Source organism: Halococcus saccharolyticus DSM 5350, from assembly GCF_000336915.1.
Lineage (GTDB): Archaea > Halobacteriota > Halobacteria > Halobacteriales > Halococcaceae > Halococcus > Halococcus saccharolyticus.
Genome location: NZ_AOMD01000018.1, coordinates 1 through 115,343 on the forward strand (window position 1 = coordinate 1; position 115,343 = coordinate 115,343).

General features: G+C 65.1%; 102 protein-coding genes (1 of these 102 running past the window's edge). 42 read left to right on the forward strand and 60 right to left on the reverse strand.

All coding sequences use genetic code 11. The annotated features are described in order from the left end of the window. On the forward strand, positions 1-460 hold a 460-nt coding region (locus tag C449_RS18500), incomplete at its 5' end, for a PGF-CTERM sorting domain-containing protein (RefSeq protein ID WP_006077179.1). A gap of 192 nt (positions 461-652) precedes the next feature. Here C449_RS18500 and C449_RS06505 read toward each other — a convergent pair. From C449_RS06505 to C449_RS06515, 3 genes are all read right to left on the reverse strand, one after another. Then, complete coding sequence (locus C449_RS06505; protein WP_006077180.1) at positions 653-1,402, reverse strand: ribonuclease H-like domain-containing protein; 750 nt, start codon at positions 1,400-1,402, stop codon at positions 653-655. A 79-nt stretch (positions 1,403-1,481) separates the two neighbouring features. Beyond that, the gene (locus C449_RS06510; protein WP_006077181.1) at positions 1,482-3,263 is read right to left on the reverse strand and encodes an acyl-CoA carboxylase subunit beta; all 1,782 of its coding nucleotides are present in this window, start codon (positions 3,261-3,263) and stop codon (positions 1,482-1,484) included. Between the two features lie 404 nt (positions 3,264-3,667). Then, positions 3,668-4,885: a hypothetical protein gene (locus C449_RS06515; RefSeq protein ID WP_006077182.1), complete on the reverse strand. Its 1,218-nt coding sequence runs from the start codon at positions 4,883-4,885 to the stop codon at positions 3,668-3,670. 135 nt (positions 4,886-5,020) lie between these two features. Here C449_RS06515 and C449_RS06520 point away from each other — a divergent pair, with 135 nt between their 5' ends. Together C449_RS06520 and C449_RS06525 are read left to right on the forward strand one after the other, a co-directional pair. Then, the gene (locus C449_RS06520) at positions 5,021-5,836 is read left to right on the forward strand and encodes an ABC transporter ATP-binding protein (protein ID WP_152415672.1); all 816 of its coding nucleotides are present in this window, start codon (positions 5,021-5,023) and stop codon (positions 5,834-5,836) included. Positions 5,837-5,838: 2 nt separating this feature from the next. Next, positions 5,839-7,095 (forward strand): ABC transporter permease, encoded by a 1,257-nt coding sequence (locus C449_RS06525; protein ID WP_006077184.1) that lies wholly within the window; start codon positions 5,839-5,841, stop codon positions 7,093-7,095. Between the two features lie 19 nt (positions 7,096-7,114). Here the strand turns inward: C449_RS06525 and C449_RS18085 are convergent, their stop codons facing one another. From C449_RS18085 to C449_RS06540, 4 genes are all read right to left on the reverse strand, one after another. Further along, entirely contained in the window at positions 7,115-7,267 is a 153-nt protein-coding gene (locus tag C449_RS18085; RefSeq protein ID WP_161606442.1) for a hypothetical protein, read from the reverse strand. A gap of 1 nt (position 7,268) precedes the next feature. Further along, positions 7,269-8,153 carry a class 1 fructose-bisphosphatase gene (locus C449_RS06530; RefSeq protein WP_006077185.1) on the reverse strand — a complete coding sequence of 295 codons (885 nt, stop codon included), beginning with the start codon at positions 8,151-8,153 and terminating at the stop codon, positions 7,269-7,271. Positions 8,154-8,156: 3 nt separating this feature from the next. After that, positions 8,157-8,951, reverse strand: coding sequence for a class I fructose-bisphosphate aldolase (locus C449_RS06535; protein WP_006077186.1), 795 nt, complete (start codon positions 8,949-8,951; stop codon positions 8,157-8,159). A gap of 454 nt (positions 8,952-9,405) precedes the next feature. Continuing rightward, positions 9,406-10,044, reverse strand: coding sequence for a helix-turn-helix domain-containing protein (locus tag C449_RS06540; RefSeq protein WP_006077187.1), 639 nt, complete (start codon positions 10,042-10,044; stop codon positions 9,406-9,408). Between the two features lie 88 nt (positions 10,045-10,132). Here C449_RS06540 and paaA point away from each other — a divergent pair, with 88 nt between their 5' ends. The 5 genes from paaA to paaE are packed head-to-tail and all read left to right on the forward strand — an operon-like array spanning position 10,133 to position 12,845. Further along, a complete protein-coding gene (gene paaA / locus C449_RS06545) occupies positions 10,133-11,077 on the forward strand; it encodes a 1,2-phenylacetyl-CoA epoxidase subunit PaaA (RefSeq protein ID WP_006077188.1) in 945 nt (314 codons plus the stop codon). 2 nt (positions 11,078-11,079) lie between these two features. After that, positions 11,080-11,394 (forward strand): 1,2-phenylacetyl-CoA epoxidase subunit PaaB, encoded by a 315-nt coding sequence (paaB, locus tag C449_RS06550; protein WP_006077189.1) that lies wholly within the window; start codon positions 11,080-11,082, stop codon positions 11,392-11,394. Continuing rightward, entirely contained in the window at positions 11,394-12,254 is an 861-nt protein-coding gene (gene paaC, locus C449_RS06555) for a 1,2-phenylacetyl-CoA epoxidase subunit PaaC (protein ID WP_006077190.1), read from the forward strand. The genes paaB and paaC overlap by 1 nt, the downstream gene beginning before the upstream one ends. Continuing rightward, positions 12,247-12,669 carry a 1,2-phenylacetyl-CoA epoxidase subunit PaaD gene (gene paaD, locus C449_RS06560; RefSeq protein ID WP_006077191.1) on the forward strand — a complete coding sequence of 141 codons (423 nt, stop codon included), beginning with the start codon at positions 12,247-12,249 and terminating at the stop codon, positions 12,667-12,669. Before paaC ends, paaD begins: the two co-directional genes overlap by 8 nt. A gap of 2 nt (positions 12,670-12,671) precedes the next feature. Continuing rightward, entirely contained in the window at positions 12,672-12,845 is a 174-nt protein-coding gene (gene paaE / locus C449_RS18275; RefSeq protein WP_006077192.1) for a 1,2-phenylacetyl-CoA epoxidase subunit PaaE, read from the forward strand. A 1,014-nt stretch (positions 12,846-13,859) separates the two neighbouring features. Here the strand turns inward: paaE and C449_RS06565 are convergent. The 3 genes from C449_RS06565 to pdhA form a co-directional block, all read right to left on the reverse strand. Continuing rightward, positions 13,860-14,096: a hypothetical protein gene (locus tag C449_RS06565; protein ID WP_006077193.1), complete on the reverse strand. Its 237-nt coding sequence runs from the start codon at positions 14,094-14,096 to the stop codon at positions 13,860-13,862. Between the two features lie 119 nt (positions 14,097-14,215). Beyond that, positions 14,216-15,232 (reverse strand): alpha-ketoacid dehydrogenase subunit beta, encoded by a 1,017-nt coding sequence (locus C449_RS06570; RefSeq protein WP_006077194.1) that lies wholly within the window; start codon positions 15,230-15,232, stop codon positions 14,216-14,218. Continuing rightward, complete coding sequence (pdhA, locus tag C449_RS06575; protein ID WP_006077195.1) at positions 15,229-16,377, reverse strand: pyruvate dehydrogenase (acetyl-transferring) E1 component subunit alpha; 1,149 nt, start codon at positions 16,375-16,377, stop codon at positions 15,229-15,231. The genes C449_RS06570 and pdhA overlap by 4 nt, the downstream gene beginning before the upstream one ends. Positions 16,378-16,934: 557 nt before the next feature. Between pdhA and C449_RS06580 the strand changes: the two genes are divergently transcribed. Then, on the forward strand, positions 16,935-17,777 hold the full coding sequence (locus C449_RS06580) for an MBL fold metallo-hydrolase (RefSeq protein ID WP_006077196.1): 843 nt from the start codon (positions 16,935-16,937) through the stop codon (positions 17,775-17,777). Positions 17,778-17,831: 54 nt separating this feature from the next. On the opposite strand, the gene C449_RS06585 is transcribed toward C449_RS06580, so the two are convergent. Next, positions 17,832-19,196 (reverse strand): Nramp family divalent metal transporter, encoded by a 1,365-nt coding sequence (locus C449_RS06585; protein WP_006077197.1) that lies wholly within the window; start codon positions 19,194-19,196, stop codon positions 17,832-17,834. A 267-nt stretch (positions 19,197-19,463) separates the two neighbouring features. Here C449_RS06585 and C449_RS06590 point away from each other — a divergent pair, with 267 nt between their 5' ends. Both C449_RS06590 and C449_RS06595 read left to right on the forward strand, forming a co-directional pair. Further along, the gene (locus tag C449_RS06590; protein ID WP_006077198.1) at positions 19,464-21,164 is read left to right on the forward strand and encodes a thiamine pyrophosphate-binding protein; all 1,701 of its coding nucleotides are present in this window, start codon (positions 19,464-19,466) and stop codon (positions 21,162-21,164) included. A gap of 71 nt (positions 21,165-21,235) precedes the next feature. Then, complete coding sequence (locus tag C449_RS06595; RefSeq protein ID WP_006077199.1) at positions 21,236-22,210, forward strand: NAD-dependent epimerase/dehydratase family protein; 975 nt, start codon at positions 21,236-21,238, stop codon at positions 22,208-22,210. A gap of 41 nt (positions 22,211-22,251) precedes the next feature. Here the strand turns inward: C449_RS06595 and C449_RS06600 are convergent, their stop codons facing one another. Next, entirely contained in the window at positions 22,252-22,851 is a 600-nt protein-coding gene (locus tag C449_RS06600; RefSeq protein ID WP_006077200.1) for an HD domain-containing protein, read from the reverse strand. Position 22,852: 1 nt separating this feature from the next. After that, positions 22,853-23,587, reverse strand: a complete 735-nt coding sequence (locus C449_RS06605; protein WP_006077202.1) for an EthD domain-containing protein — start codon at positions 23,585-23,587, stop codon at positions 22,853-22,855. Positions 23,588-23,730: 143 nt separating this feature from the next. Between C449_RS06605 and C449_RS06610 the strand changes: the two genes are divergently transcribed. Continuing rightward, on the forward strand, positions 23,731-24,999 hold the full coding sequence (locus C449_RS06610; protein WP_006077203.1) for a M24 family metallopeptidase: 1,269 nt from the start codon (positions 23,731-23,733) through the stop codon (positions 24,997-24,999). A gap of 271 nt (positions 25,000-25,270) precedes the next feature. Continuing rightward, a complete protein-coding gene (locus C449_RS06615; protein ID WP_006077204.1) occupies positions 25,271-26,275 on the forward strand; it encodes an LLM class flavin-dependent oxidoreductase in 1,005 nt (334 codons plus the stop codon). Positions 26,276-26,303: 28 nt separating this feature from the next. Here the strand turns inward: C449_RS06615 and C449_RS06620 are convergent, their stop codons facing one another. The 9 genes from C449_RS06620 to C449_RS06660 all read right to left on the reverse strand — a co-directional run bounded on the left by C449_RS06620 (position 26,304) and on the right by C449_RS06660 (position 36,755). After that, entirely contained in the window at positions 26,304-27,101 is a 798-nt protein-coding gene (locus tag C449_RS06620; protein ID WP_006077205.1) for an IclR family transcriptional regulator, read from the reverse strand. Positions 27,102-27,194: 93 nt separating this feature from the next. Further along, positions 27,195-28,622, reverse strand: coding sequence for a sodium-dependent transporter (locus C449_RS06625; protein ID WP_006077206.1), 1,428 nt, complete (start codon positions 28,620-28,622; stop codon positions 27,195-27,197). Positions 28,623-28,791: 169 nt separating this feature from the next. Beyond that, on the reverse strand, positions 28,792-29,289 hold the full coding sequence (locus tag C449_RS06630) for a VOC family protein (RefSeq protein ID WP_049913956.1): 498 nt from the start codon (positions 29,287-29,289) through the stop codon (positions 28,792-28,794). Positions 29,290-29,433: 144 nt separating this feature from the next. Then, positions 29,434-30,156 carry an ABC transporter ATP-binding protein gene (locus tag C449_RS06635; protein WP_006077208.1) on the reverse strand — a complete coding sequence of 241 codons (723 nt, stop codon included), beginning with the start codon at positions 30,154-30,156 and terminating at the stop codon, positions 29,434-29,436. Continuing rightward, positions 30,153-30,917, reverse strand: a complete 765-nt coding sequence (locus C449_RS06640; protein WP_006077209.1) for an ABC transporter ATP-binding protein — start codon at positions 30,915-30,917, stop codon at positions 30,153-30,155. Before C449_RS06640 ends, C449_RS06635 begins: the two co-directional genes overlap by 4 nt. Next, entirely contained in the window at positions 30,910-32,898 is a 1,989-nt protein-coding gene (locus C449_RS06645) for an ABC transporter permease (protein WP_006077210.1), read from the reverse strand. Before C449_RS06645 ends, C449_RS06640 begins: the two co-directional genes overlap by 8 nt. A 6-nt stretch (positions 32,899-32,904) precedes the next feature. After that, entirely contained in the window at positions 32,905-34,296 is a 1,392-nt protein-coding gene (locus C449_RS06650) for an ABC transporter substrate-binding protein (RefSeq protein ID WP_006077211.1), read from the reverse strand. A gap of 244 nt (positions 34,297-34,540) precedes the next feature. Next, entirely contained in the window at positions 34,541-34,924 is a 384-nt protein-coding gene (locus tag C449_RS06655) for a PaaI family thioesterase (protein ID WP_006077212.1), read from the reverse strand. A gap of 568 nt (positions 34,925-35,492) precedes the next feature. Further along, on the reverse strand, positions 35,493-36,755 hold the full coding sequence (locus C449_RS06660) for an NUDIX domain-containing protein (protein WP_006077213.1): 1,263 nt from the start codon (positions 36,753-36,755) through the stop codon (positions 35,493-35,495). Positions 36,756-36,826: 71 nt separating this feature from the next. On the opposite strand from C449_RS06660, the gene C449_RS06665 reads away from it, so the two are divergent. The 3 genes from C449_RS06665 (at position 36,827) to C449_RS06675 (ending at position 39,133) form a co-directional block, all read left to right on the forward strand. After that, positions 36,827-37,324 (forward strand): metallophosphoesterase family protein, encoded by a 498-nt coding sequence (locus tag C449_RS06665; RefSeq protein WP_006077214.1) that lies wholly within the window; start codon positions 36,827-36,829, stop codon positions 37,322-37,324. An 86-nt stretch (positions 37,325-37,410) separates the two neighbouring features. Next, positions 37,411-38,166 (forward strand): coenzyme F420-0:L-glutamate ligase, encoded by a 756-nt coding sequence (locus tag C449_RS06670; protein WP_006077215.1) that lies wholly within the window; start codon positions 37,411-37,413, stop codon positions 38,164-38,166. Next, positions 38,153-39,133, forward strand: coding sequence for a 5,10-methylenetetrahydromethanopterin reductase (locus C449_RS06675; protein WP_006077216.1), 981 nt, complete (start codon positions 38,153-38,155; stop codon positions 39,131-39,133). The genes C449_RS06670 and C449_RS06675 overlap by 14 nt, the downstream gene beginning before the upstream one ends. On the opposite strand, the gene C449_RS06680 is transcribed toward C449_RS06675, so the two are convergent. After that, positions 39,087-39,308, reverse strand: coding sequence for a hypothetical protein (locus C449_RS06680; RefSeq protein WP_006077217.1), 222 nt, complete (start codon positions 39,306-39,308; stop codon positions 39,087-39,089). The two genes, C449_RS06675 and C449_RS06680, sit on opposite strands and share 47 nt — an antisense overlap. 75 nt (positions 39,309-39,383) lie before the next feature. Between C449_RS06680 and C449_RS19055 the strand changes: the two genes are divergently transcribed. Together C449_RS19055 and C449_RS06685 are read left to right on the forward strand one after the other, a co-directional pair. Then, positions 39,384-39,611 (forward strand): DUF7573 domain-containing protein, encoded by a 228-nt coding sequence (locus C449_RS19055; protein WP_080504906.1) that lies wholly within the window; start codon positions 39,384-39,386, stop codon positions 39,609-39,611. Between the two features lie 72 nt (positions 39,612-39,683). After that, positions 39,684-40,031, forward strand: a complete 348-nt coding sequence (locus tag C449_RS06685; RefSeq protein ID WP_152415673.1) for a hypothetical protein — start codon at positions 39,684-39,686, stop codon at positions 40,029-40,031. Positions 40,032-40,059: 28 nt separating this feature from the next. Here the strand turns inward: C449_RS06685 and C449_RS06690 are convergent, their stop codons facing one another. Beyond that, positions 40,060-40,458 (reverse strand): MaoC/PaaZ C-terminal domain-containing protein, encoded by a 399-nt coding sequence (locus C449_RS06690; RefSeq protein ID WP_006077220.1) that lies wholly within the window; start codon positions 40,456-40,458, stop codon positions 40,060-40,062. A gap of 135 nt (positions 40,459-40,593) precedes the next feature. Here C449_RS06690 and C449_RS06695 point away from each other — a divergent pair, with 135 nt between their 5' ends. The 5 genes from C449_RS06695 to C449_RS06715 all read left to right on the forward strand — a co-directional run bounded on the left by C449_RS06695 (position 40,594) and on the right by C449_RS06715 (position 44,185). After that, a complete protein-coding gene (locus C449_RS06695) occupies positions 40,594-41,010 on the forward strand; it encodes a hypothetical protein (RefSeq protein WP_006077221.1) in 417 nt (138 codons plus the stop codon). After that, complete coding sequence (locus tag C449_RS06700; protein WP_006077222.1) at positions 41,007-41,216, forward strand: helix-turn-helix transcriptional regulator; 210 nt, start codon at positions 41,007-41,009, stop codon at positions 41,214-41,216. The genes C449_RS06695 and C449_RS06700 overlap by 4 nt, the downstream gene beginning before the upstream one ends. Positions 41,217-41,365: 149 nt before the next feature. Beyond that, a complete protein-coding gene (locus C449_RS06705) occupies positions 41,366-41,653 on the forward strand; it encodes a hypothetical protein (RefSeq protein WP_006077223.1) in 288 nt (95 codons plus the stop codon). Continuing rightward, on the forward strand, positions 41,650-42,444 hold the full coding sequence (locus tag C449_RS06710; RefSeq protein WP_006077224.1) for an ABC transporter ATP-binding protein: 795 nt from the start codon (positions 41,650-41,652) through the stop codon (positions 42,442-42,444). Before C449_RS06705 ends, C449_RS06710 begins: the two co-directional genes overlap by 4 nt. Further along, entirely contained in the window at positions 42,437-44,185 is a 1,749-nt protein-coding gene (locus tag C449_RS06715) for a hypothetical protein (protein ID WP_006077225.1), read from the forward strand. Before C449_RS06710 ends, C449_RS06715 begins: the two co-directional genes overlap by 8 nt. Before the next feature lie 170 nt (positions 44,186-44,355). On the opposite strand, the gene C449_RS06720 is transcribed toward C449_RS06715, so the two are convergent. Then, a complete protein-coding gene (locus tag C449_RS06720; RefSeq protein ID WP_006077226.1) occupies positions 44,356-45,405 on the reverse strand; it encodes a hypothetical protein in 1,050 nt (349 codons plus the stop codon). Positions 45,406-45,573: 168 nt separating this feature from the next. Between C449_RS06720 and C449_RS06725 the strand changes: the two genes are divergently transcribed. Continuing rightward, the gene (locus tag C449_RS06725; RefSeq protein WP_006077227.1) at positions 45,574-46,647 is read left to right on the forward strand and encodes a ferritin-like domain-containing protein; all 1,074 of its coding nucleotides are present in this window, start codon (positions 45,574-45,576) and stop codon (positions 46,645-46,647) included. 90 nt (positions 46,648-46,737) lie between these two features. Beyond that, a complete protein-coding gene (locus C449_RS06730; RefSeq protein ID WP_006077228.1) occupies positions 46,738-47,589 on the forward strand; it encodes a hypothetical protein in 852 nt (283 codons plus the stop codon). 48 nt (positions 47,590-47,637) lie between these two features. On the opposite strand, the gene C449_RS06735 is transcribed toward C449_RS06730, so the two are convergent. Next, positions 47,638-48,885, reverse strand: coding sequence for a glycosyltransferase family 4 protein (locus C449_RS06735; RefSeq protein ID WP_006077229.1), 1,248 nt, complete (start codon positions 48,883-48,885; stop codon positions 47,638-47,640). A 185-nt stretch (positions 48,886-49,070) separates the two neighbouring features. Between C449_RS06735 and C449_RS06740 the strand changes: the two genes are divergently transcribed. After that, entirely contained in the window at positions 49,071-50,000 is a 930-nt protein-coding gene (locus C449_RS06740; protein ID WP_006077230.1) for a glycosyltransferase family 2 protein, read from the forward strand. 27 nt (positions 50,001-50,027) lie between these two features. Here the strand turns inward: C449_RS06740 and C449_RS06745 are convergent, their stop codons facing one another. Next, a complete protein-coding gene (locus C449_RS06745; RefSeq protein ID WP_006077231.1) occupies positions 50,028-50,960 on the reverse strand; it encodes a glycosyltransferase family 2 protein in 933 nt (310 codons plus the stop codon). Between the two features lie 54 nt (positions 50,961-51,014). On the opposite strand from C449_RS06745, the gene C449_RS06750 reads away from it, so the two are divergent. Next, positions 51,015-52,790: a class I SAM-dependent methyltransferase gene (locus C449_RS06750; protein ID WP_006077232.1), complete on the forward strand. Its 1,776-nt coding sequence runs from the start codon at positions 51,015-51,017 to the stop codon at positions 52,788-52,790. Here the strand turns inward: C449_RS06750 and C449_RS06755 are convergent. The 4 genes from C449_RS06755 to C449_RS06770 form a co-directional block, all read right to left on the reverse strand. Then, positions 52,744-54,066 carry a glycosyltransferase family 4 protein gene (locus C449_RS06755; RefSeq protein ID WP_006077233.1) on the reverse strand — a complete coding sequence of 441 codons (1,323 nt, stop codon included), beginning with the start codon at positions 54,064-54,066 and terminating at the stop codon, positions 52,744-52,746. The genes C449_RS06750 and C449_RS06755 overlap by 47 nt on opposite strands. A gap of 156 nt (positions 54,067-54,222) precedes the next feature. Next, positions 54,223-55,296 (reverse strand): glycosyltransferase family 4 protein, encoded by a 1,074-nt coding sequence (locus tag C449_RS06760; protein ID WP_006077234.1) that lies wholly within the window; start codon positions 55,294-55,296, stop codon positions 54,223-54,225. 3 nt (positions 55,297-55,299) lie between these two features. Next, positions 55,300-56,892, reverse strand: coding sequence for an alkaline phosphatase family protein (locus tag C449_RS06765; RefSeq protein ID WP_006077235.1), 1,593 nt, complete (start codon positions 56,890-56,892; stop codon positions 55,300-55,302). Between the two features lie 117 nt (positions 56,893-57,009). Further along, on the reverse strand, positions 57,010-58,869 hold the full coding sequence (locus C449_RS06770) for a hypothetical protein (protein ID WP_006077236.1): 1,860 nt from the start codon (positions 58,867-58,869) through the stop codon (positions 57,010-57,012). A gap of 198 nt (positions 58,870-59,067) precedes the next feature. Here C449_RS06770 and C449_RS06775 point away from each other — a divergent pair, with 198 nt between their 5' ends. Continuing rightward, positions 59,068-60,477, forward strand: coding sequence for a sulfatase (locus tag C449_RS06775; RefSeq protein ID WP_006077237.1), 1,410 nt, complete (start codon positions 59,068-59,070; stop codon positions 60,475-60,477). 58 nt (positions 60,478-60,535) lie between these two features. Here C449_RS06775 and C449_RS06780 read toward each other — a convergent pair whose 3' ends face one another. The 7 genes from C449_RS06780 to C449_RS06810 form a co-directional block, all read right to left on the reverse strand. Continuing rightward, positions 60,536-61,729: a hypothetical protein gene (locus C449_RS06780; protein WP_006077238.1), complete on the reverse strand. Its 1,194-nt coding sequence runs from the start codon at positions 61,727-61,729 to the stop codon at positions 60,536-60,538. Then, positions 61,726-62,820 carry a DUF354 domain-containing protein gene (locus C449_RS06785; protein WP_006077239.1) on the reverse strand — a complete coding sequence of 365 codons (1,095 nt, stop codon included), beginning with the start codon at positions 62,818-62,820 and terminating at the stop codon, positions 61,726-61,728. Before C449_RS06785 ends, C449_RS06780 begins: the two co-directional genes overlap by 4 nt. Further along, positions 62,817-64,115 (reverse strand): nucleotide sugar dehydrogenase, encoded by a 1,299-nt coding sequence (locus C449_RS06790; protein ID WP_006077240.1) that lies wholly within the window; start codon positions 64,113-64,115, stop codon positions 62,817-62,819. The genes C449_RS06785 and C449_RS06790 overlap by 4 nt, the downstream gene beginning before the upstream one ends. Beyond that, entirely contained in the window at positions 64,112-65,233 is a 1,122-nt protein-coding gene (gene wecB / locus C449_RS06795; RefSeq protein ID WP_006077241.1) for a non-hydrolyzing UDP-N-acetylglucosamine 2-epimerase, read from the reverse strand. Before wecB (C449_RS06795) ends, C449_RS06790 begins: the two co-directional genes overlap by 4 nt. A gap of 255 nt (positions 65,234-65,488) precedes the next feature. Next, a complete protein-coding gene (locus tag C449_RS06800; protein ID WP_006077242.1) occupies positions 65,489-66,724 on the reverse strand; it encodes a hypothetical protein in 1,236 nt (411 codons plus the stop codon). Between the two features lie 61 nt (positions 66,725-66,785). Then, positions 66,786-68,267: a PGF-CTERM sorting domain-containing protein gene (locus C449_RS06805; protein ID WP_241430087.1), complete on the reverse strand. Its 1,482-nt coding sequence runs from the start codon at positions 68,265-68,267 to the stop codon at positions 66,786-66,788. Positions 68,268-68,459: 192 nt separating this feature from the next. Continuing rightward, positions 68,460-69,971, reverse strand: coding sequence for a PGF-CTERM sorting domain-containing protein (locus C449_RS06810; RefSeq protein WP_049913944.1), 1,512 nt, complete (start codon positions 69,969-69,971; stop codon positions 68,460-68,462). Positions 69,972-70,261: 290 nt separating this feature from the next. Between C449_RS06810 and C449_RS06820 the strand changes: the two genes are divergently transcribed. Beyond that, positions 70,262-71,377 (forward strand): DUF354 domain-containing protein, encoded by a 1,116-nt coding sequence (locus C449_RS06820; RefSeq protein ID WP_006077246.1) that lies wholly within the window; start codon positions 70,262-70,264, stop codon positions 71,375-71,377. Positions 71,378-71,435: 58 nt separating this feature from the next. Here the strand turns inward: C449_RS06820 and C449_RS06825 are convergent, their stop codons facing one another. Beyond that, entirely contained in the window at positions 71,436-72,680 is a 1,245-nt protein-coding gene (locus C449_RS06825) for an outer membrane protein assembly factor BamB family protein (RefSeq protein ID WP_006077247.1), read from the reverse strand. 114 nt (positions 72,681-72,794) lie between these two features. Here C449_RS06825 and C449_RS06830 point away from each other — a divergent pair, with 114 nt between their 5' ends. The 3 genes from C449_RS06830 (at position 72,795) to C449_RS06840 (ending at position 75,227) form a co-directional block, all read left to right on the forward strand. After that, positions 72,795-74,177 (forward strand): hypothetical protein, encoded by a 1,383-nt coding sequence (locus C449_RS06830; RefSeq protein ID WP_006077248.1) that lies wholly within the window; start codon positions 72,795-72,797, stop codon positions 74,175-74,177. 202 nt (positions 74,178-74,379) lie between these two features. Next, entirely contained in the window at positions 74,380-74,703 is a 324-nt protein-coding gene (locus tag C449_RS06835; protein WP_241430088.1) for a DUF7471 family protein, read from the forward strand. Continuing rightward, entirely contained in the window at positions 74,700-75,227 is a 528-nt protein-coding gene (locus C449_RS06840; RefSeq protein WP_006077250.1) for a winged helix-turn-helix transcriptional regulator, read from the forward strand. Before C449_RS06835 ends, C449_RS06840 begins: the two co-directional genes overlap by 4 nt. Positions 75,228-75,323: 96 nt before the next feature. On the opposite strand, the gene C449_RS06845 is transcribed toward C449_RS06840, so the two are convergent. Together C449_RS06845 and C449_RS17460 are read right to left on the reverse strand one after the other, a co-directional pair. Beyond that, on the reverse strand, positions 75,324-76,388 hold the full coding sequence (locus C449_RS06845) for a ferritin-like domain-containing protein (RefSeq protein ID WP_006077251.1): 1,065 nt from the start codon (positions 76,386-76,388) through the stop codon (positions 75,324-75,326). Between the two features lie 115 nt (positions 76,389-76,503). Then, positions 76,504-77,091 (reverse strand): high-potential iron-sulfur protein, encoded by a 588-nt coding sequence (locus tag C449_RS17460; RefSeq protein WP_006077252.1) that lies wholly within the window; start codon positions 77,089-77,091, stop codon positions 76,504-76,506. Positions 77,092-77,207: 116 nt separating this feature from the next. On the opposite strand from C449_RS17460, the gene C449_RS06855 reads away from it, so the two are divergent. Continuing rightward, positions 77,208-78,449, forward strand: coding sequence for an iron transporter (locus C449_RS06855; protein ID WP_006077253.1), 1,242 nt, complete (start codon positions 77,208-77,210; stop codon positions 78,447-78,449). Between the two features lie 147 nt (positions 78,450-78,596). Here the strand turns inward: C449_RS06855 and C449_RS06860 are convergent, their stop codons facing one another. Beyond that, positions 78,597-79,667 (reverse strand): iron transporter, encoded by a 1,071-nt coding sequence (locus C449_RS06860; RefSeq protein WP_049913946.1) that lies wholly within the window; start codon positions 79,665-79,667, stop codon positions 78,597-78,599. Between the two features lie 157 nt (positions 79,668-79,824). Between C449_RS06860 and C449_RS06865 the strand changes: the two genes are divergently transcribed. Further along, complete coding sequence (locus C449_RS06865; protein WP_006077255.1) at positions 79,825-81,045, forward strand: hypothetical protein; 1,221 nt, start codon at positions 79,825-79,827, stop codon at positions 81,043-81,045. Between the two features lie 75 nt (positions 81,046-81,120). On the opposite strand, the gene C449_RS06870 is transcribed toward C449_RS06865, so the two are convergent. Beyond that, positions 81,121-82,146: a GNAT family N-acetyltransferase gene (locus tag C449_RS06870; protein ID WP_006077256.1), complete on the reverse strand. Its 1,026-nt coding sequence runs from the start codon at positions 82,144-82,146 to the stop codon at positions 81,121-81,123. 266 nt (positions 82,147-82,412) lie between these two features. Here C449_RS06870 and C449_RS06875 point away from each other — a divergent pair, with 266 nt between their 5' ends. From C449_RS06875 to gdhB, 3 genes are all read left to right on the forward strand, one after another. Next, positions 82,413-85,280 carry a bacterio-opsin activator domain-containing protein gene (locus tag C449_RS06875; protein WP_006077257.1) on the forward strand — a complete coding sequence of 956 codons (2,868 nt, stop codon included), beginning with the start codon at positions 82,413-82,415 and terminating at the stop codon, positions 85,278-85,280. Positions 85,281-85,432: 152 nt separating this feature from the next. After that, entirely contained in the window at positions 85,433-85,576 is a 144-nt protein-coding gene (locus C449_RS17790; RefSeq protein WP_006077258.1) for a rubrerythrin-like domain-containing protein, read from the forward strand. Position 85,577: 1 nt separating this feature from the next. Next, a complete protein-coding gene (gene gdhB, locus C449_RS06880) occupies positions 85,578-86,873 on the forward strand; it encodes a glutamate dehydrogenase GdhB (protein ID WP_006077259.1) in 1,296 nt (431 codons plus the stop codon). Positions 86,874-86,907: 34 nt separating this feature from the next. On the opposite strand, the gene C449_RS06885 is transcribed toward gdhB, so the two are convergent. From C449_RS06885 to C449_RS06920, 8 genes are all read right to left on the reverse strand, one after another. Continuing rightward, entirely contained in the window at positions 86,908-87,777 is an 870-nt protein-coding gene (locus C449_RS06885) for a polysaccharide deacetylase family protein (RefSeq protein WP_006077260.1), read from the reverse strand. Further along, on the reverse strand, positions 87,770-88,891 hold the full coding sequence (wecB, locus tag C449_RS06890; RefSeq protein WP_006077261.1) for a non-hydrolyzing UDP-N-acetylglucosamine 2-epimerase: 1,122 nt from the start codon (positions 88,889-88,891) through the stop codon (positions 87,770-87,772). Before wecB (C449_RS06890) ends, C449_RS06885 begins: the two co-directional genes overlap by 8 nt. Then, positions 88,888-89,940, reverse strand: a complete 1,053-nt coding sequence (locus tag C449_RS06895; protein WP_049913960.1) for a glycosyltransferase family 2 protein — start codon at positions 89,938-89,940, stop codon at positions 88,888-88,890. The genes wecB (C449_RS06890) and C449_RS06895 overlap by 4 nt, the downstream gene beginning before the upstream one ends. Further along, on the reverse strand, positions 89,933-91,324 hold the full coding sequence (locus C449_RS06900) for a nucleotide sugar dehydrogenase (protein WP_006077263.1): 1,392 nt from the start codon (positions 91,322-91,324) through the stop codon (positions 89,933-89,935). Before C449_RS06900 ends, C449_RS06895 begins: the two co-directional genes overlap by 8 nt. Continuing rightward, positions 91,321-92,295 (reverse strand): Gfo/Idh/MocA family protein, encoded by a 975-nt coding sequence (locus C449_RS06905; protein WP_049913947.1) that lies wholly within the window; start codon positions 92,293-92,295, stop codon positions 91,321-91,323. The genes C449_RS06900 and C449_RS06905 overlap by 4 nt, the downstream gene beginning before the upstream one ends. A 102-nt stretch (positions 92,296-92,397) precedes the next feature. Then, on the reverse strand, positions 92,398-93,519 hold the full coding sequence (locus C449_RS06910; RefSeq protein ID WP_006077265.1) for a DegT/DnrJ/EryC1/StrS family aminotransferase: 1,122 nt from the start codon (positions 93,517-93,519) through the stop codon (positions 92,398-92,400). Further along, positions 93,516-94,106 carry an N-acetyltransferase gene (locus tag C449_RS06915; protein WP_006077266.1) on the reverse strand — a complete coding sequence of 197 codons (591 nt, stop codon included), beginning with the start codon at positions 94,104-94,106 and terminating at the stop codon, positions 93,516-93,518. The genes C449_RS06910 and C449_RS06915 overlap by 4 nt, the downstream gene beginning before the upstream one ends. Before the next feature lie 370 nt (positions 94,107-94,476). After that, positions 94,477-96,045, reverse strand: a complete 1,569-nt coding sequence (locus C449_RS06920; protein ID WP_006077267.1) for an oligosaccharide flippase family protein — start codon at positions 96,043-96,045, stop codon at positions 94,477-94,479. 206 nt (positions 96,046-96,251) lie between these two features. Here C449_RS06920 and C449_RS06925 point away from each other — a divergent pair, with 206 nt between their 5' ends. Beyond that, positions 96,252-97,937: an alkaline phosphatase family protein gene (locus C449_RS06925; protein WP_006077268.1), complete on the forward strand. Its 1,686-nt coding sequence runs from the start codon at positions 96,252-96,254 to the stop codon at positions 97,935-97,937. Next, complete coding sequence (locus C449_RS06930) at positions 97,934-98,938, forward strand: GNAT family N-acetyltransferase (protein ID WP_006077269.1); 1,005 nt, start codon at positions 97,934-97,936, stop codon at positions 98,936-98,938. Before C449_RS06925 ends, C449_RS06930 begins: the two co-directional genes overlap by 4 nt. Before the next feature lie 59 nt (positions 98,939-98,997). Here C449_RS06930 and C449_RS06935 read toward each other — a convergent pair whose 3' ends face one another. Together C449_RS06935 and C449_RS06940 are read right to left on the reverse strand one after the other, a co-directional pair. Beyond that, entirely contained in the window at positions 98,998-99,603 is a 606-nt protein-coding gene (locus tag C449_RS06935; RefSeq protein WP_006077270.1) for a metal-dependent hydrolase, read from the reverse strand. 5 nt (positions 99,604-99,608) lie between these two features. After that, complete coding sequence (locus tag C449_RS06940; protein WP_006077271.1) at positions 99,609-100,751, reverse strand: DUF1616 domain-containing protein; 1,143 nt, start codon at positions 100,749-100,751, stop codon at positions 99,609-99,611. A gap of 214 nt (positions 100,752-100,965) precedes the next feature. Between C449_RS06940 and C449_RS06945 the strand changes: the two genes are divergently transcribed. From C449_RS06945 to C449_RS06955, 3 genes are all read left to right on the forward strand, one after another. Next, complete coding sequence (locus C449_RS06945) at positions 100,966-101,247, forward strand: winged helix-turn-helix domain-containing protein (protein ID WP_006077272.1); 282 nt, start codon at positions 100,966-100,968, stop codon at positions 101,245-101,247. Between the two features lie 118 nt (positions 101,248-101,365). Next, positions 101,366-102,505, forward strand: coding sequence for a hypothetical protein (locus C449_RS06950; RefSeq protein WP_006077273.1), 1,140 nt, complete (start codon positions 101,366-101,368; stop codon positions 102,503-102,505). 81 nt (positions 102,506-102,586) lie between these two features. After that, the gene (locus C449_RS06955; protein WP_006077274.1) at positions 102,587-103,303 is read left to right on the forward strand and encodes a dolichyl-phosphate hexose transferase; all 717 of its coding nucleotides are present in this window, start codon (positions 102,587-102,589) and stop codon (positions 103,301-103,303) included. A 57-nt stretch (positions 103,304-103,360) separates the two neighbouring features. On the opposite strand, the gene C449_RS06960 is transcribed toward C449_RS06955, so the two are convergent. The 7 genes from C449_RS06960 to C449_RS07000 form a co-directional block, all read right to left on the reverse strand. After that, complete coding sequence (locus C449_RS06960; RefSeq protein ID WP_006077275.1) at positions 103,361-105,439, reverse strand: DUF7846 domain-containing protein; 2,079 nt, start codon at positions 105,437-105,439, stop codon at positions 103,361-103,363. Then, complete coding sequence (locus C449_RS06965; protein WP_006077276.1) at positions 105,439-106,632, reverse strand: ABC transporter ATP-binding protein; 1,194 nt, start codon at positions 106,630-106,632, stop codon at positions 105,439-105,441. Before C449_RS06965 ends, C449_RS06960 begins: the two co-directional genes overlap by 1 nt. Further along, the gene (locus C449_RS06970; protein ID WP_006077277.1) at positions 106,622-108,226 is read right to left on the reverse strand and encodes an ABC transporter permease; all 1,605 of its coding nucleotides are present in this window, start codon (positions 108,224-108,226) and stop codon (positions 106,622-106,624) included. The genes C449_RS06965 and C449_RS06970 overlap by 11 nt, the downstream gene beginning before the upstream one ends. Before the next feature lies 1 nt (position 108,227). Next, positions 108,228-109,550, reverse strand: coding sequence for an extracellular solute-binding protein (locus C449_RS06975; RefSeq protein ID WP_006077278.1), 1,323 nt, complete (start codon positions 109,548-109,550; stop codon positions 108,228-108,230). 46 nt (positions 109,551-109,596) lie between these two features. Beyond that, positions 109,597-110,772, reverse strand: coding sequence for an alpha-1,4-glucan-protein synthase (locus C449_RS06980; RefSeq protein ID WP_006077279.1), 1,176 nt, complete (start codon positions 110,770-110,772; stop codon positions 109,597-109,599). A gap of 1,835 nt (positions 110,773-112,607) precedes the next feature. Next, positions 112,608-115,010 carry a dockerin type I domain-containing protein gene (locus C449_RS06995; RefSeq protein WP_241430089.1) on the reverse strand — a complete coding sequence of 801 codons (2,403 nt, stop codon included), beginning with the start codon at positions 115,008-115,010 and terminating at the stop codon, positions 112,608-112,610. A 236-nt stretch (positions 115,011-115,246) separates the two neighbouring features. Beyond that, on the reverse strand, positions 115,247-115,343 hold the 3' portion of the coding sequence (locus tag C449_RS07000) for an SOUL family heme-binding protein (RefSeq protein WP_006077283.1). 608 nt of this gene lie beyond the right edge of the window; only the last 97 of its 705 coding nucleotides appear in the window; the start codon falls outside the window, past its right edge — the gene reads right to left on this strand; its stop codon occupies positions 115,247-115,249.

A 115,343-nucleotide genomic window follows, 5' to 3' on the forward strand; every position in this document is an offset into this window, starting at 1 on the left:
TGGCCAGAACCTGACGATCGGATTCGACGAGACGATCGAGGTCAGCGAGGGCGACGAGCTCACGATGACCTACGGCGGTGTGACGAACCCCGCTGAGATGGGCAACTACACGGTGGGTGTCGCGGTCAACAACGGGACGTTCGCGAACACCACCCTCGACATCGCCGAGGCCAACGAGTCGATGATGACCACCACCGGTGGCACCGAGACCACCGAGGACGGTACCGAGATGACCGAGACCACCGAGGGTGGAGCCGAGATGACTGAAACCACCGAGAGTGGAGCGGAGACCACCGAAAGTGGGGCCGAAACCACCGAAAGTGGCGGTGACGGCGAGACCGCCGCAAACGCCAGCGGTGGCGAAGAGACGACCAGTAGCGGCAACGGTCCGGGCTTCACGCTGGTCGCCGGTGTCGTGGCGCTGCTCGCGGCCGCGCTGGTAGCCGCACGCCGCGACTGAACCCTCTCGACGCATCGTTCGACGACCTTTTCGCGGCTTTTCGGGAACGCGGCTCGGATGAGCCGAGTGCCACGGCGACGAGTCTCAGCCCACGCCGTAACGAACACGTCTGTAGCGCCGGCTCATCGGGATACCAGCAGTAGTTGTCCCGGAGTGGGGCAGTGTCGTTGGTATCAAGCCGATCGCTTTTGTTCACCCGCTCTCGTGTGCGGCGAAGACTTCGTCGTGGAGCCGATCGGCGACGATATCCATCAGCGATACGAGGTTTGCCGTATCGGCACGGTTGTACGACACCAGGGTCGAGAGCGCCTGCTGGTCACCGCGTTCGTACTGGTGCCAGAGTCTGACCGCGTCCCGGCCCGAGAGGTCCGGCCGATCGCGATCGATCCCGACCGTACGCTCGATGGCTTTCAGGCCGCCAGTGAGATCGAGCTGTCGACACGGGTACATGAGATCGACGTGCGGACGATCGATGTCGAGATCGAACGATTGTTCGAGGAAGGGGACATCGAAGCGTTTGCCGTTGAACGTCACGAGGAGGCTGGCGTCGGTGAGCTGTTCTGCGACCGCTGCCCGGGTGAGGTCCTCTCCACGGACGAGCGTGGTCGTCTCGCCGGCACGGTGAAAGCTCACGGTCGTCACGTCGCTGTGACGCGCGTCGAGTCCCGTGGTCTCGATGTCGAAAAAACAGGTCGCGTCGCGGAAGTTCTCGTAGAGCCGCCACCGGCTTGACGAGGGGAACGCCTCGTCGAAGAAGGCGGCGTCGCCCGCGTCGAGACGGTCACGCGCGGTTTCGATGAACTCCTGGATGCGGCGCTCGGTCGTCGCGCCGACGCTCGAGCCGTCGAACGCGTCCCAGTGTGTGACGCCGTCGTTCCAAAGTCGGCGTTCGGTCGCCTCCCCAACGCCGTGGACGGGAATGAAGCTGTTCTCGATGCGCACACTTCTCGAAAGGACGGTGTCGACCTAAACGCTTCTCTCGACGCCCGCACGATTTCGCTCCCCGTCTTTGAGGGAGTGGTTAGAGGACGGTGCCGTGTTTCTTGTCGGGCAGCGACTTCTCGACGTCCTCGTAGAACGCGAAGCGTGCTGCGAGCTCCTCGCGGAGGTCGCTCGGCGGCACGATCTCGTCGATCACCACCTCGTTCGCCATCCGGTGAACGTCGATGTCCTCGCGGTACTCCTCCCGGAGTTCGGCCTCGCGTTCGGCGCGCTCTTCGTCGTCCTCGATGTCGTCGAGTCGGTTGCGGTAGACCGCGTTGATCGCGGCCTCGGGTCCCATGATGGCGATCTCGCCCGACGGAAGGCCGAGCGTCGCCTCGGGGTCGTAGGCCGGTCCGCTCATCGCGTAGATCCCCGCGCCGTAGGCCTTCCGGAGGACGACGCACTGTTTCGGGACCGTCGCCGACGACGTGGCGTAGATCATCTTCTTGCCCTGTTCGAGGATGCCGTCCTTCTCGACCTGCGAGCCCGCCATGAACCCTGGCGTGTCACAGAGATACAGCAGCGGGATGTTGTAGGCGTCACAGGTCCAGACGAACTCCGCGGCCTTCTCGGCCGCATCGGGGAAGATCGCGCCCGCACGGTGGGCGGGCTGGTTCGCGACCACACCCACGGGCCGGCCGTCGATCCGGCAGAACGCGGTCACGATCTCCGGGCCGTACTGCTCGCGGAGTTCGAGCACGCTCCCGCGGTCGGCGACGCGATCGATCACCTCGTGGACGTCGTACCCTCGGTTCGGCTGTTCGGGGATCACCGAATCGATCCCGTCGGGCGATCGTGCGGGCGGAGCGGCGTCGGCGCGGGGTGGTTTCTCGTCCGAGTTGTCCGGCAGGTAGGTGATGAGCTGGGCGACGAGTTCGCGGGCGTGCTCCTCGTCCTCGGCTACGAGGTCGGCGCTGCCCGATTCGGCGGCGTGGACCTGCGCACCACCGAGGTCCTGAAGGTCGATCTCCTCGCCGGTCACCATCTCGACCATCCGGGGCGAGGCGATCGCCATCGCACTCATCCCTTCGACCATCACGGTGAAGTCGGCGAACACGGGCGTGTAGGCCGCACCGGCGATACAAGGGCCGTAGAGCACGCAGATCTGCGGGACGCGCCCAGACAGCATCGAGTGGTTGTAATAGTATTTCCCGATCCCTTCGCGGTTGGCGAAGAAGCCGGTCTGCTGGTCGATCCTCCCACCAGAAGAGTCCATCAGGTAGAGGACCGGCCGACCGGTCTTGAGCGCGCGCTGTTGCATCCGGAGGAACTTCTCGACGCCCTTCTCGGCCATCGAGCCGGCCTTCACGGTGAAGTCGTTCGCCATCGCGTGGATGTCTCGGCCCTCGAACTCCGCCGCGCCGGTCAGAAGGCCGTCGCCGGGCAGTCGGGTGTTCGGGTCCGGATCTTCGACTTCGGGACTATCGGGATGCCAGTCGTCGAAGCCCGCGAACCGGCCGTCCTCGAAGGTGAACCCGCCCTCGCCGAACCAGAGGTCGAGCCGGTCGCGGACGAACAGTTTGCCCTGGTCGTCGAGGCGCTCTCTGTACTTCTCGGGCCCGCCGAGTTCGATGTCCGTGATCTCCTCGCGCAGGCGCTCCTCGCGCTCGGTCGGGCCGTGATCTGCTGTCCCAACTGACCCCTCAGATTCGCGTGATTTGGACTCGGACGACTCGGTCTCGGGCGGTTCGACGCTCACCGTGGATTCTTCGGCGTCACCGACGTAGACCGTGACGTTCTCGCCGACGTGTTCTGCCAGCGCACTCCCGACAACACGTGCCTCCTCGTCGCTCGCGTCCCCACCGATGCGGATGTCCATGTTCTTCGATGCGCAAGAATTGCGGAAAGGGTTTTCCATGCTGGCCCGCGTCGGGTGAACCCGAAACTATTGCTACTTCGGCTGGTGTCACCGGAGTCTGTAGTATCGGAAACCGCTGCGATGCCGACACAAGTGAGAACCGCGGACCACATACCCTCCCAGCCGATTCGCTCGCTCCACTCGCTCATCCACCGTCAGAGCGAATCTCTGACGAGCCTGCGCTCGCATTGCTCGCGCAGACCTCGCGCGAGTCGTGCGCTACGCGCGCTCACGGTCGTGCCTCCCCGTTCGCGCAGTCGGCGGCCCTCACTTCGTTCGCGCCGCCCGCGCACTCCCGCGCGCCACTCCACGGCTACATTGTCGGAAGTCGCGTCGGGCGATAGGCATTCGAGCTACTCTAACCCTCATTCCGAGACCGCTTCCGCGAGCGCGACCGTCTCCTCGGTCGTCCCGTCGCTCACGACGGCGTGGGTGATGTCACCCTCCGTCCAGACGATGATCGTTCGTCCTTCGAGCGTGGCCGCGGTGGCGTCGTCGCCGTTCACCGAGACGGCGGTCCCGTTGAGTTCGTCGTAGGGGAGGCTCTCGGCATCGGTCGTGAGGAGCGTGGCGTTCGACGCTCCGTCGGCGTACTGCTGGGCGACGGTCGTTCCGCCGCCGGCGCTCGTCACGACGGCTCCCTCGAAGGCGAACCCGTCGGCGTCGAGCGTCGGCAGGTCGCGGTCGGTCGCGTCCTGTGTTGCTCCGAATTCGTCGTAGGTCGTCGCCCCGACCGCACTGTCACGATCAGTCGGTGGTGCGAACGTGCTCTCGTCGATGCTGACGTTGAACCGCTGGTCGTCGTAGCGCACCACGGTCGCGTTCGTACCGTCGCTCACGCGCTGTTTGAGCACCCGGTCGTCCTCCGTCGCGATCCAGATCGTCCCGGCGACGTCGACGCTCTCGTTTTCGTGTTCGATTTCGACGACGTAGGCCTCGGTTCTGTTGAGCGTCTCGGTTCCGGTGTTGGTTGCAGTAAGGTTCGTCTCGGACCAGTTCGCGGGTGCCGACTGCTTTGCGTCCTCCCACTCCGTTGTCAGCTCCTCACAGTCAAGCGAGGAGACGTTCTCATGGATCATCGAGACGTTCGCCTGCACCGCCGAGGCGTTCACGTCGTCCGGAAGAGTGGGCTGGTTCGGCAGCTCTGCCTCATCCGCTCTGCTCTGGACGGCCTCACAGACCTCGCTTGCCTCCCACGACGACGCGTTCTCGACGTTCCACGTCCGCTGGACGCCGATTTCGGGAGCGGAGACCCACGCAACGCTTTCGTTCGTTCCGGCCGTCATTGTCGTGTCGTTGTACGTCGCGCTCACGCGCGCTCCCTCCTCGGCAAGCGCGTACTCGACGGTCGCGGATCGTTCGTCGGTCGCGTTCGAGACCGTGACGTCGGCGCTGCCGGTCAGAGTTTCGGCGTTCCGATACTGGTCGTGAGCGTTCTCGAGAACCGTCTCCCCGGACGGTCCATCGGGAGTCGACTGGGCGAACGCCACGCCGCCGACGGCCCCCACGACGAGCACCAGCGCGAGGGCGACGGCAGGCGAGACGCGCCCCCGATCCCCGCGACTGTCCTCTTGGTCAGCCATTAAACGGTGTTGGAACTTGTGGGGTAAATACTCACGGTCGGTCGTCCCGATGGATCGGCGTGAAAGAATCCCGATCCACCGCGACGGCACGAACCCCGGCAATCTTCATGGTTCTGAGTCCCGTAGTGACTCCCAGTGAGCCAGCCTGCCTCCACGACGGGATCGACCGAAGACACATCCGTGGTGCGCCTCGCCGATGTCCGGAAAACCTACGATCTCGGCGGCACCGTCGAGGCGCTCGCCGGCGTCTCGCTGACGCTCGACGAGGGATCGTACACCGCTGTGATGGGGCCGAGCGGGTCGGGCAAGAGCACCCTCCTCAACCTCGTTGGTGCGCTCGACACGCCCGACGAGGGCAGTGTCGAGGTCGCGGGCCACGACGTCGCCATCGACTCCGAAGACGACCGCGCCGCGATCCGCGGGACCGAGATCGGCTTCGTCTTCCAGACGTTCAACCTGATGCCCCGGTCGAACGCCGTCGAGAACGTCACACTCCCCCTCGTGTTCGACGACTGGTCGCGCGACCGGCGGCGCGAGCGCGCACGGGAGGTGCTGGAGCGGGTCGGGCTCGGCGACCGACTCGATCACCGCCCGACCGAACTTTCGGGGGGCCAGCGCCAGCGGGTTGCGATCGCGCGGGCGCTCGCACCCGATCCGTCGGTCGTACTCGCCGACGAGCCCACGGGAAACATCGACACTGAAACCGGGAACGAGATCATGGCGCTGCTCGGCGAGGTACACGCCCGCGGGAACACCATCCTGCTCGTGACCCACGAGCGCCGGATCGCGGAACACGCCGATCGAATCGTCCACATCCGTGACGGCGTGATCGAATCGATCGAGCAGCTCGACACCGACGAGCACGACACCGCCGACCACGACGACAGAGCGGCGGGCGATCGGTCCGGAGAGCGCCACTCGGCGGACGGCTCGATCGGGCGGGACGAGTGACGATGGACCTCCGGGAAACCCTGCGGATCGCAACCCGTTCCATTCGATCACACAAGCTCCGATCGGTGCTGACGGTGATCGGGGTTGTTATCGGGATCGCGTCGGTGGTCACGTTCGCCACGTTCGGCGCGAGCGTCGAGGCCGACATCGTCGGCGAGATCGGGAGCACGACCGCGAGCAACGTCTACGTCCTGCCCACACCGGGCGGCGAGGACGGTGGCGACGGTGGCCCCGGGCCAGGGATCGGCGGGCTCGCCCAGCCGGTGTTCACGACCAGCGACGTCGAGGGGTTGCGCGAGATCGAGGGCGTCCGCCAGGTGCTGCCGCGCGGCAACGTCGGAGTGAGCGCGCTCAGCCACGCGAACGACACCGTCTCACGCTCGCAGATCACCGCGACCACGCCAGCCTCCTTCCCTGCGGACGCGATCGTTTCGGGGCGAGCGTTCCAGACGGGCGAACGGGCGGTGGTCGTGAGCGAGGCCGCCACCCGAGCCTTCGAGGACAACCTCTCGGTCGGTGACAATCTCTCGATCACCCGCGCGAACGGTGGGGAGGTCCGCGTTGAGGTCGTCGGCGTCGCGAACCGGACGGCCGGCCAGTTCTCCTTCGCCTCCTTCGCCGGCCAGCCGCGTTTTTACGTCCCGATCGACCCGTTCTACGAGACGACGATCGAGAGCCCCTCGCTCGGTGTGAGTCAGAACGCCTACCCCCAGGTGACGGTGGTCGCGGAACCGGCACGGATCGAGACGGTCAAGGACGACGTCCAGGCGTATCTCGGGGAGTCGGACGCCGCGGAGCTGAAGCCCGAATCGGTCGAACTGTCGGCCCAGACCAGCGGTGACTTCGTGGAGGACATCCAGGAAATCATCAACCAGGTCACGCGGTTCGTCACCGGGATCGCGGTGATCGCGCTCATCGTGGGCGCGATCGGGATCGCGAACATCATGCTGGTGAGCGTCACCGAACGCACCCGTGAGATCGGGATCATGAAGGCCGTCGGCGCGCGCAACCGCGACGTGATGGGGCTGTTCCTCGCCGAGGCCACGGTGCTCGGCGGGGCCGGAGCGATCGTCGGCCTTCCGTTGGGTCTCGCGGTGGCCTACGGCGCGACGGCGTACGCCGAGGTGGCGTTCACGCCGGCATACGTCTGGTTCGCGATCGCGGTCGGCGTCGGCGTGTTGGTGGGTGTCGTCGCCGGTCTCTACCCCGCGTGGCGGGCGGCCCGCGTCGATCCCATCGACGCGCTCCGGTACGAGTAGTGCGCCCTCTATTTGTCGATTACTCGTCTGCCGACTCATCGCCGTGCCGGAGTCGCTTTCGAACCGCTCTGACGCCGGTTGCAAGAACAGCTACCGTACCGATTACCGCGGTGCCGATCGCCAGCACCCACGGCCCTCGCGGTTCCCACGCGTCGTCCGAGCGATCGGTCATCTCACTCGTCACCGACCGCCGCTTCGAGGCCATCGATCAGCTCCGCGTTGCCGAGGTGGACTGGCACTCGATCGTGGAGATCATCGGGATCGACGTCGAGCAGCGAGCGCTCGCCGTCCGAAGACTTCCCGCCCGCCGACTCGACGATGTACGCCATCGGATTCCCCTCGAACTGGAGACGGAGCTTGCCCTCGGGAGCGGAGTCGAGCGCCGGGTAGGCGAACACGCCGCCGTAGGTCATCACCTGGTTCACGTCGCCGATCATCGCGCCGCCGTAACGGAGCTTCAGCGAGGTGTCCGACTCGATCTCGCGCGCGTAGTCGGTGAATTCCTCTGTCCAGTCGGGGACACGGCCGCCGAACCCGTACACCGTCGGATCGTCGGGCAGAGAGATGTCCTCGCGGGCGGTGTGGCGCTCGCCGTCGCTGATGACGTATTCCGTCACGCTTCCGTCGACGGCGGCCACCATCGTCGTGATCGGGCCGAGGAGGACGTAGGCGGCGGCGACGAGGTCGCGGCCGCGTGCGGGGAGCGCGGCGTCGTAGACCGCGACGATCGTCCCCATCGCGTTGTTCGGCTTGAGATTGGAAGAGCCGTCGAGGGGATCGACCGCGACCGCCAACCCACCGTCACCGCTGTCCGCTGTTTCTTCGTCGGCCCCGATGACCGCTTCGCGCTCCTCGCTCGCGTAGCTACCGACGCCGTCGATCGCGAGCAGTCGCTCTTCGAGGAGCTGGTCGGCGTGAACGTCCGCCGCGAGCTGGTCCTCCCCACTAGGATTCTCGCCCTCGACGTACTCGCGTCGGCCGACGAGCCCCTCGCGGATCTCGGGGGTCGTCCCGGCGACGATGTCGAGGATCGCTTCGATCGTCGATGCGTGACTCATCGGTCAGTCGAGCGCGGCGTCGACCGACGCCTCCTCGAAGATCACCTGTTCGAGCGCGTCGAGGAGTTCGGTCGGGTTCTCGCGCTGCCAGATGTTCCGGCCGACCGCGAGCCCCGCACCACCGGCGTCGATCACCGACTTCACGCTCTCGAGGAACGCCTCATCCGAGACCTTCGACCCACCGGACATGATGACTTTCGTGCCGTTCGGTCCGCCCGCCGCCCGGACGGCGTGTTCCATCGCGTCGCGGCTGCCGGGGTACTTGACTTTCGCGACATCGGCCCCGAGTTCGAGCGCCTGTCGTGCGGCGTAGGCGATGGTTCCGGCGCTCGTGTCGTTTTTGAGTCCCTGTCCGCGAGGGTACGACCACATCACGGAGGGGAGATCGTACTCCCGGGCGGCCTCGTGGGCGTCGCGGAACTCCTCGGCCATCTCGATCTCGTGGTTCGAGCCACCGTAGAGGGTGAACCCGATCGCGTCCGCGCCCAGGTCGGCGGCGTACTCGACCGAGCAGTTTACTGCACTATCCGGCTCGCCCATCCAGAGGTTCGAGGTGCCGTTGAGCTTCGCCACCAGCGCGACGTCGTCCTCGTAGGAGGGGTAGTACCCCTCGGCGATCCCCTTCTGGACCGCGATCGACGTGACTGCGTCGTGGGTTGCGACATCAAAGACGGTCTGGGGGTCCATCCGCTCTTCGAGTCCTTCGAAGTCGGTCGGACCGTGTTCGAGGCCGTGATCGTAGGCGAGTATCAGGATCTTGCCGTCGCGCGCGATCGCCGAATCGTCGAGTGCGAGCATACGTGAACCACCCGCGATGGCGACTAATAGTTTGTGTGAAAGACCGGGACACCCGTCGATGTGTCTCGTGGGTTACGGTCTGGCGGTGGCGCGCGGGAGGGCGTCGAAGACGCCCGACTCGTGCGAGGGATGACTGAGCGAACGAGCGGAGCGAGTGAGCGAAGGAGTCGGTCGGGGAGACGTGTGGCCTGCGGTTCTCATTTGTATCGTGATCGTCGTCGACGAGACGGTATCATCGCCAAATTCCGTCATACGCCCGTTCAGACACTTCCGACAAACAGTATCACTCCGTCCAGTCGTCTTCTGAGATGGTGGTTCGGCGGAAGTCCCTCGTCACACGGGGCTCGGTGGGGGTAACTGCTCGTCATCACCACCGACGGGCCGTAGCGTGCCGGGGAACAAAAGCTCCCTGTCGTACGGATCGGCGTAGGTTGGATGGTTCGAACGAGCGCACCTACGCGAACACCTGGCCGAACAGTGCGCTCTCGCCACGGTGGAGTCGTTCGAGAAACGCCGACTTGCTGATCCCGATCTCCGCCGCGACCTCCGCGGCGGTCGCCCCGCGCGGTACGGCGAAGTAGTCCATCCCGACGGCGGTCCGAAGCGCCTCCTCCTGTCGTGGGGTGAGGTCCCACTGCTGGACGACCGTGCTCTCGTCCTCTGCACCCAACGGATAAGTCCGTTCGAGCGTGACGCCGACGGTCTCGCCGGCTGTATCGAGTACCCCGCGGAGGACTTCTTGGCCCACCACCGCGCCGGTGAGCGTTGCACTCCCATCACGATACTGGAGCGACTCGACCATGAACCCCGCACTCACGAGGTCGTGGACCACACAGAGGTGTTTCGAGAGACACCGCCCGTTCCGCCGGCCGTCGACCGACGAGACGTGGAGATATCGAATGCGGTCGTCGGCGTCGAGCGACGCTACGAACGCCTCGGAGTCGGGTGCGGTGAACCGCAACAGTGCGTAGCCGTCCGCTCGGAGCTGGGGCGGCCGTGCGTCGACGGTCACTCCTGCCGCGCGCGTGGCGTCAGCCAGCGGACAGTCGTCGTTCTGTACTTTGAATTCGACCACGAGACACTCGTCGATCATGGATAGGGTATGACACAGTTACATATAAACTCCGTTCATGAACGGGTCAAAGTCTATCCGGTCCCGCGTACAAGATAGTGACAGAACGATGGACCTCGATACCGTAAAGGAACGTGCTGGACCGCGGGAGTTCAGCCCGAAAGACGACATGCCCGAGGAGTACCGCAAGGCCGCGACCCGGATGATCCAGTTCCACGCGAACTCCGAGATCATGGGAGCGTACCTCGAACGGCCGTTCATTCGAGAGGCACCCAGTTTAGAACGGAAGCTCGCGTACTCGGCGAAAGTTCAGGACGAGCTCGGCCATGGCCAGCTCCTCTACCGGGCCGCCGAATCGCTCGGAATCAAGAGTCGCGACCAGATGCTCGACGAGCTCGCCAACGGTGAGGGGAAGTTCCTGAACTGCTTCCATTACCCGATGGACTCGTGGGTCGAGGTGCCGATGATCGCGTTCTTCGTCGACGGGGCCGCGATGCGCCGCCAGGCCACCCTCCGGCGGTCGAGCTGGGAGCCCTACGCCCACGCGATGGACAAGGTGTGCTTCGAGGAGGGCTTTCACATCAAACACGGCGAGAGCATCCTCGCCGAGCTCGCGAGCGGCTCGAAGAAGGAACAAGAAATGGTTCAGGACGCCTTCGAAACGTGGTGGCCCCGGATCATCCAGTTCTTCGGGCCGACCGACGACAAGTCGACCCACCACGACTTCGCCGCCGAGGTCGGGCTGAAGCAGATGACGAACGACGGGCTCCGCCAGGCGTTCCTGAACTCCTACGTCCCGAAGGCGAAGGAGTACGGCCTCGAAATCCCGGACACGCCCACCATCGAGCACGACGAGGAGACCGACACCTACGAGATCGCCGAGGACGAGCTCGACTGGGACGAGTTCTTCACGGTCTCGAAAAACGAGTACGAGGGTGGCAAGCACCAGATCGACGCCCGCAAACGGGCCCAAGACACCGTGGCGTGGGTCCGCGAGAGCCTCGACGAGTCCGAAGGGGCCACCGGCAGCCACGCACCACAGGCGGCCGACTGATCATGATCTGGGAAGTGTTTCGCCAGGAGAAGCCGGGCGAGTACCACACCCACTGCGGGAACGTCCACGCGCCCGACCGCGAGATGGCACTGATGTTCGCCCAGATCCAGCACGCCAGGCGCAAGCCGACCCATAGCCTTTGGGTTGCCCCCTCCGAAGAGATCAGCGAGGTCGACGAGAGCGAGGCGGCGTTCGGCGGGACCACGAACAAAGCCTACCGATGGGCGACGAGCTACAACATCGAACCGGTCGCCGAGGAGGTCGCCGACTCCGAGAGTGAACAGGCCGAGGCCGAGCGCGCCAGGGGTGAGAACTGATGGCCGCCACTGCCGACCTCTCGGCCCCGAACGACCTCTCCGATCGTGAACGCGAGGCGGTCGAAGCGCTGCTCTACCGACTCGCCGACGACGAGTTCGTGATCGCGGACCGGTACACCGACTGGCAGGTCCACGCACCCACCATCGAATCCGACATCGCGATCGCGAACATCGCCCAGGACGAACTCGGCCACGCGCGGCTCTGGTACGACCTCCTGGAGGATTTCGGCTACACCGAGCCCGACCTGATCTGGGAGCGCGATCCCGACACCTTCCGGCACAGCACGCTCTGTGAGCTCCCGTTCGCCGAGGGCGACTGGGCCGACGCGATCGTCCGGTCGTACCTCTACGACGAGGCTGAACACCTCCGGCTGGGCGCGCTCGAAGGCTCGTCGTACCCCCGCATCCGCGACCGGATCGGAAAGGTCACGAGCGAGGAGGACTACCACCGCGAGCACGCCGAGAACTGGCTCCGCCGGCTCGCGGGCGGCGACGAGGGTCGCGAACGTGTCCAGGATGCCGTCGACCGGCTGTTCCCCCATGCGTTGGCGCTGTTCGAACCCGTGGGCGAGGTCGAAGACGACATCGACGACCTCGGGCTCCGGACCCGGACGCTCGAGGACATGCGGGCCGAGTGGGTCGAGACTGTCACCGACACCCTGACCTCGATCGGGATCGACGTCGAGCGCCCGCACGTCGAGGACGGCCAGGTCGCCGAGGAAGACCTGCCCGAACACGTCGGCCGCGACGGTGATCACACCGATCACTGGAGCACGCACTTCGACGAGATCACCAACACATACCGCGAACTCGAACGCCACGACGCCACCCGGCTGATGGAGGACCCCGACGATGAGTAGCGAGATCGACGCCGTTCCCGACCCGGATGCCGAGTACTGCGCGTACACCGACTACACCGAAGGCGAGGACGTCGACGGGCTGCCGGCGACTGGTGAGGACACCGAAGGCACCGAGCGCGACGTGTGGGACGCGCTCTACGACGTCCAGGATCCCGAGATGCCGATCAGCATCGTCGACCTCGGGCTGATCTACGGCGTCACCGTCGACGGGGATCGCGCCGCGATCGACATGACGCTCACGTATACTGGGTGTCCTGCCCGCGACATGCTCCGCGACGAGATCCGCGAAGCCGTCGCCGGCGTGTCGGGGATCGAGTCGGTTGACCTCCGCCTGGTCTGGAGCCCTGGGTGGTCGATCGAGATGGTGACCGACCAGGGCAAAGAAGACCTCCGCGAGTTCGGCCTGAGCATCTGACCATGCCCCGCAGGAGCCTCGATCCGAGCGTCGACACGACCGGCAAGCACGACCACGCCGAGTGTCCGTACTGCGGATCGACCGAGACGGAGCGCGAGCACCCGAAAGGGCCGTCGCTCTGTCGCTCGATGCATTACTGTCACGACTGCGAACAGCCGTTCGAGAAGTTCGAATAGCGTCGTTCGTCGCGACCTACCGGCAACACGCTGCTTTCGTCCGTTCCATATTCGCCGACACGTCCCCGAGCACCGATTCCTTTCATCGTTCCTTCCGGCTCGGCCATCAGTCGTCTCAACTCACCATCGGTATCGCCGACAGACTGGATCTATAGAATAAAATTAAAATATTATACCCAATCGGACCGAAACCCTCCTACGCTGCATCCGATCGCACCTCGTTATCGATACTCAACTAATTCGATACCTATCGAACTACAGCAGCTATTTGATCGGAATATGATGGAATAAGACGATAGAGCTGGATTCTTATCTGGCACAAAACTGTGGAAAGCAGATCTTGGTAATCCAAAATTATTTCCAATATAATTATGTAGTATTGGGGAATAGCAGAAATAAGGAGAAAACATAAACAAATATGCCGTATTACTCTTCGTATCGATCCAGCATAGTCGCGAGCATTTAGTATGCAATATCTTCTAACTATTATATTCTGGAACGGAGTCCGTTCGAGCTTGTAACAACTGTAGTGCTGTTCTAGAAACGTCATCGACGAGATCGAATGGTCCGAGCTATTCGGACAACACGCTCTACCAGGACACTCCGAACATCGGACGCATTGATCCAAGGGTTCTCCTCCAAGACTGGCCGTGAGATCGATCAGACGAGATCTCGGTTCTTTCGTCTTGCCACCCATCGAAACATCTCCCCACGTTGTTCGAAAACATACGTAGTTCGAGCAGCGATAAATCGATAATTCGGTTTTAATGTCGGGATAACACATGGATATCGAATTATGATCCGACAACGTCCCAGAAATATCGTCCAAGATGCTCGAACACTTTGATCCGTGATCCGTCAGCCGAAGAAGCGTCTCGTTCAAGATTGTCGCTGCCGGCAGTACGATTGCTGACCGATTTGGCTCCTCCGCTCGAATTTCTATCGAACGGAGTCCATCGTTCGACGCTCTTCGTCTCGAACGAGTGTTGTGGCGGCGCTACCCGCTATGGACATTCACCGGGTAGCCACAAACGACTCGAGACAGGCTGTATCACACGTGGCGAACTCCTCGAAGGTCGAGATTGTACTGGCGTCGGTCCGAAACAGCAGCCGCTTGTGACGGCTCCCGGTCTCGATCTCTCTGCCGCAGTTCTCACACGTGGCCGGGCTCCCAACGAAGACGACCCGCGTCGAGACCTGCTCGAGGCGTGGGTGATCCGTGGAGAGTCGGCGTTCTGGCGCTGCTGCCATCGGCACGAACTCCGTTCCCTGGCATCTTAAACCGTGGTGTTCGTGCCGTTCGCTATCGGATCGTGGAATCCTTCGAAAATCGTCTTTACCGTGTATCCGGCACGCTGCGCCGCGAATCTTCAGAATTCGACCGTCTCGAGGATGCCGTCCTGGATCCGCACCGCCTGCGGTAGGTAGTAGTCCTCGAGCGCGTGGAGCGGTATCGGCGCATCGAGGCCCGCGATCCGCTTGATGGGGGCCTCTTGATACATGAGCGCTTCCTCCTGGATCGTCGTGGCGATCTCCGCGCCGACTCCTCCGGTCTTCGGCGCTTCGTGAACTACGGCCGCACGACCGGTCTTCTCGAACGACGCCACCACGGTCCCGGCGTCGAGCGGCGAGAGCGTCCGGAGATCCACCACCTCACAGTCGACGCCGTGTTCGTCGGCAAGGTTGTCGGCGGCGATGAGTGTCGGGCGGGTCATCGCACCCCACGTGTACACCGAGATGTCCGATCCCTCGCGGCGCACGGCAGCCTCGCCCAGCGACACCTCGTACGACTTCTGGGGGACTTCTTCGCGGAACGCCCGGTAGATGAGTTTGGGTTCGAGGAACATCACGGGATCGGGGTCCCGGATCGCCGCAGTCAGCAGTCCCTTGGCGTCGGCGGGCGTACTCGGAATCACTACTTTGAGGCCTGGTTCGTGGACGAAGAAAGCCTCTTTCGACTCGGAGTGGTGTTCGGGTGCGCGGATCCCGCCACCGTAGGGCGCGCGGACCACCAGCGGACAGGTGTACTGGCCGTGACTCCGGCTCCGGAGTCTCGCCGCGTGACTCACGAGCTGGTCGAACGCGGGGTACATGAATCCCATAAACTGCATCTCCGCGACCGGGCGCAGCCCTGAGAGCGCGAGCCCGATCGCCGAGCCCACGATTCCCGACTCCGCGAGCGGCGTGTCGACCACGCGCCCGCCGCCGAACTCGTCGTAGAGTCCTTCGGTCGCGCGGAACACTCCGCCATTTTTGCCAACGTCCTCGCCGAGCACCATCACCCGATCGTCGCGCTCCATCTCGGTATGGAGTCCTTCTCGAACGCCTTCGACCAGCGTCAGACGCTCGGTCATCGATCCCGCCTCCGTGGCCGCCGCCGAACTCATCCCAGCACCTCCGCGAACGCATCGTCGCCGTACTTCTCGCGGAGTGTGCTCAGTTCGTCGAACTGTTCTTGGAGTCGATTGGGGGTCTCCTCGTAGACGTGCTCGATCATCCGCTCGGGCGACGTCTCGGCCGCCTCGGCGGTCTCGATCGCCGTGGCGACCTCCGCTTCGATCCGAGCCTCGATCTTCGCTTCGCGCTCCGCGTTGAGGACGTCGGTCTGGTAGAGGTAGGTTTCGAGGCGATCGAGCGGGTCGCGGTCGCGCCACGCCTCGCTCTCGGCTTCGTCGCGGTAGACCGACGGATCGTCGGAGGTGGTGTGGGCACCGTAGCGGTACTGGACCGACTCGATGAGCGTCGGCCGACGCTCGTCGTCGGTCGGGGCTTTCGCCTTCTTGATCGCCGCGCGAGTGACCGCGTACACCGCGAGTGGATCCATCCCGTCGACACGGACGCCCTCGACGCCGTACGCGTGGGCCTTTTCCGCGATGGTCTCGCTCGCGGTCTGGCGCTCGCGGGGAACCGAGATCGCCCACTGGTTGTTGTTGCAGACGAACACCGCCGGGACGTCGAACACGCCCGCGAAGTTAAGACCCTCGTGGAAGTCGCCCTCGCTGGTCGCGCCGTCGCCGAGGTGACAGAGCACGGCCGTGTCGTCGTTGCCCTGCAACATCTGCCCCCACGCCATCCCCATCGCCTGAGGAACTTGCGTGGCGATCGGGATGTACTCCGGCATGAGGTTGACGTCGTCCGGAATGGCGTACCCCTCGCGGTAGCCGCGCAGCGTTTTCAGTAACGCCGCGAGATCGGCCCCGTGGACGTACTTCGCGGCGTGATCACGATAGGTCGGGAACAGCCAGTCTTCATCGTCGAGCGCGTGGCTGGTGGCGACCTGAGAGCCTTCTTGGCCGGTCATCGGCGCGTAGGTCGCGATCCGGCCCTGGCGCTGGAAACTCACCGCCCGCTGGTCGAAGTGGCGGGCGAGTTTGATGTCCGCGTACATCTCGAGGAGTTCCGCCTCGGACAGTGCCGGCGGCTCGGCGCTCGACAGGAGGGTGCCGTCGTCATCGAGGATGCGGATGGGTTCGTCGTCGAGCTGAGCGGTTTCGATGGCGTTCTGGTAGTCAGTGTCGTCTTGAGTGCTCATTGGTGGTATGGGTCGGTCGGCTGGCTGTCGGCTGCTCGATCGGTGCGGTAGGTGGGACGGTCGAGTGGGCCAGACGTCGTCATCGACGCTCGCTCGAACGGTGAACCGTCACGGTGAGCCCGATCCATCCGTCTGTGACCGGCCGACGAGTGCTGCGTCGCGGTCACGATTTACCGGGATGGCTCGTGTTCGGAGATCCGCCAGCATAACTGTAAATTTCCCAATCGCGCTAAGGATGGCGTTGGAGCGCCACGATGGCTGGATAGCAGCGCGAATCGATGGTTCGCTGGCGGAAACCATACACATCAATCGCGGGGGATAGAACATAATAGTTTCGTGACTCCAGTTCACACGGAGATACCATCCGGAAATCGCGGATCGTCTCCGCTGACACCGTAACATTCTGGCAATGATCTCGAACAGCACGACACGCGAACGACGACTGCTGTCGAAGTGTCGGGGACGTCCCATCGGCAGTCGCGTCGTGAGGCATCGAAACGTCTTTTCGCCAGCTTTCTAGCGGAAGCCTTTATCTCGCTCCTTCGGGTAGTACCCTCGTGGAAATAACAGTTCTCGGAACGGGGAGCCCGGTCCCGACGCTCGAACGCGCAGGAACGAGCATCGCGATCGAGATCGACAACGAGACGCTGTTGATCGATTGCGGTCCCGGCACCACCCACCGCTGTATCGAGCACGGCGTTCATCCCGCCGAAATCGAGTCGCTGTTTTTCACCCACCAGCACATGGACCACAACGCCGATTTCTTTCACTTCGCCATCGCGAGCTGGTCGCTCGGCCGCGAGTCACTCACCGTCTATGGCCCGCCAGGCACCGATCGGCTGCTCGCGGCGCTCACCGACGTCTATCGAGAGGATATCGACTACCGAACGCGATTCTACGACGATGACGGTATCGAGGACATCGAGTGGATCGAGACCGACGGCGATCTCACTGTCGAGGGCGAGGACTGGCGTGCGAGCGCGCTCCCAGTGGACCACTCGATCGAGACCTACGCCTACCGGTTCGACACCGAGGGAGGTTCGTTCGTGTTCTCGGCCGACACGACGCCGATCGGGTCGCTCCCGGAGTTCGCGGCCGATGCGGACGTGCTCCTTCAGGATGCCTGCGTCGCGCGCGAGACCACGCCGCCGGGAGAGCGACAGGGTCTGGTCTGGGATCGACTGACCGAGCCGATGTCGGATGCGCAGGCCGATCGGCTCTCACGGACCCACTGCTCGCCCGCCGAGGCAGGCGAGATTGCAGCCGAGGCTGGGGTCGAAATGCTCGTCCTGACTCACCTGCTGCCCTATCGGGACACAGACGCGATGGTCGCAGACGCGGAATCGACTTTCGGAGGCGAGGTCGTCGTCGCCGAGGACGGGAGCACGTTCTCGGTGTGAATCGGTCTTCCGGTGGGCCGATCGCGGGGCGAGAAGGGGAGGTGAGTCGAACTCTCAGCCTACGATCCCGAGCTGGGAACCCGCGCCGAGCAGCCCGAAGACGATCACGAGCAGCGTGGCGACGGCGTAGTACGTCTTCGCACCGGTTCCGGGTTGGAACCGGGCGGGGAGGTGCTCGCGAACGACGTAGTAGTTGGCGACGTAGTAGAAAAACTGGAACACCGAGACCATGATCGCCGCCCCGACGACCAGCGTGACCGGCAGCGAGCCGATGACGAGTAGGGGAACGAAGCTGATCACGGCCATCAGAATCACGAGCGTCTTGCGGACCCGCTCGGTGTCCATCTCGCGTTCGAGCACCAGGGGCAGGATGTCGCTCGCGACCCGGGGTGCACCGTCGAGGAGGGTGATGACCGTCGAGTAGAGCGCCGCGAACGCCCCGACGATCATCGCCCAGTAGGCCCACGGCCCGAACGACTCCTCCAGAATGCTGCCGAGCGCGATGGCGAGGTTCTGGTCGGTCGGCGGGTTGGGATAGAGCACGTTCGCCCCGAGTAGGATCATCGCGACGATGAGGACGAACGTGAACGCGTACGCGAGGTTGAAGTCACGGCGGCCAGTCTTGATCCACGCCGCGATGTAGTCGTGGAACTGCTCGTCGTGTGGGTCGAGGTTCCGATCGCGGAGCGCGCGTGCGCCCTGCTCTTTCGCCATCGACCAGCTCGCGAGATTGATCGTCGTGCCGAGGCCGGTCGGCGCGAACCCCGCCATCGAGGCGAACAGCCCGAGGAACACCGCCGACCGGAGCTCGGGCACTGCGAAGGCGGTCTCGGCGATCACCTCGGCCGAAGGCGGTGCGACGAAGATGCCGAGCACCAGTAGGACACCAAGTGCGACGACGAATAGTTTGAGAACGGTTTCGAGCAGGCTGTACCGCGAGGAGACGACGAGCACGGTCGCGACAACGAGGAGGAGAGCGTACGCCGGAAGCCGCCCGAGGCCGGGAACGACCGCCGATAGAAAGCTGGCCGCCGCGACCCCGACCGAGCCGGCGATGATCGTCTGCGGGACGACCACGATGAGCAGCGTCACCCACTGCGCCCAGTGGTTGGGTCCCGGGAGGTCGCCGTACCCCTCGACCGGGTTGCGACCGACGCCGTAATTGTATCTGACGCCGAGCTCCCAACCGCCGTATTTCACGAGGAACACCGCTGCCGCGATCCAAATGGCGAAGACTCCATAGAGACCGCTGATCGTCGGTGCGAGCACGATGTGACTCGATCCGATCGCGGTCAGCGCCCACAGCAACGAGGGCCCGAAGTGGTTCCGGAGGAACCCACCCCAGCTCTCGGCGGGGTAGTTCAGCTCCTCGCCGATCCGTTCGTCCTCCGTCGTGGTTGTCTCGGTGTTTGTTGCCATACGGCAGCCGAACGAGCGCCACCACAAGTAGTTACTGGTCACGACAGCCAAACCACGCCGCGAAGACCGTCCATTCCGTAGGAACATCCGATTCATCGGCCACGGTCCCGAACCGACCGATAGAACAAAGTTGCCCGGATCGAAATCCGACAATATTGCCACACACGAATCCGATATTCGATCCGACTTCGGGGACATGTCTTTCACTACGGCCAGCCATTCTCGAACGTTCCCGACGTGTGAGGCCGACCAACCCACTACACGACTATGACGAAAGTTAGTACAGAGATCGTTCGAACCTTGGAACGTCTCGACGTTGAGTACCTGTTCGGCTATCCCGGTGGCCGAGCCATCGAACTCCTCGAAGAACTCGCAGCATCGGACATCGAGGTCGTCAGACCCCGTGACGAGCGCGAGGCGAGCGTGATGGCCGAGATGTACGGCCGGCTCCACCGCAAGCCAGGTGTACTCACCGGCCAGGGACCGTGGATCGGCTCCATCGGCGCGATCGGCCAGATGGAGGCGCGGCTCGGCTCGTCACCGATGGTCGCCATCACCGAGGCCTCCGAGCGCGGCGACTACTCGACGCTCGCGCCCTACCAGCAGGCCCGGGGCGACTACGGGGGATTCGCGCTTCCGAAGATTCTCGATGGCATCACCAAGGAGTGGTGGTTCCCCCGAACGCCGAACGAGACGCTTCGATCCACCCAACTCGCGTTCAAACACGCCACCGCCGGCCGGCCCGGGCCCACGGCAGTCGTTCTCGATGGCGACGCCGTCACCGCCGAGGTTCCCGCAAACGACGACCCGCCCGCGCTCTGGTCGCCCGAAGAACAGACGAAAAACTGGGAATCGAGCCCCACGGCGACCGACGTCGAACGGGCGGCCGAGCACCTCGCGAACGCCGACCGACCGGTGATCGTGGCGGGCAACGGCGTCCACGCTGCGGGGGCGTACGACGAACTCGAAGCGGTCGCCGAGACCTACGACGCCGTAGTGGCGACCTCCTACCTCGGGAAGTCGACCATCGCCGAGACTCACGATCTCGCGGCGGGCGTCATCGGTTCGTTCGGCCACGAGGGCGCGAACCAGGCGGTGAGCGAGGCCGATGTCCTGTTGGTCGTGGGCTGCCGGCTGAACCCGATGGACACCAACTGGCAGGCAGCATCCTTCATCCGTCCCGACGAGCAGACTATCCTCCACGCCGATATCGACACCCGGAATGCGGGCTGGGTCTACCCTGCCGACGTCGGGCTGATCGGCGACGCAAAGCACAGTCTGAGCGCGCTCGGGGAGGCCGCCGCGGCGTTCGCGCCGGGCAACGACTGGGCGCGCGATCGCGCCCGCGACGCCCGCGAGTCGTTCCGGGTTCCCGAGTGTGACACCGACGACGAACCGATCCTCCCCCAGCGCGCGGTCGCGGCGATCGACGACATCGTGGACGAGAACACGCTCGTCACCGCGGACTCGGGGAACAATCGATTTTGGTTGCTCAACTACCTCCAGACGCCCGCCCGACGAACGTACTTCGGCAGCGGCGGCGTCGGCGGGATGGGCTGGGCCGGCCCCGCCGCGGTCTCGGCAGCGATCACCACCGACAAGGACGTGATCGCGGTCGCGGGCGACGGTGGGTTCACGATGACGATGACCTGCATCGAGACCGCGGTCGAGTACGGCGTCGCGCCGACGTTCGTGGTGCTCAACGACACGAGCCTCGGGATGGTCCGCCAGATGGACGACGAGATTCCGGGCGTAGACTTCCACGACACCGACTTCGTCCAGGTCGCCGAAGGGTTCGGGGCTGAGGGGATGCGTGTCCGCTCGCCAGGCGACCTCGCCGACCCACTCGAAAGCGCGAAAGCGGCCGACGTCCCCACCGTAGTCGACGTGCGGATCGACCGCGACGAGGAGATGGTCGACGCGCTCCAGTCGTCCTTTTACGAGGAGGTCGGCGGGCTCCACGAATAGCAGTAGCGAGCTTTGCCGGGTTCGACAGGACAGCACAAGCTTTTTGCCGATTTCCGCCGACCCACGAACCGATGGCAACCAACGAAACCGTGCTCGTAACTGGCGGCACCGGGTTCATCGGCTCCTACGTCGCGAAGGATCTCGTCGAGAACGGCCACGACGTGGTCGCGTACGACCTCTCGACCGACGACCGCATTCTCTCGAAGCTCGACATCGCCGACGAGGTCGAGATCCGGCGCGGCGACGTGAGCGAGGCCACCGACGTGGTGAACGCGGTCGCCGAGACCGGGGCGACCCACATCATCCACCTCGCCGCGCTGTTGACGAACTCGGCCGAGTCGAACCCCCGCGCTGCTCTCGACGTCAACGTTCAGGGGACGAGCAACGTCTTCGAGGCGGCACGCACCCTCGACGACCAGGTCGAGCGCGTCGCGTGGGCGTCCTCGGCGGCGATCTACGCCCCGCCGCACAACTACGACGACGGCGGCGACTGGTGGGTCTCCGAGGACGATCTCGTCTACCCGGACACCCTCTACGGCGCAACGAAGGGGTACAACGAACACCAGGCGCGCGTCTACAACGAGGAGTACGGCGTCGACCACGTCGCCATCCGGCCGACCGTCGCGTACGGCCCCTACCGCGAGACCGGCGGGAGTGCGTTTCTCGCAAATATCATCGAGAAACCCGCGCTCGGCGAATCCTTCTCGGTGGAGTACGGCGATCAGGAGATCGACTGGCAGCACGTCGAGGACATCGCCCAGGCGTTCCGCCTCGCGGCGTTCACCCCCGAAGAGGACCTCTCTCAGCGGGTCTACAACGTCCGCGGCGAACTCGCAACCATTCAGAAGGCCGCCGAAACAGTCCGAGAGATCATGCCCGACGCCGACCTCGAAGTGAGCGACGAAGGTGAGCTCCCGTGGACCCAGCGCCTCGACATGACCGCGTTCCAGGAGGACACGGGCTACGAGGTGCGCTACGACCTCGACGCCGGCTTCCGGAAGTACATCGACGTGCTCCGCGAGGAGAACGGGCTCGACCCGCTCTGACCGGTCTGGTCTGTTCCGGGGCGAACTGTCCCGCGTATTCCTCAGTCGGTCGTCTGGCTGTACTCGTCGACCCACTCGTTCAGGGTGATCCCCATCGCCGACTGGGTAATGGCGTTCGACGACGCCGAGTTGGCGCTCTTGAGCAGTTCGGCCTCCAGCGTGCGCTTTGGCACCTCGCCGAGGAAGTGGGGGATCGCGCGCTGGACCGCGAGCGGGACGCCGACCTCGTGGGCGAGCGCGTAGCCCGAAATCGAGTGGGGGATCTCCTCGGAGGCGTAGCGTTCACGGTCGGTTCCAGAGAGGCGTTCGGCGTCGACATGGTCGACGTACTCGTAGCATTTCCCGACGTCGTGGAGCAGACAGGCCGCGACGAGAACGTCGATGTCGGGATCGGCGTCGTGGAACTCGCGCTGCACGCGGGCGGATTCGAGTGCGATCTTCGTCACGCCGCGGACGTGCTCGACGTTCGTGATCTCGTGGATGTTCCACGCGTACGGGATGTCCTCGATGTCGCGCCAGCCGCCACGTTCGAGTCCGAGCGTCCACGCCTCGATGACCGCCTCCCTGAGGTCGTCGCTCTCGATCCGGTCGAGTTCGGGGTAGGCTTCCCGGACCTGATTCTCGTAGTCCGGTGTCCCCATCTCAGTACCCCTCGACACCCTCGGTCTCGTTCTTCCAGACTTTTTCCTCGCCGATGAAGCGGGGCCGGCGCTCGACGTCGAGGAAGTTGTTGACGTCCTCGCGGGCCTCGGCAGCGACCTCCCGGCTGGGGTCGTAGTCACGGCTGCCCTCGCTGCCGAGGGCCTCGTGGAGATCCTCGAGCGTCTCGAAGTATAATTCGGCAACGCCGTCGAACTCGGCGTTCTCGGGGTCCGTGGGGTACACGGTCTGATAGCGGACGACACCCTCGATGTCCTTCGCGAGCGGGGAGTGGTTGTCCTCCCAGTACTCGCGGAACTCCTCGTGGCTCATCCCCTCCTGGCGGACAAGGAATGCCGAGTGCTTGTAGAGCCCGTCAGTCTCGCCGTCGACTTCGTCTTTCCAGACTTTCTCCTCGCCGATGAAGCGGGGTCGGCGTTCGACGTCGAGGAAGTTGTTCACGTCCTCGCGGGCCTCGGCGGCGACCTCGCGCGTGGGGTCGTAATCCCGACTACCCTCGCTGCCGAGTGCCTCGTGGAGGTCGTCGAGCGTCTCGAAGTACAGCTCCGCGAGTCCATCGAACTCGGCGTTTTCGGGGTCGTTCGGATAGACGGTTTGATAGCGAACAACGCCCTCGATGTCCTTCGCGAGCGGGGAGTGGTTGTCCTCCCAGTACTCGCGGAACTCCTCGTGGCTCATTCCCTCCTGGCGGACCAGCAACGCAACGTGCTTGAACATACTCGTCCCGGCGTTCGGCGGCTCGTGTGATAAAATCACCGGGGTCGGTCGGGTTCCGGAGCGGCTGACCGTTCGACCCGGTCGCTCGGTCTTGCCGAGGTAGTGGGATTTATGTGCGACCTGGCGAATCCTCTCAACGAACCATGTACGAGCGAAGCTTCATGGAGGGAACGCGGGGGACCCAGGCTGTCGACTGGGAGGAGCGTATCGACGTCAAGCGCCTCCGCGAGGAACGCTACGAGAAGGCCCTGGAGCGACTCCAGGACTCGGAACTCGGCTCGATGCTGCTGGTTTCGGACCCCAACATCCGGTACATCACCGGACTCGCCATGACCGGCGGGAGCGGGGCGGACCACTACACCTTGCTCACCGAGAACGGCGACGTGGTCCACTGGGACACCGCGGACCACGCCTCGAACCAGCGATTCAACTGCCCGTGGCTCGACGACATTCGATATGCGTGCCCCGGCCTCGGGAACGTCCCGCGCGCCTCGGGTCGCGATTCCGCGTGCGACTTCCTGACCCAGAAGATGGCGAGTCTCGTCGAGGAGGCGATGGCGGAGTACGGCGTCGCCAAGGAGCCGATGGGACTCGATGTCGGGAGCACAGGGCTGGTCGACGCCTTCGAGTCGGACGGCGTCGATGTCCGGACGAAGGAGTGCGTCGATCTGATGCACGACGCCCGCAAGATCAAGACCAGAGACGAGATCGAGTGTCTCCGGATGGTCGCGGCGATCTGTGAGGCGGGCTTTCAGAAGATCACCGAGTCCGCGCGGCCAGGCAAGCGCGAATCCGAGGTCTGGGGCGACGCGGTGGGCGAACTCTGGCGACACGGGGCGATGGTCCAGGGCGGGTACGTCACCAGCGGGCCGAACACGTGGCCGAAACATCAAGCGAACACCACCGACCGGATGATGCGCCCGGGCGACATCGTCTACGCCGACTTCTACAACATCGGCTATCTGGGGTATCGATCGTGTTACTATCGGACGTTCTCGATGGGCGAACCCACACAGGCCCAGAAAGACGCCTACGAGACCGCGCGCGACAACCTCTACGACGTGCTCGAACGGATCGAGCCGGGCGCGACCACCGACGAGATCGCGCAGGGGTTCCCGGACATGGAGGGCGAGCACGCCGACTGGTACGACGCCGACGAGCACTGGCAGATGACCACGAACCACTGGGCGCACGGGCTCGGCCTCCAGCTCTACGAGGTCCCGCTGATCTGGCGGGGACTTTCGCCCGACCACCCGATCGAGATCGAGGAGGGAATGACGATGGCGGTCGAGACGATGGAGCCGGCAGAGCGCCAGGGCGTCCGGGTCGAGGAGATGGTCGTCGTCCGCGAGAACGGCGTCGAGATTCTCTCGGAGTGGCCGGTCGAGGAGATCACCAGGATCGACTACTGAGCGCAGTTCCAGAACTCGATACGGGATGGCTTTCGAACGATTCCGCTGTGAAAACAGGGACAGGGGCCAGCGCGCCGGGGACGATCCCGACTCAAACGAGAAACCGCGAGCCACGCCCTCCCCAGCCGATTCGCTTCGCTCCCGCTGGTCGCTCGCTCATCCCTCGCGCGAGTCGCGCCTTCGGCGCTCCCGCGCGCCACCGTCCGACGCGACCCACTCTGTACCGACAGCATAGAAACGTTTAGCAGGCTGCGCCCGCCACGTATGACAAATGAAACTCGGCACCGGACTGTTCACCGGTCAGCGCCGCCCCGACGACGACCGCTCGATGAGCGAGCTCTACGACGAGATCCTCACGCTCGGTCGCGCGATCGACGACGCCGGCCTCGACAGCGCGTGGGTTTCCGAGCACCACTTCGCCGAGGACGGCTACCTCTCGGGCACGATGCCCGCACTCGGTGCGCTCGCGGCTGCGACCGACGACATCGAGATCGGGACGTGCATCGCGCTCGCGCCGCTCTACGATGGCGTTCGACTGGCCGAGGACGCCGCGACGGTCGACCTCCTCTCGGACGGCCGGCTCACCCTCGGGCTCGCGATCGGGTCGAACCCCGACGAGTTCGAGCAGTTCGGCGTTCCGATCGAGGAGCGTGCCGAGCGGCTCGCCGACCAAGTCGACCTCCTCCGCGCGGCGTGGTCGGAGGGCCCGCTCGACTACGACGCCGAGTTTCACGATGTCGCGCCCGACGTCACCGTGACGCCGAAACCCGAGCGGGACGTGCCGGTGATGCTCGGCGGCGCGGCGAAACCCGCAGTGCGGCGGGCCGCCCGGACCGCCGACGCGTGGTGTGCGCCCTCGAAGCTCTCGCTCACCGGGCTCGAAAAGCGCGTCGAGGACATTCGGAGGGTGCGCGACGAGGAGAACATCGAGAGTGAGTTCACGGTGTACGCGCTCCAGCACGGCTGGGTCGGCGACTCCCGCGAGGAGGCGTGGGAGACGATGAAGCCAGGCTACTTCTACATCCAGCGCCGCTACGCCGAAATCTTCTCGGGCGAACCGGTCGACGAACTCTCCGAGGAGCGCAAACAGGAACTGAAAGAGCAGGCGATCTTCGGTACGCCGGAGCAGGTCGCCGACGAGCTCGACCGCTACCGCGAGGCCGCCGGTGACGACGTTCACTGCGTGTTCCGGACCTATCATCCAGGCGTCGGCACCGACGCGATGGCCGAGTGTATCGAACGACTCGGCACCGAAGTCGCACCGAAACTCCGCTGAGGCGAGGGTCGTCGTCGGATCGCGGGGACTATCCGGGCTGACCGCCCTCTCCGTTCGAGGCGTACCGGAGGTGGATGTGGATCTCGTCGATCGCGGCGAGCAGCTTGTCGGGCAGCTCTTCTCGAAGAAGGTCGCCTTTCACCCGGTTCGCCGGACCGGAGATGCTGATCGCCCCGACCGGATAGCCGTCGGCGTCGCGGATCGGCGCGCCGACTGCGTTCAGTCCGGTGATCGACTCGCCGCGGTTGAACGCGTAGCCGCGCTCACTGATCCCGTCGAGTTCGCCGAGCAGTTCGTCACGTTCGGTGATCGTGTGCTCGGTCTGTTCGGGGAGGCCACAGTGATCGAGAACGTCCCGAAGTTCCGCATCGGGAAGCTGTGAGAGGATCGCCTTCCCGGCGGCGAGCTGGTGAAGATACCGTCGTTGGCCGACCTGTGCGGAGGTTTCGAGCGGGTTGTCGCCGTAGGACTTGTAGAGGTGGACGCTGAAACGGCCGTCCTTCGCAACCAGCCAGACCTTTTCGTCGGTCTCGTCCGCCAGCCGATCGACCAGCGGGCGGGCGGCATGATAGAAGTCGATCCGGTCGCGCGCGCGCATCCCGAAATCGAGCAGTCGGAGCCCGAGATGGTAGTTGCCCTCCGCACGACGGACGAGATCGTTGTCCTCGAGCGTCAGGAGGTGACGGTGGATGGTGCTCCGGGCCATCTCGAGTTCGTCGGCGAGCCCGGCGAGACTCACCCCTCCGTTGGCCTTCAGAAGTTCGAGGATCCGGATAGAGGTCTCGGTGGTGGTTACCGGACGATTCGACCGTTCGTTGCCGGACATACCCGGAGATATGTCGGTCCCTGTATTGGGTTTTGTGGACCACGACGGGACGATACACCCGAACCGCAGTCGCGGAACGAGGAGGTAATGGCGTCAGTCGGCCGCTTCAGCCGTCCCGGTTCGACCGCTTCCCTCGACCCAGCGCACCACGCCGACGAACGGAATTCCGGTGAGAAGCGCGAGTCCCGCGATCGCCATCGTCGAAAGCGAGATCCCGGCGAAGTCGACGATCGACGAGTAAAACGAAAACAGGAGGAAGAGTGGGAACACCGTCCCGATCGCGTACCGCCACGGGGTGGCGAGCGCCCGCGCGATCGACCCCGCACCCTTCCTGAACTCCGCCACGGCCTCGTCGCCGAGCACCCACGCGGCGTAGATCATGAACCCGATCAGGCCGAGCGTCATGAGCTGGCTCACGAGCGGACCGGCGACGAACGCGAATATTCCCCCGTTGAACGCGTTGATCGCGCCGGTTCCGAGGACGAGCACGAACAGTCCGAGGGTGACTGGCGTGCGGTCGTACCCGTACTCGTCGACGACGTACGACACCGGGATTTCGAGCATGCTGATCGAACTCGACAGCGCCGCGAACAGCACGACGAGGAAGAACGTCGCGCCGATGAACCGCCCCGCCGGGAGATCGGCGAACGCCCCAGCGATACTCACGAACAGCGCACCCGTCCCACCGCCGGTCGGGCCGCCGACGACCGAGAACAGCAGCGGGAACACTACGAGACCGGCGAGTACACCGATTCCGAGGTTCAAGATCGCGATGATCGAGCCGTCGGCAGGGAGCGAGCGATCCTCACCGAGATACGACGCGTAGGTCAACATCGTCCCGCCGCCGATCGAGAGCGTGAACAGCGCCTGACCGGCTGCCGCACCGAGCACCGCCACGAAGTTGTCGGCGAGATACCCGCCATTGAACGAGAGGAAGAACTCGTAGCCCGCAGCCGCGTTCGGCTGCTGGAACGCCCACACTGCGAGCCCGGCCAGCAACACCACGACCGCGGGCATCATGACCTTCGTGGTGGCCTCGATCCCCTTGCGGATGCCGGCGACGACGACCAGTGCGGTCAGGACGAGGAAAGCGACCTGAAAGCCGAACGCCTGAAGGCCGAAGTCGATACTACCGAAGTGGGCTTCGGGTTGGGCGAAGTACGCGCCAGTGAAACTCTCGAGGAAGTACCGGAGCACCCAGCCGCCGACGACGCTGTAAAAGGAAACCAGCACGAGCGAGGTCACGATACAGAGCCCGCCGAGCACGGTCCAGCCACGGCCACCTCGGAGCGACTCGAACGCGCCGACGGGGTTTCGGTTCGCGCGCCGGCCGATTACGAACGCTGCGAGGAGGCCGGGGACGCCGACGCCGAGCACGATGAACAGATACGTGACCAGAAACGCGCTCCCGCCGTTTTCGGCCGTCATCCACGGAAATCGCCAGATGTTACCGAGTCCCACAGCGCTGCCGACTGCCGCGAGAATGAAGCCGGCCCGCGTTGCCCAGGTGTCGCGTGTCATGTTGCCCCAAGGGAGAGGGACTGTCATCAAAAGCTTTCCCGTTTCTCGGTGCGGCCGAGACCGTGCTCGTCGCCAGCAACGCCGTGGCGGCGGTCTTCGGTCTTCGGTCGTCGGTCGGTTACTCGTCTGCGGGACAGGATGGAACAACTAGAGCTGACAGCCCGACCGTTCACTCCTCGGCCGAGTCGAACGCCGGCCACGCTTCCTCGACCCGGTGGCCGCCGACGAACGAGTGGTCGGGATCGTAGCGCTCCTCGTAGGTGTCGTGGTACTCCATCAGCTGGAAAAGTGTGCCGGTGGGGTTGTGCGGCGAGACGAACAACTCGGTGTACACTTCGTGTTCGGCCCGATCGACCACGGTGACGCCGGCATCGGTCAGCGACGCGGCCACGGCGTCGATGTCGGCGACCTCGCAGGTGACGTGGTGGAGGCCGGGTCCGTTTCTGTCGAGGAACTCGTCGAGAAAGCTCCCCGCCACGAGCGGCGTGATGAGTTCGAGCCGCGAGGCATCGCCGAGAACGTAGCCGACCCACCGGAACTCCCCATCTGGACCGGTGTCGTCGACGTACTTCTCAGCGCCGAGTGCATGGAGGACGGTCTCGGCCGTTTCGAACTCCTCGACCGCGATCCCGACGTGATCGATCCGGATCGGAGTCTCGTGAGTCATCGATTCGCCCACCTTTCCTCGTTCGCGCACTTCGTGGTGTCGCTCGCGACTCGGAACCGGCCGGCCGGATCGTGCGACGGTTCGTCCGTGTGAATTCGTGGTTCGGTCGTCATTGGTGGTGGCTCATTACCGCGTGTCGGTGGACTATTCGATCGCACCAACGCCGAGGTGGCGATCGAGGAGTTCGTCGTCGTCCCGCACCGCTGCGGCGGGGCCGCTGTGGACGATCTCGCCCTGTGCGAGGATGTGCGCGTGATCCGCGACGTCGAGCGCGACCGGGATGTTCTGCTCGACCAGCAGGACGGTGATCCCGTCGTCGTTGAGTTCTCTGATGATGTCCTCGATCTCTCGAACGATGAACGGTGCGAGTCCCTCGGTGGGTTCGTCGAGCAGCAGGAGGTCGGGATCGGCGACGAGCGCCCGCGCGATCGCGAGCATCTGCTGCTCACCGCCCGAAAGCACCGAGCCGTAACTCCCCTCGCGCTCCCGGAGGTTCTCGAACCGGTCGAGTACCTCATCGACTGTAGGACCGTCCGCCGCGGAAACGCCGTGCTGCCCCATCTCGATGTTCTCCCGCACCGTAAGTCCGGGGAACACCCGCCGATCCTCCGGCACGAACGTGATCCCTTTCCGGACTGTCTTCTCCGTGGCGAGGCCGGTGACGTCCTCGCCATCGAAGGTAATCCGGCCGCTCGTCGGCGTGAGGTTGCCGACGATCGTCCGGAGCGTCGTTGTCTTGCCGACCCCGTTGCGACCCACCAGCGCGACCACCGAGCCGCGGTCGACGTCGAAGCTCACGCCCTGGAGCACCTCGGTCAGGCCATAGCCTGCGTGGACGTCCTCGACCGAGAGCAGCGGGTCGCTCACTGGCGCATACCCCCGAGGTACGCGTCACGTACGTCGTCGTCCTCGGCGATATCGGTCGGCGATCCCTCCGCGAGCACCTCGCCGCGGGTGAGGACTGTAATTCGATCCGAGACCCGCATCACGAGGTCGATGTCGTGTTCGATCAGGAGCAGACTCCGATCGGCGAGCACGTCCTCGATCAGGTCCATCGTCGCCCGGGTCTCCTCGCTGCTCATCCCGGCGGTGGGTTCGTCGAGGAGCACGAGTTCGGGATCGGTCGCGAGCACGATCCCGATTTCGAGACGGCGCTGATCGCCGTACGCGAGCGTCTCGGCGCGCTCGTCGGCGTGGCTCGCGAGCCCGATCCGATCGAGCACCTCGTCGGTGCGCGCCGAAACGTCCCCAAAGGAGTCCTTGTCGCGGAACATCGCGTCGCGGCCGGAGATATCGTCGCCGAAGATCGACTGGGCGGCGAGCCGGACGTTCTCCCTGACTGCGAGACCGCCGAAGACGTTCGTGATCTGGAACGACCGGCCGACCCCGCGGCGGACCCGCTCGTGGGAGGGGACGTCGGTGATGTCCTCGCCCCGGAACCACACCGTCCCCTCCGTGGCCGAGAGCGCGCCGGTGATGCAGTTGAACAGGGTGGTCTTGCCCGCCCCGTTCGGTCCGATGACGCTTCGGAACTCGCCGGCCTCGACCGCAAGATCGACGTGATCGACCGCGGTCAGCTCGCCGAAGCGCTTCGTGAGCCCGTCGGTTTCGAGCACGGCGTCAGTCATCTGGGCTCGCCTCCGTGTCGTCGAGCCCGGCGGGCGGATCGCCCTCCCGCGAATCCTGTCGCCATTGCGCCACAAGCGATGGGACCGACACGAGGCCCCGGGGCACGAACAGCACGAACAGCACGAACACCGCCCCGATCACCATGCGCCACTGCTCGGTGTAGGTCGCCAGAATGTCCTCCGCACCGATGAACACCCCGGCACCGATCATCGGCCCGAACAGGGTTCCCATCCCGCCGAGCAGCGTCATCACGATGACCTCGCCGGAGTTGATCCAGTAGAGCGTCTGGCCTGGCGAGATCACGAACGTGTCGGGGTTCACCGCGAGCAGCCCGCCGGCGAGCCCCGCGAGCGCGCCGCTGATGACGAACGCCCGGCGCTTGTACTTCGTGACGTCGTACCCGATGAACTCCGTGCGCTCCTCGCTCTCGCTGATCGACTGGAGCACGCTGCCGAACGGCGCGTTCATGAACCGCCGCGCGAACAGCAGCGAGGCGACCGCGAGGACGAGCGCGAGATAGTAAAACACCGCCGCCGGCGTGATCGTGAGCCCCGCGAGCGTGAACTCGACTTCGGAGATCGGAGCCCCGACTCCGCCGACCCCGAGGAACGCGTCGAACCCGAGCAGTCCGTCGCTCCCGCCGGTCCAGTCGAGCTTGAACACCGCGTTGTAGAACAACTGGGCGAACGCGAGCGTGATCATCGCGAAGTACACTCCCGACACCCGGATCGAGAGGTTGCCGACTACCCACGCCACGACCGCACAGACCGCCATCGCGCCGACGAGCGCGACGAGAAAGGAGGGCGCGAGGTGGAGCAAGACGAGCGCCGCGACGTACGCGCCGATGCCGTAGAACATGGTGTGGCCGAGCGAGACGAGTCCAGCATAGCCCATCACGAAGTCGAGGCTCAGTGCAAAGATCGCCCAGATGAACATCTCGTTCAGCAGCGCCACGTAGTAGTCGTTGCCGGTCGCCAGCAGCACGATCGGGGCCACCGCGAGCAGCCCCACCACCGCGGCCCCGAGCCGTTCGCGGGTGTCCCGGGCGAACACCCCACCATGCGCCCCGATCAGGAGCTCGCCCTCGTCGGACTCGGTGGTCTGCCACTCGGGGTTGCCGAACAGTCCCTGAGGCTTCAGGAGGAGCACGCCGATCATCAACAGAAAGACCGTCAATCCTTCGAGGACAGGAATATAGGTTCGGGTCAGCGTCTGGACGACACCGACGAGGAGCCCGCCGAAGACTGCCCCCCGGAAGCTTCCGAGGCCGCCGAGCACCACGATGATGAACGCGGGGATGATGACGCTGTTGCCCATCCCGGGGTTGACGTTCTGATAGCCGCCGAGCACGATCCCGCCGACCGCGGCGAGCGCGGCCCCGAACCCGAAGACGAGGGTGTAGTACCGATCGATGTCGATCCCGAGGTTCCGCACCATCTCGCGGTCCTGCGAGCCCGCCCGGACGATCGTCCCATACGTGGTTCGATTGAGAACGAGCCACGTCCCGATCGCGAGCACGGCACCGACGGCGATCATGAAGTAGCTGTACAGCGAGAGCCGGACGCCGAAGACGGCGATCGCCTGGTTCAGGAGGTCGGGCACGATGAGCTGGTGCTGGGAGGTGCCCCAGACGAGCTGAATGAGGTCGCTGATGATGAGCACGAGCCCGAACGTCAGCAGGATGTGATACAGCGGGTCCCGGCCGTACAGCGGCCGGACGGTGAAGCGCTCGATGGCCGCGCCGATCACGCCGACGAGCAGGGGCGCGACCACGAGCGCGACCCAGAACCCGGTCGCGCCGAGGGGAGCCACGATGCTGAGCGCGAAGTACGCCCCCAGCGCGAACAGCTCGCCGTGTGAGAAGTTGATGACGTCCATCACGCCGAAGATGATCGACAGCCCCGCCGCCAGCAGGACGTACACCATTCCGAGGGTGACACCGTTCGCGAGCTGTTCGACGAAGGCGGATACTGCTACCATGAGGGCTTAGTTCAGGCTGCAGCCGAGCTCCGAGGCCGGCGGCAGCGCCTCCTCGCCCTCGGTCTTGTCGATGAGTTCCACGTCGGCCATGTCGCCGTCGCCCTCGACCAGCTCGCTCATCCACGTCGGGTTGGTGGCCTGGTGATCGGATTCCCTGAGCGTAACGTCGCCCAGCACGGTCGTGAAAGTCCCGCCAGAGAGGGCGTCTCTGACGTCGGCCGGGTCCGTGCTACCGGCCTCCTGGATGCCGCGGGCGATGAGTCGGACGGAGTCGTAGCCGACCCGGGCGAAGTTGCCAGGCGGTCCGTCGTTCGCATTCTGGAACGCCTCGACGAACTGCTGGTTGTCGCCGAGATCGATCGACGGATCGTACCGTACGCCACCGTACGTCCCGATAGCGTTGCTGCCGGTCGCGGCGCGCACGCTCTGGAAGCTCATCGTCGGCCCGACGAGGTTCACTTGGTCGGTGAGCCCCTGATCCGCGGCCTGGTTCACGAAGTTGACGAGGTCGCCGCCGGTCATGCCGAGTACCACCACTTCGGCGTTCGAGTTGGAGATCTGGCTGATGAACGACCCGAAGTTCGACGAGCCGAGCTGGGAGCGCGTGAGATCGACCTCTTGATAGCTGTCGTTCGCCGACTGCATCCGGGAGCTGACGCGGTTGTACACCGACTCGCCGTAGGCGTAGTCCGCGATGTGGAACCAGACGTTCGTGCCGAGGTTGTTGACTGAGTACCCCGAGATCGCTTCGGCGATCTGGGCGGTGTTGGTCTCACAGCGGAACACCCACTCGTTGCAGTTCTCGCCGGTGATCGGGACGGCGGCCCCGCCCGGGAAGTAAATGAGCTCCTCGCTCGCGGCGAACTCGTTGAGCGAGAGCGCGACCGAACTGCTGATTGCGCCGAAGAGATACTCGGCACCCTCCTCCTGGACGAGCCGTTGGGCACTCCCCTGAGCGGCGCTCGTCGCGGTTTCGGTGTCCGCGTACACCGGATCGATCTCGACACCGAACTGATCGCTCTCGTTGATCTGCTCGACCGCCAGCTCCGCCCCGCTGCGCTGGCCCGGTCCGAGCGAGCTGTACGCACCCGATATCGGGTTCAGGATGCCGACAGTCACGCTTCCGAGATCCGCCGACCCGCCGCCACCCGAGCCACTCTCGTTGCCGCCGGTCCCGTTCCCGCCGGTGTCGCCGCTGGTGTTGCCATCACCGGAGCCGTCGCTACCGTTGCCGCCTGCCGAGCCACCACTCCCATCGCCGCCGCCCGAATCGCCGCCAGATTGGCCGCTGTCGTTCGAGCCGTTCCCGCCACCGCCCCCGCTACACCCGGCGAGTCCCGTGAGTCCCGCTGCACCGGCGAGCGCAAGGAAACGGCGGCGTGAGCTAGCGCTTCTCATAGACGGTGATTTCGACTCCTTGTCCTTGTCTTGCATAGTCACACCGCGGACTGACCCGCACTCCGCAATAAAACCTTCGACTACTATGATCACAGACTGATAGTAAGGGACCACTGCGTCGGCGCGATCGAGAGGCCGCTACCGTACTCTGATTGGGGTGTAGGTTTGATACAGGAAAATTCTGTCGAAAATACTGCCATATGTGGCCGAAATAAGTGTCGGCCGTGACCGAGACGGAGCTGCGCTATCCGGTTTTATATACACCGCGAACGTCGGCCACCGGCGTTCCATCCTCCGCCGTCACGGCCACGTCCACCACACCAACGTCGCCACCCTCGCGAACGACGTCCGCCTCGGCGTGGAGGTCGCCGGTACCCGCTTCGAGGTAGTCGATCCGCATGTCGATCGTCGGCACAGGTTGATCGACGAGCGAGACCAGCGCCGCACCGCCGACCGTGTCGGCGAGCGTGAACGTGACGCCGCCGTGGGCCATCATTCGGTCTTGGTTCCACGACAGCTCCTCGCGCATCGCGATGTGGCCTTCGGCGTGACCGTCCGCTGCCTCGGTCACTTCGACGCCGAGCAGATCGGCGAACGGCATGCCCTCGAAGAATGCCTCGATATCCATCTCGAATCGCCCGTTCGTCGCTCGGCTATTAAAGAATACCGGAGACCGGCCCGGCCGTTTCGGCGTCCCGATCGTGCGTAGTGTCTTCGAGAAGGGCGGTCACCGAGCCGGTTATATCTGAGTACCATCGGAAAGTTTCGAAACTGTTCACTCATCAAATGTCCTCCTGTCGATCTCGTTCCGGGAATTCTACAGTTCCCGATCAGTATCGGGTCGTGACGGATATTCAACACCGATCAATCCACGATAGCGGCCCGGAGATGGAATGATTCCGAATCGCTTGAGCGGACGATCACGATCGCGATCGAAATGAGACTGTTTCAGCGCGAACACGATCGTCAAATTGTTTCGGCCGATATTTCGGACATTATATCGACCGAGAGTACCGATTGAGCGATTTCTCCAGTCACGGTGCTAATCGTTCGACCATGTGATGAGAAACTATGGGTTCACAACCATCCAAACACAGCTCGGGCAATTTTTTCTATTTCGACAGTCACCGTACCGGGTGCCCTCGATTCCGTATCGTCGCAACCTCTGTGACGGTCCCGCTTTCTGCCGGCTGGACTCACGACCACGCCGTGAGTTCGCGCAGTTCCGCCGCCGTCTCGGCGATATCGTCTCGTTCGAGTTGGCCATGCTCGGTGACGATGGTCACGTGTTCAGCCGGCGTTCGATCGAACGTCGGGTTCGCCACAGCGAGATCGGCGTCGCCGTCGTAGACCTGGTCCCGATCGCCGTCGCCGAACTCGGGCTCCGACTCGGGGTCAGGATCGATCTTGTCGCTCGCGGCGACCACGCACACCGGTACGTTCTCGTGGGCGGCGGCGACAGCGACGGCCCGCGTTCCGATCTTGTTGAGAACGCTTCCATCGGCGAACACAGTGTCCGCACCGGCGACCACGGCGTCGACCGCACGTTCGGCGAGGAGGTGGGCGGCCGCCGCGTCGATCGCGAGCGTCACAGGACAGTCGTCCGCGAGGGCTTCCGCGACGCCGACCCCTTCGCGTGCGGGTCGCGACTCGCAGACAAGCACTTCCTCGACCGTTGCTTGGCGGAGCGTATCGAGCACTGTCCCCGAACGCGAGAGCGTCAGCACCGTGCCGTCGAGCCGCGCGGCCGCCTCGCGTACGGTCGCCTCGTCAGCCTCGAACGCGCGGTCGATCCCCGCAGTTGCGGCGCGCTCGATCACTCCGGGAGTTCGGTCGTCGCTCGACGTGGCCATCGTGCGGTTGATCCGGTTCGCGACGACCGTCATGCTCGGTCGCGCCGTGCGGAGATCCTCGGCGAGAGTCTCCAGATCGCTCCAGTCGCCGTTCTCGTCCTCACCGGCAGCCGACGTCGCGAGCACGCCAGCACGGTCCCGGAGCACTTCGAGGGCGCGCACCGAGAGCCACGCCGATCCGTGATCGGTATCCGTTTCGATCGTTTCGACCGTCGGCGCGACGCGCTCGTAGGACGTCCAGAGGTCGGGGACGGTCTCGCGCTGCCGGATCTCGGTCGGTGAGGCCCATTCGATGTCGGTCGTCTCGTCGTTCGCCTCGACCTCGCGTGACTCGCAGTCGAACAAGTACGGATGGACGATCCACCGTGTATCGAGGTCGTCGTCCGTCACTTCGAACGGGTCGCCCGCGCGGACGAGCGAGACGGCATCGTCGAGCCCCGTTTCCTCCTCGATCTCCTCGCGTGCGGCCCCGTCGGGATCGCCTTCGGCGTGGCCCGCGACCGCACCCCACCGACCGGTATACGAGCCGACCTCGTCGCTCCGGTGGAGCAGGAGGACCTCGCCGCGATTACGGAGGAAACAGGTGACGACGGCGGTTTCGTCCATGAACTTGCTACTGCGCGTTCGGTCTTGAACGTGGCGCGAGGACTTTGATCCCGGGGCTCGAACGGGAGTGCATGGTACGGATCGCGATCATCGGCGACACCCACATCCCCTCGCGCGCGGACCGAATTCCGAAGTGGATCAGGGAGGAAGTCGAGGCGGCCGACCACACCATCCACGTCGGTGATTTCGACGCCGCCGACACACTTGCGGAGGTACGCGACTTCGCTGGCGGGGAGCTGACCGCCGTGACCGGGAACATGGACCCACGGCTCGATCTCCCCTCGGTGACGACGGTCGAGCGCGGCGGCGTCGAATTCGTCGTCACCCACGGCACCGGCGACATCGAGGGCTACGAGGAGCGCGTGGCTGGCGTCGTCAGCGAGGAAGCGAGCGACGGGCCGACGGTCGGCGTGTCTGGTCACACTCACCAGATGCTCGACGCCGAGACCGACGGCGTCCGTCTGCTGAATCCGGGCAGCGCGACCGGGGCTGAACCGGCCGAAACCGCGACGATGATGACTGCCGAGACCGCTGACGGTGACATCGACGTGACGATCCACGAGGGGTGACACTGCTGTCGGACCGTCGGTTCGACGAATTCGGCGAAGCGACGGCGACCCGAAGTACGGAAGTGTCCCCCCACCGGAGGCCGGTCATGAACGTCTCTCCCGTTCCCGGTCTCCCCGAGATACGCGAGGGCGACGACCTCGCTGCGTTGATCGCCGAACGCGCGGACCTCGATTCCGCCGACGTGGTCTGTGTGGCGAGCACGGTGGTATCGAAGGCCGAGGGCCGGGCACACGATCTCGACGCGTTCCCGGCGGGGCCGCGTGCGACCGAGATCGCCGACCGGCTCGCCGAGATCACGGGCGAGGAGAAGGACCCTCGGTTCGCCCAGGCGGTGCTGGAGGAGAGCACCGATCTCCTGATCGAGGCCCCGTTTCTGTTGACCGAGACTCGGTTCGGTCACGTCGGTGTCAACGCTGGAATCGATCGTTCGAACGTCCCTGGAAGCGATATTCTCCTCCTGCCGGAGCGCCCGGACGAGAGCGCCCGCCGGCTCCACGCTTCGCTCGGCGTGCCGGTGGTCGTGACTGACACCTGTGGGCGACCGTTCCGTCACGGTCAGCGCGGGGTCGCAATCGGACGGGCGGGCCTGCCGGCGAGCCACGACTGGCGTGGTGAGCACGACCGCGACGGCCGCGAACTCGGCGTCACGGTAGAGTCGATCGTTGACGAACTCGCTGCAGCGGCGAATCTCGTGCTCGGCGAGGGAGGCGGCGGCGAGCCGGTGGCCGTGGTTAACGGGTTCGAACTCGATGGGTTCGAGGGAAGCGACGAGCTGTTTCGGGACGTCGAGACCGACTTCGTTCGCCAGGCGCTCCGGGAGTGGTCGTATGCGCGCGATTGAACTCACGCCCGAACACCCGACCGAGCGCCTCGTCGAGTTGGGTCTCGAAGCTGACCGGGCGGGGTTCGACACGGTGTTCGCGAGCCACCACTACAACAACCGCGACCCGTTCGCCGCACTCGCGGTGCTCGCAGAGCGCACGGACGAAATCCGTCTCGGCCCCGGTGTCACGAACCCCTACGAGACCCACCCGGTGACGCTCGCCTCGCGAGTGGCGACTCTCGACGAACTGGCGGATGGTCGCGCGGTGTTCGGCGTCGGGCCTGGCGATCCATCGACGCTCAGAAACCTCGGTCTCGAAGACGAACGTGGGCTCCGATCGGTGCTCGAATCCTTTCAGGTTGCCCGCCGACTCTGGGACGGCGAGCGCGTCGATCACGACGGCACGTTCGTCGCGCGTGACGCGGGCCTGAACTACGCGGTCGGCGAGATTCCGGTCTACGTCGGCGGCGAGGGTCCGGGGATGTGCCGGATGGCCGCGAAACACGCCGACGGACTCCTCTACAATGGCTCGCATCCAGACGATCTCGCGTGGGCCGCCGAACGGGTCGCCGAAGGACTCGATGACCGCCCGGCCGAACGTGGAGAGTTCGACCTCGCGGCGTACGCAAGCGTCAGCATCGCCGAGGACGCCACGGCGGCTCGCGAGGCTGCCCGTCCACCGGTGGCGTTCATCGCTGCGGGCGCACCGCCGCCCGTCGTCGAGCGTCACGGACTCGACGCCGACCGTGCGGACACGATCGGCGACGCGCTTGCGGCGGGCGAGTTCAGCATCGCGTTCGATCGAGTGAGCGACGCGATGATCGACGCGTTCTGTATCGCCGGCGAGCCTGACACAGTCGAGTCACGGCTCCGCGCGGTCTTAGAATACGCTGACAGCGTCGTGATCGGTGCGCCGCTCGGTCCCGATCCCGATGAAGCTATTCGCCTTGCTGGGGCGGCGTGCGACCGAAGTTTTCCGGGATGATCCCCGAGACGAGCGCGCCGGCGGCGAGATAGCCGAACACGCCGACCGAAAACAGCACGAAGAGTGCACCGAAAAGCAGCAGGATCGCCGACAGCGGATCGCCAAGGGCGACCTGTGAAAACTTGTCCACGAGTTCGGGGATGTTGCCGAGCAATCGTGTGACGATGTTCGCCATACACCCCATCGGATGGGGAGGTACTTGTGCGTATCCGTCCACCACAGTCAAGCCGTCGGCGCGCCTACTGGCGATATGGCCGATGACGCCGGACCGAACGACGACACAGCAGCCGATCGGGCGACGGAACCGGAGCCGTCGGCGACCGCGACGAGCGCCCGATCCAGCAATGCTGAAAACTCCTTCCAGTCGACGTATGCATGGTCGCCGGACGAAGCGTCTTGTGCCGAGTGCGGTGGGTCAGTCGCGGCGCGCTGGCGCGATGACGGTGACCTAGTCTGCGCTGCGTGCAAGTCGTGGTGAACACCTCTTCAGACTGTTCGACACGCGGATAGTGGGCGGTTCGACTATCCGCGAGCGATTCGTATGGTAACCATGTCGCGTGTCGTCAGCGTTCACGAGTACACCCTCGCTGCCGGCGTCGACTCCGCAGCGTTCGAACGCGCGGTTGCGGAGGCCGAGCGACGAGGACTGTTCGATCTACCCGGGCTCGTCGAGTACCGATTCCTCGAAGGGCTCCGTGGCGACCACCGGGATTCCTACGCCGCCCTCTGGATCTACGAGAGCCGCGAAGCGTGGGAGGAGTTGTGGGGCGCACCTGGAGCGCCCATCGAAGCCGACGAGTACCCCGAGCGCTGGCTGACTTGGGAGAACGAACTCCTCGCACCGCTGCTCGATTGTGATCCCGACGACATCGCGTTCACGTCCTACGAGGAACTGTGAATTTGTCCTGGGCGGCGAAATCCGAACGCTACCGCTCGTTTTTCCAGATCAGTCCTTCGAATCCCGACTGCATCACGGTCGTCCCGTCCACGTCGCGACAGTCGACCGAACACGCGATATCGTAACGGTCGTCGCGCTCGGTGACCGCCGTGACCGTCACCTCGCAGACGATCGTTTCGCCGGTGTAGACCGGTTCACGGAACTCGAACTCCATCGTACGCGCGAGGACGCCGAGATCGCCGCCGATCTTGGTCGGGAGGGTCGCGGTGAGCAGCCCCTGGACGACAAGTCGCCCCTCGTCGTCGGGTTCGGTATGGATCGCCTGTCGGTCGCCGGAGACCTCGCCAAAGCGCTCGACGTCCTCGTGGGTGAACGTCCGCTCGAACGTGTGAACATCACCTTCCTCGGGCCGGGATGTTACTGCCATCGACCATGATAAACCCTGGGCCGTGATATAGTATTGGCCGGACGACAGTCAACCAATCCACATCCGTCCTGCTGCCGGATTGATCGTCTGTGTAAAGCTTCTTTTACAACAAGGTTCTCCCTTGTAGTATCGATCATGTCACGATCGGACTCGTCCGGCCGGGATCGGCTCTCGAAACGGCGTCGTTATCGCCGTCTGAGCGTCGGCTGTGCGATCGGTGGGACGCTGGGGTTCGTCGCCGCGGCCAACGCCGGCTATCCGCTCGTCGGCGTCGGACTGTACTGGCTCGGATTTCTTGTGCTTCTCGGCATTTGGCGTGGAACCGCCGTGTCGCTGTTCGACGAGCGTGACGCGGCGCTCGAACGGCGGGCGAGTCACATCACGCTCAACGTGATCGCCGTCGCGGGGATCGCCGGCTGGCCGGCGCTGTTGGTGCTCGAAGAGACGGGCTACTACACGATCCCGTCGGCGCTCGAAGGGGCGTTGTTCGGCTACGCAGTCCTGTTCGGTGTGTTCGGGATCGCCTATCTTTGGGTACGATACCGACCATGAAAAACGAGATCCGCCGGTGGCGTGAGGGTGAGAGTTTGAGTCAAGCCGATCTCGCGGCGGCAGTCGGCGTCAGCCGACAGACGATCAACGCTATCGAGCGCGAGCGCTACGACCCCTCGATCGAGCTGGCGTTCGAACTCGCCCGACACTTCGACTGCCGGATCGAGGACCTCTTCGATCCCGAACTTGACGGCGACAAGCAGTAGCTTGGACCGTCATCGTGTTCTCTCGGCTGTGGTTGTCCATCGGCGACAGATTCAAGTGGGTGTGTAAAAGACGCTTTACTGTAAAGCACGCTTTACGGAAAGTCCATTTGACACAGAGCCATGCCACGACAAACTCACTCCGACGCGACATGGGAAGACGACTGCCGCCGACGCCCACACCGATCATGACGGCCGAGTGTACCGCCGAGGGAGCGCGAACGAATCCGATCGACACCCGTCTCGACGCGCTGGTGGAGGGTGTCTCCAGTTGGAGCGCGCTGTTCGTGGGGGTGCTCACCGTCGTGCTCGCCAACGAAATCGCCGCGGTGCTGCCGTTCGGATCGTTCTATCGGGCGCTCGCGCTGCTCCCGATCACGATCGCGGTCATGTACGTCCTGCTCGTGCTCGCGGTCCGTCTCGAACGGAGGGGGCGATGACCGATCCCGCCATCGTCGCCGAGGGACTCACGAAGCGATACGGCGACGACCCCGCAGTCGAAGACCTGTCGCTGTCGATTGCTTCGGGAACCGTCTACGGCTTTCTGGGGCCGAACGGCGCGGGCAAGACCACCACGATGCGACTGCTGACGACCCTCACCGAGCCGACCGCCGGGACGGCCACGGTCGCTGGTGTTCCGATCACCGATCGATCAGCGCTCACCGAACGGATCGGCTATCTCCCTGCGGAGCCACCCGTGTTCGACGAACTCACGGGATGGGAGCAGCTCCGACACGTCGCCAGACTTCACGGCATTCCCGACCAGCGGGCCGACGACCGGATCGAGGCGTTGCTGGAGCGGTTCGATCTGCTCACGGACGCAGACCGGCGGATCGAGGGTTACTCGACGGGGATGACGAAGAAGGTCGGCATCATCGCCACGCTGCTCCACGACCCGGCGGTCGTGTTGCTCGATGAACCCACTTCGGGGCTCGATCCGCGGGCCGCGAGAACGGTTCGAGAGACGATCGCCGACCTCGTCACCCGGGAGATGACGGTGTTCCTCTCGACGCACGTCCTGTCGGTGGTCGACGAACTCGCCGATACGGTCGGCGTGATCGACGACGGCCGGCTCGTCGCCGAGGGGCCGCCCGACGAGCTGAAAGCGCAGGCACAGAAGGGAGCAGTGTCGGACCTCGAAGCCGCGTTCCTCGACATCACTGCTGCGGACGGTGCGGACCCCGACGGTACAGACCAGAGAGCCACCGCGACCGGAACGACGGATGACTGAGGAGACGTCGCCAGCGTGTGAGTGCCGCCAGGATGTGGAGGCGGGCACCGCCGAACCGCCGGCCATCACCAGCGATCGGCGCGCTGACGGTCTCTCGACCCTGACCGCTGGCGTCGAACTCGCCCGGATCGAGCTTCGTCGTGGGTACCGCTGGCTCCGGGGCCAGGACTTCTGGCTGTTGTACATGGCGGTGTCGGCACTCGGTCTCCTGTTCGGGAGCTGGGTGGCGTTCGACGTCAGCCGCAGTATCGGGACGGCCCTCGCCACCGGTGAGTCGCCACCGCTATCGCTAGCGGCAGTCGGGATCGCGTGGAGCGTTCTCTGGCTGTTTCTGACCGCCACTCTCGCCGTCGACGCCCTCGGATCGAACGGCGACCTCGCCAACGACGGTCACTACCTCACAATCAGACCGGCGGCCGATGTCGTCGTCGGGAAGCTCCTCGCTGCGGCCGCCAAGTTTGCGGTGCTCGTGTTCGTTCTCCCGCTCGCGACCACGCTCGGTCTGGCTGTCGGTGTCGGGACGCCGCTCCCGCTCGTCGGTGGACTCGCCGCCACCGTCGTCGTCACCCTGACCGCGACCGCGATCGGCTACCCGATCGGGCTGGCAACGAAGGGCGTTATTCATCGGTCTGAACGGCTCTTTCGGCTCAAACCGGTGCTCGGTGTCGGGATCGGTGTTGGGTACATGATCGTGATGATCTCCGGCGAGTTCACGACCGTCATCGAGTGGATCACACCCGTGCTGCAAGCCCCACCGCTCGCGTGGCTCGGCGACCTCGCGCTGTCGACGACCGTTGGTGTGGGTGCGTCCGGCGTGGGTGCCATCGGCGCGCTCGGCGTCGCGGGCGTCGCCGTCGTCGCCGGCACGCGCTCAACCGTCGTCGCTGCGCGCTACGCGTGGTCCGCCGATCGCGCACGGCCGACCGAGGACGACGCGGACGACGCTGCCGTCGCTCCCGATCACCGCATCGATCGATTGCTCCGCCCCGTCTGTCAGCGACCGGCGGCGCTCAGTATCGCCAGCACGACGCTCGTTCGTGCGTACCGATCGCCGCTCCAGTTGGTCTTCGTCGCGTTTCCGCTTGTGGCCGCGATCCCCCTCGGCGAGTCGCTGCTGGCGACCGGCACGCTTCCGTGGTACGCGCCGTGGGCTGTCGTCTGGTACGGCGCGTGGGCCGCCGGCGCTGCCGTCCCGCTGAACCCGCTGGGCAATCAGGGTGCGACGCTGCCAACGCTGTTGAGCGCCCCGGCCGGTGGCCGTTCGGTCGTCCACGGCCACGTCGTTGCCGTGCTCCCGATCACGCTGGTGATCGCCGGACTCGCGGTCGGCGTCGGCGTTCTCGCTGGCGAGTCGGGGACGGCGCTCGCGGTGCTCGCGGTCGCCAGCGTGGTCGCCATCGTCGCCGCAGCAGTTCTCGCGGCGGGTATCGGCGCGGTGTTTCCGCGGTTTGCGGCGGTCGACTTCGCCGGTGCGCGACGGGCGGTCCCACCCAGCAAGGTCGCCTACGGCGTGTTCTCCCAGGCGCTCACCCTTGCGGTGGTTGCGGGGGCCGTCGTGGTCGACGATTCGGTTCGCGAATTGAGCGCGGTCGTGCTGTCTGCGTGGCTCCCCTTCGGACTGACCATGGGCGTCGACACGCTGATGACGGGAAGCTGGATCGTCCTCGGGTGCGTCGCGGTTGCGGTGCCGATCGCGTACCGTGTCGCAGTCCGGCGCGTCAACGACTACCGGCTCGCCTGATCGGTACTGCCGCAGCACGAACGACTGCCACGAAAAGAACTCAGGGCAGCACGCCGCTCGTATCTATACCTTGTCGCCAGAATTACTTAAAGAACGAGCGCACAACGACGGCGATACCTCACGTTTTCCTCGATGAGATGTGGTCCGACTCCCGGCCCGTTGCGGCCGGCTCAGTCGCTCGACTCTTCTTCGGTCATAGACCCTTCGCCGAAAACGTTCGAAATCCGGCCGCGCCACGCGTCGATCTCTTCGACGTCCTCGCGGAGATCGTCGATCCACGCCTGGGTCTCCTCGATTTCGGCCTGAACGTCGGCGACCCCCTTGTCGAGCGCATCGATGTCGCTGGCGTTCTCGTCGGTGCGGGCGGCGAGGTCGTCGATCTCGGTCGCCGTTTCGTCCAGCCGTTCGTCGGTGTCGTCGATATCGCTCGCGTTCTCGTCAGTGCGGTCGGCAACACTCTCGATCTCCGTCGCGTTTGCCTCCGTGCGCTCGGCGACCGTTTCGATCTCCGTCGTGTTTTCGTCGGTACGGTCGGCGAGGTCGTCGATCTCGGATTCGATCGTGTCGAGCCGGTCGGAGAGATCCTCGATCGCCTCGTGGCCCGTCCCGTGATCGTCGATGAACGCTTCGAGCGCGTCGCTGTAGGCCTCGATGTCGCTGATCCGCGACTGGAGATGTGAGAGACGGACCGCTTCGCTGTCCTGTCGGCCGAACTCCTCGGCGAGGAGCTTGCGATCCGCCGCCGAGAGGTCGTCGTTGCGGAGCTCCGCTGCGAGCGCCGCACCGACGCTGTTTGCTCCGGTCGTCGTCACTGTCTCTGCTTTCTCGGACGGTTCGGTGTCGTCGTCAGCGTCGGGAGTGCCGACACTCGTGACGTCGAGCACCGGATCGATCACGAACTGGTCGGGGTCGAGGTCGGCGTTGCGGACGCCGTAGACCGTTTGGTACTCCTCACCGGGGGCGAGTCGTCGCTCGAACACGGCATACCCGTCCTCGATCGACCAGTGATCTCCGCCGTAGTCCGGATTGAATCCGATGTCGTCGAGCGCGACGTCGTCGGGGGCCGCATCCACCAGCCTGACCACCGCCGCGTCATCGCGTTCGGAGACGAAATCGAACGTGACTGCCGGGACGGGAAACTCGTCGGTCGCCGTGGCTTTCCGGACAGTGATCCCATCCGATGCGACAGCCACCTCGGAGGGCGTGTCTGTATCGCTCATAGCTACGCAATCGGACACTTGCACATAAATCTTCACTGGTGGAGACACCGTTCGAGAGTACCGATCGGAGCCAACGCCAGCAGTCGCACACTGTCGTCAGTCGAGCGGAAGCCGTTTTGGAAGAGATTTTGGCATAGGTTTTTGGATACTGCAGTCGAAGTCGTTCACATGACCGATCCATCGGCACGAACCGACGGCGAACGCTCACGGCGGGGGTTCATGAGCGATGCGGCGCTCGCGGGTGCCGGAGCGCTTGCACTCTCGGCCACCAGCGGCGTGGCAGCGGCCACCGACGATGGTGAAACTGATTCGTCGCCGAGCGACGTGGAGGTATTGAACTACGCGCTGGCGCTGGAGCACCTCGAAGCGGCGTACTACAACGACTTCCTCGCCGAATATTCCGAAAGCGAGGTCGAGCGTTCGGCGGTGGCGAAGTACTTCGCACGACCCACCCTCAGATACTCGACGTATCAGCAGATCCAGGACGTTCGGGATCACGAGGAGGCCCACGTCGAGGCACTCAGCCAAACGATCACCGACCTCGGTGGGACGCCGGTCGAACCTGCCGCCTACGAGTTTTCGTACGATTCGATCGCGGAGTTCGTGGCGATCGCCGACCGACTCGAAGCCGTCGGCGTCTCCGCCTATGCGGGCGCGGCACCGTTGATCGACAGCGAAGAGGTGCTGGAGGCTGCCCTCAGCATTCACTCGGTGGAGGCCGAACACCAGACGTACTTCCAGTTACTCCACCTCCAGCGGCCATCGCCCGACGCGTTCAACGAGGCGCGCTCGATGGAGCAGGTGCTCCCGATCGCCAAACAGTTCGTTGCCGGTGCGGACGGTGGCAACACCGACGATGATAGTGGAGGTGGTGACGGCGGAGCGGACGACGGCGAAACGGACGGTAGCGGCAAGCTCTCGATCACCGCGCTTCAGGCCGACGCGGGCGGCAACGACGCTGTGAACCTGACCGACGAGTTCGTGACCTACGGGAACACCGGCGACGCCTCGCTTGATCTCTCGGGTTGGACGGTGACGGACTCTTCCGGAACGACGTACACCTTCTCGGATGGCACGACACTCGCCCCGGGCGAAGAGATCACGCTGTACACCGGCAGTGGCACCGACACCGACACCGAACGCTACTGGGGACAGGCGAACGAGGTCTGGGAGAACGGTGCGGACACCATGACCGTCAGGAACGCGAGCGGCGAGATCGTCCTCCAACGGTCGTACCCGTAGCGTTTCCGCGGCGGAGCCACCGACGAAACGATCGAGTCGGAGATGAACAGGATCAATACCCGGTACGACTGAAGGGATAGTCACAACACGATGTCCGATGGCGACGACAGCAGCGAGCGCGATCATGGTGACTTCGTCTTCGGGAACGATGGGGCCGCCGACAGCGACAGTGGGCTGAGCAGTAGCGACGGGCTCAGCAGTAGCGATGGAGTGGGCAGCGACGAGGAGCTGGACACACGACGGATCGCCGCCGTACTGCTGCTCTCGCTCGCCATTATCGTCCTCGCTGTCGTCGTCGTTCAGCCGCTCGTGACCGGGGTAGCAACGAATCTCTTCGGGGCCGACTCGCCCTCGGAGTCGGGGAACGTGACGAACGCGACGATCACCGGCGAATCGAGCGGTTCGGCCGACACGACCGTTGGAACGGCCGGCGATGATCAACCGAGCGCTGCAACGACCGCGACAATGACGTCCGGTCAGTCACCGACAGCGGCCTCGTCGGCGACGACAACGACTAGAGATGCGACCACAGCGTCGGCAACGACGACACAAACAGTGGCACAGGCCGACGAGAACACGACTACCAGCGAGAACGCGACTACCACCCCGAGCGACGGATCGCCGGTGATCGAGGAGTTCACCGTCACCGATCGCTCGGCCGACGGGAACGCCAGCTTCGATGTCGCGTGGAACGTCACCGACCCCAACGACGATCTCGTGGACATCGAGGTGACGATCGTCGCCGATCCCGACGGTGAGGCTCGTACAGTCGCCAGCCGTCGGTTCGATGCGGGTGGAGCGAGCACCGTCGGCAGCGAAACGTTTGGGGTGGAGGGAGGCAGTGGTAGTGTTTACGAGGTCCGGATGGAAGTCGCCGACGGGGCCGGAAACAGTGTCTTCACGCTCACGCGCGAGGTCGCTGACGGCGACCCCGACGGCTGAACGCTATCCGAAAGCACTCTTCGATCGATCGCTCAAACGACGCCGCACTCACAGTTCGTCGTAGATCGCCTGGAGGCGCGCGCCATCGTGCGCCCAGTTGTACCGACGCTCGACCGCCCGTCGGCCGCTCTCTCCGCACTCCTGTGCGATCTCGGGATCGGTGAGATCGTTCAATGCCGCACCCATCGCTGCGCCGTCGCCAGCGAGTGCGACACGGCCACCCTCGGTCCGCGTGACGATCCGAGCGAGCGGCGCGACGTCGCTCGTCACTACCGGTACTCCCATCGCCATGTACTGGAAGAGCTTGTGCGGGACGGTGGTCTCGGTGTGCGGCGTCGTGGCGTGGGGAACAGCACAGACGTCGCTCGCGGCGATGTAGTCGGGCACGTCCTCGAAATCGACCCAGCCCGTGAGCGTCAGCCGATCTCCGATGCCGAGCGAACGTGCGAGCCGTTCGAGGCCAGCGACGTAGTTGTCGTTGCCCTTCCCGACGAGCACCAACTGCACGTCCGAGCGGGTTTCGGCGAGATGGGCGACCCCCTCGATCAGGGTGTCGAGCCCGCGGTGTTCGGTGAAGTTGCCGACGTACGAAACCACGAACGATTCGTCGCGATCGAACCCGAGGCCGGTCGGGGTTTCGGCCGTGTCGCGATCGAACGCGTCGAGATCGACCGTGTTTGAGACGATCTTTACCCGTTCGGGGTCCGCACCGCAGTCCCGGAGGTAGTGTGCGCGCGCCTCCTCACAGACCGTGATCGTGCGATCGGCGTTCCGGACGGCGTGGCGTTCGAGGAACTTGAGTCGGGTCGGCGAGAGGAACACCCGTTGCACGAGGTCCTCGGGATCGCGCGCGATCTCGCGCCAGCCACGCATCCGGTGGATCTGGCGAACAGCTTCGGGATAGTTCTCGTGGAGGTCGGCGACCACCGGCATGTCGTGGTCGTCACCCACCGCGAGCGCGGTCTTCACCAGCGGGAGGTCGTGGACGTGGATCGCGTCGATCGACCCGCCGGGGAGGTCCTCGTCGGCGAGTTCCTCGATCGTCCGCCGCCAAACGGGATGGACGTTGGTCGCAATGTAGCGTGCGCCGTCGACGAGCCCACGGGGACCGGCGAACAGTTCGTCGACGGGCAGTCGCTGGACGTCGATCCCGTCGATCCGCTCGAAGGTGGGTTCGGCTGACCCGCCGCGACAGACCAGCGTGATCTCGTGGCCGGCCGCACGGAGCGTGGCGGCCTCCTTTTCGACCCGGACGTCCGGCGGGAACCGCTCCGGAAGGAGCATACAGATGTGCATGGTCAGATGGAAGACGGCGGAGTGTGTGGTCGATGACTCGTCACGAGTGGGGTTTTCGACGCTCGGCTTTCGCTCTTGTGGTCGGCTGTGATTCTCGCTGTGAGGGCATCCCGACTCTCGCCAACCAGTCCTTCTCCACGCCGCAACGAAGCCGCTTATGCCGGGCGACGGACTGGGAAGGGACAATGACGCTCGTCAGCGCCGTTCTGCCGACGTACAACCGCGCGGAGTACGTCTCCGGAGCCGTCGACACAGTGCTGGAGCAGACCCACGACGAGATCGAGGTCGTCGTGGTAAACGACGGTTCGACGGACGATACGGCGGCGAAACTGGCGACGTACGCCGACGACGATCGGGTGCGCGTCCGCCACAACGACGAGAACCGCGGCATCTCGGTCAGCATGAATCGCGCGGCCACGGTGGCGGACGGCGAGTTCATCTGCGTGCTCAACGACGACGACCGCTGGCACGAGGAGAAAGTCGAAAAACAGCTCGACGCCTTCGCAGAGCTCGGCGAGGAGTACGGCGTGGTCTACACCGGTGGGGTCGTCCGCCAGGACGAGAAGGTCGTCCGGGTCTATCGGCCGGACCGGGAGGGCGACATCTATCCCGACGTGATCGCTCGCTTCGGTCTCCACCCACATTCGAGTCACATGCTCCGTGCGGAGTGTTTCGACCTCGGTGGGTTCGATCCCGACTTCCCCCGCGGCGTCGACTGGGATCACTGTATCCGGCTCGCGAAGGAGTACAAGTTCGCAGCCGTCGACGAACGTCTCGTCGAGCGCATCTTCCACACCGACAACATCTCACAGCAGCTGACCCACGGTATCGAGGTCAACCAGCTGATCTGGCAGAAGTACCGCGACGAGATCGAACGGTATCCCGCAATCGAGCGTCGGCTCCGTGAGAAGCAGTCTCGTGCCCGGGCGCGAGTCGCGCTCGAACGCGGCCAGCGCCGACGGGCGTTCGGCTACGCGCGCCGCGCGATGGGGTACGAACCCTCTGCCGAGAGCGTGTTCATCATGGCCTTTTCCGTGCTCGGTCGGCGGGCACTCGCGGGGGCACGTACCGCCCGCGACGCCGCAATGAACTGGCGTGCGTCGCTGGACGAATAAATCGAAATGAGTCGTTCGCCAACTGGACTACCGCACCAACTGGTAGACGCGCTGCATCGCGTTCATTCCGGGTTGTCCGAACAGCGACGCCCCCAGCGGAACCGCCGTGCGGATCGACGGCGCGTGATAGCACGCGCGCGCGAACGATCGGACGGCGGCACCCGACCAGCGACGATCGCGGAGGGCCATTCGTCCCTCCAGCCGGTAGGTGTTGGCGAGCGCGTCCGCACGTACTCCGGGCGACGCTTCTCGGTACAGGTCGTCGTACTCCCGGACGATCTCCAACCGTCCACGGATCAGTCCCGGCGACTTTCCGCGAGAATCGTCGATCAGGCCTCGACGGACCAACGAGTCGTCGACGAACTCGAAGCTCGTTCGGCGCGCGAGATCGATCATCAGTCCGAGATCGTCGCCGCCGGGTCGATCCGGGAGCGGTAATACGTGATCGAGCACCTCACGATCGGTGAGCATCGTCGAGGTCACGCAGGGCGACATCGCGAACGCGAGCGCGGATTCGAGCACGTCACCCCGCACAGTCGAGTCCGGCAGCACGGTACGTCCGTCCTCGTAAGTCATTCCGCAGTATGCCACGCCCGCGTCCGTCCGTTCGAGCAGGTCGACTTGGCGGGCGAACTTGCCGGGCAAGAGTCGATCGTCGTCGTCGAGGAACTGGACGTACTTCCCGGTAGCGCGCTCCGCGCCCATCGTCCGTGCAGGGTTCGAGCCCCGATTCCGATCGAGTTCGAGAGACGTGACGTCGAACTCGTCGACGACCGGTTCGGCGTGACCCTCGCCGGAGTCGTCGACCACGATGGTCTCTGTCGGATGGTCCTGATCGATGACGCTCTCGATCGCGCCGCCGAGTCGGTCATTGCGGTAGTACGTCGGGATCACGACCGAAACGAGCGGGCCGTCCAGGGTGGACGCCGCGGACGAACCGTCGGGCGATGGCGGGCACACAACGGGACGAACGAAGGAACAGCTAAATGTACACCGGAAGGGAACTCGCCGGCAGTGACCCGCGACGCACATTTGAAACGCTGGGTGAACCAGCCACCGGCTAGCCCGCTCGTCGAGGCCCTTCGAACGGCCGAACGCCGGCGTGCGCTCGATCAGCTCGGCACGACCGATCGCGTCCTCGATCTCGCCTCCGAAGCCGGCGTCACGAGGGAAATCGACGCGGCGGTGACGCGGGTCGATTTCTCGCCCAATGCGAGCGAGTACGCCCGTCAGGTCATAGACGCCGCGGACTTTCGAACTGTCGACCCCGAAGCGCCCACACTCCCGTTCGATTCCGGGCGGTTCGACGCCGCGGTGTCGATCGGGCCGTACGACTGGAAGTTTCTCGCAGTCGACGATCTCACTGACGAGGTTCACCGGACGCTCGCGCCGGACGGCCGGTTCGTCTTCTCGGTACCGACGCCGCGCTCGCCGTACGCCGTCGCCGACTGGAACACCAATCGGTACTACACACCCGCGGAAGCGCTGTCGGTGATCTCGCCCGACTGGCGGCTCGCCGATTACGATCTCGTCTTCCAGTATCCCTACTATGCCCACATGGCGGTGAGCGCGCTTCCGGATCGATATCAAGACTCCTTCGTCGATTTCGCCGAACGCGCGAGCGACGAACTCACTGCACGCGATCGGTGGAACGACGCGTCGTACCTCGTGCTCGCGGCCGAGCCCCATCAGTATCGATCACATCTCGACGACGCGCTCGACTGTCTGTTCCGGCCGGTCGACGAAATTGGGTTCTGGGACGACGAAGACGGCAAAATCCTTCGTGCACACGACTACGAGATCGTCGACGAGGAGGGAGGAGATCCCTCATTTTCGTGGACGCCGGACGACCGCGAACTGTGGCGGTATGCCCCCTTCGGGCTGATGGGGACGATGCAGTGGCGGACGTCGCCCCTCGCTACTGAGGTATACGATGTAAAGATCGAGCGCGCACTTTCGTACTTCACCCGCAAAATCGAGGGTGATACCCTTCATGAGATGCCCAGCTATGGGATCGGCCCACTGACGTGTGCGTTCGCACTCGCCGCCGAGGTCTTCGACGACGATCACGAGCGGATCGCCCGCCAGCTGTTCGAACACGCACGCGCCCGGTTCGATTTCACGCACGCTGAGGACAGCCTGCTGGCGTACGGTTGGTCGTATCTCTACGAACGCAACCGCGATCCCGAAATCCGCGACGCGCTTTCCGAGGCCCTCTGGACGATGAACGATCGTCTCACTCCCGAGGGCCTGTTCGCGTTCGACAACCACACCACTCGCCGCCACCAGAACCAGATGTACGCCTGCTGGGGGTTCGCGCGTGCCGTTGAGGTCACGGGCCAGACGGGCTATCTCGACGGCGTCGAGCGCGTGCTCGACTACACGATCGACGAACGAATGCGCGACGATGGCGCGTTCATCTGGCAAGACGTCTCGCTACCCCGACGGCTCCGACGCGGAACGACCAAACGACTCGGCTTCCGGCCGCCCCACTGGGATTTCCTCTACGAGTGTCACCAGACGTTCTTCGTCAACGCGGTCGCCCAGTACTACCGCGCGGGCGGCGAGCGCGACTACGACCGCGCGGTTCGGCGCGCGATGTCGTGGATCTACGGCGAGAGCTCGCGTGGAGATCTCGTCGGGTGCTCCGGAATCGGCGTCCCGATGCGCTTTCTCACCGTCGACGACCGGCTCGACGTCGACGACCAGATGTACAAAGGGTCCTACGAGATCGGGTCGTACATCATGGCGCTGTCGAACCTCCTGTCCGGGCCGTTCTGCGATCGCTGACGGTTTCGGCGTCGCTGCCCTCCTCGTCGATTACGGTCCAAGAGAGCGACTCGTAGATCGATGCGAGACGCGAGGCGTCCCGCTCAGCGTCGTATCGGCTCTCGACCGCTCGTCGGCCGTTCGCGCCGTGCTCGGCGGCTGTTTCGGGATCGGCAAGCGCGACGAGCGCCGCAGTCAGCGATTCCCGATCGTTGGTGGGAATCACCCGGCCGGCGTCCGCCTCGCCGACGATCCGCGACGCGGGTCCGACATCGGTCGTCACGACCGGCACGCCCGTCGCCAGCGCCCGGAACAGCGTCGGCGGGATCGCCGTCTCGGCGACTGGCGATGGGTGGGTGGGGAACACACAGACGTCGCTCGCGACGACGTACGTCGGTAATCGGTCCGGATCGATTTCGGTCCGGAACGTGACCCGGCCACCCGCGAGTTCCCGTCGGGCCTGAGTTTCGAGAGCGTCCGTGGTTTCTCGATCGAGATCGCCGACGAGTACCAACTGAAGGTTCGCGACCTCGTCTGCCGCCCGCGCGGCCGCCGTGACGACTCGTTCGAGATCGGTGTCGAACGGCCCGTTCGCGAACGCGGTGACGACGAACGCGGCCTCGGGATCGAAGCCGAGCCCGCGGTCGACGTGGCCACTGGTTTCGAAGGTGTCCAACGCCGAGGTGGTGTCGTGGACGACCGACACCCGCTCGGGATCGACCCCCACCGCGCGAACGTAGCGTGCGCGCGCCTCCTCGCAGGTCGTCACGAGCCGATCGACGCCGTCGAGCGGCCCAGTTTCGAGTCGCCCCTGCCGCCACGGCGAGTGAAACAGCCGGCGGGCGAGTGCTCGCGGGTTTCGAAACCGATCGAGCCAGCCCTCGGTCCGATTGCGTCGGCGTTCGAGCGCCGGCGTGTTCCCGGGAAGATCGGCGATCACCGGCACGTCGTGGGCGTCACCGACTCGCAACCCGGTCTTCACGAGCCGGAGATCGGTTACCCCACAGGCGTCGATCGCCCGCTCGTCGGCGATCTCTTCGACTGCGCGCAGCCACGCGGGATTGACCATCTGGAGGGCGTACCGCACGCCGTCGAGTTTCCCCTTCAATCCGGCGTACAGCGTCTCGTCGGGGAGTCGACGCACGTCGATCCCATCGATCGTCTCGCGGTCGCGGTCGTGGGACGCGCCGCGGCAGACGACGGTGATCGTGTGGCCTGCCTCGTGGAGCGCAACGGCGTGGCTCCGCGCCCGTTCGTCCGTCGAAAACCGGCCGTCGAACAGGAGACAGACGTGCATCGGCGTCAGTCGCTCCCCTGCACTGGTCGTGCTGGTCCGCACGTTGCTTGGACTGGTGGGCTGACCATGCTCACCCGTGTCGGCGGGTCGGCTTCGCTCTTGTGGTGGTGTGGGTTTCGAACGCCGTCGCGATAGTGTGGAAGAGCGCGGGTCGTTCTACGGATGGGGCCGTTCCGCGACATCGAGGTGACCCTCGTAGGTCGCCAGTAGCTCCTCGGCGATGGTCGACCACGCGAACCGCTCCAGCGCGGCCTCGCGGTTCGCCTCGCCCATCGCGGCCACCCGCTCGGGATCGGCGATGAGTTCGGCGAGCGCGTCCGTGAGCTCGTCGGCGTCGCGGGGCGCGACCAGGAGGCCGTTGTCTTCGTTGATGACCTCCGGGATCGCGCCGACAGTGGTCGACACGATGGCGTTGCCCGCGGCCATCGCTTCGAGCATCGCGATGGGGAGCCCCTCGGCGTAGGCCGGCAGGACGAAGATCGAACCCGATCCGAGGAGTCGCTGTTTGTCCTCTTCCGAGACGTAGCCGAGATACTCGACGTTGTCGTAGGTCGCCGCGAGCTCTTCGGCGTGGTTCGAGAGCGGCCCCTTGCCGGCGATCGTCACTCGAAAGTCGAGTCCCCTGTCGGCGAGCGCCTCGATCGCAGTCGCGAGTTCGACGACGCCCTTCCGCGGGATCTGATTCGAGACCGCCACCACGTGGGGAACGTCCCCGTCGAACGCCGGGGTGTAATCGCCCGCGTCGACCGCGTTCGGGATCACGGTGAGCTTCTCGCGGTCGGTGTGCTCGCCGAGGGTGTCCTTCCAGTACTGCGAAAGCACCACGATCTCGTCGGCGGCGTCGAACACCAGCGACTGATACCACCGGACGAGCGCGGAGTCGGTCGAAACGAACACGTCGAACGACGAGCCGTGGATGTGGAGTACCACGGGCCGATCCCAGACGTACTTGCTGAACAGTACGTAGTAGCCTGCTCGATAGAACGAAAACCGGTGTGATGAATGGACGTGGACGATGTCGGGCGGCGATCGAACGGTGTACGTGAGGGCGTTCCAGCAAATGACGAGTACCGAGTGGACGAACGCGACCACACCCTCCGTCGAGAACGCGCCGATCTTGTGGGCTCCGACGCGCAGCTTCCCCGCGAGGTGGCGGCGCTGTTCGCTGATGTACTGCCCGATCCCGCCCGGGCCATGCCGGCCGACGATCAGGAGGTCGGTATCACGCATCGGTCATTCCATGTAGCCGAGACCGCGGAGACGGTCCTCGACGTCGTCGAAGTCCGCGTCCGCTGCAGCCGCCGCGTCACGCCCGGCGGTGGCGTGTTCGGTCGTTGCCACCTCCCGCTGGGCGGTCGCCGAGTCGGCGGCAAAGATCTCGTCGAGCACGCGACCGTCGACGTCCGCGGGTACCGCCTCGCCAGCGCTGTGGAGCACCGTTGGCGCGACGTCGACGACGTTCGCATCGGTCGGCGCGCTTCCCGGCTCGACATCGGGACCGGCGGCGAGGAAGACTCCTTCGGGCCGGTGTTCGGCCGCATGGACGCCGGGATCGGTGAATACCGCATCGGCGAGCGTCCCCTTGACGTGGTACGCGTCGCGGCCCTCGACGACGAGATCCGGCGAGTCGTCGTCGGTCGGGAACACCTCGCTCCCGTCGTACACGTCAAGGACGCGCTCGTCGGTTTCGGGATCGGTAAGGTTCGAGAGTAGCGCTTCGAGCTCCGCTTTGACGGTATCGACTTCGTTCGGGGGGACGATCCCCTCGTCGAAGCGCTCGGTGTCGTTGACGTAGACGTTGCCGTAGCCGTGGAAGAAGGCCTTCGTCCGGCCGTACTCGACGTCGTAGAGGCCGTGACCGCCAGGGATCTGTTCGGCGACCGCGTCGATGACACCGTGGGGAAGTCGATCCATGATGGTGCGCTCGTCGATCCCGATACGTTCCAGCGCGCCGAGCACCCGGTCTTTGGTCACGCCGAGCTGCGAGAGCGTGCCCCGCGCCGCGGTGTCGTCTTTCGGTGCGAGATATCCTTCGCGCGCGAGCAGGCTGTTGACGTTGACGAGCTTCGAGACCGGGCCGAACCCGTGATCGGAAACCACGAACAGCGTCGCGTCGTTGGCAGCGGCGTACTCACGAGCCTCACCGATCACCGCATCGAGCTGGCGGTAGTGATCGAGCAGCACCGACTCGTCCCAGAGGAGGTGCTGGAGCCGATCGGGAGCCGTGTAGGTGAAAAAGAACAGCCGCCAGTCGTCGGTCTCCATCAGCAGGTGGAGTAGCTCGGTTCGGGCCGCGACGAGTCCGTCGAGATCGGCGGCGAACTCCGCGTCGGTCCCGTCGTAATCCCGCCAGCTCAATCCGATCTCGTAGTCGGGGATCCGTCGTTCGATCTCCGCAGCGAGTTCGGGCGGGTGGGTGAACCCCTCCTCACGCGAGGGCGTCATCATCCCGGTCACCATCTTCCCCTCGATCTCGCTCGCGGGGTAGGTCATCGGGGTGTTCGCGACGACCGCCGGCGAGAGGAGGTCCCACAGCGCCGGGCGATCGCAGTCCGCGCTGGTGTTGACCCGGTGGCGGTAGTCTCGACGGAGACCGTGAAACGCGTAGATTCCGTGTTTGTCCGGACCGACACCGGTGGCGATCGACGGCCACGCTAGCGCGGTGTTGGCGGGTTTCGTGCTCTCGAGTTCGCCCGCAGCACCCTCCTCGATGAGTGCCGCAACGTTCGGGAGTTCGCCCGCGTCGGCCCACGCACGGAGCCGATCCCACGGCACGCCGTCGAGGCCGAGAACGAACGCCCGTTCCGGTGGCGCTGTCCCGGTCATGGCTGATACATACTAGTGGAGGCTCCTCGCGTGATGGCCATTACCGTTTTCATTTGCGTACGGTCGTTCTCCAGCCGATAGTCGCGAACAGCACGATGAACCGTCCGACGATGTCGCTCAACCGCCCGCAGTTCTCGCGACGGTCGCGTTCGTCGCGTTCGATTGGCTACCGGCGATGAAGTAGAGATCGAACTCGCCGTTCGACTGTACGAGATGGACGCCGGGTTGGGAGTCGAGCGTGCTGAGGTTCGCCTGGCTGTACCGGAGCCCGCGATACACCTCGCTTTCACGCTGGCGAGTCGCGTCGGTGAGTGCCAGATACCGTCCCTCTTCGGTCTGTCCAGCGATGTCGGAGATGTTGGCTTCGGGAATCCCGCGACCGTTCTCCTGAATCGGATTGTTCGTGACGCCCTCCACCCCGTGGCTGAACCGCCACGGCCCCGACCGGAGGCCGTACATCGCGACGCCCTCCGCCTGATGGTCGAAGGCGTAGTCGTAGCCGTCCATCTGACTTTCGGTCACCTGCTGGTTCGGTTGGTAGATGTACGGTGACGGGAAGACCACGATCGCCGAGAGCGCGACCATCACCACGAGGCCGATGGCAACCGTTCCTCGCACCCACCCTTCCGGAACGAACTCCGAGAGCCCGGAGACGTACCGGTAGAGCGCGATCGAACCGAGGATCGTCGAGAACACCATGATGAGCCCGACGTTCCGGAAGAACAGCTTCGAGACACTCCCGACGAAGAAGACGAAGGAGTAGGGGATCAACACGACGAGGCCGACAGTGAAGTACTTCACCAGCGCGGCGGTGTCGGGAGTGTCCCGGAGCCGGCCGGCGAGGCTCGTGAGCATCAACAGGCCGGCAAGCGCCGCGAAGATCGCGCTGACCGAGAACAGTTTCAGGAACACCTCGACGACGCTCGCGCCGATCGCAGTCAGTGAGTTCCCCCGGCTGGCGACCGCCGCGCCGGCGCTCGCACCGCCTGTCAGGAAGCTCAATAGCTCGCGTAACACGGCGTCGACAGAGTTCTCGTAGCGCCCTCGCCCGACCGACCAGAGCATGAACGAGCCGATGACGAACATGGTCGGTCCGTAGAGCGTTTTGTGACCCGCGATCCGGCTGTCCGGGCGGACTGATCGGTAGATGAACTGAACGCCGGAGATCGTGATGAACAGGATGATGAGATTCGCGGCTTGCTGTGGGTGATACAGCACCGACGCACCCAACACCACCGCGAACAGTGCGGTCAGCGCCGGCACGGGGTATCGACTCTCGAAGACGTCCGCCGGGCTAGTGAGATAGTTGATGAGGAAGTAGATCACCACCGGACTCAACAGCACGGCGTCGGTGATCGGGTGGGGCGTCATGTAGTTCATCCCGAGGTGGTTGATCGGCAGGAGGAGAAACGCCGCGAGCCCGCTGAGGAGCATTGCACCGCGGTGGCTGGTCATCGAACGAACGCACAGCGGGACGAACACGACAAAGGAGAGGATGTACGCAAGCACCACCAGCAGCATCGCGCGCGGGATCGTCGTCCCGACCACGCCCTTCATGAACAACGAGGTGGTGTGGATCCCCGGATAGAACAGCCCGAACGCGCTCAGCACGCCGCCGAAGAGGTCTCTCGTCCAGCCGAGGTGTGTCATCGCGTCGCCGGTGCCGTAGAAGAAGTAGTTCCGGATGATCGGCAGTCCGGCGAGTGCGAGCACCGCACCACCGCCGAGCGCGAGCCCGCCGAGGCTGAGATACCCCTCGGGCGCGTACAGCGTGACGGCGATCGCGATCGTGATCGCGACCGCGAAGCCGAGCCAGAACCCGATCGGGGTGGCAGTGGTGTAAATCGAAATCTCGTACCCCTCGGCCGGTGCGCCGTAGGCGTACAACACGGCACCGGCGAGCGCGAGATAACCGACTACGAGGGCGATCTTCTGCCCCCGGTAGGCCGGCGTGTCGGACGTGGTAAGCGTGCTCATCTGTAGGAGGGCCGCTCGACGCGGGCAGTTGGTGCTTTCTCTACCGTCCGCACTCCCTTTATTCCCATCGACTTCAGCCCGCGCGCGGTCGATCGACTGACTGGATCGGTATACTGGTCGAATCGGACCACTTAGCTGGGTCGTGGCGAACGACCGGATCGTGACGACTAAACCGGGTTGGCGGATACCCTCTCTATCATGGACCGCCCGAACATCGTCTGGATAACGCTCGAGAGCACACGAATGGATCACACCTCGCTCGACGGCTACTCGCGCGATACCACCCCGAATCTCGCACGAATCGCCGGGATGGGCGACGGTCGTGCGTTCGACGACTGCCACACCCACGGCGTCTGGACGCTCGCATCGAGCGCGTCGATCCTCACTGGTACCGTCCCCTCCCACCACGGCGCAGGGATGGAAAACGACGTGATCCCCGAGGAGCTCGACACGATCCCCGAACGTCTCACCGAGCAGGGGTATCACACCGCGTGTCTCTCGCCGAACTCCCACCTGAGCTCGGCGACCGATCTCGACCGTGGGTTCGAGGAGTTCACGTGGTTGAGCGCGGACACGCTGTTGGAGGCTGCCGGCCCTCGTATCCTCGCGAAGTACCTGCTCAACTGCCGGCGACACGGTCCCGGCCTCACGACGGACACGCGGCGTCACGGCACGGGATTTCTGATGAACGAGATCGCAAAGCGCCGGCTCGACGACTACGCCGGGAACGACGAGCCGTTCTTCCTCTATGCGCACTACGGCGATCCGCATCACCCCTATCACCCGCCACAGCGCTACCTCGATCGGTACGCCGAGGACTTCGAAATGGACACCGACCGCGCGAGAAAGCTCGGGCTCTACCACCACGACAACCTCCACCAGCTCATTGCGGACGGCTGTCCGTTTGCGGCCGACGAGTGGGACGCGCTCCGCGCGCTCTACGACGCCGAGATCGCCCACACCGACGACCTCGTCGGCGATCTGTTCGACTACGCGAACCGCCTCGATCTCGACGACACGGTGTTCGTAATCACTGCTGACCACGGCGAGCTGTTCGGCGAGCACGGGATGCTCGCCCATCTCGTCGTCACCGACGACGCCGTCTCGCACGTGCCACTCGTGGTCCACGGGGGCGACGCGATCACCGACCACGACGGTGAGACCGTCCAGCACGCGGACGTGATGCGAACGCTGCTCGAACGTGCCGGCGCGCGGACCGAGGGTCTCCACGGGATCGACCTCGACGAAGAGACTCGCGAGCACAGCCTGACACAGCGTGGCGCGAAGCGCGCTCTCAAGAACCTCGATCGGTTTGCGGAGCTGAATCCCGACTTCGATCCGTCACCGTACCACACCGCGACGCTCAGCGCGCTCCGCACCAGCGAGTTCAAATACCAGCGCAGCGACGACCGCGCCGAGCTGTTCGCCCTCCCCGACGAGACCACCGACGTTGCTGACGACCATCCCGACATCGAGGAGCGCCTTGACGAGACGCTTGACGATGTACTCGACACTGACGGCCAGCCGGCTTACACCGAGAGCCGAGAGGGAGAGTTCAGCGACGCGATGAAACAGCAGCTTTCCGATCTCGGTTACCTCGTGGATTGAACGGTCCGATGCTGTGACGAAGAGGGAGCAGCGGAACTCCGACACCCCACGCCGTCGGTCAGTCCAAGCGAGTTTGGCTCCGACGGCGCACCATCGCAGCCATCGCATAGCACATCCACGCCTGACTCCACCGCATGTACGGCGTCGTGTCGTCGAGGAAGCGTCCCTGCTGGCGATAGAAGTACCCTTCTTCGTCGAAGAGATTTTCAATCGTCCAGTCGAGCACCTTCTCGGCCATCGCGAGGCTTGTTTCGCCGCCGTCACGGACGAAGGTCAGGATCGACTGAGCGGCGGCGTGAGCGTCGCGCGGATAGGACTGATCGTGTTCGAACTTCGGTGCGCCGTCGGGCTCGAAGAGATGCTCCCGGTAGAACGCGAGCCCGCGTTCGTAGGCGGTTTCGGTGCCCGAGACATCGCCGCCCGCGTCGAGGTACTCCCGGAGCGATTCGAGCACGAACCCAGTGTGGAAGTTGTCGTGGCTGATCGGCGAGCCGTCGGCCGGCATCGAGTAGTGCCACGCGCCGCTTTCCTCCTGGGCCGACAGCACGAACGCGACGAGTTCGTCGGCGCGGCTCATCAGGTCGTCACTATCCGTTTGGGCCGCGACCAGCGCGAACAGTCGCGCGGCGAGCGCGTTGACGTTGATGACCACGAACTCGTCGTCGGTGGTGTAGGTGTAGGCTTCGTGGCCGTCGATCGTCCGGGTGTTGATCTCGGTCCGGATGAACTCGCAGGCCTCTTCGGCGACCGCGAGCGAGTGTTCGTCGCCGGTGAGTCGGTGGTGACGCACGAACGCCTGGGCGGCGAAAACCGTGACGACCACCGAGGGGTGATATGCCGGCAGGAAGAACTTCCGCGCGTTCTGCCAGTCGAAGTTGTACCCCCAGCACGCGGTCTCGTACACTGGAGATCGATACTCGTCGAGCCAGTCGAGCAGCTGCTCGGCCCGATCGAGATGATCGTCCTCCCCGGTCGCTTCGTGGAGTTCGAGATGTGCGAGCGCGAACAGCGCGATCCCCTTCGGGTTGCGTTCCTCGGGGATCGAGAGGTGTCGGTGAAGCGTCGCCGGGAACGAATTCACCGCGTGCATCCACACGAGTCGGGTGAACCAGTGCTTCCCGAACGGTCCCGCGTAGGGGCTGTTCAGTCCGTCGTAGGGGTCCCAGCCGGCGTACTCGCGCTCGCGCGCCCAGTCGAGCGCGGTCGTACAGACGTCATACGGTGCCGGATGGTCTGACTCGTCGCCGATCATTGTTGGACGGTCCGGATCAACTCGTTCGTCAGTTCGACCACTTCATCTCTCACTGTGCGTGCACGTTCGCGATCCGGTTCGACATCGGCCGGATCGAGCGTCGCAATGTGCTCGATGATGGCTGGGGCGTCCCGTGAGTGGAAGATCCGGCCGTCGGCCACGAGTTCCTGATCGACCGAGAGCAGCGTGTTCGGGAAGAAGGAGACGGCGGGTTTCTCCATACACGCCGCCTCGCGGGACATCGTTCCCGACCCGGTGAGCACACACCGTGCGTGCCACGCGAGCTGGAGCCCGTTCATCGCGCCGTTCGGCACGTACACCGCGTCGTCGTCGTACTCGCGGGCGTAGCTCTCGTCGCCACGTCCGCGCGGGAGATAGACCACGCCGATGTCGCGTTCGGTCGCCTCGGCGAGGAGGTCGGGCACGATCGAGTCGGCGTCGACGTACGCCGCGGTCAGCGCCTCCGGTCGCACCACGATGTACTCGCCGCTCGCGAACGGCAGCTGGTCGGGGAAGGTGGGATCGGGATCGAATCCAGCGACGTAGACGTCCTCCTTGTATCCGTCGTAGGTATGGATCGAGTCCGGATCCGCACCCCATCGGGTCAGCTCCTCGGCCGCGAACGCGCGCGGCACCACGTTGTGTGTCGCAGCGGCCTCGAAGCGGTTGTAGAGCTCCTCGATCCACAGCCCGTCGACGTGGGCGGTGATGTCGTTGTCGGTGAAGTGGATCGAAGGGGTGCCTCGTGCCCGCGAGGCGAGCACGCACATCGCGTTGCGCGCCGACAGCGAGACGTCACACTCGGGCGCGCTCACCGCGAGCTGGGCCGTCCGAAACGGAATGCCGAACTTCCGAACGAACGCATTGTCGAAGTCTCGACCCACGACGCGGTGCTCGAAGCCGACCTCGCGGGCGAGCGAGACGGTTTCGGTCTTCTCTCGGACGGTTGTCGTCACCGAGACGTTCTCCAACCCGCCGACGAGTCCATCGAAGAAGAACGGATGGGACGGACTGACGAGATCGATCCACACCCGTGCCGGAGTCGGTCGGACGGTGGTTTCGGCACTCGCGTGGCGACTCCCACCGCTCATAGTTCGACGACGGTGACGCCGGCCGCTTCCCACGCGGCGACGTCGAGGATTCCTTTCGCGTCGATCACGGTGTCCCCGTCGAGCTGTGCCGCGACCTCGGTCGGGTCGAGGACGGCGTACTCGTCGTGGTCGGTGGCGATCACGGCCGCATCGGCCCCCGACAGCGCATCCGGTAACGACTCCAGCGCGAGATGGCTGTCGGTGACGTGGGGATCGTGGAGCCGGACATCGATCTCCGTGTCCGTGTCGCTTCCGCCCACACCTGCGCCCTCCGCACCCGGTGCGTGCGTCGCTCGCACGCGCTGCTGGAGGGTCTCCGCCAGCCGAAGGCCCGGACTCTCGCGGGCGTCGGCGACGTTGCCTTTGTACGCCACACCCAAAATCGCCACGCTCGTGTCCGTGATCGAGCCGAGTTCGGTTTCGAGCAGATCCGTGACGTACGCCGCCATCCCGTCGTTGATCGCACGGGCCCGCTCGATCAGGTCGAGCCGATCCGAGCCCTGCCCGAGGAAGAGCGGATCGATCGGGATACAGTGACCGCCGACGCCCGGTCCCGGCTGGTGGAGGTCGACTCGCGGGTGGTGGTTCGCCAGCGCGATCGCCTCGCGCGAATCGAGGTCGTAATCGGCGGCGATCATCGCCACCTCGTTCGCCAGCGCGATGTTCACGTCCCGATAGGTGTTCTGGAGGAGTTTGACGAACTCCGCGAGCGTGGGGTCGGACATCGTCCGGAGCTCGCCCTCGACGAACGACCCGTACAGCGCCACGGCCGCCTCGACCGACGCCGCATCGACGCCGCCGATCGCCCGATCGTTGTCGTGGAGCTCCGCGATCACGTTGCCCGGAAGCACCGTCTCGGGCGAGTACGCGAGCGAGAACTCCCCGACATCGAGCCCGGAGCGCTCGAGCACCGGACCGAGCACCTCGACGGTCGTTCCCGGCGGGACGGTGGATTCGAGGATCACGGTGTCGTCCGGCCGGAGCTCGGCCGCGACCGCCTCGCCAGCCGCCTCGACGTACGAGAGCTCCGCCCGTCCGTCCTCCAGCGGCGTCGGCACGCAGATCAGGTGATAGTCCGCGGGCACGACCTCGCGGGTCACCGATAGCGACCCGTCGAGCGCGCTCGCGATGACGTCATCGAGACCTGGCTCGTCGACGTGGAGTTCGCCGCGTTCGATCGCGTCGAGCAGTTCGACATCGACATCGTAGCCGAACACGTCGTGGCCGGCTTCGGCGAGCACCGCTGCCGTCGGCAGGCCGATGTAGCCGAGACCGTGAACGCAGACCGAACTCATCCGGTCACCCCCTCGACCGATACGACCGGACCGAGGCCGACGGCATCGAGAATGCGCTCGGCACTCCGACCGTCACCGAACGGGTTCTCCCAGTCGGTCGGTGTGTCGAGCGCCTCGCGCGCGCCGGCGACGATCTCGGCGGGCTCGACGCCAACGATCCGGTTCGCGCCGACCGCGACCGTCTCGGGGCGCTCGGTGTTGTCCCGGAGAGTGACACACGGCGTCCCGAGGATGCACGCCTCCTCCTGAACGCCGCCGGAGTCGGTGAAGACGAGCCGTGCGGTGCTTTCGAGCCGGAGGAAATCCAGGAAGTCCTGGGCCTCCGTGAGCCGGACTTCGTCAGGCACGTCGATATCGAACGCATCGATGCGGTCACGCGCTCGCGGGTGCACCGGATAGATCACGTCGAACCCCGAGCGAGCGGCGAACTCTGCGACCCCGCGAAGCAGACTCGAGAACCGCTCGGGATCGTCGACGTTCTCCGCACGGTGGGCGGTCAGCAGACAGAACTCGTCGGGAGAGAGGTCGTGGCTGTCGAGCACTCGACTCTTCTCGGCGGCGAGGTCGCGATAGCACGTGACCGCGTCCACGATGGTGTTGCCGGTGACGGTGATGCGCTCGACCGGGATCCCCTCCTCGCGGAGGTACTGGGCCGCCTGCTCGGTGGGTGCGAAGAGGTGGTCGGCGGCGTGGTCGGCGAACACGCGATTGATCTCCTCGGGCATGCTCCGGTCGAAACTCCGGAGGCCGGCCTCGACGTGGCCCACCTCGCAGTCGAGTTTGCTCGCCGCGACCGAGCCCGCGAGCACCGAGTTGGTGTCGCCCTGGACCAGCACGACATCGGGCGATTCATCCAGCAGAACTTCCTCGATCGCGCCGATCATCGCGCCGGTCTGGGAACTGTGGCTTCCCGATCCGATCGCGAGGTTGTGATCCGGTGTGGGGAGTTCGAGCTGGTCGAAAAAGACCGTATCCAGCTCGTCGGAGTAGTGTTGGCCGGTGTGGATCACGCTGTAGCCGACGTCGCTTTGCTCGCACGCGTCGATCACGGGCGCGAGCTTGATGATCTCGGGGCGCGTCCCGAGTACGATCGTGATGGCCGTTTCGTCCGCGCTCATCGGTCACCGCCCGGTCTCCCGTGTGGTCCGCTCCGGAACCCGACCACCTCCATGGCGGACGATCCGGGACGGCCAACAGCCTCGGTCGGCCACGTAGTATATGGAGAGAGACAAGAGGGGCTGATCATGGTGATCTACTCACCGAGCACCGCCCCGTCGTGCTTTGTTATGTACCGTTTACCTGGCATCGGCGGCATCATACCTACCGTTCACGCAGCACGCTTATCAAACCTATCGAAACCGATCGGCGGTTCGCTACGTATCGATCGCCCGGCGACGATCGAGATACGTCGCCACTGCGTACGCCATCCACGCCTCACACCACCGCATTAGGGTGATTCGCTTGGTGTAGAACCGTTCCTGTCGGAAGTGGAATCGTCCGTTGCCCGCATAGAGGTTCCCGACGGTCCAGTCGAGGATACGTTCGGCGACCTCGAACGCGCCCGCGCGGCTGAAGACGATGATTCCCTGGGCTGCGGCGTGGATGTCCCGTGGATGGGCGTTCGACTCGTCCCAGTTCGGCGCGCCATCGGGGGCGAACAGCTCGTCGCGGTAGAAGGCGAGCCCGTCGTCGAGGCTGTCGGCGTACCGATCCGAGCCGGTGAGCTCTCGATGGCGGAGCAGCGATTCGATGACGAACCCGTTGTGGTGGTTGTCCATCGAGAGGTGTGACGCCGATGGGGGATCACGATACATCCACCCGCCCTCGGGGCGCTGACGCGAGACCACGTAGTCCAGCAGTTTCTCGCCGCGCTCGCGGTGTGTCGGATCGTCGAAGCGATCGGCGAGTTCGAGCAGCGTCACGCCGCCGAGTGCGACCGCGTTGAGGGTGTAGTGATCCGACGACCACGTCGGGACGTACTTCATCCGCGCGCCCTCCGGGATCTCCTCGTATTCGAGGTCCTCGTCGATGAACTTCGCGACCGATTCCACGATTTCGGGATACGCCGCGGCCGAGCCGGCGTCGAGGCCCGCGTCGCTCGCGGCAAGCAGCGCCCGGACCGCGTACGATGTCGAGACCATGTCGGGGTACTCGGGTAGTCCCTTGATGTCGAGATGCTGGATTTCGTGGCGGTGTGCGCCACAGAAACCGGCGTAGCCCGGCGTACGGTGTTCGACCAGCCACTCGCAGCACTCGCGCGCCTCCGCCGCATAGTCGACGCCGGTCGTCCGGCGACCGTTCTCGGATTCGACTCCACCGCTGAGATCGAGCTGGTCGGCGGTGAGGTTCGCCATGGCGAACAGCGCGGTGCCCTTGTAGTTCCGGCGCTGTTCGACCAGAAAGAGCCGCCGGACGTTGACCGGTGCTCGCTTGATCGTCTCCTGAACCGCGATGTTGAGCCACTTGTTCTCGACCGGTAGTCCCTGGAGAAGTCGGCTGCTCATCCCGTCGCCGTAGTCCCAGCCGGTGTACTCGCGCTCGCGTGCGTATCGCAGTGTCTCGCCGAGCAACGCTCCCGCGAGTCCCGTGGGGTCCGTCTCCTGACTCATAGCTCGTCTCTCGACCGCCGTGGAAAAATCGGTCGCGGTTCGTGTCGCGCGACGCGAGTGGCTATCGTTTACGGCGCGCGGCGACCAGTGCGGCCGCGAGCAGCGCGATCACGGCCACCACCGGACCGAAGCCCGGCCCGAACGCCCCGCTGCCGCCGTCACCGCTTTCGTTGCCCGTCGCGTTGCCGGCGCTTCCGTTGTCGCCGTCCTCGCCGGCAGCGGTCGTCGCCTCGTCTGCGTCCTCGGTTGCTCCGTCTTCGGTGCCGTCCGCCGCATCGGTCTCGGCCGTCGCCTCGCTCGTTCCGTTCGCCGTCGTGGCGTTCGCCTCAGCGGAGCCGTTCTCCGTTGTGGTGGCTGCGCCACCCGTTCCGGTGACGAAGAAGCTGTCGTCCTGCGCACCGGTGGTGCTGTCGTTGTCGAGACTCACGACAGAACCGTCGTCGAGCCGAGTGATCGCGTACTGGCCCTCGGCGAACCCAGTCGTCGCGATCACCGATGAGCCGTTGGCTGCCGTCTCGAACTGGGTCACGACGTCGCCGAGTGAGCCGTTCTCGACCGCTTGAACCTGATAACCCGTGCTCGCCTCACCCTGGTCGAAGTAGAGCCGTGCGCCCTGACCGTACTCGCTGCCGGCTCCAACTCGGCCGTCGGCGTCGATCGTGGTGACGTACCCGGTCGCGTTCGCGGGAACGCCGTTGTTGGTCACCACCGCGTCCTCGGCCGGATCGAGGCTCCCGTTGAGCCGCTCGTCTTGGGTGCCGCCGGTAGTCTCGTAGAAGACCACGGCTTCGAGGCGCTGGCTCTCGTTGACGTTGCCGTTGAGCGCCACGGTGTAGTTCCGTGGAGTGTACTGTGCGATGATCGGCTCGGTGTTGCCGACGAGCTGGCCACGTGAGCCGTTCTCGGCGACGGTGAACACCCCGATGTAGCCGGCGTTCGGCACGACACCCGACAGCGAGATCGACTGGGTGTCGTTGAACTGGGAGGCGCTCTGGTTCGGGAACGACAGCGATGCGGACTCCACCCGGTAGCCGACCGACACGGGACCGTCGGTCGTGCCATCCGGCGTCGTGGTCGACACACCCACCGAGTAGTCACCGTCGCTGGTCGGCGTGCTCATGTTGGCAACCTCGACGAGGATGCGGTCGCCGGCTCCAACCGGTACTCGCTGGGTGAAGTTGAGCGCGATCGCCCCGTTCGCGCTTTCGGCTACCTCGAACGCGCCGATCGTCCGCTGGTTGTCCGAACCGACGATCGTCACGCCGACGTCGTCGGTGCTCACGTTCGAGACGCTCCCGTCGAAGCTGTTGTCTGCCCCGAAGTCGAGGGTCATCGATCCCATGCCGTTCTGGACGACGGCGTCGCTTTGTTGGGTGACGACCGAGACGGGGAACTCCTGAACGTTCGTTCCTGGCGAGTGAGGATACGGTGCAGCCGTGTCGGCGTTGAGCGCCGCCGCGGTGGGACCGCCGACCGCAACGGCTGCGACCGCCGATACGACGATCACGACCGTCATCAACGCGCTGTGTCCTGCCTTCGTCATGGATGAGTGATGAGATGGATCATTGTGAGCTATCTGTGTCTCCCGGCGTCGCCTGTCTCGCTCGAGACGAGCGCTGGGAGGTCGTCGGCGGGGACCTCTCGCGTCGAGGGCTTTGTTATCCCCACCATACTCGTTTCCTTGATGCGAAACGTGACGAAAAATAGGTTCCGGTTCGGGTGACGGGAGCGTGTGTCAGCGCCGCCGAGTCGCGAGTAACGCAGCAGCGAGCACTGCAACCACCGCGGCGATCGCAGTGAAGCCCGGTCCGCCTTCCTCGGTCGCTTGGCCGCTACCGTTCGTTTCGCCGGCGTCGGTCTGGGCGGCGGTCGCATTCGTCTCCTCCGTCGCCGCTGCCGTCGTGGTCGCCGCCGCTGTCGACGTTTCGACCGTCGTTTCGGTCGCGTTCTCTCCGTCGGGATCTCCCGTCGCATTGGCGCTTTCGGTCGTCGTGTTGGCGGTTTCCGTGGCCGTTGCGTTCGTGGTTCCGTTGGCGCTTGCGTTCGTTCCGTTGGCAGGGCCAGCCTGCTGGCCGGTGACGAGGAAGCTGTCGTCACCCGGACCGGTCGTACTGTCGTTGTCGAGACTCACGAGAGAGCCATCGTCGACGCGAGTGATCGCGTACTGGCCTTCGTCGAGTGCCGTGGTGTCGACGATCGCGGTGCCGTTCGCGGCGGTCTGGAACTGGGTCGCCGACGGGCCGATCTCGCCGCCTTCGATCCGGCTGATCTGATAGCCCGTGCTCGCCTCACCCTGGTCGAAGTAGAGTCGCTCGCCCTGGTCGTACTCGCCGCCGGCCTGGAGCCGCCCGTCGACGTCGAGCGTCGAGATCGACGCCGTCGCGTTCAGGAGTTCACCGTCGACCACGAGTGGGTCGTCCTCTTCGGGGTCGAATGTCTGGTTCTGACGAATACTGACGGACAGTCCCGTTGATTCGGTGTACGCGACCGCGGTGAGGTCTTGGCTCGACGAGATTTCCCCACTCACGTCGATGGTGTAGTTCGCCGGTTGCGGGCTGGTCGAGATGTCGGTCGTGCCGACAAGTCGACCCTGGGAGCCGTCGTCAGTCGTGGTGAACACCCCGACGTATCCTCCACCCGGGATCGACGCCGTGAGGTTGAGCTGCTGACTCTCGCTGAACTGCGAGAGGTCCTGATCGGGGAAGGAGAGTTCGGGCTGGCTCACCGTGTACGAGACCGACGCCGGCCCGTCAGTTTCGCCGTCGGGCGTCGTGACGGTTCCCTCGATGGAGTAGGTGCCCGGCTCGCTCGGCGTCGTGAAGTTGCGGAACTTGACCGCGACCTCCGCACCCGCACCCGCCCCGGAACCGAGCTGAGGCTGGATGGTTCGCGGGAGCGTGATTTCGAGCTGGCTGCCGTCCTCGCTCGACGAGACGTTGACGTTCTCGATCTGGAACAGCGTGCCGCCGCGGATCGCGACCTCGACGTCCTCGTTGGTCACGTTCGCGACACTGGCCTCGCTGCCGACGTCGAGCGTGATCGTCTCGATCCCGTTTTCGGCGGCGGCGTCATCCGGCTTGACCGCGTACAGCGCCGTTCCGAGTGTGCTCGTCCCCGGTGTTAGCGGGTACGTCGACGCTGCGTTCCCCTCGTAGGCGGCCGCGGAGCCGCCGAGGAGAGCGACGCCACCAACCGCCGATACCACTACCACCGCGACGACTGCTACAGTAGTAAATTTCCGTATCATGCGTTCGTGTCGGTTACAGACTCGTTTCGTCGCCAAACCGCTCGTCCCGAACGGGCCGTGGTTGCGACGAAACCGTCCTTTCGGAACCCTCTCCGTAGAGCGGCTTTGTTATTCTTCGCATACTCGGACGTGGCGTCCCGAAGGCTGGTCGCCGATCGATCCCTCCCCACGAATCCCACCTGCTCCTCGACACTGCGCGCGTCACCGACTTCGTCCTCGGTCCGGATCGTCGTCCCGAACCGGACCGGTGTGTTTACCAGGGACGAGTTCGTTCGCGTCGGCAGGGACACATGAGATATCTGTTTTTTACGAACACTCCTGCTCACGTTCATCTGTATAAATACGCTGCGGCGGAACTCGACGACCGAGGCCACGACGTTCTCGTGCTCGCCCGGGACTACGGCTGTACGACGGAACTGCTCGAGTACCACGGGCTTCCCTACCGGTGTTACGGCCACCTCGAAACCACGAAGTGGTCGCTGGTGCGCCAGCTCCCGCGCCACTACTACTCGATTCTCCGATACACCCGGCAGTACGATCCCGATCGGATCTTCGGGATGGGCGCGTACGCCGCCCACGCCGGGGCGATCTCGCGCACGCCGGTCACGCTGATCCTCGACTCCGAGCCAACCTCGCTGGACCACGCCGTCTCGCGGCCCTTCGCCGCGAGTATCCTCACCCCACACGCCTTCGGGAAGGATCTCGGCCCCAAACACTACCGTTTTCGGGGGTTCAAGGAGTCGGCGTACCTCCACCCGGACGTCTTCTCGCCCCGTGACGACATCCGCGATAAGCTCGGCGTCGGGCCGGACGAGAAATACGTCATCTGTCGGTTCAACGCGTTCGGCTCGCATCACGACGTCAACCACTCCGGGATCAGTCCCCCCGAACGTCGTGAACTCGTCGAACAGCTCGCCGAGCGTGCCACCGTGTTCGTCTCCGACGAGAGCGACGCGATGGCGTTCGACGCACTCGACGCACGGCCGTTCGATCTCCATCCGGGACTCCTCCACGACGCACTCGCCGAGGCCCATCTCCTCGTGGCCGACACCCAGACGATGGTGACCGAGGCCGCGTTGCTCGGAACGCCGGCGATCCGGTCGAACTCCTTCGTCGGCGACTCGGACATGGGCAACTTCATCGAACTCGAACGCGAGGGACTGATCTACAACATCGGCGCGTTCGAACCCGCGCTCGAACGCGCGTGCTCGCTGCTCGACGACGCGTCGATACCCGCGGAGTGGGCGGCGAAACGCGACGACTACATCGAGAGAACTGTCAACCTCACAGAGGTGATTGTCGATCTCGCGACGAACGCCGACGGGCCCGGCAGCGTCACGGGACTCTCGCAGGGTGAACTGTCGGCTCGTCCACCCCGAGACGCGCCCGTGTCCGCCGACCGCTGAGTCGGGCGACACTCGATTTGCCGACGATCCTGGCCGAACTCGTCGACCCCTATTTTCGTCATTCAGCGTACGAGAGCGCAACGACGCGGCCGTCGCCATAGATGGCGTACACCTCGGCAGCTCCGTCACCGTCGGTGTCGGCGACCGTCGGATGAACGTAGATCGGCACGCCCCGTTCGTAGGACGCCAGGACGTCGCCCGATCGTGGGTCGACGACCGAGACGACCCCGTCGTTCGTCGCGGCGACCAGCTCCGGGTCCGTGTCGTTATCGATGTCTCCCATGACCGGCGGGGGCATCATCTGTACTGATTCGGTCGTCAGCGTCGTCGTCCACTCGGTGCTCCCGTCACTCGCGTTGAGGCTCCTGAGCTTGCCGTCCTTGGCAACCGCGTACACTTCGGGGTCGCCGTCACCATCGCCGTCTCCGAGCGTGTGAACTGCCGCGAACTCGCCGAAATCACGCTGCCACTGTACCGCACCGCGCTCCCCGTCGATCGCCGTGACTCGCCCGTCGACGGTGGCCGTCACGATCTCTGTCGCCCGATCGTCGTCGGCCTGTCCGGTCGTCATCCACGTGATCGATGATTCGAACGGCCGCGTTCGGTTCCACGCCGTCGTCCCATCGTGCTCGAACAACACGAGCTGCCCGCTGCTGGTTCCGACGACGATCTCTCTCCGATTATCCGCATCGAAGTCCTCGACTGTCGGCTGCCCCCACGTGTACGAAGAGAGGGTCTCCGTCCAGACGGCCGTTCCGTTCGGTCGGAGCACGAAGACGGTTCCCTGCACGTCGACCACGACGAGCTCGTTCGTTTCCTTGCCGGTCAGATCGGCGACAACGGGTTGTGTGTAGCCGTAGTCGGTGAGGTCGTACTGGAAGACCTGCTCGCCTGTTCGTGGCCGATACGCGGCGACTTCCTGCTCGGTCGAGGTTGCGATGACTTCCTTCGTGTCGTCACCGACGAAATCCGCGAACGTCGGGTCGGCGACCGCGTGAATCGTACAGTTCGCCGACGGGATCGGCTCCTGCCAGCGTGACGACCCATCGGAAGCGTTCTGTGCGACCAACGCACACTGGTCGGTTCCGAACTCGCCGCTGACCGGGGCGAAAACCAGGCTGGAGCCGCCGACCCGTCCGACAGCCGGTGCGTGATGGTTGGACTGCGTGGCACTGGTGGTGTTGCTCACCCACCGCTCGGTGAGCGTCCCGCCGGAATCGGCGACGGTGCTGAAACCGAACACGGCCGTCCCGGCGAGCGCCACGACGACGACCACCGCCGCCAGCGCGGTCCGCAACTGCATACTCGCGGTATCACACACTCGGGAATAAGGTCTCGCGTCGCTTCGGCGGATTCGAGAATCGTACCAGATCGGCGTATCAGTAGGTTCTTTGGGGCTCTCCGGTGTGATTCGGTAATGAAGTGGCGTCGGCCGATCGTCACCGTCTGGCTCGCACTCGTCGGCGTCGTCGGTGTCGCGAGCGGCCACCAAGTCGCGAACTCGCGGTTCGCCGCACCGATCCCCCTGACCTTTCTGTTCGGTGGCGCGGGCGTCACGGTCGCCGCGACAGCGCTCTGGCTCGGTGTGACGGCCGAGACCGCTCCGAGGGCGCGAGCGTGGCGGTCTCGCTTCCGAATCTCGGCTGGAGTCGCGTCCGGTCTCCGCTACGGCGCGCGAGCCGTCTTTTTCGCTGGTTTTCTCGTCGCGATACTCCACGGTCTCCTCGGCCCGCAGGTCGACGCTGAGAACTTCGCCACGGTGTTCACGTGGGCGGTCTGGCTCAAGGGCGTCGGCCTCCTCTCGATCCTCGTCGGCAGCCCGTGGCGAGTGCTGTCGCCGTGGCGCACGCTCTACGATGGACTGGTGCGACTGGAGGGCCGCGAGATCGCCGCCGTCGGTGCGTACCCGTCGTGGCTCGGCCACTGGCCCGCCTTCTTCGGATTCGTCGTCGGCATCGCGATCGTCGAGAACCTGACGGTGATCCCCCGCTCGCCGGCCGCGACCGCGGTCATCGTCGCCGGCTACGCTGCGGCGATGGTTCTCGGCGGCGTGGCGTTCGGGGACGACTGGTTCCGCCACGCCGATGCGCTATCGGTGCTCTATCGGTTGTTCGGTCGCGTCGCACCGGTGGGATTCGTCGAAACGGATGGTGGATATCGCATCACGCTTCGTCCACCGTGGGCGGGCTGTACGCAGCGCGTTCGCGACGTCGCCCTGGTTGCGTTCGTCGTCGCCACGGTCTACACGGTGAGCTTCGACGGCTTCACGGGCACGGCGACGTATCAAACAGTATTATTCGATCTCAGGGACGTGCTCGCCAGCGGTCCGGCGACCAGCGTGCTCGTCTATGCGGTCGGACTGTGTGGGTTCGTCGCGGCGTTCATCGCCGTCAGCACGATGATGGCATCCGTGGCCGACGAGAGCGGGGCGTGGCGCGAGACGGCGCTCGCGTTCGCGCCGACGGTGCTCCCGATCGCCGCCGCCTACGAGGTCGCACACAACTATCCGTTCGTAATCGAGAACGTCGGGCGACTCGCGGCCATCGGGTGGTCGATCACCGTCTCGCCGATCGATCCGATCGAGCCGCTCGGCTGGCTGACGCTCCTGGCGTTCTGGGGATCGCAGGTCCTCCTCATCATCGTGGGCCACGTCATCGCCGTGGTGGCTGCCCACCACGTGGCGATCGAGCGCTACGGGACGCTCTCCCGGGCGCGACGAACCCATCTCCCGCTCGTGGTGTTGATGGTCGGGTACACGGTGCTGTCGCTCTGGATCATCTCCCGACCCGTCGTCGCCTGACAGCGGCGTGCCGTCGGGATTCGCCGATCGCACCACAACCGTTATTCGCGCGTCCCGACGATTCTGATATCAGTCGATCGTCGGCAGCCATTCGAGACGAACATTGCTCGCCGCCGTCGCGGATCGGCGCTCGATCCGTCGTCTCGGGTGCACCGCGATCGCTTCCACGAAACAGATGTCGAGGTACCTACTCCACTTCGGGATGGGACACGACTCCGTGTCTCTGGAAACGCTTGCCCTGCCGAGCGTGCTCGTGCTGGCTGGCGGCGCGTCGGTGATCGTCGTCGGCCTCGCGATCGCCGCGTTCGCCCAGCGTCGCTCGCGGTCGTATCTACTGATCGCGCTGGCACTGGCGACGCTGCTGGCCAGAACCGTCGTCGGGGGGCTAGCAATGGGTGAAATCATCCCCGTCGGGATGCATCACCTCATGGAGCACGCACTCGATGGGGTCATGGCCGTCCTGCTCATCGCTGCGGTGTACTTCGCCCGCACGACCGATCCGACGACCGGCGGGGGACGCGCATGAGCGAGACCCGCGATCGGATCGCCCGACACGTCCACACCCATCCCGGCGTTCACTTCAACGACCTCGTCCGCACGCTCGACCTCGCGCCCGGCCAGGTGCAGTATCATCTCAAACAGCTCCTCACGGCCGATTCGGTCGTCGACGAGCAGCTGTACGGACAGACGCACTACTACCCACCCGAATATAACGACTGGCGACGCGGCGCGCTCGCGCTGTTGCGCCGCGAGACTGTCGGTGACATCGTCGCCGTCCTCTGCGAACACGGGTCCGCACGACCCCAGTGGGTGGCCGACGAGCTCGACATCGCACGGAGCACGCTCGAATGGCACCTCGATCACCTCGTCGAGGAGAGTGTGGTCGTCAAGCACCGTGACGAGCGCAATCACGTCACGCTCAGGCTCACTCGGCAGGACGAGACGGCGGCGTTGCTCGACGAGATTTCCCCGTCGACGCCGGAACGGATGGTGGATCGGTTCACTCGCCTGACCGACAGGCTGCTCGACGAACCACGTTCTAGCGAATAGGCCGACCGGCGACTGGGTTTCGGTGCGGGCGAACACAACGAGGCCGATCTGTTTTCGAAACGTTCTGCGACGCGGACCGAACCGCCGTCGCCTGACTCACTCCGAGGCGACGAACTCCTTCGCGATGGGGAGCACCTGCTCCATCGAGCGAGCGGAATCGAACGCATCGGGGGCCGCTCGGCGAAGGTTCAGCGTATCGAGGAAGCTCGCGTGGCGTGCCTCGACCGAGTGGATGCTCAACGCGGGCGGCACGAGATCCGGATCGGAGAGCAGGGGTGCCGCCCCTGCGTACGCGGAGACGCCGACGTCTTCGAGGCGGGCGGCGATCGCGACGAACTCCTCGAACGTGTCGTAGTCGAACTCGTAATCAGTCTCCTCGACGGGGTTGCCGCCGAGATCGGTGATGGTCTGTGTCAGCTTCTCGACGTGGGCTTTCTCGTGATCGCGGATGTCTTCGAGCTGCTGGTACATCGAGAACCGAAGCGTCGGCCGGTCGAAGTACCGCGCGACCGCCGATCGCTCGACGTCGTGTTCGCTGAACGTTCCGCCGCTCGATGCCAGGCCATCCCGATAGAAGGCGTATTCGAGGTGTTCGAGCGTGAGTGCGTAGTTCAGGACGTCGATGTCGCTGATGGCCATGTCGTCCGGGAGAGCGATATCGTCCGTTCCGGCGTAGCCGTGTTTGCCCGAGTCGTCCTTTTCCCAGAACAGCGTTCCCGTCGACTCGTCGCCGGTGAAGCCCGCGCCGTCGAGCGGAAACTCCAACACGAGGTCGTCGTTGCCGTCGCCGTCGACGTCGCTGACCGCACCGTCGTCGACCGGCCGAACACCGCCGCCGTTGCCGAGGATCTCGTGGGTACCGAAGCGATATCTGACGGCGCGGTCGGTCGGGTCGAACACGACCGTCTCACCGTTCGCGTCCGTGAACTCGGTGTACCGTACCGCGACCGAAACCCGGCCGTTCTCGTCCGGTTCGACCCGATTCCCTTCATGTTCCGGAGCGATATCGATAGCGAACTCCTCCGGGAAGTGTGCGGCGGCGGTCGTACTGACGGCCGGAATCGCGGCAGCCGTCGCCGCCGTCCCGATGGCGGCTTTCATGAATCGACGACGATCGGTGTTCTCCGACGGATCGCTTGTGGATTCTTTCGGGGAGTTCATGTGAGTTCCAGTACCCCTCGGGTGGGGCTGTTCGGATGTTTAAGCGGTGCTGTATAGTGATTTCTGGCACGACTCTCGAAACGAACGTCGGCTCGACAGGATGTGAGGGATGGTTTCAGCCGTCTTGGTATGGACTGTAACTCACACACCACGCTTCCGGCTCGATGTATCCCTTCACTACGCTGCACGCGCCGAGCCCGTCCCCGTTTTTGTCTGCGAGATAGAACAGACAACCCGAGCACTGCTGGCCGTCTTTCGGCTGCGACTGGTATTCGACGGTCTCCTTCGATTGGAGTGAGTCGAGACTTCGGTCCGTTCCACCCTGGCTCGACGCCGTTCGGTAGGCTGTCGGAACGGGACCACTCAGGTCGTCCACCCTCGTCGTCGTTCCGCTGTCGTTCGTTCCACCGTCGTTCGTTCCGCCACTGTTTGTCTCATTCGTCGTTTCGGTCGCCGCTGTTGCGTTCGTCGTCTCGGTACGTGCTCTCGCGGTCGCCGTCCTCGTTTCGGTACTACCGATGGCCGCCGTCGTGCGGGCTTCGTCGCTGGCCGTCGTGTCGTTTCCTGCGGCACCATCGGCGTTCGTTTGCGTCGTGTCGTCGTTTCCATCCGTTCCTCCGTCGCCATTACAACCGGCGAGCACGGCGAGTGCCGCGCTCCCCGCGAGTCGGAGGAACGTCCGTCGCCGTCGTTCGGACTCCATGATTCGATCTGTCGGGCGCTATCGTTAGCGATTCTGGCACGATCGTCGAATCTGCGGCACGGATTCGAGAGACGGACCAGAACCGGTTTTTCCACGGAGCCGCAACGCAACGCACGATGGATCGCCGAACGTTTCTGCGGGCTTCCGCCGGTGTGACGGGTAGTGTCGCCCTCGCCGGCTGTTCCAGCTTGTTCTCCGTCAGACGGGGCGACCCGCCGCTCGTCGAAAACCGCCCCAATGCGGTCTACTATCCGACCCACACCGAGGGCATGGAGATGGTCGGCATGAGCGGAATGGGTGGGATGGCGATGAACGACTCCGGAGGGATGGAAATGAATGATTCGGGTGGAATGGGGATGAACGACGCAGGCGAAATGGACATGAACGGCTCCGGTGAGATGGCGATGAACGGGTCGAGCGGGATGTCGTCGAACGGCTCGGCGACCGACTCGATGAGTGGGGGCAGGAACGGCGCGAGCGACTACGCGTTCGGATTGATGTACTCGTATCCCCACCGCTTCTGGACCGCCAACGGCAGCGAGACGCGGAAGGTCTCGATCCAGCAGGAAGACACCGTGCACCTGATGACGTCTGTCTGGGAGCCGAAAACTCGAACCGTGCTGCCGGATACCGGCCTCTCGGTCGAGATCACGCAGAACGGGGAGGTCGTCTCTCAGGAAGTGATCTACCCGATGCTGTCCCAGCGGATGGGGTTCCACTACGGCGCGAACTTCGGGCTCGACGGGAATGGCACCTACACGGCAACGCTCAGCGTCGGCGGGATGTCGACGCGCCGGACGGGCGAGTTCGTCGGGATGTTCGCCGAACCAGCGAGCGTCGACATCGAGTTCGAGTACAGCCGTACCGACAAGCGGTCGATCGATTACACCCGGACCAAAGGACAGCGCGAGGGGAGCCGGGACGCGGCCAAACCGATGGCGATGGAGATGGTTCCGAACTCGGTCGTACCCCCGAAATCCGACCTCCCCGGCGAGATCGTCGGCACACAGACCAGCGGCGACGGTCGATTCCTCGCGACCGTGCTCGACAAGCCACCACGGGGCATCGACGCGAGCGGACCGTATCTCGCGGTCTCGGCGCGGACGCCGTACAACCGGATGGTGCTCCCGGCAATGGCGCTCTCGGGGACGCTCCGCCGCAACGGCAGGACCGTCTTCGACGGTCCGTTGCAACCGACGCTCGATCCGGAACTCGATTACCACTATGGAACGGTCGTCGACAGTATCGAATCGGGCGACGAACTCGAACTTTCGGTCGAGACGCCTCCGCAGGTCGCCCGTCACGAGGGCTACGAGACTGCTTTCCTTGATATGCCACCGATGACGTTCACCGTATAAATCGTTCGAAACGTGGCGTTTCAGACTCCGCTCCGGTGATGGCCATTTCTCGTGCGTCTACAACAAGTGACATTAGAGCTGCACGAATCCGAGCCCGAACTCCGATCGAAGCGGCGATCGAGTCGGATGTGCTGATACGTACGCAGGCTATGTAGTGACTGAACTCGGGACAATCATCTCCACTGGCGGCATATGGATGAAGGCAGTCTCGTAGCCGTCGTGTCGAGCGATCTGTGGCGGCGTGATCACTGAAATCTCCAGCTCGTCGCCGGGCTGGATGCCCTCCACAGCGGTGCTGTAGTGGTATCCGACGTCGGGATCGAGCGTCCGTTCGAGGGAGCCGTCGAACACCCGCTTCCCGCCCCTCGACACCGTCGCCGACAGCGACATGAACGGGAGAACGATCCGGTTGTACGGTGTTCGTGGAAACACCGCGAGCCGCGTGGCTCCGTTCGTGTTCCGGATCGCGGTCACGACGAACGTCGCGTCGCCGGACCGTTTCGTGCCGAGTCGCGTGCCGGGCAGCGCGCGCTTCGGCGGCGCGCGGCCGACGGGCACGTCCATTCCCATGTCCATCGGTTCGACGGCACCGCGTTCCCCTTGCTTTTCGGGGAGCTGTCTGAGCGCCAGATCGTACAGCTCGGCGGTGTCGAACGTGAACTCGAACGTCGCCGTCATCGGATCAGAGAACTCCTCTTCGAACCGCCCGGTTCGACGCATCCGCGTTCCACCGATCGAAACCCTCGCTTCGTAGGTGCCGTTGCCGTCGAGTCTGAAGTTCGCGCCGTAGTGGAACCCCATCCGCTGGGACAGCATCGGATAGATCACTTCCTGAGAGACGAGTTCTCCATCTTGGACGATCTCGGCCGAGAGCCCGGCGTCGACCGGGATCACGATGCCGCTCCGTTCGTCCCAGATCGTCGTCATCAGATGGACCGAATCTTCGGACTCGACGACGGTTTTCCGGGTCTGGCTGCCGTCGAGGTTCCAGAAACGGTGGGGGTACGAGTACATGAGCGCGACCGTGTACGGCCCCACAGAACGGGTGCCATACATCGCCATCCCCTCGGTCACGGCTGGATAGTACACGGCACGGGGCCGGTCGTTCACGAGCGGCGGATCACGCCACGCCGACTGGGTTCGCAGGCCGAGCGTTTCGAGACAGCCTGCGGTCGCCGCCGTGCCGGCAGCCACAGCCAGAAACGCACGTCGCCTCATCGCCACGGTGTTTGTTCCACGTTCACATACGACTACTGGTTCGGTCGTCGAATCCGAGTCCGCTCACGACCATCGAACCGTCTTGGAGGGGCTGTCGCCTCGCGTTCGAAGCACCGTCTCCAACGAACACATATACCGGGGGGACGTGGATTCACCAATGAGCAGTCGAACCGACCGGAACCACACCGTGGCTGGCGATTTACGGCGATCGGCATCCGTGGGTGCCGGCCTCGGTCGTCGTGTTCTCGTGCTCGCTATCACGCTCGTTGCAACCATCGGGACCGTCCCGCTCGCGTCGGCTCACGGCGGTCACATCTACGTCAACGGTGTCCACCTCTCACAGTCGTACGCGTTGATCCCACTCGTTCTCGGGGCCGCCATTGCCGTTGGCAGTATCTATCTTCCCCGATTGCGGCCAGCCCTTTCGGACTACGCGCTCCGCGGCGTTCTCGTGGGCCTCGCCGTCGCGGTCGTCGGTGGGATCGCGGTCGTCCAGCTCTCGCCGTACGAGTGGCTGACTGCGGAGCCGGTGATTCCACGATCGATCCACGAACCACTGCTGCTCCTGCTCGGCAGTGTGATCATGCTCGGGAGCGTCATCGGCGGCCAGCTCCGGTGGCCAACGCGGCCCCGCTACGCCGGCTTCGGTGCCCTCCTCGGTCTCTGGGTCGCCTACCCCGGCTTTTCGGTGTTCGGTGTCTACACGCCGACGAACCCGCTCGGCCATCTCATCGTGCTCTCGCTGCCGGTGGCGGTCGGATACGTCCTCTGGCGCGACGCCCGCGGCGTGTTGAGTGCCGTTTTCGCCGACCGGACGGCGCGCCGGTTCGGCGTCGCCGTCGGGCTGCTCGGCGTCGTGTTCTTCCTCTTTTCGGCGGGGATGGCCACGGTCGTCCCCGACAGCGGCGAGGGTCTCTCGTGGTCTTCGGGGTTCATCACGACGCTGCCCACCCTCGGGCCGCTGGTGACGTGGCCATCGGTCGAGGTCTGGGCCCCTTCGATCCCGTTCGCCGGCATGGTATCGGTCGGCACGCTGATCCTGCTTGCCGTGCTCGGCGGCCTCCTCGGACTGAACGCCGCGGTGTTCGCCCACCAGTGGGGGACCGCAGCGGGCGGCGCGTCGCCGACGACGGCGGGTGCGGTCGGTCTCGCCGCCCCACAGGCGTGCTGTTGCTGTGGCCCGTTGCTCTCCCAGCTCGCGATCGTAACGCTCGGCCCGTCGGCCGCGGCCCCGATCTACCTGCTGTTCGCCGATCCCTCGTCGTCGATCGGCTCGCTGTTTTTCGTCGCCAGCGTGGCGATCCTCGCCGGCACGCTCATCAACGCGACCGGGTCGACGGCCAACGCCGACCCCGAGCAGTGCGTGGTGCCGGCCTAACGCCGGCGCACTCGTCGTCAGTCCGGACGACGACGAAACGAAGTGGTTCTCGATCGGCGAGAGAGAAAACCGCTACTACAGGTCGAGCCGATCGACAGCCTGGTTCACCATCCGGTACGCCCCTTTGGCGGCGTCCATCGCGGGGCCGCCGGACTCGATGACGTACGACGGTGTGAGGTCGGCCCCGAACTTCGATTTGTACCGGCAGAGTCGCTCGGTGTTCGCGCCGACGAGGTCGTACTCCGTGACCGATTCGATCGGTGGCTCCTCGGCGACGTCGCGGATGATGCGCCAGTGGAGCAGGCTGTTGATGCTGACGCCGTCGTGGGTCGTGCGCGCGCCGCCGAGCCAGTAGTACGCCGCGTCGTTCGAGTACAGCGCGATGACGCCGCCGAGGTACTCGCCGTCCGAATCGCGTGCGACGTACACCCGCGACCGCTCGTCGAGATCGGCGATGACGTCCCTGACGTACGGCCACGACGGCCCGAACTGCTCGTCCTGTTCCGCGTACCGTGCTTGGGTCTCGCGGAACACCGTCTCGCCGCCGTCGAGCCCCTCCGTCTCGATGGTGATATCGAGGTCTTCGCCGGACCTGATCTCGCGCCGGAGACTCCGGCTGAACGAGCCCAGAATATCGTCGGGTGAGCGGTCGCCGATCTGAAGTCGGTAGGTGAACGAGGGCTCGACCGAGAGATCCGCCCACCGGTACGGACGGGGGTCGGTGTACTCGGGGTGGCCCAGGAACCGACACAGCGTGGTGGACGATTCGACACCGAGCGCGTCGAGCACGCCGTTCGTGAACTCGCGGTTGACTTTCTCGCGTTTGCGCTGTTTCGGGCTCGTCGGCATCACGATCGGCCCCAAGTGTGGCACGCTCATGCCGGGTGGCGGCGACGAGAGCACCCGACCCCGTCCCATGCTTCGGACGAACACCGGAAGCATCCCCACCAGCTGCTCGCCGCGGTAGCCGCCGAGGCAGAGGAGATCGCCCGACGCGTGGCGATCGAGCACCGAGAGCGCCGACGTGGTGTGGAACACCTCGAAGCCCGCATTGGGGAGCCCGTCGTCCCACGCCGCGAGATCCATTCGTTCGATGTTCATGTGGTTCGAAGAGGAGAGCGCATGCTGTCTACCATCGATACCTGTCTCACTCCGGGGATCAAAGAAAGTGTTTCGTTGGGGTATCGTTTGGCCCGTGCTCGCCCGGCAATCGCTCGGATATGCACCGATTTCCCGGTTTGCAGGCCACGAACGGATCGTGAACGACCGAGTCCGCAACTTCCTCGTACACTCGTCGCCCTGTCTCGCTCCATCGTCGCGGGTCTCCGTCGGTGCGTTGAACTCGGTCGAACGTGTACCCGCACGACATGGCGACTGCCGCGGACACGCTGGCCGGATCGCACGTCCTTCTCGTCGGCACGGCCGAGTGGACGACGATCCTCGCGGACGCGCTCGAAGCCCACGGATCGTCGGTGCGGACGGTCGCGACTGCCGACGCCGCAACCGCTGCTCTCGACGACCACCCGGTCGAGTGTGTCGTCAGCGAGTATGCACTCGACGAGCGCACGGGGCTCGAACTCCTCCGAACCGTCAGGGACGAGACCGCGACGCTACCCGTCGTGCTCTGCACGGCGGCAGGTTCCGAGACCATCGCCAGTGAGGCGATCGCCGCCGGCGTGACGGACTACGTCGCCATCACCGGCCCCTTCGAGACGATCGTCGACGACGTCCTCACGCGGCTCGGCCAGGCCGTCCGTACGGCCGAGCGGACCGATACTCGGCACGACCGAGCCCGTCAGTTCGACGCGACGTTCCACGACGATCGGACCGCGACCTGGGTGCTCGATCCGGACGGCTCGCTCCGGCGGGCTAACTCGACTGCGCGCGGGATGGTCGCGGCCGATGCCGAGAACGCCACCGAAGAGCCGTTCTGGACGCTGCCGTGGTGGACCGACGGGGAGCGAGCGATCGTGGAACGGACGATCGAGCACGCCATCGACGGTCGGTTCGACAGCTCGACCGTCACCAGAGAGCACGAGGACGGGACTCCACAGACGCTCGACCTCTCGGCCCGTCCCGTTCGAGACGAGACCGGGACGGTCGTCTCGGTCGTCGTTGAGGGCGTCGACGTCACCGAGCGCGTCTCGCTCGAACGCGACCTCCGCGAGTCCGAGGAGCTCCACCGGGTCACGCTCAACAACATGACCGATACGGTGTTGATCACCGACGACGACGGCGCGTTCACCTACGTCTGTCCCAACGTTCACTTCATCTTCGGCTACACCGCCGAGGAAATCCACGATCTCGGCTCGATCGAGAGCCTTCTCGGATCGGACCTGTTCGATCGGAACGACCTGGCCGCCGAGGGTGTGCTGAAGAACATCGAGTGTACGGCGACCGACAAGGCGGGCCGCGAGCACACCCTGCTGGTGAACGTGCGGGAGGTGTCGATCCAGGGCGGCACGCTACTCTACAGTTGCCGCGATATCACCAAACGAAAGCGGCGCGAGGAGGCGCTTGCCGGGCTCCACACGACGACGCGCGACCTCCAGTACGCCGGGACCGATCGGGAGATCGCCCACATCGTGGTCGACGACGCGGCCGCAGTACTCGACCTCGACGCGAGCGCGGTCTACCTTTTCAACGCCGACGAGAACGCGCTCGAACCAGTCGCCGCCTCGAACGGCATGGGGCGACTCGACGGGCCGTTGCCGACGCGGCGGGCAAACGACGAGACCATCCCAGGACACACCTTCGTCGCGGACGATGCCCGGTTTTACGACGACGTTCACGACGCCGACCGACTCGCGAACGAGGCGACCGGGATCCGGAGCGGGGCGTACATTCCGCTCGGCGAGCACGGCGTGTTCGTCGCTGCCGCCGGGACGGTCGGGGCGTTCGACGACGTGCTCCGAGAGCTCACCGACCTGCTCGCGGCGACGGCCGAGGCCGCCCTCGATCGGGTCGAGCGCGAGAGCCGGCTCCGCGAGCAGGAGCGCGAACTCCAGCGGCGAAACGCCCAGCTCACGCGGCTCGACGGGCTCAACGAGATTATTCGGGAGATCGACGGGGCACTCGTCCGGGCGGAGACCCGCGAGGAGATCGACCGCGCCGTCTGTGAGCTGCTGACGGCCGAGGACCGGTTCGCGTTCGCGTGGATCGGCGACGTCGACCCGACTTCCGAGACGCTGGAACCACGGGCATGGGCCGGGACCGAGCAGGGCTACCTCGATAGCGTGTCGCTTTCGGTTGGCACGTCGGGGGCGGGGGAGCCGGCGGGCCAGGCGGCAGCCACCCGGGAGGTGCAGACAGTCTCGAACGTGGCCGACCGACTCCGGGAGGCACCGTGGCGGTCGGCGGCGCTCACGCGCGACTATCTATCGGTGCTCAGCGTGCCGCTGGCGCACGATGACTTCGAGTACGGTGTGTTGACCGTCTACGCCGAGACGGCGAACGCGTTCGACGGGACTGCACGAGCCGTGCTGGCGGAGCTCGGCGAAACCATCGCGTCGGCGACCAGCGCGGTCGAGCGGAAGAACGCACTGTTGACCACCGCGAACACGCGTCTGGAGTTCGAGACGCGCGACTCGGGGTTCGTGTTCGCCCGGCTCGCCCGACGTGCGGAATGTACTCTCTCATATCAGGGCGGCGTTCAGCGAACCGCGGACGGCGTCTACGTCTTCGTCACCGTGACCGACACCGACATCGAAGACGTCGTCGCTGCGGCTCGGGAGCTCGTATCGATCGCCGACGTCGAGCGGATCGGGACGGACGACGAGGCGGGTGTGCTCCGACTCCGACTCTCGCAGCCGTTCCTCGCGCTTGATCTCGCCGACCACGGAGCCGTCCTCCGGCGCGCCACGGCCGACGGCGAGACCGCGACGCTCGTCGTCGACGTGCCCAACAGCGTCGACGTCCGTCGCATCGATCGTCTCGTCGCCGAGACGTTCACGGACGTCGAGCTCCTGTCGAAGCGGTCGGTCGACCGCGCGTCGTCGCGAGACCTCCACGCGGCCTTTCTCGATCGGTTGACCGACCGCCAGCTGGAGGTGCTCCAGACGGCGTACTACAGCGGTTACTTCGAGTCGCCGCGCGAGAGCACGGGCGAGGAGATCGCAGCGACCCTCGGGATCTCGCCGCCGGCGTTCTACCGACACGCGCGAACGGTCCAGCGCAAGCTGTTTACCGTTTTGTTCGACGACATCGGCGTCCCGTCCGCCGTCACCGCCGGCTGAGCGGCGTTGCGAAACGACGTAGCCCCGGAATAGCGAACTGGTCAAGTGAATGGAGTTATCTGGGGGTGGGTTCAATAACAAACCTATACTCACGATCGCTGTTCGTTGTTGAACGCTGCTGGTAATCCGCCGGAAGTTCTTATTGGAAGACGATGCGAGACGTCGATCAGAGTGCCGATAGCGAAACGCCGTACGAATGCTTTGACTGTGGAACGATCGTGCTAGCGGCGACGAACCCGGGCCAGTGCGATGACTGCGGTGGCGAGATTCGCAACCGGCTGATCCCGCTCGAATGAGATGAGCTCGGACTCCCAGCCGACGGGTCCCTCGACCGAGACCGCCGATGCAGCCGAGACCGAATCCGCACTCGACACCGCCCGTCGCCAGCTCACCCGCGCGGCCGAGCACGTCGAGATCGATCCGAACGTCGTCGAGCGACTCGCCCATCCGAACGCGGTCCATGAGGTCTCGATCCCGCTCGAACGCGACGACGGCACCGTCGAGGTCTTTACTGGGTACCGTGCCCAACACGACAGCGTTCGCGGACCGTACAAGGGCGGCCTCCGCTTCCATCCGGGCGTGACCCACGACGAGTGTGTCGGGCTCTCGATGTGGATGACGTGGAAGTCCGCCGTGCTCGACCTCCCGTTCGGCGGGGCGAAAGGCGGGATCGTCGTCGATCCGAAGAATCTGAGCGCCGACGAGAACGAACGCCTCACACGGCGATTCGCCCAGGAGATCCGTGACGTGATCGGACCGACCCGCGATATCCCGGCCCCCGACATGGGGACCGACGCCCAGACGATGGCGTGGATCATGGACGCCTACTCGATGCAGCAGAGCGAGACCACACCGGGCGTCGTCACCGGCAAACCGCCCGTCGTCGGCGGGAGCTACGGCCGCGAGGAGGCTCCCGGCCGGAGTGTGGCGATCGTCACCCGCGAGGTCTGCACCCACTACGATCGCTCGCTATCGGGCACGACGGTCGCGATTCAGGGGTTCGGCAGCGTGGGCGCGAACGCCGCCCGACTGCTCGACGACTGGGGTGCGACCGTCGTCGCCGTGAGCGACGTCAACGGCGCGATTCACGACCCTACCGGTCTCGACGTTCACGCGATCCCCACTCACGAGGAGGAGCCCGAAGCGGTCACCGCCGGCGTCGACGACGTTCTCCCGAACGCCGATCTCCTCGAACTCGATGTCGACGTGTTGATTCCGGCGGCAGTCGGCAACGTTCTGACCGAAGCGAACGCCGACAACGTCCGGGCCGACATCGTGGTGGAGGGCGCGAACGGCCCGACGACGACCGCGGCGGACGAAATCTTCGAGAAGCGCGGAATTCCAGTCGTCCCCGATATCCTCGCCAACGCCGGCGGCGTCACGGTCTCTTATTTCGAGTGGCTCCAGGACATCAACCGCCGGGCGTGGTCGCTGGAGAAGGTCAACGAGGAGCTCGAAGCCGAGATGCTGGCGGCGTTCGAGGACGTTCGAACGGCAGTCGACGAGCGCGACGCGACGTGGCGCGACGCCGCCTACATCGTCGCACTCCGCCGGCTCGCCGAGGCTCAGGAAGCGCGCGGTCTCTGGCCGTAGACTCCTGCTTTTCGCGACGGCTCTGGCCCCACAATCAAGCCTCGATAGCGCCGACCTTGGGATCGTCGAGGCGTTCGTACAGATCACCGGGCGGGCCGACCCACGCGCCGAGCTCGAGTGCGCGCTCGATCAACCGCCGATAGAGTTCGCGATAGCCGGGGAAGTCGTCGCTCAGCAGCCGTGGGTGCCAGAGTACCGTCATCACCGCGTCGTTGTCGGCCGCTTCCGCGAGCAGCGATTCGCAGGCATCCCACGCCGCTTCGAAGTTCCCATCCTCGACCAGCGCGGTCTCCATCGCCGTGAGTGGGAAGACCACGAACTCGTCGTCGAACGGCCGGAGCGGCTCGTAGCCGTGCTGGAAGCCGTACTCCGTGCTCGATCCGAGCGAACTGTCGTAGTTGAGGCCGATCGCGCGGTGATGTCCCCAGGTTTCCTTTCCGGGGGTGAGGTTGAGGAAGTGCTGACGGCCGCCCGTCACTTCGTGACCCAGCGCACGCTCGATTTTCGCCTTCTCGTCGGCGAGGCGCTCGCGGTCGTCGAACGAGTCGAACGAGCCGTGGAGGCCGACCTCCCACCCGCCGGCGTCGAGCGCCTGGATGATGTTCGTGAGATCGGTGCTCTCGACGTCGTACCGACCGAGATGTTCGATCCAGTACCGAGGATTGCACCACTGTCGGAACGGTCGATTGGGTAGACCGGGCTCGGAGAGGAAATAGAACGCCGACCGCACGCCGAGATCGTCTTCGAGCGCCATCAGCGACTCGAACTGCCAGTAGGGGTTGTGACCTGGCCGGAACGCAGCGAGTTGGCTGGGGTCGCGTTCGTTCAGCGCGTCGTAGATCGCTCGATAGGTCTTGTACGGCCGGTCGACATCGTGGGTGAGACAGAGCGCGAACTCAGCCATCGGTCGCCCTGCTCGTCATCTCGACCTCGCTCACGCCCCCGTCCTCGCTGCCGCCGTTCTCGATGACCGCAACGATCCGTTCGGCGGCGTCGCCGTCGCCGTAGAGTTCGGGTTTTTCGGGCAACGAGACCGGCCGTGAGAGTTCTCGCGCGATGGCGGCCTCGTCCGCGCCGACGAGAACGTTCCAGCCCGCGTCGACGGTCTCGACCCACTCGGTCTCGTCCCGGAGGGTGACACACGGCGTATCGAGGAAAAAGGCCTCCTTCTGCACACCGCCGGAGTCGGTGGCGACGCGCTCGGCCCCGTCGAGCAGCCGGACGAAATCCACGTAGCCGACGGGATCGATCAGCGTGAGACACTCGGCGACCGTCTCTCGGAGGCCACACTCGGCGAGCCGTTCGCTCGTCCGCGGGTGGATCGGGAACACGACCTCGCGATCGGCGTCGCACAGCGCGGCCATGATGGCTTCCAATCTGTCGGGATCGTCGGTGTTGCCCGCGCGGTGGACGGTCGCGAGCACGTACTCGTTCGTGGTGAGGCCGTGCTCGTCGAGCACCGCCGACCGCTCTGCGGCACGACACCGCGCCCACCGGATGGCGTCGTACATCACGTCCCCTGTCTGGTGGACCATCCCGTCGCCGATCCCCTCCTTTCGGAGGTTCTCGACGCCGCGCTGGGTCGGTGCGAACAGGAGATCCGAGACGTGATCGGTGAGCACGCGGTTGATCTCCTCGGGCATTGATCGGTTGTAGCTCCGAAGACCGGCCTCGACGTGGGCGAGGGAGGCGTCGGTTTTCGCGGCCACGATCGCGCTCGCGAGCGTCGAGTTGGTATCGCCGTAGACCAGGATGACGTCGGGTGATTCGCGCTCGACGAGCTCGCCGAACCGGCTCACCATCGCCCCTGTCTGTCGACCCTGGCTGGCGGAGCCGACCCCGAGGTTGTACTCGGGAGCCGGGATGTCGAGCTCCTCGAAGAAGACGTCCGACATGGTCTCGCTGTAGTGCTGACCGGTGTGGACCAGCACCTCCTCGTGGCGCTCACGGAGTGCGCGCGAGACCGGGAACGCCTTCACGAACTGCGGGCGTGCGCCGACGACCGAGACGACCTTCACTGTTCGGCCTCCGGCTGCCGTGCCGGTTCCTCCGGCTCGCCCGCTTCGTGCTGGCGCACGCTGAGCTTCTCGTTGGTCTGGAGGTCGTAGACCATCGCCACCGCGAGTGAGATTCCGCCGACCATCACCAACAGCAGCGCGATCGATCCCCGGAGGAAGGCAGATCCCGCGCCGACGAACGCGAGCGGGGCGAACAATCCACTCGCGACGCCGGTGAGCGTGCCGACGAAGCCGAGGAAGTACAGGATGACGAGCGGATGGAAGTCACGCACCACGTACCGCATCACGAGCCGGTGGACGAAGTTGCGCGCGAGCAGCACGGAGAGCTTCGGGACGAACGAGGAGTACCGGATCCCGCTCTGCTCGTCGCCGTACACTGCCGGATGGGCGACGTCGGCGACCCGCAACCGGTGGACGTTGAGCGTCGAGAGCACGTCGTTCAAGAACCCGTAGTCGTCGTAAAGCCCGTCGATATCGATCCGCTGGAGTGCTTCCCGCGAGATCGCGGTATAGCCGTTCTGCGGGTCGCTCATCTTCCAGTAGCCGCTCGATACCTTCGTGAGGTAGGTGAGCAGCGAGTTACCGAAAAACCGCCATCCCGACATCTCACGGCGATCGCGATGGAGCAGCCGTGTCCCCTTCGCGTAGTCCGCCTCACCGTCCACGATCGGGTCGACGATCCGACTCAGCATGTCGGGGTTCATCTGGCCGTCGGCGTCCATCACCGCAGTGACGTCCATCCGCTCGGCGAGCGCGCGCCGGTAGCCGGTTTTGACCGCACCACCCCGGCCCTGGTTGTCCTCGTGGCGGATCGGCTCGACCACTTGATCGAAGTACACTCCGCCGTCGGCGAGCGTCGCGGCTTCGGTGCGCTCGGCGTTCGCGCGCTCGGCGTGGCGCTGGATCTCGTCCCACGTCCCGTCGGTCGAGCAGTCGTCGACGACGTACACCCGATCGACGAACCCCGGTAGCGTCTCGATCACGCGACCCACGAACGCCTCCTCGTTGTGAGCCGGCACCACCACGCCGACGGTCTTTCCTCTATACATCGCGACCACGTCCGATCGTGTACGTCCGGTGTGTGGTTCCGGCGAGATCGAGGCTGTCGCGTCCGTCGATCACCACTAACCCGTCACGAGCCTCGTCTCGGCGCTCGAACGCCGTCCAGTCGATCCCGTCGAACTCCTCGTGTGGCGTCACCACCACCACGCCGTCGAGCGGTCGGTCGGTGACGTCTCCGACGGCGATCGGGGTCGCGTCGAACTCGGCGAAGCCCGCGTCGTCGAGCAGCGGATCGGCGCAGAACACCGCCGCCCCCGCCTCGTTAAGCCCGTCGATGATCGGTCTCGCGGGCGTCGCAGCGGTCTCCTCGACACCGGGGCGGTAGGTCAAGCCGAGAACGAGCACTCGTGCGCCGTCAAGCGCCGAACCCTCGGCTTCGAACTCTTCGCGGAGCTTCTTGACGACGAAATCGGGCATCCCGTCGTTGACCGCACGTGCGGTTTCGAGCAGTGGGCCGTCGGCCTTGCGGCCGTCGAGCAGGAAGTACGGATAGTAGGGGATGCAGTGGCCCCCGACACCGGGGCCGGGGTCGTGGATGTCACAGAAGGGCTGGGTGTTCGCGGTCGCGATCGCCTCCGTCACGTCGATCTCGAGATCGTCGGTGAACCGCCCGAGTTCGTTGGCGAGCGCGATGTTCACGTCACGATAGACACCCTCGAATAATTTGACTGCTTCGGCCGTCGTCGCGTCGGAGACCGTGAGCACGCCCTTTCCGTTGATCGCCTCGTAGAGGACCGTCGCGGCACGGGTGCTCTCGTCGTCGACCCCGCCGACGACTTTCGGGTACGCGCCGCGGATGTCCTCCAGCGCGCGCCCGCTCGACGTGCGCTCGGGACAGAACGCCACCCCGAACTCCCCGAACGAGAGCCCGCTCTCACGTTCCAGTCGGGGAACGACGACCTCTCGGCAGGTCTTCGGCGGGACCGTACACTCCACCACGACGAGATCGCCCGGTTCGAGCCCTGTTGCAACGTCTTCGACGACGGATTCGAGGATCGAGAGGTCGGGCGCGTTTGCGTCGTCGATCCGGGTCGGCACGATGAGAACGTGGGCCGACGCCGCCGCGGCCGCACTGCGGTTGTCGGTCGCCGAAAGCGCGTCCGCCGCGACGAGCTCCGCCACGAGATCGTCGAGGCCGGGTTCGCGCGCGACGTGACACTCCCCTTTGTCGACCGTTTCGACCACCTCGCTGTCGGCGTCGGCACCGACGACGTTTCCGCAGACCTCGGCGTACGCCGCCGCGAGCGGCAGCCCCATCTTCCCGAGCCCGTAAACTGCAACCGGTACCTCACCGTCGCGGAAGGCTTCGCGCTGGCGTTCGGCGCTTGCGTCGCTGCCGTAGAGCGACGTGGTTCCGGCGGTTCGGCTCACACGTCGACCTCCATCGCTTCGTCGGTGGCGAGCCGGTCGATGGTTCGGGCGACTTCGAGCGCGCGCAGCCCGTCACCGGCGGTCACGACCGGCTCCGCGCCGGTCTCGGCACATTCGACGAACGCCGCGAGCTCCTCTTTCAGCGGTTCGCCACTGTCGACCATCGGTCGCTCCACGACGCCCTCGTGGCGGTAGTGGACCCCGCTGCCGCCCTCGACGTACTCCGGCAGCGAGTGGCGGTGGATCTCGACCGACCGATCGATGTAGTCGACGGTGATCCAGCACTCGCGGGCGGTGATCGAGAGCTCGCGCACCTTTCGTTGGGTCACGCGGCTCGCGGTGAGGCTGGCGACGATATCGTTCTCGAAGCCGAGCTGGGCGTCGATGTAGCGGTTGTCCTCTGCACCGAGCGCGTTCACGCTCTCGATATCGCTGTCGACCACCGACAGCAATACGTCGATGTCGTGGATCATCAGATCCAACACCGCGTTGTCCTCGATCCGGCGCTCGCGCGGCGATCCGAGCCGCTGGGCGTCGACCGCGATGATCTCGTGATTTTCGAGAATTTCGGTCACGGCTCTGATCGCGGGGTTGAACCGCTCGACGTGGCCCACCTGGATCGTGACGCCGTGTTCTTCGGCGAGCGAGATGAGTTCGCGACCCTCGCTCGGCTCGGCCACGAACGGCTTCTCGACGAGCACGTGGACGCCCGCTGTGATACACTCGCGTGCGATCGGGTAGTGGTGGGCGGTCGGAACGGCGATCGAGACCGCTTCGGCGGCCTCGGCCAGTTCGCACTGGTCCATCGCGCGTGTGCCGTGGCGCGTCGCGATCTCGCGCGCCCGGTCAGCGTCGGCGTCGGCGACGCCGACGAGCGAGACGCCCGGGAGTTCGCTGTAGACCCGCGCGTGGGACGCGCCCATGCTGCCGACTCCGATTACGCCGACTCGAAGCGGGTCCGTACTACCCATCCGCCGCCTCCACTGCTCTCGGTGTCGCTGCCGTCGGCGCGCGGTTCCGGACAGCGGCCGTGAGTGGACCGTCCGGCGACGGTCTGGCGATCACGGCCGGTATCACGATGGGTGCCCTCCCATCTCGAAGCGACGGACAGCGGTCATGATGGTTTCGAGGTCCGACGCCGAAAGGTTTGGATGTACCGGTAGCGAGAGCACCTCTTCGGCAGCGCGTTCGGTGACCGGCACGTCACACGTTACCTCGTCGTAGGCGGGCTGTTCGTGGATCGGCGTCGGGTAGTAGATCCCCGTTCCAATCCCTTCGTCGTCGAGATGGGCGCGCAACGCGTCGCGGTCGTCGGTCCGGATCGTGTACTGGTGGTAGACGTGCCGCCGGCCGTCCGGTTCGACCGGTGTCTCGATTCCCTCGACATCGGCGAGGCCTTCGGTCAGCCGTGCGGCGTTCTCACGGCGTTGCTCATTGCTCTCCCGGAGGCGGTGGTCGATCTGGACGCGACCGATAGCCGCGAGCACGCTCGACATCCGGAAGTTGTGGCCGACCGTCGCGTGGTCGTAAGACCCACTTGTGTCGTCGCCGAACCGTGCCGCCGACCGGCCGTGGTTGACGAACCGTGCCGCGCGCGCCGCAACGTCCTCGTCGTCGGTAAGCACCATCCCGCCCTCGCCGGTGGTCAGGTTCTTCGTCGGATAGAAGGAGAAACACGCCGCGTCGCCGAACGTCCCGACGCGCTCGCCGTCGATGGCCGCACCGTGGGCCTGGGCAGCGTCCTCGATCAGGTGGAGATCGTGTGCCTCGGCGATCGTTCCGAGGCGCTCCATATCGGCCGGGAGGCCGAACAGATGGACCGCGAGGATCGCGTCGACGTCACGTTCTGCCACCACCGACTCGACCGCGTCGGGATCGAGGTTGTAGGTGTTTGGATCGATGTCGGCAAACACCGGCTCCGCACCGGTGAACCGGACTGCGTTGGCGCTGGCGATGAACGAAAACGAGGGTGTCACCACCGTGTCGCCGGGACCGATGTCGAGCGCTTCGAGGGCTGTGTGAAGCGCCGTGGTGCCGTTCGCGGTCGCCACGCCATGCGAAGCGCCACAGAACGCGGCGAACTCCTCTTCGAACCCCCGGACTTCGGGCCCGTCGGCGAGCTGTCCGCTCTCGATGATCTCGCCGACGCGCTCTTTCTCGCGCTCACCGAGCTCCGGATCGGCGATCGGGATCATATCGCGTTCTCCCCTGTGAGTTCGTCCGGCAGTGGTTCGTGGCGGGCGGGTACGCCGACCGCGAGCGTCTCCGGCGGAACGTCCTCGGCGACGACCGCGCCGGCGGCGACAAACGACCCACGGCCGACCGTAACTCCAGGCAGGAGAGTGGCGTTCGCGCCGATCGAGACGTGGTCCTCGATGGCCGGGCCGACGAGCTCGTGCTCACGGCGAACCGGATATGGATCGTTCGTGAGAACTGCGCGCGGACCGATGAACACCTGACTCCCGATATCGGTATGGGTGGGGACGTACACGCCGGTTTGAAGGCTGACGTGCGAGCCGACTGTGGTGGTACCGTCGATCGTGACGTCGGTGCCGACGAGGACGTCGTCGCCGATAGCAGTGTTCTCGCGGACGAGCGCGTTGTGACCCGTCGTGAAATCGTCGCCGATCTCGACATCGGCGTAGACGATGGTGCCAGCGCGGATCGTCGCGCGATCGCCGATGCGTGCGGGCCGGGCGTCCGGCGTGTGCTCGTAGCCGACCGTTGCGCCCGCGTCGAGGCGGCAGTCGGTGCCGGTAGTTGCGTGTGTATCGTCAGTCATCGGCGAGACCTCCTTCGGTTACACACCGTAGCGATGCAGTTGGGAGACGTGGAGGGCACCGGAGGTGTGGCGACGGGTCGCGGGACGTGGGCGGTGTCGCGCACCGTCGATGTCGCGTCCGGTGAGGGCTGTGGTGGCTCATTCGGTGGGCGAATGTGATGACGGGGCCGGGTTCTCGCTCCCCGCAGTCTTGCTGTCCCGTTATTTCTGAAAGAGACTCGTTTATCGTATATAGTGTTTTCCTATCGGCCACCGTCAATGTTTCCATCCGGTGACTCTCGGCATGTGGGGTTCTCCCCGATCGACTGGGGAACGTTCTCTTTCATTTATCGCACGAGTTCGCAGATGGACCGAACGGCTCGGACGAGATTCACCGATCGCGATCGATACGCTGCGTGCCTGACGGGATGTATCGCCGGATCAGCGGGATGCGGACGCCGAGACGTTGCTCGACGAGATCGATCGGAACCTCGTCCTCGGGCTGGAGACAACCAGTGACGGCAACCAACGTAACCGCAGCGAGACCGGCGAGGATGCCGAACACGGGGAGCGTGATCACCGACAGCGTGATGACGTCCGAAAGGACGAGTGCTGGCGGGAACAGTCCGAGCGGGAGCACGAGGAACGCTCGAACCGTCCATTTCGAGAACGGTGCGATCCCGGTCGTCCGCCAGAGCACCAGCATGGCAGTCGCGTTGAGCACGAAAAACGAGACCGCGGAGGCGACCGCCGCGCCGACGACGCCGTAGGTTGGGATCATCACGAGATTCAACGCGATGTTCAACACTGCGGTGACGGTGTTCACTGCGAGGATATAGGTGGTGTAGCCAAAGGCCGATAGAGTGTCTTGACACCGGCCGTTGGCCGCACTCATGAAAAAGCCGATCGAGAGGATCGCGAGGACGGTCGCGGACCGCGGATCGGTTTCGCTGAAGACGATCGCCACTACGTCACCGGGAAACGCGACGAACGTAAGAAAAAGCGGAAAGGCAGCGATGTAGATCCACTTCGTCGTCACCTTGTACACACGATCGACCTCCTCACGGTTGCTGTCGTTGTCGAGCCGCGAGGCGAGCGGCATGTAGAGAAAGCCGAACACCGAGAGGATTACCGGGAGACCGGCCGCGAGCGGGTAGCCGTAGTTGTACACGCCAGCGGCGTTCGGAGCCGAAGCGAGCGCACCGAGCATCAACTTATCGATTTGTGAAAGCATCGAAGAGACGGCCGAGGCAATCACCAGCGGTGCGGAAAACCGCAACAGTGCCCCTGCATGCGTCCGAAACAGGCCACGAAGCGGGAGGAGACGATTGAGAAAGACGTGTGCGACGACGAACGCGACGCCCGCCGCGATGATGTAGGCGTAGCCCGCGGCGAACACGCCGAGACCGAGACCGAACAGGAGGGCCAGAAGCAGCCCGACTCGGAGTCCGTTGTAGAGCAGATCGTACGCGTACGTCCGGTAGATGGTGTTTTCGTGGCCACGGATCGCACCAACGGCGACGCGAAGCCCGACGACCAGCGGGATCGCCGTCGCGAACAGTACCGGAACCAGTATCGGGGTGTCCGGATTGAAGAACACCCGACGAACTGGACCGCGAAGGATAACGATCCCCGAAGCGATCGCAAGCGCCGCCCCGCCAGCGATCACGAGACCGGTCACCCACACCCCCCGAACGTCACGATCGTCGTGGAATCGCGACATGAACCGAGGGATTCCTTGATTGAAGCCCACGAGCGCGATCGTAGTGCTGAACATCATCATCGGGAACGCGATGGAGAACGCGTTCCACGCGGAATCCGAGAGGACGTTACCAAGAAGCACCTGTTCGAACAGCTTCGAGAACGACCCAAACAGGCTGCCGACGAGCACGAGGCTGGCGCTCGACACCAGCGACGAGAGGTTCGCGTCGTCCGTGGCGGCCGAGCCCTCACCGGCCACCCTCGGCCTCCGTGGATCGTGGCGTCGAGAACCAGCGCCGACGGAACTTTTCGGCGGGCTGTGCGACGGGGATCATCATTCGATGGGTCTCCGTGGCGTCAAAATAGCGTTTCGTTCTCGCTGGCGCTCTCGTGGTGCCACCGGACACGGTGACATGCGGTGGTAATCAGAGGACATAAGGACGGATGGACTGGGAGAAGTAGTATATGCCGAGCCGTGGGTCGGGACCGGACACGCTCCTCGTCGGGCTCGATGCGGCCTGTGAGCCAGTGCTCGACCGGCTGTTCGCGGCGGGGGCCGACCTCCCGCATCTGCGATCGATCCTCGACGACGGCGCGAGCGGCCCCCTGGAGTCCCAGATTCCGCCGTGGACCGCGAGTGCGTGGCCGTCGCTGTACACCGGGACGAACCCCGGCAAACACGGTGTGTTCGGCTTTCTCGACTTCGACGGCTACGACTGGGACGTGGTGAACGCCACCGATGTCCGCGAGCGCGCACTCTGGGAGCTCCTCGATTCACAGGGGTTGTCGAGCGTCGTCGTCAACGTTCCCGTGACCCACCCGCCCAGGGAATTCGACGGCGCGCTCGTTCCGGGTTACGTCGCTCCCGACGATCCGACCTGTTATCCCGCGGGTCTCCTCGACGAGGTTCGCGACTCGATCGGTGCCTACCGAGTCTACCCCCGTCATACCGGCGGGAGCGACACCACGACTGACGAGAAAATCACGGAGTACCGCGACACCATCGAGATGCGCGGCGACGCGTTCCGGTATCTCGAGGACCGATTCGCGCCCGACTTCGGGTTCGTCGAGTTCCAGGCCACCGACACCGTCTTTCACGAGTGTCCCGGCGACTTCGACGCCGTTCGGGCCGTCTACGAGGCGGTCGACGAACAGGTGGGTGCGATCCTCGACGCGTGCGATCCCGCCACCGTCGTGATCGCCAGCGATCACGGGATCGGCGAGTACACCGGCTACGACGTGCGACTCAACACAATTCTCCGGGATGCAGGATTCACCGAAACCGCCCGCGGTGGGCGTGGAATGCCGTCGTGGGACGTCATTCGGGACGACCAGTTCCTCGGCGACGGCTCGGGAGACGAAGGCGACGAACGCGACAGTGACAGCAGTGCTCGCGGTTCGAACGACACAGAGCCGAGCGTCCTCGAACGCGCGATGGAGACGGCCGCGCGTGCCGGCGTCACGAGCCAGCGCGTTGGACGAGTGCTCGAACGCCTCGGGCTCGCGGAGATCGTCGTGCGCCACGTACCGAAAGGGATGATCCGTGCGGGCACCGAGCAGGTCGATTTCCCCGCCTCGCAGGCCTACGCTCGCTCACACATCGAGTGTGGAATCCGGCTCAACGTCGCCGGTCGCGAACCGGATGGCGTCGTCCCCCGTGAGGAGTACGACGCGGTACGTGAGACGATCATCGAACTCCTCTCGGATCTCGAAACGCCCGATGGAAAACCGGCGTTCGACGACGTTGCGCCGCGGGAGTCGTACTTCGAGGGAGGAGAGGCCGAGCGCGCGGTCGACGTTGTCATCGTCCCACGAGCGTTCGACCAGTTCCTCTCGACACAACTGCGCGAGACGGCGTTCGGCCCGCCGACCGAGCCCTACAACCACAAACGCGACGGCCTGATCGCCGCCACGGGCGAGAGGATCGACGAGGAGGCCTCGCTCGCGGGCGCACACCTGTTCGACGTCGCCCCGACGGTGCTCGCGACCCTCGGGCTGGCCCGCGGCGAGCACATGGACGGCGACGTGTTATCGGTAGTCGAATCGGTGGGCGAGCGCGCGTACCCGGAAGTCGACGAGCGCGACCGCGAGGCGACCGACGAACGCGCCGTCGAACAGCGACTTTCGGACCTGGGATATCTTCAAGAATGAGCATCGAGATCACGAAAGCGACCGACGACGAGCTGGACGACTGGAACCGTCACGTGGAGCGATCGCCCCACGCCAACCCCTTCCATCTGCTGGGAAGTCTCGAAACGATGGCCGACCACGCGAACGCCGATCTTCATCCCCTGGTCGGATTCAAGGGCCAGGAACCCGTGGGGATCTTCCCGGTCTTCGAGATCGAGCGGATGGGAGTTTCGACGGTGTTCTCACCGCCGCCCGATCTCCTGATTCCCTACCTCGGCCCGGCGCTGTGCAACGTCGAGAAGCTGAAACAGCGCAAGCGCGAGCGCCGCCACGAGAAGTTCATCGATGGGTGTTTCGAATGGCTCGATCGAGCGTGCGATCCCCGATACGTTCACGTTCACACCGATCCCCGATACGACGACTTCCGGCCTCTGGGCTGGAACGGACTGGAGGCCTCGCCGAACTACTCCTATCGCGTCGATCTCACGCCCGGTGCGGACGATCTCCTGAAACGATTCAGCAGCGACGCGCGGAGCAACGTCAAGAACGGTGCGCCCGAACACTGTACGATCGAGGAGGGTGGCGAGGACGCGATCCGACGGATCGTAACCCAGGTTGCCCGGCGTTACGACGCCCAAGACGAGTACTACGCCGTCACACCGGGGTTCGTGATCGATCTCCGCGAGCGCCTGCCCGACGGCTGCGTCCGGGCGTACGTCTGTCGGGTCGACGGCCGGTTCGTCGGCGGGATGATCACATTAGAGGACGACGACATCATCTACCGGTGGCAGGGCGGCGCGAAACACGACGCCGACGTGGCCGCGAACGATCTGGTCGACTGGCACATCATGCGCGACGCGATCGAACGCGACATCGACGGCTACGATCTCGTCGGGGCTAACTCGCGACGACTCAACGGGTACAAGGCGAAGTTCAATCCCGAACTCCGCACCTACCACCAGGCCGAACGTGCCGGGCCGGCGTTGCGCATCGCGCGTGAAGCGTATCTCCGTCTTCGCTGAACTGCGGTCGCGGTGCGTCGCGGCGTCGCTGCTGACTGTTATCGATCGTCGATCGACGATCAGTGACGTGAGGAGTGCCGGCCGACGAAGCGGGTGAACAACCCGGTTCCCGGGCGGCCATCACGAAGCCAGAGTAGGAGAACGCTTCCGAGCACGAGGAGTTCGACCGCGACGAACAGCAACCCCTTCGGCGTGGCCAGTTGGCCGAGGTAGTTCTGAAAGTAGTACCACGCGTTCGTCACGATGCCCGCCCCCGCACCGGGACCGACGATCGGGTCCGATACGTCCACACCGGGTCGAGCGACTGCAGGCCAGAACAGGAACCAGTAGGACGCATCGCCGCCGAGAACGATCGACGGGAGAACGTCACCGGGGAGGTGTGAGAGATAGCCCACCGTAAACGCGATCGCGGGCTCGGTTCGGCCGATTCGCCATCCACCGACGAGCACGAGTGCGGTCAGGGGAATGGCGACGAACAGCGAGTGGGCGAACACGCCGGCGGGCAGCACGTTGAGCGCCCACGACAGCGGTTTGTCGACGAGATCGGGGAACTGCGTTCCGACGACGACCGCCAGCGTTGCGGGACCGTTCGGTGTGCGGCCCCGGAGGTGGGCGAACAGCGAGTAACACAGGTAGCCGACCGCGAGATGCTCCCACGGGAACATGGTGTTCAGCCGCCACCACCGCTGCCGGTACCGCTCCCGCCGCCACCCCCGCCGGCACTACCGGTTCCACCGCTTCCGACGATGTCGACCGACAGATGCGTCGTCACGTAGGCGTTGCGGGCGGTGGGGTTCTGTGGTGGATCGCCCTCGTAGAGAAGATAGGTGAGCTGGAGGCGCTCCCCGGTCACGTTCGGGGTGATCCGGTGCTGGCGCTGCCACGTCCGGTTTTCCGGGACAGTCGGCGATCGGTACCGGGTAAGCTCGCTCCGGCCGACGACCTCGCCGGCATCGTTGAGCCGCTGGAGTTGGGCCACCACCGTGTAGTTCGTCGCTTCCCCTTCGTGGTTCTGTACCTCGAGGGTGAACGGCTGGCTCGCTGTACCGGCGGTGAGCGTGACGTTTTCGTGGACGGTTTCGAGCCCGCCGTCGTCACCCTCGTTCAGCAGGGCCACGTTGGTGGTGGTTTCGCCGTCTTTCGGCACTGTAAGCGCGTAACTCATGCTCGCGGCGGCGACGAGGATGCTGAGAATCAACACGGTGTTGAGCAGCACGTCTGCCGGCGAACCCGACAGTCCATCGGCGAGATCGTCGATCCAGTAGCCGACCGGCACCGAGAACCGCTCCGAGCGCGGGAGGCGGAGCCGGCGGACGATCCCGGCGATCGCGAACACCAGGGAGAACACCACCACGATTCCGACGATCGGTCCGGTCCGGTACGGCGAACCGGTCCCGAGTAGTGTGGCGCTGAGATCGAGCGCGAGCGCGAGCAGCGGCGCGATGAACAGGCTGAGACCGAACGATAGCGCGAGTCGCTCGCCCCAGCGAACGCCGCGCTCCTGGATCGAGCGCGCGCTATCGTAGCGCTGGGAGAGCCGCGAGAGCGAACTACTTCGATCCGCCGTCCGTGATGGCCGCCCCGGGAACAGCGCCGCTACCAGCGCGTAGCCCGGGATGATCAACAGTAACGGGAGACCGAGAACGGCCCGAATCATCGTTGGAAGTCCGCCGACGATCCCGATCAGTCCGCCCACGGCCGCCGTGTACGCGATGAGAACGAGGAGATCGCCCGGCAGTCCGCGGAGTCCCGACGCATCGCTGTCGTAGCGTTCGATCGTCGTGTCGTTGCCGGTGAGCGGGTCGCGGGACACCGTTGGGACTACTACCGAACAGACTCCTAAAAATTTGGCTATCCGCTGTTTCTCGCCGCCGTTCGGCGGCTGCAAGGTCGAGTCGCTCCGCTCACGCAGCGATACCGACGGATACGATGTTGTTACTAACGCAAAAGCTATGTATGTGGATGTAAACGATACACACTCGTTATATTCCTCCAGTGAGTACGTCGTCATCAACGGGGTGACTGTAATGGCAGAGGATTGGGATACGGTAAGCTACGTGATTCGGTCGCAGTACCGAGTCGACGTGCTCGAACGGCTGGCCGAGGGTCCGGCGACGCCATCGCGGATCGCCGCGGACAAGGACATCGCTATCGCACACGTCTCGCGCGCACTCGGAGGACTGCGCGAAGAGGGCCGTGACATGGTCGAACTCCTCGTCTCCGAGGACCAGAAGAAGGGTCGGGTGTACGGGATCACCGACAAAGGCGAGCGCGTCTGGGACCGCCTCCAGTCCGAAGGTATGGTCTGATCGATCCCGCCGCAGTCACCACCTCCTGCCGAACTCCGTCGCTCTGGCCGCTTCGTTGCTTCATCCCAACAACGGACAAGCGGTATTTATATCAGTCCGCGTCGAGCAGCCCATCGCAATGAGTGGAGATGCAGCAACGCGTGGTCGAGGCGGTGCTGGCGTTCGGTTACGTATCGCGAGCATCGCGCTCGCGCTCGTCGTCATCGGCTCCGTGGTCGCTGTCGTGCCCGCAGCGGCACAGGACAGTACGGAGCAAAACGGTTCGGACACGTTCATCGTCCAGCAGGGCGACAGATGCACCGAGGTCACCGCTCTCGGCGACGGCTCCCAATCCGTCGAGGAGTTCTACGACTACCGATCGCCGATCACGGATCAGGAAGGTCTCTATAGCTCCTACGGAACGACCGACATCCAGGAGAGCCAGGTCAGTCAGCTGTTCGTCTATCGTGGGAGCGAGGGACTGAGCCTCGTCTTCCTCCACGACCAGTTCGGTGACGAGAGCGGTGGGTTCGTCGCCACCGCCGACGTTTCGGGACTGCCGGCTGACGGCGAGTGGGCCGTCGAGGACGACAGCTACAACAACCGCGACGACATCTTCGAGCACGAGAACGGGTCGAGCCACATCGAGTGGTTCTCGAACGGCAACCGAACCGACGGGGCTGCGTTCCGTGGGCTCGGGAGTTCGGAGTATCGAACGATCACCGCCGATATACAGTTCAACGAGGAAGCGGACACCTACCCCTTCGAGGAGTGGGAGGGCGAGCCTGAAGCGAACCAGATCGAGCGCTGGATCCTCCGGTCCGGCTCGGGCGAAACCACCGAACTCGATATGAATCAACCTGTGGAGATCAGTCCCGGCACCTGTAGCGGTGGCGTCGAGACGTACACGCCGACACCGACGTCCGAAACGAACGGCACCGCGAACGGGACTACCGATGTCGGAACGACGGCGACTGAAGTGACGGGGACGACCACGGCGACCACGACCGAGACTGCCACGGCGACGGCAACCCAAACACAGACGCCGACGGCAACTCCGACTCCGACCCAGGCGGCCACCGCAACCCCGACCGCGACCGAGACGGCGACAGCCACCGCCGTCGCGGCCGACGACACGACGGCGACGAACGACAGCGCCGCAACGACCGGCGGTGACGGTAACAGCGGCGCATTCGGTCCCGGGTTCGGCGTCGTGACGACGCTCGTGGCGGCGATCGCCCTCGTCGGAGCGATCGGACTCGCACGCCGACGGAACTGACTCGCCGATCGTTTACCGAACGCCCGACAGTTTTTCGGCAAGCCTAAAAGTTCAAGTACGGCCGGTCCCGAGCGTCGTTCGATGCAGCAGATCGCCGATACGGACAGCCAGGATGACGGAGCGTACACCTTCGAGGACGTGAGCGTCGTGATGGGAACGTACAACGAGGAAGCCGCCGTCGGCGGCGTGCTCGAAGCAATCGACGACGCCACGGACGGTGCGGCCGAGGTCGTCTGTGTCGACAGTTCGACCGATCGGACGCCCGCAATCGCGCGCGACCACGGCGCGCGCGTCATCGAACAGGAACCACAGGGCTACGGCGTCGCGGTGAGCGCGGCGCTTGCGGCGGCCGAGCGTCCGGTCGTGGTGACGACCGACTGCGACGGCACCTACCCGATGGAGCGACTGCCCGACTTCCTCGACGAGATCAATGCGGGCTACGACGTGGTGAGCGGTGATCGGCTCTACCACGGAGCCGACACGATGCCCCCGTTCAACCGGTTCGGCAACCACGCGTTCGCCCTCCTCGCGAGCGCCCTCCTCGGCGAGCGCGTCCACGACACCACCACCGGGATGCGTGCGTACCGACGCGAGGTCATCGATGCGATCGAGTGGACCGAGAACACCGGCCTCTCGGCGGAGTTGCTCATCCGACCGCTCGCGCGTGGCTACGACGTTCGCGAAACCCCGATCGAGTACGGCGAGCGTCGTGGCGAGACCACACTCGATCCGCTTGCCGGCGGGGCAGCGATCGCGCGCTCGATCGTCGATGTCTGTCTCGAAGAGCGCCGCCGGTAGCGCCTGGCCCGACGGCGCGGGCGTCATTGTCCCGGTGTCACCGCCCCGGTCCTGATGTCACCGTCCTGGCGTCGCCGAACCGTTCGCCGTCCGCGTCGTTAGCGCGGTTTCGACGAACACCCCGGGAGACGTCGCGCCGACGGTACCACGTCCGCCGCCACAGCGAAAGTCCGGACAGACCTCGGTTGTGGGTGAGAGGACGCGGAGACCGTTCCCCTCGCCGTCGAGCGGCATGACGAGTCGGTAGCCGAACCCGCCGGTAGGCCCTTCGTTGACGAACACCGAGAGTGTGAGCGAGTCCTGACCGTCGAGAGATACCGCGCTACCGTTCACGGCGGTGACGTTCCCCGTCAGCCGGGCGCGCTCGCCGGCGACGAGACGGAGATCGAGGCTGCCGTTCGAGGGTGAACTGGCGTAGTACGCCTGCTCGTCCCCACTGGCGAGTCGAACCGAGACGCTCTCGGGCGAGTCTGGAACTCCGAACCGACCGTCGAGCGCGACTCGGTCGCTGTCGTGGACCTCGATGGAGCGGAGGCGGCCGTCGGCGGCGTCGCCGCCCGTCGGTGTCCACAGTCCCTCGTAGACGTAGCGGTAGTACGAGCGGTTCGGGTAGGCGTCGACGACCGCGAACTGGCGTTCGGCCACCGCGTAGACGACATCACCCTCGAAGTCCGGATCGTTGCGGAGCGCCTGGAACGGATGGCTGAGCCAGTCGCCGTACGGCGTCGGGAGAAAGACGACCGCGTTCTCGACCGAGCGGTTCTCGAACGGCTGGTAGGCTCGTTCGTACTCGGCGGTGACGTTGCGGTTGCGCTCCAGCGGCTCGTCGAGCGCGGTCGCCGTAGCGCCCGCGAGCCCCGCGCTCGCAACGAGGAGACAGACCGCGACGACGACCCGCGTTTGTCGGAGATCGAGACGGCCCTGAACTGCTCGCCTGAGCCGGAGTGTCCCTCGAACACCGGCGTACGCCGCGAACGCCGCCACCGGAACGAGCAGGTCGAAGTGATAATACGGTCCTAGAAACGCGAGAAGCCCGTCACCCGGCGATTCGAGCGCACCGAGGACGTTCAGGTTCCCCCAGAAGAAGACGTTACCGACCGGAATCGACACGAACAGGCCGGCGAGCACCGCTGTTCGAGCGTTCCGCTGCCGCCGCGGAACGCCAAGCGCCAGCGCCGTCCCGAGCGCCGCGAGCACTGTCCCGAGCACGCCGGCGACGGTCCACCGACCGAAAAACGCCGCGAGCACCCGGGCGTTGGCTCGCAGTCCGAGTCTCGGCGTGTACTGTTCCCCGTGACCGAGGATCTCCCGACGACCGAAACCGATCCCGTCCAGCGGCGCGAACGCCGCGTAAGGGAAGGTGAACGGGTCGCCGGTGACGACGGCGTTGTACCCGAGCGCGACGAGTACCCCGAGACAGCCGCCGGCAGCGGTGAGAGCGTTTTTGACGACGGTGCGCCGTCCCTCACGGAGCATCCAGAGCGCGTGGACGACGAACGGTATCGCGAACAACACGGCGGTAAAGGGTCGCGAAAAGAAGGCGACCCCGATGGCGAGCCCGGCCACCGCCGCCAGCGGTCGGCTCCCGGTGCGGTCGGCCCGGAGATACGCCGCCGCGAACAGCAGGTTCCACGCCGTCGTCGGTGCGTACGCCAGGAACACCGATGACGTGATGAGAAAGAGTGGTGAGAACAGGAGCAATCCGCCGGCGAGCAGCCCGACGGCGCGCGCGAACCGCCGGCCTTCGTGACGGAACACCTCGGCGACGACGACCGTCGTCAGGAACACGTTCGCCGCCGCGATGGCGACGAGTGCGAAGCGGAAATCGCCGAGAAGCCGTCCGACGGCGAACATCGCCGCCGCTACGGGGGCGTACTTCGGATAGAATCCCTGATCGCTCTCGACGAAAAACCACGGTCGAAACGCCTCGGGAACGGGGGGTCTGAGGAACAGCTGTCCGTCGAGGAGCATTCCGGCCTGCTGGAGATACACTCCCTCGTCGTGATTCAGCGAGTGGTACGGAAAGACGGTCGTCGAAACGATCCCGATGACGACTGCACCGACCAGCGCGAGACCGGCCGCCGCGAGCCGGAACCGATGTCTATCGAGTCGTTCGCGGACGTGTCCGCCGTCCATCACTCGGCGGGATACCACGCGAGCGTGTGGTCGGCGTCGAACGCGATGTCCACGCGCCGGTCGAGACGAATGTCAGTCGTGTGGTTGTGCTCGCAGTGGATCACGTCACCCGTGTCGAGTTCGACGCGATAGACGAACGAGGACCCGGTGTACTGACGGTGAACGATGCGACCGTCGCCCGCGTCTCCGCCCGCTCCGCTTTCCTTGACCGGGATCGCTTCGAGGTCGTCCGGGCGAACTAGCACGTCGATGTCGGTACCCGAGTACTCCTCGGTGAGTCCTTCGAGGGTCGCGGTGTCGAAGGTCCCGATCCCGGTGTGAACGCCCGTCTCCTCGACGCGCCCCGAGAGAAAGCCTGCACGGCCGAGGAACTCCGCGACGAACCGCGACTCGGGCTGTTCGAACACGTTTTCGGGGCGGCCGACCTGTTCGAGACGGCCGTCGTTCAGCACCGCGACCCGATCGGAGATCGACATCGCTTCCTCCTGATCGTGAGTAACCGAGACGGCGGTGACGCCGGCTTCCTCCAGGATACGACGGACTTCCTCACGCATCCGGACGCGGAGACGCACGTCGAGGTTCGAGAACGGCTCGTCGAGCAGCAGCAGGTCGGGTTCGGGCGCGAGCGCCCGCGCGAGTGCGACGCGCTGTTGCTGGCCGCCGGAGAGCTGGTCGGGCGTTCGGTCGCCGAACGATTCGAGGCCGACGAGTTCGAGGAGGTCCGTGACACGTCGCTCGCGCTCGTCCGCGGTGGCGTCGGTGAGGCCGAACGCGATGTTTTCGGCGACCGTCATGTGTGGAAACAGCGCGAAATCCTGGAAAACGATGCCGACGTCGCGGTTCTCGGGGTCGACGGCGTGGCTGTCGTCGGCGACACGTTCGCCGTCGAGGGTGATCGTGCCGGCACTCGGGGTTTCGAGCCCCGCGATCATGCGGAGCGTCGTCGTTTTTCCACAGCCGGACGGGCCGAGCAGCGTCAACAGTTCGCCGTCCCGGACCGCAAGCGAGAGGTCGGTAACGGCGGCTTCCGCCCCGAACTCCTTGCTTGCGTCGGCGAGTTCGAGCACCACGTCGGCTGTTTCGGTCGGTCCCGCGTCAGCCGCTGCGGTCGCCTCGGTCTCGCTCGTCCGCTCCTCGGACGGGCCGTTCGCTTCGTCGGATCGTGGTTCGATCGATGTGGGTTTACTGGACATTGTCGCCCTCCTGTGTCAAGATCACGAGCATCGAGAGTCCGGAGACGGCGACGAGCACGAGCGCCGGTACGGCGGCCGCCCCGTAATATCCTGCGCCTTGGACCTGCCAGATGTAGGTGACCAGCGTTTTGAACTCCGAAGGATGGAGGAGCAGCGTTGCGGGCAGTTCCTTCATCGTGGTGAGAAAGACCAGCGCCGCACCCGCGACGACGCCGGGCGCGATCAACGGGAGCGTCACCCGCCGGAAGGTCGAGAGCGGGGAGTGACCCAGCGTCCGTGCGGCTTCGAGCAGCGAGCGGTCGACGTGGAGCACCGAGGAGTGGGTGGAGCCGACCGCCTGTGGGAGAAAGCGGACGACGTAGGCGAAGATCAACAGTGGGAGGGTCTGGTAGAGCCCGGGGAGGTAACGAACGCCGAAATAGACCAGCGCGAAGCCGATCACGATCCCGGGCGCGGCGTAGCCGAGATACGTCGCCCGATCGAACAGGTTTGCGAGCCGCCCGTTCGTCCGTGCGGAGAGATAGCCGACCGGCAGTGCGGCGAGCGTCGCGACGGCTGCCGCGAGCACCGCGACGACGACGGAGTTGATCCCGTAGGACCACTCGAAGGCGAAGCCGCCGGCGGTGTAGCCCGGGCCGCCACGCGACAGCCACATCCCCAGGATGCCGAGCGGGACGAGCAGACACAACGTCGCCACCAGCGTACAGAGGGCGAGCGCCGGCACGGTCCAAACGCCGAGCGAGATGGTGTTTCCCCGGCGGCCGCCGGCGTAGGCGTTCTGATCGCCGGGCGAGAGGCGCGATTCGATGCCAATGATGGCGACGGTGAGTCCCAGCAAGAGTACCGAAAACAGCGCCGCCCGATCTCGGCCGAAGGCGTTGTACTCGACGAAGATCCGGCGGGTGAACACGTCGTAATGCATGATCGATGGCGTTCCGAAATCCGAGAGCGCGTACAGCCCGACCAGCAACGCACCGGCGGCGATCCCCGGCGCGATCTGTGGCAGGACGACGCGGCGAAACGCCCCGAAATAGGAATGGTTCAGCGTTCGAGCGGCCTCGACCTGCGAGGCATCGAACGACAGTAGCGCTGCGCGGGTCGTGAGAAACACGTACGGATAGACGAACAGCGTCAACACGAGAACGGTGCCGTGGAGTCCGTAGATGGGCGGAATCGATTCGATCCCGAGTGGGGCTAGCAGATCGGCGAGAACGCCGCGCGGACCGAACGCCGAGACGAACGCGAACGCGCCGATGTAGCTCGGCACGACCAACGGCAGCGCCAACACGACCGTCCAGAACCGACGGAAGGGGAGGTCCGTCCGGGCCGTCAGTACCGCGAGCGGCACGCCGAGCAGCACCGAACCGACCGTGACCGCAGTGACCAACAGCGCGCTGTTGATCGCGATCTGAGCCGTCGATGGCGAGGCGAGCAGTGTGAGCGCACTCTCGACGCCCATGTCGAACGCCTGTACGACGAGCCACACGATCGGCGAGACGACCGCGAGCGCAACGAGCCCGGCGAGCGCCAGCAGTCCGCCACGGAGCACCCGCCCGCGGTCGATGTCGATACCACCGGCGTCGAAGGTACTCATCTCAGAGAACTCCGACCTCGCGCATCAGCGTGAGGGTTGGTTCGAGGTTCGAGAGCTTGGCGAGATCCAGCTGTGGCGGATTGAGCTCGTCGATCGTCGGCAGCCCGCCGACCGGCGGGACGCCCGGAACCATCGGGTAGGCGAACGTCCGGGTGGCGAAGAACTCCTGGGCCTCGGCGGTGAGGAGATGCCGAATGAAGTTCGTGGCGAGCTCGCGGCGCTGAGTCCCTTTGACGATCTCGACGCCCGCGGCGTTGATGAGCGCGCCCGCATCGCCCTTCGTGAAGGCGAGTTCGATCGGCGCGTCCGGCCGAGCCGCCTTGACGCGCAGCGCGTAGTAGTGGTTCGCGAACCCGGCAGCGAGTTCGCCGTCCGCGACCGCGTTCGAGATCAGGAACTCGTCGGGGTACTCCGAGATCCCCTGTTGTTGCATCCCCCGGAGCCAACTTTTTGCTCCCTGTTCGCCGCGGAGCAGCCGCATCGCCGTGATGAACGACTGGAAAGACCCGTAGGTCGGTGCCCAGCCCATCGAACCTTCGAGGGGCTGGGCGTCGGTGAATCGTTGGACCTTGTTCGGGATCTGATCCGCCGACAGCGTGTCCGTGTTGAAGGGGACGCTGCGCGCTCGGCCAGCGACGCCGACCCATTGATTGTCGGGACGGAACGACTCGGGAACCGGCTCCACGACATCTGTGGGGAGTTCCACGGTCGCGTCGTTGTCGGCGACGACGCCGAGCGCGCCGACATCGATCGCCCAGAACACGTCGGCGTTGGTCGATCCGCTGTTAACTTCCGTGATGAGCGTGTTCGCGAGTTGAGCGGACGAGGCCGTCCGGAGTTCGACGTTGAAATCCGGATACATCTGTCCGAGGAGGTCCAGGAACTCGGTGTACAGCCCGCCCTCACCGCCGCCGAGATAGATACTGAGTGTCCCCGAAAGGTCGGGCAGCTCGGCGATTCGCGTTCCGTCGAGCGGCGGACGACTCTCGACGAGCGGTCCGGAGCCCCTGAACGACTCGACGCCGAGCGGGCCGCTCGCGGTTGCGTTGCCGGTGGTGTTCCCACCGGTAGTGGCGTTGTCGCTTCCACCAGTTCCGTTTCCGCTGCTACCGTTTCCAGTACTACCGTTCCCGGAGCTGTTCGAGCCGCTCGCGTTCCCGTCGCTCCCGTTGCCCGACGACGAACAGCCGGCGAGCAGCGCCGCTCCAGCCGCCGCGCCCGACGAGCGAAGGAACCATCGACGGCCGACACCGGACGAGTCGCCCTGTTCGCGTCCTCGGTCGCGCCCGTTCGCCGTGGTATCGTCGCCACCTCGTCGCGTCATTGTCCTATATGATTTAGGACAGCCTAAAAACTCTGTCGTTCCCGAATCAGTCGTCGGCGGTCGCGGCGGCGTGCGTCGCGACCGAGCCCGGATCGAGTTCTTCGAGACAGTCGAGCCAGTCGTGCATGTGCTCGCCGACGTAGGTCAGGAACTCACCGTTCTCGAACTCTTCGAACTCTTCGAACTCGCCCGCGACGAGCGCGTCGGCCATCGCAGCGTACGCCCCGGCGTAGCTGTCGGCCCCCTCGGCGGCATCGTCGACGATCGCCCAGAGGTGTTCGTTGCATTCGAGCGCGGGGAGTTCTGATCGCAGATCGTCGAACGTCGAGCGCGGAGCTTTGTGGTGTTCACACAGCGGTCCGCCAGTGATGATCTCCGTATCGAGTACGTCACAGGCCCGTTTCAGAAACACGCCGCTCCAGATGTCGTCGAACCGGCCCACGTCCCACGGGTTGTCGTCCATCGGAAGCTGGTAGAACGCGGGGATCACCTCGCGCCGGAAGGCGAGGTTCATCGAGCAGACGGTGAGGTACTGACTCTCGCTCGCGACGAAATCCTCGCCGAAGTCCTCGCGCGAGAGTCTGGTCTCGGACTGCCCACGCAGATCGCCGTCGGCGAGGATGCGGGCCGCGTCGAGGTCGGGAACGTGCGTCCAGAGCCCCTGTGAGGCCACGACGCTATCGACGTGCGTCCGCTCGGTTTCGACGGTTTCGTCCATCGCGGAGTAGGGGTAGCCACGAGGATAGAGACCGTGGTCGTCGGCGTTGCGATGGAGGACGTTCACCCACTGCTCGTCCGAGCGGACCGACTCGATCTCGCCCTCGTACGCGAGGTTCGCGAGATGGCCGCCGAAGAAGTCGTCTTCGGGGTCAGGCCGGGTGTCGTCGTCGATGAAGATGCCGTACTCGAACTCGTTGGCCCAGAGGTACAGCAGCCCGAAGCTGGTTTCGGCGTGACTCGCCGCCGGTACGAGATGGGAAAAGTCCGCGACGCCCTGTTCCGCATACCACTCCTCGCGGGCGGTGCCGTCGAAGACCTCGCCCGTGAGGTCGAGTTCGTCGAGCATCGACGCCATCGCGTCGGTCTCACAGAAGTCCTCGGTTACGAGCACCACGTGGAGGCGGTCGGTATCGAACCCGTGCTGTCTTGCGTTCTCGGCGTACGATCGCATGCACTCGTACTCGCGGATCGTCGGTACGATGACGCAGATGTCGGCGGTCATTGCGATACAGTCGCTTTTTAGGACGGCCTAAAGAAACTGTCGTTGTGCAGTCGGATGGGGTTCGTCACCGCGTCGCCGTTCGGGTCGTGACGACACAGTGGCACATGCACGTCGCCGAGCGGCTGTAAAACGGGTTCTTCGATGGCCGTCGCGACCGGTAGGTGTCTCTGTGATCTTCGTGTTCTGATTGGTGCGCTCCCCAACCGCTGCTTGCGGCTGGATCGTCAGTTCGACTTGTCGCCGTCCTCCGCGCTGGAATCGTCCTCGTCGGGAAGGTCGACGGTCAGCGTGTGCGTTCCCGACTCGAACGTTCGAGTATCGCTATCGACGAACGTCTGCTGGGCCTCGGTCTCGGGACTCCAACCGGGGCCGATCTTCTCGTAGCTCGCGAGCGTGAGCGTCACGGATTCGCCGTCGGCGACCGTGAACGTGGTCGTCGCAGTGCCGTTTTCGACGGTGATGTTCCGGCTCTCGATCCGATCGGCCATCGACTCATCGGTGATGAACTCGCCCTCGGAGCGTCGCGTGATCGGTTCGGCAGTGCTGCCGTGGGCGAATCGGAGGAGTTCGTCGTTTCGGTAGGTGCCGTTCGGTCCCCGCAGATTCTCGATCGGCTCACCGACCACGAAGTCGACCTGGTAGTACGTTTCCCCTGTCGCTCCGTCACCGAGGAAGCCGAGCGCGTCGCGTTCCGCGTCCGTGAGCCGGCCGTCGCTCAGCGCCTCGGCGAGCGCCCGCAACTGATCGTCAGTGAGGTCGCCACCCGCGATGGCGTCGGCGACTGCCTCGCGCTGCGCGTCGGTCAGTCCGTCGCCGGCGAGCGTGTCGGTGATTGCGGTGATCTCCTCGTCGGTGAGATCGCTCGCGCCGAGGGCCGAACCGACACCCTCGATCCCTTCGATCGACAGTCCGCTGTCGGAAAGCGAATCGGCGATCGATCCTGCGTCGAGCGTTCGTTCCTCTTCGTCGGTTGTGGTGGTTTCAGTCGTCGTCTGCGTGGTTGTCGTGTCCGTTTCGGTTGGTGTTGTTGTATCCGTTCCAGTCGGGGTTGTCGTGTCTGTGGCCGTCTCTGTGGCTGTTGTGGTTCCTGGTTCGGACGTGTCCGTTTCCGTCCCCGTCGTGGTGGTCGTCGTCTCGGTTGCGGTGGTCGTGGTNNGCGGTGGTCGTTTCCGTCTCGGTTGTCGTCGGCGTGGCAGTCGGGGTTTCCGTTTCGGTCGTCGTTTCTTGGCTGCCAACGTCGAGCGCCGCACCGTCGGTTCCGGTTACTTCGTACACGTCGCCGGCGCTGTCGCTGATCTCGGCCACGTCGAGCGAGAGATCGCTCGATCCGGCTGCGGTGCCTTCGACCGTGACCGTTGCGATCACGACGCTGGCGTCATCGGACAGCGCGTTGCCGAAGTAGATGGCGTCGAAGGAGACGCTGGAGCCATCGTCGGCGATCGCGACGTTCCGGTTCGCCGGCTCGCCGGCGATCGTGAGGTCGGTGATCGTTCCGACGGACGGATCGTCGAGCGCGACGGCTGCGTCGGTCGTGCCGATCCCGCCGTCGGTGTTCTCGACGACGATCTCGTAGGTCGTCGTCTCGCCGGTGTCGACCTGCTGCTCGGCGGGTGAGAGCGAGACGGTGGTGCTGCCGGCCGCGCTGGCGGTGAACGTCACGGCCGAGCCGGCCGAGCCGAGCACGAGAACGGCGAGGACAACGCTGAGAATCGATTTTCGTCGTGTGTCGAGGAGTTTCGTCATTGGATGTGTGGTGAGTGGTGATGTGGGTGCGTGATGAGTTGTGGTGTGGATCCGTGGTGAGTGGCTGTGTAGCGGTTTGGTGGTGTTCTCGATCAGTTAGCGGTCGACCACTCGTCGTAGAGCGCCTGGGCGTCGGCCTGGGTCACGCTGCCGTCGCCGTTGAAGTCGAACGCGTCGACGTTGTTCTGTACCGTCGAGCTGTCGAGGCTGTCGTAGAGCGCCTGGGCGTCGGCCTGGGTTAGTTGGCCATCGCCGTTGACGTCCTCGTACTGTCCGTCGCCGTCGGTGTCGGTCGACGGGTTCTCGAAGTCACCGACAGGACCGGGACCGGTTGCGGTACCGTTCTCGACTGCGACCTCGTCGGGTTGATTCGTCTCGCCGTCCTCGCCTGAAACCGCGTTCGACTCGATCGAGCCGCCGACCGCATCCGAGACGGGATTCTCGGCGGGTTCGAAGCGTACGATCACGACCTGTGGGTCCTCGGTGAGCGCGAGCCGGTTCGAAGCGACCTCGGTGCCGTTCTCGTCGTAGTAGTTGAATCCGCTGGTGTCGCCGCGCTCACCGATCGGCTCGTCGAATCGGAAGTCGAGTGCGTTCTCCTCACTCTCGTTGACCGTCACCGAGACGAGGTCAGGTCTCGTGGAGTTGCCGTCGTTGCTGACCGCAGCCGCCTGCAACGGATTGTTCGTGGCGTCGCTCGCGCCGACACGTTTGACGGTGTTCGCATCGACGAACCCGCGCGCGACGATGCTCTCGTTCGCGTCGTCGTCGAACGCGACGGTGAGCTGTCGGGTGTCGTTCCCGGCGACGATCTTCACGCCGTCGAAGATCTCGCCGCCGTCGGTCCGGACGAGTTGGACATTACCGGCGTCGCCGACCACGTCGATCGGTTCATCGAACGTGAAGTTGACGAACGTCTCCTGGCCGCTGTGTGAGGCGATGTTGCCCGTACAGAACCCGCTCACGGATTCGAGATCGGGCGCGCGTGTCGGCCCTTCACCTGCCGGCCCGAGCGGTTCGCTTTCGCAGGTGTCGTTGCCCGCGGTCACCAGCGCCTCGTCGGGTTTGTTCTTGTCACCGTCCTCGCGGGCGGTGTCGGTGCCGGTCGCAGCGTTAGCGTCAGCCGACCCGCCGACCGCCGTCGAGACCGGATCGGTCGGCTCGAACGCCACCGAGAGCACTCGCGGATCGTCGGTCGTCGCGACCTCCTGGGCGTCGGTCTCGGTTCCGTTCGCGTCGTAGAAGTTGAAGCCGCTGGTGTCGCCGACTTCACTGATCTCTTCGTCGAACTCGAACAGCAGCGCATTGCCTGGCGCGTCGCTCTCGGTGATCGAGACGATGTCGGGGGTCGCGGTGGTGCCGTCGTCGTTGATCGCGGCCGCCTGCTTTGGGTTGAGCGTCACGTCACCCTCACCGAGCCGCTGAACGGTGTTTGCGTCGACGAACCCGCGTGCGATGGTGTCGGGATCGATCCGGCCGGGGAACGGTACCGTGAGCGACGTCGTATCTTCACGGGAGCCGACGATCTCGCCGTTACCGTCCTCGATCGTGCTGTCGAGCGTCACCAGCTGGAAGTTGCCGGGTCCGCCCTGGGTGTCGACTGGCTCGTCGAAGTCGAACTCGACGAGGGTTTGACAACTCTCTGCACCGGGTTTCTCTCGATACGTGAAGTTGTCGATGCCGACGAGATCCGGGGCCTGCGTCGGGCCATCCGCGTTGCCGCCGTCACCCATGTCCGTGGTGCCACCGTCGCCACATCGGCTGAACTCGGGGGCCGATTCGTTGCTCACTACGACCTCGTCCGGCGAGTTCGTTCGGTCGCTATCCGTCTGATTCGAGACCGTTCCCTGCGTAACCGACGCACCGACCGCTGCTGAGACATCGATACTGTCGAAGGACACGTTCACGAGACGTGGCGTCGCCAGCGAGTCAGTTGCGACGTTGCCATCGTACTGGGTCGTGTTTTCAGCGTAAACCTGGAACCCGCCGTCGCTGTTGGCACTAACGGGTTCGTCGAACGCGTAGACGAGGCTGTTGGTGGTCTCGTTGACGGTGACGTTCACCAGGTCCGGGTCGACGGAGTTGCCGTCGTTGGAAACGTCCGCCGTCTGGAGCGGGTTGGTGGTTTCATCGCCTTCGCCCGCCACTCGCACCGTGCTCGGCTGAACGATACCGCGGGCGATGTCCCCCTGACTCACCGATGTAGGGAACGCGACGGTGATCGTTCTCGTCGCGTTGCCGTCGACGATGTTCTGTCCATCCACGACTCCGCTGCCATCGATCGGGACGAGTTCGAAGTTCCCGGCGGAATCAGCGCCCTCGACCGGCTGGTCGAACGTGAAGTCTGCGAAGGTGTAGTTTTCGTCCCCCGCTGTTCCGTTCGTGAAGTTGTCGACCGACTGGAGGTCGGGTGCTTGCGTCGGACCGCTTGCCTGGCCGGCAACGCCACCGGCGAGCACACCCATCCCGACGGCGACCGCACCGATCACGGTCACAGCGAGAACGATACTTGTTAGATATTTCAACGTCTGATCGGAACGCATTTTGTATCCGACCACCCGTATCCTACCTATATCTTGTGCTTGCAGTAGCGCTCTATCCCAGGACAAAAATTGTTCTCTTGTCCGTGTGAAGTCGTCGAGCTCCCGATAAACGGGACGGAACGAATCGTCGACCGGGTGATGGAATTGGCTCGAGATCACGTCGCCCGCTCCCACTGAACACGAGTTGCTTACGTGGGTTCCCATGTGACTTCGATCGCCACCTCGTTCCTCCGGAGGAACGGTGGCGTTCCCGGCGCATCGTAGCCGAGAGAAAATGGCTCACCG

Bases quoted from the DNA above. Each gene is read 5' to 3' on its own strand.
- C449_RS06905 (WP_049913947.1), bottom strand. From the start codon at position 92,295: ATGGGTAGTACGGACCCGCTTCGAGTCGGCGTAATCGGAGTCGGCAGC.
- C449_RS06765 (WP_006077235.1), bottom strand. From the start codon at position 56,892: ATGACCGGGACAGCGCCACCGGAACGGGCGTTCGTTCTCGGCCTCGAC.
- C449_RS06730 (WP_006077228.1), top strand. From the start codon at position 46,738: ATGTCCGATGGCGACGACAGCAGCGAGCGCGATCATGGTGACTTCGTC.
- C449_RS06735 (WP_006077229.1), bottom strand. From the start codon at position 48,885: ATGCACATCTGTATGCTCCTTCCGGAGCGGTTCCCGCCGGACGTCCGG.
- C449_RS06875 (WP_006077257.1), top strand. From the start codon at position 82,413: ATGGCGACTGCCGCGGACACGCTGGCCGGATCGCACGTCCTTCTCGTC.
- C449_RS06535 (WP_006077186.1), bottom strand. From the start codon at position 8,951: ATGCTCGCACTCGACGATTCGGCGATCGCGCGCGACGGCAAGATCCTG.
- C449_RS06515 (WP_006077182.1), bottom strand. From the start codon at position 4,885: ATGGCTGACCAAGAGGACAGTCGCGGGGATCGGGGGCGCGTCTCGCCT.
- C449_RS06790 (WP_006077240.1), bottom strand. From the start codon at position 64,115: ATGAGTTCGGTCTGCGTTCACGGTCTCGGCTACATCGGCCTGCCGACG.
- C449_RS06955 (WP_006077274.1), top strand. From the start codon at position 102,587: ATGCAGCAGATCGCCGATACGGACAGCCAGGATGACGGAGCGTACACC.
- C449_RS06935 (WP_006077270.1), bottom strand. From the start codon at position 99,603: ATGTTCCCGTGGGAGCATCTCGCGGTCGGCTACCTGTGTTACTCGCTG.
- C449_RS06680 (WP_006077217.1), bottom strand. From the start codon at position 39,308: ATGGCGAACATCGTCACACGATTGCTCGGCAACATCCCCGAACTCGTG.
- C449_RS06915 (WP_006077266.1), bottom strand. From the start codon at position 94,106: ATGACTGACGATACACACGCAACTACCGGCACCGACTGCCGCCTCGAC.
- C449_RS06645 (WP_006077210.1), bottom strand. From the start codon at position 32,898: ATGGTAGCAGTATCCGCCTTCGTCGAACAGCTCGCGAACGGTGTCACC.
- C449_RS06695 (WP_006077221.1), top strand. From the start codon at position 40,594: ATGTCACGATCGGACTCGTCCGGCCGGGATCGGCTCTCGAAACGGCGT.
- C449_RS06530 (WP_006077185.1), bottom strand. From the start codon at position 8,153: ATGAGTCACGCATCGACGATCGAAGCGATCCTCGACATCGTCGCCGGG.
- C449_RS06865 (WP_006077255.1), top strand. From the start codon at position 79,825: ATGAGCAGTCGAACCGACCGGAACCACACCGTGGCTGGCGATTTACGG.
- C449_RS06860 (WP_049913946.1), bottom strand. From the start codon at position 79,667: ATGAGGCGACGTGCGTTTCTGGCTGTGGCTGCCGGCACGGCGGCGACC.
- C449_RS06590 (WP_006077198.1), top strand. From the start codon at position 19,464: ATGACGAAAGTTAGTACAGAGATCGTTCGAACCTTGGAACGTCTCGAC.
- C449_RS06780 (WP_006077238.1), bottom strand. From the start codon at position 61,729: ATGATCGGCGACGAGTCAGACCATCCGGCACCGTATGACGTCTGTACG.
- C449_RS06630 (WP_049913956.1), bottom strand. From the start codon at position 29,289: ATGACTCACGAGACTCCGATCCGGATCGATCACGTCGGGATCGCGGTC.
- C449_RS06925 (WP_006077268.1), top strand. From the start codon at position 96,252: ATGCCGAGCCGTGGGTCGGGACCGGACACGCTCCTCGTCGGGCTCGAT.
- C449_RS06945 (WP_006077272.1), top strand. From the start codon at position 100,966: ATGGCAGAGGATTGGGATACGGTAAGCTACGTGATTCGGTCGCAGTAC.
- C449_RS06800 (WP_006077242.1), bottom strand. From the start codon at position 66,724: ATGAGTCAGGAGACGGACCCCACGGGACTCGCGGGAGCGTTGCTCGGC.
- C449_RS06655 (WP_006077212.1), bottom strand. From the start codon at position 34,924: ATGGATATCGAGGCATTCTTCGAGGGCATGCCGTTCGCCGATCTGCTC.
- paaB (WP_006077189.1), top strand. From the start codon at position 11,080: ATGATCTGGGAAGTGTTTCGCCAGGAGAAGCCGGGCGAGTACCACACC.
- pdhA (WP_006077195.1), bottom strand. From the start codon at position 16,377: ATGAGCACTCAAGACGACACTGACTACCAGAACGCCATCGAAACCGCT.
- C449_RS06775 (WP_006077237.1), top strand. From the start codon at position 59,068: ATGGACCGCCCGAACATCGTCTGGATAACGCTCGAGAGCACACGAATG.
- C449_RS06650 (WP_006077211.1), bottom strand. From the start codon at position 34,296: ATGAGAAGCGCTAGCTCACGCCGCCGTTTCCTTGCGCTCGCCGGTGCA.
- C449_RS06830 (WP_006077248.1), top strand. From the start codon at position 72,795: ATGAAGTGGCGTCGGCCGATCGTCACCGTCTGGCTCGCACTCGTCGGC.
- C449_RS06870 (WP_006077256.1), bottom strand. From the start codon at position 82,146: ATGAACATCGAACGAATGGATCTCGCGGCGTGGGACGACGGGCTCCCC.
- gdhB (WP_006077259.1), top strand. From the start codon at position 85,578: ATGAGCTCGGACTCCCAGCCGACGGGTCCCTCGACCGAGACCGCCGAT.
- C449_RS06675 (WP_006077216.1), top strand. From the start codon at position 38,153: ATGCGCGCGATTGAACTCACGCCCGAACACCCGACCGAGCGCCTCGTC.
- C449_RS06820 (WP_006077246.1), top strand. From the start codon at position 70,262: ATGAGATATCTGTTTTTTACGAACACTCCTGCTCACGTTCATCTGTAT.
- C449_RS06690 (WP_006077220.1), bottom strand. From the start codon at position 40,458: ATGGCAGTAACATCCCGGCCCGAGGAAGGTGATGTTCACACGTTCGAG.
- C449_RS06610 (WP_006077203.1), top strand. From the start codon at position 23,731: ATGTACGAGCGAAGCTTCATGGAGGGAACGCGGGGGACCCAGGCTGTC.
- C449_RS06625 (WP_006077206.1), bottom strand. From the start codon at position 28,622: ATGACACGCGACACCTGGGCAACGCGGGCCGGCTTCATTCTCGCGGCA.
- C449_RS06760 (WP_006077234.1), bottom strand. From the start codon at position 55,296: ATGCGTGATACCGACCTCCTGATCGTCGGCCGGCATGGCCCGGGCGGG.
- C449_RS06595 (WP_006077199.1), top strand. From the start codon at position 21,236: ATGGCAACCAACGAAACCGTGCTCGTAACTGGCGGCACCGGGTTCATC.
- C449_RS06950 (WP_006077273.1), top strand. From the start codon at position 101,366: ATGAGTGGAGATGCAGCAACGCGTGGTCGAGGCGGTGCTGGCGTTCGG.
- C449_RS06825 (WP_006077247.1), bottom strand. From the start codon at position 72,680: ATGCAGTTGCGGACCGCGCTGGCGGCGGTGGTCGTCGTCGTGGCGCTC.
- C449_RS06895 (WP_049913960.1), bottom strand. From the start codon at position 89,940: ATGTATAGAGGAAAGACCGTCGGCGTGGTGGTGCCGGCTCACAACGAG.
- C449_RS06615 (WP_006077204.1), top strand. From the start codon at position 25,271: ATGAAACTCGGCACCGGACTGTTCACCGGTCAGCGCCGCCCCGACGAC.
- C449_RS06725 (WP_006077227.1), top strand. From the start codon at position 45,574: ATGACCGATCCATCGGCACGAACCGACGGCGAACGCTCACGGCGGGGG.
- C449_RS06525 (WP_006077184.1), top strand. From the start codon at position 5,839: ATGGACCTCCGGGAAACCCTGCGGATCGCAACCCGTTCCATTCGATCA.
- C449_RS06685 (WP_152415673.1), top strand. From the start codon at position 39,684: ATGTCGCGTGTCGTCAGCGTTCACGAGTACACCCTCGCTGCCGGCGTC.
- C449_RS06930 (WP_006077269.1), top strand. From the start codon at position 97,934: ATGAGCATCGAGATCACGAAAGCGACCGACGACGAGCTGGACGACTGG.
- C449_RS06805 (WP_241430087.1), bottom strand. From the start codon at position 68,267: ATGACGAAGGCAGGACACAGCGCGTTGATGACGGTCGTGATCGTCGTA.
- C449_RS06665 (WP_006077214.1), top strand. From the start codon at position 36,827: ATGGTACGGATCGCGATCATCGGCGACACCCACATCCCCTCGCGCGCG.
- C449_RS06605 (WP_006077202.1), bottom strand. From the start codon at position 23,587: ATGTTCAAGCACGTTGCGTTGCTGGTCCGCCAGGAGGGAATGAGCCAC.
- paaA (WP_006077188.1), top strand. From the start codon at position 10,133: ATGGACCTCGATACCGTAAAGGAACGTGCTGGACCGCGGGAGTTCAGC.
- C449_RS06975 (WP_006077278.1), bottom strand. From the start codon at position 109,550: ATGACGCGACGAGGTGGCGACGATACCACGGCGAACGGGCGCGACCGA.
- paaC (WP_006077190.1), top strand. From the start codon at position 11,394: ATGGCCGCCACTGCCGACCTCTCGGCCCCGAACGACCTCTCCGATCGT.
- C449_RS06570 (WP_006077194.1), bottom strand. From the start codon at position 15,232: ATGAGTTCGGCGGCGGCCACGGAGGCGGGATCGATGACCGAGCGTCTG.
- C449_RS06585 (WP_006077197.1), bottom strand. From the start codon at position 19,196: ATGGCAACAAACACCGAGACAACCACGACGGAGGACGAACGGATCGGC.
- C449_RS06620 (WP_006077205.1), bottom strand. From the start codon at position 27,101: ATGTCCGGCAACGAACGGTCGAATCGTCCGGTAACCACCACCGAGACC.
- C449_RS06910 (WP_006077265.1), bottom strand. From the start codon at position 93,519: ATGATCCCGATCGCCGATCCGGAGCTCGGTGAGCGCGAGAAAGAGCGC.
- C449_RS06855 (WP_006077253.1), top strand. From the start codon at position 77,208: ATGGATCGCCGAACGTTTCTGCGGGCTTCCGCCGGTGTGACGGGTAGT.
- C449_RS06710 (WP_006077224.1), top strand. From the start codon at position 41,650: ATGACCGATCCCGCCATCGTCGCCGAGGGACTCACGAAGCGATACGGC.
- C449_RS06845 (WP_006077251.1), bottom strand. From the start codon at position 76,388: ATGAACTCCCCGAAAGAATCCACAAGCGATCCGTCGGAGAACACCGAT.
- C449_RS06840 (WP_006077250.1), top strand. From the start codon at position 74,700: ATGAGCGAGACCCGCGATCGGATCGCCCGACACGTCCACACCCATCCC.
- C449_RS06810 (WP_049913944.1), bottom strand. From the start codon at position 69,971: ATGATACGGAAATTTACTACTGTAGCAGTCGTCGCGGTGGTAGTGGTA.
- C449_RS06835 (WP_241430088.1), top strand. From the start codon at position 74,380: ATGGGACACGACTCCGTGTCTCTGGAAACGCTTGCCCTGCCGAGCGTG.
- paaE (WP_006077192.1), top strand. From the start codon at position 12,672: ATGCCCCGCAGGAGCCTCGATCCGAGCGTCGACACGACCGGCAAGCAC.
- C449_RS06600 (WP_006077200.1), bottom strand. From the start codon at position 22,851: ATGGGGACACCGGACTACGAGAATCAGGTCCGGGAAGCCTACCCCGAA.
- C449_RS06660 (WP_006077213.1), bottom strand. From the start codon at position 36,755: ATGGACGAAACCGCCGTCGTCACCTGTTTCCTCCGTAATCGCGGCGAG.
- C449_RS06740 (WP_006077230.1), top strand. From the start codon at position 49,071: ATGACGCTCGTCAGCGCCGTTCTGCCGACGTACAACCGCGCGGAGTAC.
- C449_RS06720 (WP_006077226.1), bottom strand. From the start codon at position 45,405: ATGAGCGATACAGACACGCCCTCCGAGGTGGCTGTCGCATCGGATGGG.
- C449_RS06640 (WP_006077209.1), bottom strand. From the start codon at position 30,917: ATGACTGACGCCGTGCTCGAAACCGACGGGCTCACGAAGCGCTTCGGC.
- C449_RS06510 (WP_006077181.1), bottom strand. From the start codon at position 3,263: ATGGACATCCGCATCGGTGGGGACGCGAGCGACGAGGAGGCACGTGTT.
- C449_RS06565 (WP_006077193.1), bottom strand. From the start codon at position 14,096: ATGGCAGCAGCGCCAGAACGCCGACTCTCCACGGATCACCCACGCCTC.
- C449_RS17790 (WP_006077258.1), top strand. From the start codon at position 85,433: ATGCGAGACGTCGATCAGAGTGCCGATAGCGAAACGCCGTACGAATGC.
- C449_RS06770 (WP_006077236.1), bottom strand. From the start codon at position 58,869: ATGAGCACGCTTACCACGTCCGACACGCCGGCCTACCGGGGGCAGAAG.
- C449_RS06670 (WP_006077215.1), top strand. From the start codon at position 37,411: ATGAACGTCTCTCCCGTTCCCGGTCTCCCCGAGATACGCGAGGGCGAC.
- wecB (WP_006077241.1), bottom strand. From the start codon at position 65,233: ATGAGCGCGGACGAAACGGCCATCACGATCGTACTCGGGACGCGCCCC.
- C449_RS06960 (WP_006077275.1), bottom strand. From the start codon at position 105,439: ATGGACGGCGGACACGTCCGCGAACGACTCGATAGACATCGGTTCCGG.
- C449_RS19055 (WP_080504906.1), top strand. From the start codon at position 39,384: ATGGCCGATGACGCCGGACCGAACGACGACACAGCAGCCGATCGGGCG.
- paaD (WP_006077191.1), top strand. From the start codon at position 12,247: ATGAGTAGCGAGATCGACGCCGTTCCCGACCCGGATGCCGAGTACTGC.
- C449_RS06970 (WP_006077277.1), bottom strand. From the start codon at position 108,226: ATGAGTACCTTCGACGCCGGTGGTATCGACATCGACCGCGGGCGGGTG.
- C449_RS17460 (WP_006077252.1), bottom strand. From the start codon at position 77,091: ATGGAGTCCGAACGACGGCGACGGACGTTCCTCCGACTCGCGGGGAGC.
- C449_RS06965 (WP_006077276.1), bottom strand. From the start codon at position 106,632: ATGTCCAGTAAACCCACATCGATCGAACCACGATCCGACGAAGCGAAC.
- C449_RS06705 (WP_006077223.1), top strand. From the start codon at position 41,366: ATGGGAAGACGACTGCCGCCGACGCCCACACCGATCATGACGGCCGAG.
- C449_RS06885 (WP_006077260.1), bottom strand. From the start codon at position 87,777: ATGGCTGAGTTCGCGCTCTGTCTCACCCACGATGTCGACCGGCCGTAC.
- C449_RS06540 (WP_006077187.1), bottom strand. From the start codon at position 10,044: ATGATCGACGAGTGTCTCGTGGTCGAATTCAAAGTACAGAACGACGAC.
- C449_RS06715 (WP_006077225.1), top strand. From the start codon at position 42,437: ATGACTGAGGAGACGTCGCCAGCGTGTGAGTGCCGCCAGGATGTGGAG.
- C449_RS06785 (WP_006077239.1), bottom strand. From the start codon at position 62,820: ATGAGCGGTGGGAGTCGCCACGCGAGTGCCGAAACCACCGTCCGACCG.
- C449_RS06755 (WP_006077233.1), bottom strand. From the start codon at position 54,066: ATGCACGTCTGTCTCCTGTTCGACGGCCGGTTTTCGACGGACGAACGG.
- C449_RS06980 (WP_006077279.1), bottom strand. From the start codon at position 110,772: ATGACCGCCGACATCTGCGTCATCGTACCGACGATCCGCGAGTACGAG.
- C449_RS18085 (WP_161606442.1), bottom strand. From the start codon at position 7,267: ATGACCGATCGCTCGGACGACGCGTGGGAACCGCGAGGGCCGTGGGTG.
- C449_RS06700 (WP_006077222.1), top strand. From the start codon at position 41,007: ATGAAAAACGAGATCCGCCGGTGGCGTGAGGGTGAGAGTTTGAGTCAA.